General features: G+C 57.1%; 99 protein-coding genes and 1 riboswitch (1 of these 100 running past the window's edge). Of the genes, 55 read left to right on the forward strand and 44 right to left on the reverse strand.

Annotated elements, in window-relative coordinates:
• The 4 genes from ACU6HM_RS11700 to ACU6HM_RS11715 all read right to left on the reverse strand — a co-directional run.
• On the reverse strand, positions 1-1413 hold a 1413-nt coding region (locus tag ACU6HM_RS11700), incomplete at its 3' end, for a S8 family serine peptidase (RefSeq protein ID WP_446763840.1).
• Between the two features lie 419 nt (positions 1414-1832).
• On the reverse strand, positions 1833-2327 hold the full coding sequence (locus tag ACU6HM_RS11705; protein ID WP_238441735.1) for a HugZ family pyridoxamine 5'-phosphate oxidase: 495 nt from the start codon (positions 2325-2327) through the stop codon (positions 1833-1835).
• A gap of 294 nt (positions 2328-2621) precedes the next feature.
• Positions 2622-6563 carry a DUF3683 domain-containing protein gene (locus tag ACU6HM_RS11710; RefSeq protein ID WP_446763841.1) on the reverse strand — a complete coding sequence of 1314 codons (3942 nt, stop codon included), beginning with the start codon at positions 6561-6563 and terminating at the stop codon, positions 2622-2624.
• A gap of 146 nt (positions 6564-6709) precedes the next feature.
• Positions 6710-7252 carry a YqaA family protein gene (locus tag ACU6HM_RS11715; RefSeq protein ID WP_022983641.1) on the reverse strand — a complete coding sequence of 181 codons (543 nt, stop codon included), beginning with the start codon at positions 7250-7252 and terminating at the stop codon, positions 6710-6712.
• A 150-nt stretch (positions 7253-7402) separates the two neighbouring features.
• Here ACU6HM_RS11715 and ilvA point away from each other — a divergent pair, with 150 nt between their 5' ends.
• On the forward strand, positions 7403-8911 hold the full coding sequence (gene ilvA, locus ACU6HM_RS11720) for a threonine ammonia-lyase, biosynthetic (protein ID WP_009458682.1): 1509 nt from the start codon (positions 7403-7405) through the stop codon (positions 8909-8911).
• 280 nt (positions 8912-9191) lie between these two features.
• Here the strand turns inward: ilvA and ACU6HM_RS11725 are convergent, their stop codons facing one another.
• From ACU6HM_RS11725 to phoB, 5 genes are all read right to left on the reverse strand, one after another.
• Positions 9192-10205 (reverse strand): 5-oxoprolinase subunit C family protein, encoded by a 1014-nt coding sequence (locus tag ACU6HM_RS11725; protein ID WP_009458684.1) that lies wholly within the window; start codon positions 10203-10205, stop codon positions 9192-9194.
• Positions 10202-10900 (reverse strand): 5-oxoprolinase subunit PxpB, encoded by a 699-nt coding sequence (gene pxpB, locus ACU6HM_RS11730; RefSeq protein ID WP_250756167.1) that lies wholly within the window; start codon positions 10898-10900, stop codon positions 10202-10204. The genes ACU6HM_RS11725 and pxpB overlap by 4 nt, the downstream gene beginning before the upstream one ends.
• Positions 10901-10902: 2 nt before the next feature.
• The gene (locus tag ACU6HM_RS11735; protein WP_022983640.1) at positions 10903-11334 is read right to left on the reverse strand and encodes a VOC family protein; all 432 of its coding nucleotides are present in this window, start codon (positions 11332-11334) and stop codon (positions 10903-10905) included.
• Between the two features lie 80 nt (positions 11335-11414).
• Positions 11415-12713 carry a phosphate regulon sensor histidine kinase PhoR gene (phoR, locus tag ACU6HM_RS11740; protein ID WP_009458690.1) on the reverse strand — a complete coding sequence of 433 codons (1299 nt, stop codon included), beginning with the start codon at positions 12711-12713 and terminating at the stop codon, positions 11415-11417.
• Positions 12714-12717: 4 nt separating this feature from the next.
• Positions 12718-13428 (reverse strand): phosphate regulon transcriptional regulator PhoB, encoded by a 711-nt coding sequence (gene phoB / locus ACU6HM_RS11745; RefSeq protein WP_250756166.1) that lies wholly within the window; start codon positions 13426-13428, stop codon positions 12718-12720.
• A 257-nt stretch (positions 13429-13685) separates the two neighbouring features.
• Here phoB and ubiE point away from each other — a divergent pair, with 257 nt between their 5' ends.
• The 6 genes from ubiE (at position 13686) to rfaE2 (ending at position 19559) form a co-directional block, all read left to right on the forward strand.
• Positions 13686-14456 (forward strand): bifunctional demethylmenaquinone methyltransferase/2-methoxy-6-polyprenyl-1,4-benzoquinol methylase UbiE, encoded by a 771-nt coding sequence (gene ubiE / locus ACU6HM_RS11750; RefSeq protein WP_026484476.1) that lies wholly within the window; start codon positions 13686-13688, stop codon positions 14454-14456.
• A gap of 213 nt (positions 14457-14669) precedes the next feature.
• The gene (locus tag ACU6HM_RS11755) at positions 14670-15662 is read left to right on the forward strand and encodes a Tim44 domain-containing protein (protein ID WP_254498794.1); all 993 of its coding nucleotides are present in this window, start codon (positions 14670-14672) and stop codon (positions 15660-15662) included.
• 180 nt (positions 15663-15842) lie between these two features.
• Positions 15843-16472 carry a ubiquinone biosynthesis accessory factor UbiJ gene (locus tag ACU6HM_RS11760; protein WP_009458697.1) on the forward strand — a complete coding sequence of 210 codons (630 nt, stop codon included), beginning with the start codon at positions 15843-15845 and terminating at the stop codon, positions 16470-16472.
• 2 nt (positions 16473-16474) lie between these two features.
• Positions 16475-18031: a ubiquinone biosynthesis regulatory protein kinase UbiB gene (gene ubiB / locus ACU6HM_RS11765; RefSeq protein WP_022983639.1), complete on the forward strand. Its 1557-nt coding sequence runs from the start codon at positions 16475-16477 to the stop codon at positions 18029-18031.
• A 174-nt stretch (positions 18032-18205) separates the two neighbouring features.
• Entirely contained in the window at positions 18206-19075 is an 870-nt protein-coding gene (locus ACU6HM_RS11770) for a ferritin (RefSeq protein ID WP_026484472.1), read from the forward strand.
• A 1-nt stretch (position 19076) separates the two neighbouring features.
• Positions 19077-19559, forward strand: coding sequence for a D-glycero-beta-D-manno-heptose 1-phosphate adenylyltransferase (gene rfaE2, locus ACU6HM_RS11775; RefSeq protein WP_009458698.1), 483 nt, complete (start codon positions 19077-19079; stop codon positions 19557-19559).
• A gap of 133 nt (positions 19560-19692) precedes the next feature.
• On the opposite strand, the gene ACU6HM_RS11780 is transcribed toward rfaE2, so the two are convergent.
• The 5 genes from ACU6HM_RS11780 to ACU6HM_RS11800 form a co-directional block, all read right to left on the reverse strand.
• Positions 19693-21015 carry a TolC family outer membrane protein gene (locus ACU6HM_RS11780; protein WP_088452020.1) on the reverse strand — a complete coding sequence of 441 codons (1323 nt, stop codon included), beginning with the start codon at positions 21013-21015 and terminating at the stop codon, positions 19693-19695.
• Positions 21016-21030: 15 nt separating this feature from the next.
• Positions 21031-21711 carry a protein-L-isoaspartate O-methyltransferase family protein gene (locus ACU6HM_RS11785; RefSeq protein ID WP_035270341.1) on the reverse strand — a complete coding sequence of 227 codons (681 nt, stop codon included), beginning with the start codon at positions 21709-21711 and terminating at the stop codon, positions 21031-21033.
• Between the two features lie 74 nt (positions 21712-21785).
• Complete coding sequence (locus ACU6HM_RS11790) at positions 21786-22481, reverse strand: 5'-methylthioadenosine/adenosylhomocysteine nucleosidase (RefSeq protein WP_035270343.1); 696 nt, start codon at positions 22479-22481, stop codon at positions 21786-21788.
• A gap of 40 nt (positions 22482-22521) precedes the next feature.
• Entirely contained in the window at positions 22522-23340 is an 819-nt protein-coding gene (thiD, locus tag ACU6HM_RS11795; RefSeq protein ID WP_336974072.1) for a bifunctional hydroxymethylpyrimidine kinase/phosphomethylpyrimidine kinase, read from the reverse strand.
• A 7-nt stretch (positions 23341-23347) separates the two neighbouring features.
• Complete coding sequence (locus ACU6HM_RS11800) at positions 23348-24154, reverse strand: thiazole synthase (RefSeq protein ID WP_009458704.1); 807 nt, start codon at positions 24152-24154, stop codon at positions 23348-23350.
• 595 nt (positions 24155-24749) lie between these two features.
• Between ACU6HM_RS11800 and ACU6HM_RS11805 the strand changes: the two genes are divergently transcribed.
• The 11 genes from ACU6HM_RS11805 (at position 24750) to ACU6HM_RS11855 (ending at position 35507) form a co-directional block, all read left to right on the forward strand.
• Positions 24750-25091: a hypothetical protein gene (locus tag ACU6HM_RS11805; RefSeq protein WP_009458705.1), complete on the forward strand. Its 342-nt coding sequence runs from the start codon at positions 24750-24752 to the stop codon at positions 25089-25091.
• A 110-nt stretch (positions 25092-25201) separates the two neighbouring features.
• Positions 25202-25540, forward strand: a complete 339-nt coding sequence (locus ACU6HM_RS11810) for a hypothetical protein (protein ID WP_179136473.1) — start codon at positions 25202-25204, stop codon at positions 25538-25540.
• Positions 25537-26475 carry a CorA family divalent cation transporter gene (locus ACU6HM_RS11815; RefSeq protein ID WP_009458707.1) on the forward strand — a complete coding sequence of 313 codons (939 nt, stop codon included), beginning with the start codon at positions 25537-25539 and terminating at the stop codon, positions 26473-26475. The genes ACU6HM_RS11810 and ACU6HM_RS11815 overlap by 4 nt, the downstream gene beginning before the upstream one ends.
• A gap of 43 nt (positions 26476-26518) precedes the next feature.
• Positions 26519-26818, forward strand: coding sequence for a hypothetical protein (locus tag ACU6HM_RS11820; RefSeq protein ID WP_009458709.1), 300 nt, complete (start codon positions 26519-26521; stop codon positions 26816-26818).
• A 3-nt stretch (positions 26819-26821) separates the two neighbouring features.
• Complete coding sequence (locus ACU6HM_RS11825) at positions 26822-27775, forward strand: magnesium transporter CorA family protein (RefSeq protein ID WP_446763842.1); 954 nt, start codon at positions 26822-26824, stop codon at positions 27773-27775.
• Positions 27772-28674 (forward strand): CorA family divalent cation transporter, encoded by a 903-nt coding sequence (locus ACU6HM_RS11830; RefSeq protein ID WP_009458713.1) that lies wholly within the window; start codon positions 27772-27774, stop codon positions 28672-28674. The genes ACU6HM_RS11825 and ACU6HM_RS11830 overlap by 4 nt, the downstream gene beginning before the upstream one ends.
• Before the next feature lie 145 nt (positions 28675-28819).
• Entirely contained in the window at positions 28820-30538 is a 1719-nt protein-coding gene (locus ACU6HM_RS11835; protein WP_369325882.1) for a porin, read from the forward strand.
• 388 nt (positions 30539-30926) lie between these two features.
• The gene (locus ACU6HM_RS11840; RefSeq protein WP_446763843.1) at positions 30927-31244 is read left to right on the forward strand and encodes a hypothetical protein; all 318 of its coding nucleotides are present in this window, start codon (positions 30927-30929) and stop codon (positions 31242-31244) included.
• Positions 31245-31524: 280 nt separating this feature from the next.
• The gene (locus tag ACU6HM_RS11845) at positions 31525-32037 is read left to right on the forward strand and encodes a sigma-70 family RNA polymerase sigma factor (protein WP_250756160.1); all 513 of its coding nucleotides are present in this window, start codon (positions 31525-31527) and stop codon (positions 32035-32037) included.
• A 5-nt stretch (positions 32038-32042) separates the two neighbouring features.
• Entirely contained in the window at positions 32043-33020 is a 978-nt protein-coding gene (locus tag ACU6HM_RS11850; RefSeq protein ID WP_446763844.1) for a FecR family protein, read from the forward strand.
• Positions 33021-33083: 63 nt separating this feature from the next.
• Positions 33084-35507 carry a TonB-dependent siderophore receptor gene (locus ACU6HM_RS11855; protein WP_446763845.1) on the forward strand — a complete coding sequence of 808 codons (2424 nt, stop codon included), beginning with the start codon at positions 33084-33086 and terminating at the stop codon, positions 35505-35507.
• Between the two features lie 18 nt (positions 35508-35525).
• Here the strand turns inward: ACU6HM_RS11855 and ACU6HM_RS11860 are convergent, their stop codons facing one another.
• Positions 35526-36515, reverse strand: coding sequence for an ABC transporter substrate-binding protein (locus tag ACU6HM_RS11860; protein ID WP_446763846.1), 990 nt, complete (start codon positions 36513-36515; stop codon positions 35526-35528).
• Positions 36516-36702: 187 nt separating this feature from the next.
• Entirely contained in the window at positions 36703-38547 is a 1845-nt protein-coding gene (locus ACU6HM_RS11865; protein WP_446763847.1) for a TonB-dependent receptor domain-containing protein, read from the reverse strand.
• 70 nt (positions 38548-38617) lie between these two features.
• Positions 38618-38782: riboswitch (cobalamin riboswitch) on the reverse strand.
• A gap of 142 nt (positions 38783-38924) precedes the next feature.
• Between ACU6HM_RS11865 and metH the strand changes: the two genes are divergently transcribed.
• Together metH and ACU6HM_RS11875 are read left to right on the forward strand one after the other, a co-directional pair.
• Positions 38925-42698, forward strand: a complete 3774-nt coding sequence (gene metH, locus ACU6HM_RS11870) for a methionine synthase (RefSeq protein WP_022983630.1) — start codon at positions 38925-38927, stop codon at positions 42696-42698.
• A 1-nt stretch (position 42699) separates the two neighbouring features.
• Positions 42700-43539: a helix-turn-helix transcriptional regulator gene (locus ACU6HM_RS11875; RefSeq protein ID WP_446763848.1), complete on the forward strand. Its 840-nt coding sequence runs from the start codon at positions 42700-42702 to the stop codon at positions 43537-43539.
• A gap of 63 nt (positions 43540-43602) precedes the next feature.
• Here ACU6HM_RS11875 and ACU6HM_RS11880 read toward each other — a convergent pair whose 3' ends face one another.
• Positions 43603-45036 carry a DHA2 family efflux MFS transporter permease subunit gene (locus ACU6HM_RS11880; RefSeq protein WP_060185321.1) on the reverse strand — a complete coding sequence of 478 codons (1434 nt, stop codon included), beginning with the start codon at positions 45034-45036 and terminating at the stop codon, positions 43603-43605.
• Between the two features lie 76 nt (positions 45037-45112).
• Between ACU6HM_RS11880 and ACU6HM_RS11885 the strand changes: the two genes are divergently transcribed.
• From ACU6HM_RS11885 to ACU6HM_RS11900, 4 genes are all read left to right on the forward strand, one after another.
• Positions 45113-45304 (forward strand): DUF3460 family protein, encoded by a 192-nt coding sequence (locus tag ACU6HM_RS11885; RefSeq protein ID WP_009458738.1) that lies wholly within the window; start codon positions 45113-45115, stop codon positions 45302-45304.
• 45 nt (positions 45305-45349) lie between these two features.
• Entirely contained in the window at positions 45350-46192 is an 843-nt protein-coding gene (locus tag ACU6HM_RS11890; protein WP_446763849.1) for a segregation and condensation protein A, read from the forward strand.
• 11 nt (positions 46193-46203) lie between these two features.
• Complete coding sequence (gene panC / locus ACU6HM_RS11895) at positions 46204-47052, forward strand: pantoate--beta-alanine ligase (RefSeq protein ID WP_009458740.1); 849 nt, start codon at positions 46204-46206, stop codon at positions 47050-47052.
• Between the two features lie 778 nt (positions 47053-47830).
• Positions 47831-48106, forward strand: a complete 276-nt coding sequence (locus ACU6HM_RS11900; protein ID WP_009458741.1) for a response regulator transcription factor — start codon at positions 47831-47833, stop codon at positions 48104-48106.
• Position 48107: 1 nt separating this feature from the next.
• Here the strand turns inward: ACU6HM_RS11900 and ACU6HM_RS11905 are convergent, their stop codons facing one another.
• Entirely contained in the window at positions 48108-48746 is a 639-nt protein-coding gene (locus ACU6HM_RS11905; protein WP_009458742.1) for a hypothetical protein, read from the reverse strand.
• Positions 48747-48880: 134 nt separating this feature from the next.
• Here ACU6HM_RS11905 and coaE point away from each other — a divergent pair, with 134 nt between their 5' ends.
• From coaE to ACU6HM_RS11935, 6 genes are all read left to right on the forward strand, one after another.
• The gene (gene coaE, locus ACU6HM_RS11910) at positions 48881-49483 is read left to right on the forward strand and encodes a dephospho-CoA kinase (RefSeq protein ID WP_009458744.1); all 603 of its coding nucleotides are present in this window, start codon (positions 48881-48883) and stop codon (positions 49481-49483) included.
• Positions 49484-49533: 50 nt separating this feature from the next.
• Positions 49534-50289, forward strand: coding sequence for a cell division protein ZapD (gene zapD, locus ACU6HM_RS11915; protein WP_026484449.1), 756 nt, complete (start codon positions 49534-49536; stop codon positions 50287-50289).
• A 222-nt stretch (positions 50290-50511) separates the two neighbouring features.
• Positions 50512-51783 (forward strand): efflux RND transporter periplasmic adaptor subunit, encoded by a 1272-nt coding sequence (locus ACU6HM_RS11920; RefSeq protein ID WP_203145432.1) that lies wholly within the window; start codon positions 50512-50514, stop codon positions 51781-51783.
• A gap of 3 nt (positions 51784-51786) precedes the next feature.
• Positions 51787-54873, forward strand: a complete 3087-nt coding sequence (locus tag ACU6HM_RS11925; RefSeq protein ID WP_446763850.1) for a multidrug efflux RND transporter permease subunit — start codon at positions 51787-51789, stop codon at positions 54871-54873.
• Positions 54870-57974, forward strand: a complete 3105-nt coding sequence (locus ACU6HM_RS11930) for an efflux RND transporter permease subunit (RefSeq protein WP_022983623.1) — start codon at positions 54870-54872, stop codon at positions 57972-57974. Before ACU6HM_RS11925 ends, ACU6HM_RS11930 begins: the two co-directional genes overlap by 4 nt.
• 6 nt (positions 57975-57980) lie before the next feature.
• A complete protein-coding gene (locus ACU6HM_RS11935) occupies positions 57981-59456 on the forward strand; it encodes an efflux transporter outer membrane subunit (RefSeq protein ID WP_336974127.1) in 1476 nt (491 codons plus the stop codon).
• 309 nt (positions 59457-59765) lie between these two features.
• Here the strand turns inward: ACU6HM_RS11935 and ACU6HM_RS11940 are convergent, their stop codons facing one another.
• From ACU6HM_RS11940 to ACU6HM_RS11950, 3 genes are read right to left on the reverse strand one after another with little or no spacing between them, the layout of a single operon-like run.
• Complete coding sequence (locus ACU6HM_RS11940; RefSeq protein WP_022983621.1) at positions 59766-60491, reverse strand: spermine/spermidine synthase domain-containing protein; 726 nt, start codon at positions 60489-60491, stop codon at positions 59766-59768.
• On the reverse strand, positions 60488-61489 hold the full coding sequence (locus ACU6HM_RS11945; protein ID WP_254498813.1) for a Nudix family hydrolase: 1002 nt from the start codon (positions 61487-61489) through the stop codon (positions 60488-60490). Before ACU6HM_RS11945 ends, ACU6HM_RS11940 begins: the two co-directional genes overlap by 4 nt.
• Positions 61482-62348 (reverse strand): ATP-binding protein, encoded by an 867-nt coding sequence (locus ACU6HM_RS11950; protein WP_009458756.1) that lies wholly within the window; start codon positions 62346-62348, stop codon positions 61482-61484. Before ACU6HM_RS11950 ends, ACU6HM_RS11945 begins: the two co-directional genes overlap by 8 nt.
• Positions 62349-62521: 173 nt before the next feature.
• On the opposite strand from ACU6HM_RS11950, the gene ispB reads away from it, so the two are divergent.
• Both ispB and gltS read left to right on the forward strand, forming a co-directional pair.
• Complete coding sequence (gene ispB, locus ACU6HM_RS11955) at positions 62522-63487, forward strand: octaprenyl diphosphate synthase (protein ID WP_009458758.1); 966 nt, start codon at positions 62522-62524, stop codon at positions 63485-63487.
• A 253-nt stretch (positions 63488-63740) separates the two neighbouring features.
• Positions 63741-64970 (forward strand): sodium/glutamate symporter, encoded by a 1230-nt coding sequence (gene gltS, locus ACU6HM_RS11960; protein WP_009458760.1) that lies wholly within the window; start codon positions 63741-63743, stop codon positions 64968-64970.
• A 183-nt stretch (positions 64971-65153) separates the two neighbouring features.
• On the opposite strand, the gene ACU6HM_RS11965 is transcribed toward gltS, so the two are convergent.
• The 10 genes from ACU6HM_RS11965 to ACU6HM_RS12010 form a co-directional block, all read right to left on the reverse strand.
• Positions 65154-66056: a TIGR01777 family oxidoreductase gene (locus tag ACU6HM_RS11965; protein WP_022983620.1), complete on the reverse strand. Its 903-nt coding sequence runs from the start codon at positions 66054-66056 to the stop codon at positions 65154-65156.
• 98 nt (positions 66057-66154) lie between these two features.
• Positions 66155-66616: a hypothetical protein gene (locus ACU6HM_RS11970; protein WP_446763851.1), complete on the reverse strand. Its 462-nt coding sequence runs from the start codon at positions 66614-66616 to the stop codon at positions 66155-66157.
• Between the two features lie 26 nt (positions 66617-66642).
• Complete coding sequence (locus ACU6HM_RS11975) at positions 66643-68202, reverse strand: cryptochrome/photolyase family protein (RefSeq protein WP_446763852.1); 1560 nt, start codon at positions 68200-68202, stop codon at positions 66643-66645.
• A 12-nt stretch (positions 68203-68214) separates the two neighbouring features.
• Entirely contained in the window at positions 68215-69006 is a 792-nt protein-coding gene (locus tag ACU6HM_RS11980) for an SDR family NAD(P)-dependent oxidoreductase (RefSeq protein ID WP_446763853.1), read from the reverse strand.
• A 5-nt stretch (positions 69007-69011) separates the two neighbouring features.
• Positions 69012-69572: a DUF3833 domain-containing protein gene (locus ACU6HM_RS11985; RefSeq protein ID WP_003801994.1), complete on the reverse strand. Its 561-nt coding sequence runs from the start codon at positions 69570-69572 to the stop codon at positions 69012-69014.
• On the reverse strand, positions 69569-70864 hold the full coding sequence (locus tag ACU6HM_RS11990; RefSeq protein WP_250756150.1) for an MFS transporter: 1296 nt from the start codon (positions 70862-70864) through the stop codon (positions 69569-69571). Before ACU6HM_RS11990 ends, ACU6HM_RS11985 begins: the two co-directional genes overlap by 4 nt.
• Before the next feature lie 13 nt (positions 70865-70877).
• Complete coding sequence (locus ACU6HM_RS11995) at positions 70878-71447, reverse strand: chalcone isomerase family protein (RefSeq protein WP_446763854.1); 570 nt, start codon at positions 71445-71447, stop codon at positions 70878-70880.
• Entirely contained in the window at positions 71440-72711 is a 1272-nt protein-coding gene (locus tag ACU6HM_RS12000) for an SAM-dependent methyltransferase (protein ID WP_022983617.1), read from the reverse strand. The genes ACU6HM_RS11995 and ACU6HM_RS12000 overlap by 8 nt, the downstream gene beginning before the upstream one ends.
• A complete protein-coding gene (locus ACU6HM_RS12005) occupies positions 72708-73460 on the reverse strand; it encodes a DUF1365 domain-containing protein (protein WP_009458773.1) in 753 nt (250 codons plus the stop codon). Before ACU6HM_RS12005 ends, ACU6HM_RS12000 begins: the two co-directional genes overlap by 4 nt.
• Complete coding sequence (locus tag ACU6HM_RS12010) at positions 73457-74806, reverse strand: NAD(P)/FAD-dependent oxidoreductase (RefSeq protein ID WP_250756147.1); 1350 nt, start codon at positions 74804-74806, stop codon at positions 73457-73459. Before ACU6HM_RS12010 ends, ACU6HM_RS12005 begins: the two co-directional genes overlap by 4 nt.
• Before the next feature lie 143 nt (positions 74807-74949).
• On the opposite strand from ACU6HM_RS12010, the gene ACU6HM_RS12015 reads away from it, so the two are divergent.
• On the forward strand, positions 74950-75606 hold the full coding sequence (locus tag ACU6HM_RS12015; protein ID WP_009458777.1) for a TetR/AcrR family transcriptional regulator: 657 nt from the start codon (positions 74950-74952) through the stop codon (positions 75604-75606).
• Positions 75607-75668: 62 nt separating this feature from the next.
• Here the strand turns inward: ACU6HM_RS12015 and ACU6HM_RS12020 are convergent, their stop codons facing one another.
• Positions 75669-76139 carry a nuclear transport factor 2 family protein gene (locus tag ACU6HM_RS12020; protein ID WP_009458783.1) on the reverse strand — a complete coding sequence of 157 codons (471 nt, stop codon included), beginning with the start codon at positions 76137-76139 and terminating at the stop codon, positions 75669-75671.
• 173 nt (positions 76140-76312) lie between these two features.
• Here ACU6HM_RS12020 and ACU6HM_RS12025 point away from each other — a divergent pair, with 173 nt between their 5' ends.
• Positions 76313-77116 (forward strand): formylglycine-generating enzyme family protein, encoded by an 804-nt coding sequence (locus tag ACU6HM_RS12025; RefSeq protein ID WP_446763855.1) that lies wholly within the window; start codon positions 76313-76315, stop codon positions 77114-77116.
• An 8-nt stretch (positions 77117-77124) separates the two neighbouring features.
• Here the strand turns inward: ACU6HM_RS12025 and ACU6HM_RS12030 are convergent, their stop codons facing one another.
• Both ACU6HM_RS12030 and norR read right to left on the reverse strand, forming a co-directional pair.
• Positions 77125-77823, reverse strand: coding sequence for a Crp/Fnr family transcriptional regulator (locus ACU6HM_RS12030; protein WP_009458784.1), 699 nt, complete (start codon positions 77821-77823; stop codon positions 77125-77127).
• Positions 77816-79357: a nitric oxide reductase transcriptional regulator NorR gene (norR, locus tag ACU6HM_RS12035; protein ID WP_446763856.1), complete on the reverse strand. Its 1542-nt coding sequence runs from the start codon at positions 79355-79357 to the stop codon at positions 77816-77818. The genes ACU6HM_RS12030 and norR overlap by 8 nt, the downstream gene beginning before the upstream one ends.
• 306 nt (positions 79358-79663) lie before the next feature.
• Here norR and ACU6HM_RS12040 point away from each other — a divergent pair, with 306 nt between their 5' ends.
• The 8 genes from ACU6HM_RS12040 to ACU6HM_RS12075 all read left to right on the forward strand — a co-directional run bounded on the left by ACU6HM_RS12040 (position 79664) and on the right by ACU6HM_RS12075 (position 90974).
• On the forward strand, positions 79664-81943 hold the full coding sequence (locus tag ACU6HM_RS12040) for a nitric-oxide reductase large subunit (protein WP_009458786.1): 2280 nt from the start codon (positions 79664-79666) through the stop codon (positions 81941-81943).
• 267 nt (positions 81944-82210) lie between these two features.
• Positions 82211-83053, forward strand: coding sequence for a p-hydroxycinnamoyl CoA hydratase/lyase (locus ACU6HM_RS12045; protein WP_250756143.1), 843 nt, complete (start codon positions 82211-82213; stop codon positions 83051-83053).
• 85 nt (positions 83054-83138) lie between these two features.
• Positions 83139-85262 carry an acetate--CoA ligase family protein gene (locus ACU6HM_RS12050; protein ID WP_336974159.1) on the forward strand — a complete coding sequence of 708 codons (2124 nt, stop codon included), beginning with the start codon at positions 83139-83141 and terminating at the stop codon, positions 85260-85262.
• A 69-nt stretch (positions 85263-85331) separates the two neighbouring features.
• Positions 85332-86702 carry an MFS transporter gene (locus ACU6HM_RS12055; RefSeq protein WP_446763857.1) on the forward strand — a complete coding sequence of 457 codons (1371 nt, stop codon included), beginning with the start codon at positions 85332-85334 and terminating at the stop codon, positions 86700-86702.
• Positions 86703-86704: 2 nt separating this feature from the next.
• A complete protein-coding gene (locus ACU6HM_RS12060; RefSeq protein WP_022983613.1) occupies positions 86705-88480 on the forward strand; it encodes an acyl-CoA dehydrogenase in 1776 nt (591 codons plus the stop codon).
• Positions 88481-88608: 128 nt separating this feature from the next.
• Entirely contained in the window at positions 88609-89073 is a 465-nt protein-coding gene (locus ACU6HM_RS12065) for a MarR family winged helix-turn-helix transcriptional regulator (RefSeq protein WP_009458790.1), read from the forward strand.
• 229 nt (positions 89074-89302) lie between these two features.
• On the forward strand, positions 89303-90448 hold the full coding sequence (gene nirK, locus ACU6HM_RS12070) for a copper-containing nitrite reductase (protein WP_009458792.1): 1146 nt from the start codon (positions 89303-89305) through the stop codon (positions 90446-90448).
• Positions 90449-90644: 196 nt separating this feature from the next.
• Positions 90645-90974 carry a c-type cytochrome gene (locus ACU6HM_RS12075; RefSeq protein ID WP_009460372.1) on the forward strand — a complete coding sequence of 110 codons (330 nt, stop codon included), beginning with the start codon at positions 90645-90647 and terminating at the stop codon, positions 90972-90974.
• A gap of 24 nt (positions 90975-90998) precedes the next feature.
• Here the strand turns inward: ACU6HM_RS12075 and ACU6HM_RS12080 are convergent, their stop codons facing one another.
• From ACU6HM_RS12080 to ACU6HM_RS12090, 3 genes are all read right to left on the reverse strand, one after another.
• A complete protein-coding gene (locus ACU6HM_RS12080; protein WP_022983611.1) occupies positions 90999-91793 on the reverse strand; it encodes an exodeoxyribonuclease III in 795 nt (264 codons plus the stop codon).
• A 72-nt stretch (positions 91794-91865) separates the two neighbouring features.
• Positions 91866-92675, reverse strand: coding sequence for a DODA-type extradiol aromatic ring-opening family dioxygenase (locus ACU6HM_RS12085; RefSeq protein ID WP_446763858.1), 810 nt, complete (start codon positions 92673-92675; stop codon positions 91866-91868).
• A 56-nt stretch (positions 92676-92731) separates the two neighbouring features.
• Positions 92732-93133, reverse strand: coding sequence for a DoxX family protein (locus ACU6HM_RS12090; protein WP_026484436.1), 402 nt, complete (start codon positions 93131-93133; stop codon positions 92732-92734).
• Positions 93134-93352: 219 nt separating this feature from the next.
• Here ACU6HM_RS12090 and ACU6HM_RS12095 point away from each other — a divergent pair, with 219 nt between their 5' ends.
• Positions 93353-94243, forward strand: a complete 891-nt coding sequence (locus tag ACU6HM_RS12095) for a LysR family transcriptional regulator (RefSeq protein ID WP_022983609.1) — start codon at positions 93353-93355, stop codon at positions 94241-94243.
• Between the two features lie 53 nt (positions 94244-94296).
• Entirely contained in the window at positions 94297-94971 is a 675-nt protein-coding gene (gene pyrE / locus ACU6HM_RS12100; RefSeq protein WP_026484434.1) for an orotate phosphoribosyltransferase, read from the forward strand.
• Positions 94972-95061: 90 nt separating this feature from the next.
• Here the strand turns inward: pyrE and gatB are convergent, their stop codons facing one another.
• Genes gatB through gatC form a run of 3 tightly spaced genes read right to left on the reverse strand, consistent with a single transcriptional unit; the run spans position 95062 to position 98357 of the window.
• Complete coding sequence (gene gatB, locus ACU6HM_RS12105; RefSeq protein ID WP_022983608.1) at positions 95062-96519, reverse strand: Asp-tRNA(Asn)/Glu-tRNA(Gln) amidotransferase subunit GatB; 1458 nt, start codon at positions 96517-96519, stop codon at positions 95062-95064.
• Positions 96519-98039, reverse strand: a complete 1521-nt coding sequence (gene gatA, locus ACU6HM_RS12110) for an Asp-tRNA(Asn)/Glu-tRNA(Gln) amidotransferase subunit GatA (protein ID WP_009460380.1) — start codon at positions 98037-98039, stop codon at positions 96519-96521. The genes gatB and gatA overlap by 1 nt, the downstream gene beginning before the upstream one ends.
• Positions 98040-98048: 9 nt before the next feature.
• Complete coding sequence (gene gatC, locus ACU6HM_RS12115) at positions 98049-98357, reverse strand: Asp-tRNA(Asn)/Glu-tRNA(Gln) amidotransferase subunit GatC (protein WP_003801948.1); 309 nt, start codon at positions 98355-98357, stop codon at positions 98049-98051.
• Between the two features lie 270 nt (positions 98358-98627).
• Between gatC and ACU6HM_RS12120 the strand changes: the two genes are divergently transcribed.
• The 5 genes from ACU6HM_RS12120 (at position 98628) to rodA (ending at position 104192) form a co-directional block, all read left to right on the forward strand.
• Entirely contained in the window at positions 98628-99671 is a 1044-nt protein-coding gene (locus ACU6HM_RS12120) for a rod shape-determining protein (RefSeq protein WP_003801946.1), read from the forward strand.
• Positions 99672-99732: 61 nt separating this feature from the next.
• Positions 99733-100614 (forward strand): rod shape-determining protein MreC, encoded by an 882-nt coding sequence (mreC, locus tag ACU6HM_RS12125; RefSeq protein ID WP_009460381.1) that lies wholly within the window; start codon positions 99733-99735, stop codon positions 100612-100614.
• Positions 100598-101179: a rod shape-determining protein MreD gene (gene mreD, locus ACU6HM_RS12130; RefSeq protein WP_009460382.1), complete on the forward strand. Its 582-nt coding sequence runs from the start codon at positions 100598-100600 to the stop codon at positions 101177-101179. Before mreC ends, mreD begins: the two co-directional genes overlap by 17 nt.
• Before the next feature lie 14 nt (positions 101180-101193).
• Complete coding sequence (gene mrdA, locus ACU6HM_RS12135) at positions 101194-103053, forward strand: penicillin-binding protein 2 (protein ID WP_009460384.1); 1860 nt, start codon at positions 101194-101196, stop codon at positions 103051-103053.
• Positions 103050-104192 (forward strand): rod shape-determining protein RodA, encoded by a 1143-nt coding sequence (gene rodA, locus ACU6HM_RS12140; protein ID WP_009460538.1) that lies wholly within the window; start codon positions 103050-103052, stop codon positions 104190-104192. Before mrdA ends, rodA begins: the two co-directional genes overlap by 4 nt.
• A 35-nt stretch (positions 104193-104227) precedes the next feature.
• Here rodA and mutY read toward each other — a convergent pair whose 3' ends face one another.
• Genes mutY through ACU6HM_RS12155 form a run of 3 tightly spaced genes read right to left on the reverse strand, consistent with a single transcriptional unit; the run spans position 104228 to position 106895 of the window.
• Positions 104228-105319 carry an A/G-specific adenine glycosylase gene (gene mutY / locus ACU6HM_RS12145; RefSeq protein ID WP_446763859.1) on the reverse strand — a complete coding sequence of 364 codons (1092 nt, stop codon included), beginning with the start codon at positions 105317-105319 and terminating at the stop codon, positions 104228-104230.
• Complete coding sequence (locus ACU6HM_RS12150) at positions 105319-106227, reverse strand: cell division protein FtsX (protein WP_254002284.1); 909 nt, start codon at positions 106225-106227, stop codon at positions 105319-105321. The genes mutY and ACU6HM_RS12150 overlap by 1 nt, the downstream gene beginning before the upstream one ends.
• Positions 106224-106895 carry a cell division ATP-binding protein FtsE gene (locus tag ACU6HM_RS12155; protein WP_009460544.1) on the reverse strand — a complete coding sequence of 224 codons (672 nt, stop codon included), beginning with the start codon at positions 106893-106895 and terminating at the stop codon, positions 106224-106226. Before ACU6HM_RS12155 ends, ACU6HM_RS12150 begins: the two co-directional genes overlap by 4 nt.
• Positions 106896-107115: 220 nt before the next feature.
• Between ACU6HM_RS12155 and ACU6HM_RS12160 the strand changes: the two genes are divergently transcribed.
• From ACU6HM_RS12160 to ACU6HM_RS12185, 6 genes are all read left to right on the forward strand, one after another.
• Positions 107116-108132 (forward strand): amino acid ABC transporter substrate-binding protein, encoded by a 1017-nt coding sequence (locus tag ACU6HM_RS12160; RefSeq protein WP_022983607.1) that lies wholly within the window; start codon positions 107116-107118, stop codon positions 108130-108132.
• 98 nt (positions 108133-108230) lie between these two features.
• Positions 108231-109418, forward strand: a complete 1188-nt coding sequence (locus tag ACU6HM_RS12165; RefSeq protein ID WP_022983606.1) for an amino acid ABC transporter permease — start codon at positions 108231-108233, stop codon at positions 109416-109418.
• Complete coding sequence (locus tag ACU6HM_RS12170) at positions 109419-110513, forward strand: amino acid ABC transporter permease (protein ID WP_137430654.1); 1095 nt, start codon at positions 109419-109421, stop codon at positions 110511-110513. It abuts the gene before it with no gap.
• Positions 110514-110573: 60 nt separating this feature from the next.
• Positions 110574-111311, forward strand: coding sequence for an amino acid ABC transporter ATP-binding protein (locus ACU6HM_RS12175; protein ID WP_009460548.1), 738 nt, complete (start codon positions 110574-110576; stop codon positions 111309-111311).
• Positions 111312-111381: 70 nt separating this feature from the next.
• Complete coding sequence (locus tag ACU6HM_RS12180) at positions 111382-112371, forward strand: Bug family tripartite tricarboxylate transporter substrate binding protein (protein ID WP_026484425.1); 990 nt, start codon at positions 111382-111384, stop codon at positions 112369-112371.
• A gap of 265 nt (positions 112372-112636) precedes the next feature.
• Entirely contained in the window at positions 112637-113215 is a 579-nt protein-coding gene (locus ACU6HM_RS12185) for an OmpA family protein (RefSeq protein ID WP_088453170.1), read from the forward strand.
• Between the two features lie 1092 nt (positions 113216-114307).
• On the opposite strand, the gene thiC is transcribed toward ACU6HM_RS12185, so the two are convergent.
• Positions 114308-115343: the 3' portion of a phosphomethylpyrimidine synthase ThiC gene (gene thiC, locus ACU6HM_RS12190; RefSeq protein WP_009460552.1), read on the reverse strand. Its footprint extends 881 nt past the window's final position; only the last 1036 of its 1917 coding nucleotides appear in the window; its start codon lies off the right edge, out of view; its stop codon occupies positions 114308-114310.

Raw genomic sequence — 115343 nt, forward strand, 5'->3', positions numbered from 1 at the left:
AACCGAATTACCTGGAGCCAGGGTGCCGTAGTTATCGACTTGAGCGACTGTACCGGCCCCCCCCAAGGTGCCTTCGCGTTCCACTGTGACCGCAGACGCCAGCGTGCCATTAACGGCCAGGCGACCGCCGCTGATGGTGGTGTCACCGGTATAGCTGTTATTGCCCGTCAGCTCCAGGGAGCCGGAACCGCGCTTATGCAGGCCGCCGGTGCCACTGATGTCATTGGCGAAGGTGGAGTTGTAGCCTAGCGTGTCTACATCGAACAGGCGGGTGAATTGCCCGGGTCCTTGTACGGCCTTGCCTACATTCATCAGGCCCCAGCCAAAAACGCTGGGGTCGCCCAGGTCAGTGGCGGTGGTCAGCAAGGTCTGCTGCAGGTGATATGCCGTGAAGTAGGGGAAGGCTTCCTTCACTAGCGCAGCACCGCCCGCGACGTGGGGGGAGGCCATGGAGGTGCCGCTAAAGGCGACATAGCCGCCAGAGGATTGGACCGAATTAATCCCTGGATTGTCGTCACCACCGGGGGCGGCCAGACACCACTCGGCTGCTACGCCGCACTTGTTCGCATAGGAGGCTAAAGATCCATCCTCGCCCAGGGCTGTCACGGCCAGCCAGTTATCTTTTAGTTCAGGAAACCAGTAGGGGGAGCCTGCCAGCAGGTCAGGGTGGTCCTGTGATTCATTGCCGGTGGCAAAGACCATCAGGGAGCCTGCGTCTACGCTGTTATGGAAAGCCTCGATCGCCAGTGGCTGCCAATCCAGTACGCCTTCAGGCGAGCCATAGTCCAAGACATTGCAAGGTGGTGGGGAACTGGCATCGTTGCAACCATTGACGCCCAGGCTGCTGTTGATGATGGGCAGTTTGAACTGTGCCAGATAGTTCCAGCCTCGGGAGGCAACGCGGTCAAATGCGGCGGCTTGTTCGCGTGGGTCCGGTTCATAAGGATCGTTGCCAAGCATGTCATCATCATCGTCTTCTCTCGCATCGTAGGCGACCGCAAAGAGCTGACTGTTGAAGGCGACACCGTGCATGCCTTTGCCGTCGCGACGTGCGCCAATAATGCCCGCAACGTGGCTGCCATGACCTGCTGGAGGATCGGCGTCTATGCCTTGGCCGTTGGCATAGGGGGTATCCGTGTTGAAGTCAAAGCCGCCCGCAATGGCACCCGCAAACTCCGGGTGTTTGGCTTCAATTCCCGAGTCCAGATAGCCGACCGTCACGCCTTTGCCTGTAAAGCCCAGTGAGTAGGCTTTGGCCGCATTGATCATGTCCAGGCCAGGCTGGCGTTTGTATTCTTTAGTACGCCATTGCTCCAATGAGCTGTCTGCTTGCGCATGGGTAAGGCCAGGCAAAGTCAGGCTCAGCAAGGCCATCTGCACCAGCACATAGGTGCTGCGTTTCTTGTTCGACATCTCTCCCTCTCCTGGGTGTTTTTCTCTGTGTGGCGGCAACGTGTTGCGAGGTCGTGTTGTCGAGTCCTTGCGTGCCATTTAACGTCGTAGCTGTTGAATCTTATAGCGGCCAAATTTACGTTTTGTCATGCTTGGCGTTTGAAACACACGAAAACGGACGAGTGCACCGGAAGGGCAAGGAGAAGGAGTGGCGATTTCTCTGGTCAGAAAGGCGTTTAATGAGTGATCTGTTTTCTTTGTCTGGAAATCAGTTGGTGACGCCTTTGTTGCAGAGTCTGCAACATTTTGGGTGCAGGCCGGGGCTTGTAAGGGGCGAAGGCTTACCTGTTTGTCGTGGTATTAAGGTGCTTTGACGTGGTGAAGGCTGGAGCACAGATCCAGCGCTTCCAAGGCTTGCTGCGATTGCGAACTCGGGGACTTCAACCGGCCACAGGCTCTGCCAGCAAGGCACGCACTAGCTCAGGTTTCAAGGTTCGTGCCGCCGCAAACCCGGCAATATGGCGCACCCTGACCAGATCCAGAGCGAAGAAATGAAAGTCCGTAAAGCTGCTTAGAAATTCCATATCGGGAAAACGGGCGGTATAGGCTCGTTTGGCCTGTTCCCAGTCGGGCTGCTCGCGCTCCAGTTTGCGGGCCTTCATTTGGAAGGTGACGCGGGGCAAGTCATGGACAGCATCCTGGCCATGCTCGCTTTGGCTGACCATCAGGCTGGCATCGGGACGTTGCAGCAAATAACGGGTGTGAGCCGCCATTTCGCTGATGTGGATGATGATGCTGGCTTGTTCGGGGCAGATCGCAAAAGGGACGCGAGAGACCACCGGCAAGCCCTGATTGCTGAGTGTGCCCAAAGACGCAGTGCGTTCGCTGCGGAGCAGGGCCTGCAGGCTGTTTAGCAATGGATCATCAACAGACATAAAGACACCTATTCTGAAAAAGCTTCCATACTGCGGTTGGGACTTCATTCGTCCCTAAGGGAGTTTCCTTGGGCTGCTCCGCAGAAAAATCTCCGCGCAGCCCCTTTGCTTTATTGCTATCCGAGTGGCGCTTCTGGGGGAGGGCCTGGCGATGAATAGCGATCACGCTGAGCTTTCTCCCCACCAAGGGGCATTTTTATCCTGGAGCAGTCCAGCGGTAAAAGATACTTGCTCACCCCTTACAAAACAGGCCGACATAAAGCCGGCCTGTTCAGGGGGAGTGATGCGTTTGGTTTACACCAGAACGCGCTCAATACCACCGTCGTTGGCACGGCGTACGTAGTCCGCCATCCAGTTCTCGCCCAGCATGTGCTTGGCCATTTCCACCACGATGTAATCCGCATCCATCTTGGTTTCGTCCTCGTAGCGGGACAAACCTTGCAGGCAGGACGGACAGGAGGTCAGCACTTTGACTTCGCCCTGGAAACCATCGGCACGGACGGTGTCCTGGTTCTTTTGCAGTTCTTCGTGCTTGCGGAAACGGATTTGCGTGGAAATATCCGGACGCGACACCGCCAGCGTGCCCGACTCGCCACAGCAGCGGTCTGCCTTGATGGTGCTGTCGCCCACCAGGGATTTGACCGTTTTCATGGGGTCTTGCAGCTTCATGGGGCTGTGGCAAGGGTCGTGGTACATGTAGCGCACGCCTTGCACGTCTTCCAGCTTCAAGCCTTTTTCCAGCAGGTATTCGTGGATGTCGATCAGGCGGCAGCCAGGGAAGATCTTGTCGAATTCATAGCCTGCCAACTGGTCGTAACAGGTACCACAGCTGACCACCACGGTTTTGATATCCAGGTAGTTCAAGGTGGTGGCCATGCGGTGGAACAGCACGCGGTTGTCGGTGATGATTTTCTCGGCCTTGTCGCTTTGACCGCTGCCGCGCTGTGGGTAGCCACAGCACAGGTAGCCAGGAGGCAGAACCGTCTGCACGCCGACATGCCAGAGCATGGCTTGAGTAGCCAGACCCACTTGCGAGAACAGACGCTCCGAACCACAGCCGGGGAAGTAGAACACGGCTTCCGAATCCACGGAGGTGGCTTCAGGGTTACGGATGATAGGTACGTAATCCGAGTTCTCGATATCCAGCAATTTACGGGCAGTCTGCTTGGGCAGGCCGCCGGGCATCTTGCGGTTGATGAAGTGGATGACCTGTTCGCGGATTGGTGCCTTGCCGATGGTGGCAGGGGGAGCGCTGACCTGTTTGCGAGCAGGGGCAGCCAGCAGATTGTGCACCGCACGCTGGGCCTTATAGCCCACTTCAATCATGGCGGTACGAGTGGCCTTGATGACGCGCGGGTCCTTGGCGTTCAGGAAGAACATGGCCGCAGCCGAGCCCGGATTGAAGGACTTCTTGCCCATGCGGTTCAGTAAGGAGCGCATTTCCATGGACACATCGCCAAAGTCGATGTCCACCGGACAGGGGTTGTAGCACTTGTGGCACAGGGTGCAGTGGTCGCCTACGTCTTCAAACTCTTCCCAATGCTTCAGGCTGATCCCGCGACGTGTTTGCTCTTCGTACAGGAAGGCTTCGATCAGCAGGGAAGTAGCCAGAATCTTGTTGCGGGGCGAGTACAGCAGGTTGGCGCGTGGCACGTGGGTGGCACAGACCGGTTTGCACTTGCCGCAACGCAAGCAATCCTTGATGGCATGGGAGATGGAGCCGATTTCGCTGCGTTGCATGATCAGCGATTCGTGACCCAGCAGGTTGAAGCTGGGGGTCCAGGCGCGGCTCAAGTCCGCACCGGGCATCAGCTTGCCAGCATTGAAGTGGTTGTTCGGGTCCACTTCGCGCTTGTAGTTCTGGAAAGGCTCCAGCTCTTCTTGAGTCAGGAACTCGTACTTGGTCAAACCAATTCCGTGCTCACCGGAAATCACGCCGTCCAGACCGCGCGCAATTTGCATGATGCGGGCCACGGTGACATTGGCTTGCTGCAGCATGCCGTAGTCGTCCGAGTTCACGGGGATGTTGGTGTGTACGTTACCGTCACCGGCGTGCATGTGCAGCGCCACAAACACACGGCTTTTCAGCACGCGGTCGTGAATGGCTTGCAGTTCGGTCAGTACGGCCGCGCAGTCGGCGCCGGGGAAGATGTTTTCCAGGTTTTCACGAATCTCGCTCTTCCAGGAGGTGCGGATCGTGTGATCTTGCAGCAGCTGGAAAATCGAGGTGTTCGGGTCTTCTTGCAGACGGGCCTCGATCGCGGCGCTGTCCAGCGGCACACCAATCTCGGCCAGCTCAGCCTGCGAGTCTTTCAGCGGCTTGTCCAGATTGTCCTGCAGCCACTGCCAGCGCTGGCGCACATCGCGCACGATTTGCAGGGCGTCGTGACGGCGCTCGTCCAGAATCTCCTCGCGCGTGTGCTCGGCGTCGTTGTGATCTTCGATCTTGCCCACGGGCAGATCGCCTTGCAGGAAGTCTTCCAGTTCACGGGTCAAGCGCAGCTTGTTGTCCGTAGACAGCTCAATATTGATGCGTTCGATTTCTTCGGTGTACTCACCCATGCGGCGCAGGGGGATCACAACGTCTTCGTTGATCTTGAAGGCGTTGGTATGGCGGGCAATGGCAGCGGTACGGGCACGGTCGGCCCAGAACTTCTTGCGAGCTTCGGCGCTGACGGCCACAAACCCTTCACCGGAGCGGCCATTGGCCAGACGCACTACTTCCGAAGCGGCGGTTGCCACGGCATCGGGATCGTCGCCCACGATGTCGCCAATCAGGACCATCTTGGGCAGGCCGTCGCGCTTGCTCTTGGTGGCATAGCCCACCGCACGCAGATAGCGTTCGTCCAGGTGTTCCAGGCCGGCCAGAATGGCGCCGATGCGCTTGCCTTCGCCGTTCAGGTAGTCAATGACTTCCACAATGGAGGGCACGGCCTGCTTGGCCTGGCCGAAAAACTCCATACAGACGGTGCGCGTATGCGCAGGCATGCGGTGCAGCACCCAGCGGGCCTGCGTGATCAGGCCGTCACAGCCTTCTTTCTGAATACCGGGCAAACCTGCCAGGAATTTGTCGGTAACGTCTTTACCCAGGCCTTCCTTGCGAAAGCGCCGACCCTCAATATGCAGGGTTTCGCTGCGCAGCAATTGCGCGCCGGGAGCGTAACGGCCATCAAACCATTTGACTTCAAAGTGGGCCATTTCCACGTCGTGGATCTTGCCCATATTGTGTTCAAGACGGGTCACTTCCAGCCAGTTTCCCTGGGCATCGACCATGCGCCACCAGGCGAGGTTATCCAGCGCAGTACCCCACAGCACGGCTTTCTTGCCGCCCGCGTTCATGGCGATATTGCCGCCCACACAGGAGGCATCGGCCGAGGTCGGGTCTACCGCAAACACGGCACCGGCGGCTTCGGCAGCGTCAGCCACACGACGGGTCACCACGCCAGCACCGGTCAGAATGGTGGTGACGGGCTCGGACATGCCGGGCAACGTGGTTTGTTCAGGCTTGCCAATGGCATCCAGCTTTTCGGTGTTGATGACAACCGAGCGCCAGCTAAGTGGAATGGCACCGCCGGTGTAACCGGTACCACCCCCACGCGGGATGATGGTCAGCTTCAGTTCGATACAGGCGCGCACCAGGGCGGCCATCTCGTTTTCGTGATCGGGGGTGAGCACGACAAAGGGATATTCCACACGCCAGTCGGTGGCGTCAGTGACGTGCGAGACGCGCGACAGGCCATCAAACTTGATGTTGTCCTTGGCGGTCAGGCGCGACAGGGAGCGCACAATTTTCTGGCGCAGCTCGCGGGTATCGGTAAATTCTTGTTCAAACGCGGCTACTGCACCCCGAGCAGCGTGCAACAGGCGCAGAACCTTGGCATCGCGATCGGGCACGGCGCTGTCGCGGCGCTGGTCAATCTCGTTCAAGCGATGGTTCAGGGCCTCGATCAGTTGATGCTGGCGCTTGGGATTGTCCAGCAGATCGTCCTGCAGATAGGGGTTGCGCTTGACGACCCAGATATCACCCAGCACTTCAAACAACATGCGTGCGGAGCGGCCGGTGCGGCGTTCGGAGCGGAGCTCGGACAGCTTTTCCCAGGCCTCTTCACCCAGCAGTCGCAGGATAATTTCCCGGTCTGAGTACGAAGTGTAGTTGTAGGGGATTTCACGCAGGCGCGGCGTGTCGTTGTTGCGTGCCTGGGCAGCCAGGTGCTTGCTTGCAATGGGGGCGTTCATGGCGATAGTTGGCAAGGCCCGTCAAGGGCGGCTCAGCGAGGAGCAGATAGGCAAAAGACAAGTGTATACGAATCGTAGCCGGGCTGCCCCCTTACTACAGGGCCAAGTCGGGGTTAAGGGTGCGTTTGCGGCCAGTTTGCTGCAAATTACCAACCCAATTTGGGGAAAATCCACAGCAGACCAGCGGTCATGGTGGTATAGCGCGCCAGTTTTCCCACCGCCATGTAAAACACGCTGGGCCAAAATGGCAGGCGTAGCCAACCGGCTACGGCACACAGGGGGTCGCCTACCACGGGTAGCCAGGACAAGAGCAGGGCGGGCGGTCCCATGCGGGTCAGCCAGCGCCGCCCCAGCTCGTGCCAGCGGCCTGCGGCCTTGTTCTTGGGAGTTGCGCCGTCTTCTGTGTGTTGCGGGTGCTTCTCGCGCCAGGCTTCGTAGGCTTTCTCGGCGCCCAGACCCATGGCATAGCTGATGGCCCCACCTGCCGTATTACCCACAGTGGCAACCAGCACGGCGGGCCAGAACATATGTGGAGCCAGATTGATATAGGCGAATACGGCGGGTTCCGAACCCAGGGGGAGCAGGGTAGCCGAGACCAGGCTGATGATGAAAATGGCGCTCAAGCCCACTTCGGGCAGAGATAGGGCGGCCAAGAGCCACGAAATAAGATCAGAGATCCAGGCTTGCATAAGTAATGTGGACGGGTTTTGTAGGGAGTAATGGACGCCAGTTAGGGCATCCGCCTATGGTATTCTGTTTTTCTTTTCCGGTGAGCGGTCTCAGGCAGGGGCCTGCGGCTGGCCTTGGTGGCAAAACCGGTTGTTACTAAAAGCTGAGTCATGTCGAACGATTACCTAAAGCGCATTCTGACCTCGAAAGTGTACGATGTTGCCATCGAAACACCACTTGAACCCGCTCCCCAGGTATCGGCACGAATTAGTAACACGGTCCTGCTCAAGCGCGAAGACTATCAGCCTGTTTTTAGCTTCAAGCTGCGCGGTGCCTATAACAAGATGGCCAATCTGTCGGCCGCAGAATTAAAACGGGGTGTATTGGCCGCTTCGGCGGGTAACCACGCGCAAGGCGTGGCCATGGCAGCGCGCAAGCTGGGTTGCCGTGCCGTTATCGTCATGCCAACCACCACCCCGCAAGTAAAAATTGATGGTGTACGTAATCTGGGCGGCGAAGTGGTCCTGGTGGGCGAGAGCTATTCGGATTCCTACCAGCACGCTCTGGAACTGCAAAAGAACGAAGGCCTGACCTTTGTGCACCCTTTTGACGATCCTGATGTGATCGCCGGGCAGGGCACGGTGGCCATGGAAATTTTGCAACAGCACCCCGGCCCGATTGAAGCGGTCTTTGTCGCGATTGGCGGCGGCGGTCTGGCGGCGGGCGTCGCCACATACATCAAGTCCTTGCGTCCTGAAATCAAAGTAATCGGCGTGCAGACCGAAGACTCCTGTGCCATGGTGCGCAGTATCAAGGCCGGTCGTCGTGTGAATTTGTCGGACGTGGGCCTGTTCTCTGACGGTACTGCCGTCAAGCAGGTGGGTTCCGAAACTTTCCGTCTGGTGCGTCAGTATGTGGATGATTTTGTCATCGTGGATACGGATGCGATTTGTGCGGCTATCAAAGATGTGTTTCAGGACTCGCGTAGCGTGCTGGAACCGGCTGGTGCCTTGGCTTTGGCGGGTGCCAAGCGCTACGCTGCTCAAAACAAGCTCAAGAACAAGACCCTGATTGCGGTCACGTCCGGCGCGAACATGAACTTTGACCGTATGCGCATGGTGGCGGACCGTGCAGATGTGGGTCAGGCTCGTGAAGCTTTGTTTGCCTTGACGATCCCCGAGGCAAAAGGCAGCTTCCGCCGCCTGTGCGATGCCCTGGGCACCCGCTCGGTGACGGAGTTCAACTACCGCATGTCCAATCCTGAAAAGGCGCACGTCTTTGTGGGTATGTCGATTTCCTCCGAAGCGGAGATCGAAAAGCTGGAAGAGCGTTTCGTCAAGAAAGGCTTTGGCACTTTGAATCTGACGGGTAACGAGCTGGCCAAGACCCATGTGCGTCATATGGTGGGTGGGGTGTCCAGTCAGGCTACGGACGAAGTCCTGCTGCGGTTCGAGTTTCCAGAGCGTCCTGGTGCTTTGCGTAAATTCCTGTCCAGCATGAACCAGGATTGGAATATCAGCTTGTTCCATTACCGTAATCAGGGTGATGACTACGGTCGCATTCTGATCGGTATCCAGGTCCCGTCTTCCGATAAAAAGGAATTCAAGGCTTTCCTGGGCAATCTGGGCTACCCGCACTGGGACGAAACGGATAACCCGGCTTACAAGCTGTTTTTGTAAGTCTATGGAGGGCGCACGGCATTCGCTGTCTTGCCTCAGACCAAATGAAAACACCTCGCTTGGAAAAGCGAGGTGTTTTTTTATTGGGGCTTGAATGTGGTGGCTGTCGTTGGAGCCGTATTGAGCCTGGGAGCCAGGAGCAGTGGGTGTCTGCTCCTGAGTTCGTCATGGGGGATTGGTTCAAGCCGCCTTACTGCCTTTGCGGCCTGATGGGCCGTTTGGCCATACGAATGTGCGATAAGGCCAGATGCCCGTTAGTACGGTGGCGACTTAACAAGCTCTATGTCACACACTGTTTTAGAGCCTGCCGCAACGGCTCCAGGCTGTCATTCAGACGTGCGAAAGCCTGTTCCTGACGGGCAGCCAGTGCATGGGCCTGTTCTACCGTCACCACTTCAAAGCCCAGATTCTGACCGGGCAAACGCTGGGCAACTTGAGCCAGATCCACGCTGATGACTTGTCCGATGCGTGGATAGCCGCCTGTAGTTTGCCGGTCTGCCATCAACACAATGGGCTGGCCATCGTTGGGGACTTGAATCGTGCCAAAGCAGGTGGGGGCGGACAGCAGTTCTTTTGGCGACTTGCGCTGCAAGGGCTGGCCTTCCAGGCGATAGCCCATGCGCTCTGAGGCCGGGCTGATGCGGTAGCTTTGGCCTTGGAACAATTCCAGCGATTCGTCGGTAAACAAATCGGCCTGATCCAGCATGACGCGCAGGCGTTCCCGTGGAGCCAGGGCCAGGGCGGCGGGCATGTAAATGCGCAGCTCATCCAGCTCGGCTTGCAGACTGTTCAAGGTCGTTTCGTCATTGGGTAGTGGTCGAGCCAATGCGATCTGGTCGCCTTTCTTCAAGGCGCGGCCTTCAAAACCACCCAGGCCAACGCGCATGTGGGTGCTTTGACTGCCCAGCAGGGATTCGACCTGAAAACCGCCGTAAACAGACAGGTAGCTACGGGCACCTTGGCCGGGTTTGGCGGACTGCATCGTCAGGGCTTGTCCGGCACGTGCCAGAGTAGGGCGCAGGACTGCTACGGGTTGGCCGTCCAGGCTGGCATTCATATCTGCGCCGGTCAGGACAAACAGGGCAGCTTCGTCAAAGCGCAAGCTTGGGCCTTGTACGGTAATTTCCAGACTGGCCAGATCCTGGTCGGTGGTATTGCCTGCTAGCAAATGGGCCAGTCTGTGGGCGCGTTCATCCATGGCACCGCTGGGCGAAACCCCCAGGTGCTGGTGTCCATAACGGCCTCGGTCTTGCAGGCTGCTCATCATGCCTGGTTTGAGGATATGCACCGTCATGCGGGTGTCCAGTGATCAAACTGCTCGTGAGGCAGAGGCACAAAGCGCACTTGGTCGCCGGGGGCGAGCAGGGCGGCGGGCGAGCGCCGGGCATCAAACAAATTAACTGGCGAGCGGCCAATAAGATGCCAACCGCCGGGGGATTCGTTGGGGTAAATAATGGTTTGCTGGTTCGCAATGGCGACCGAGCCTTTGGGCAGCACAGTGCGTGGTGTGGCGCGGCGCGGCACATTCAGTTGCTCGGGCAAGATGCCCATATAGGGAGCGCCGGGGGCAAAGCCCACCATGAATACCAGTTGCACCTGGCTGCTGTGCAGTTCGATGACTTGTTCCTGGCTTAGCCCCAATTGTTCGGCAATGGCAGGCAGGTCCGGACCGAAGAGGCCGCCGTAGCACACGGGAACATCTACCAGTGCGCCGGGAGCGGCCTGGTCCTGGCTGGCATCTAGCTCGACCAGGGCTTGGTGAACATAGTCGTGCAAACGAGCAAGCTGGTCGCTGCTGCCATCCGGGTAAAAGTGGATGGCGACTGCGGTAAAGCTGGGGACTAGATCACGGACACAGGCGGGCGCCTGATCGCGCAGCAAGCGGGCGGCGCGGGTACAGCGCAAGCCGGTGTCCAGAGAAAGCGGGCCGCTGAACTGTACTAGCAAACAGCGGTCGCCTTGCTCGTTAAGTTGCCAGGATTTGTGCATCTTTATTTGGCGAAAAGCGAATCCAGGCTGTTGAAGGCCTTGAACTCCAGGGCGTTGCCCGAAGGGTCCATGAAGAACATGGTGGCCTGTTCGCCGGGCTCGCCCTTGAAACGGATATAAGGTTCGATAACGAATTTGGTGCCAGCGGCAACCAGCTTGTCAGCCAGGGTCTGCCAGGTGGGCATGTCCAGCACGACGCCAAAGTGGCGCACGGGCACATTATGGGCATCCACCGCGCTGGTGGCGTTGCTGCCACACTCTGAAGGGGCCAGATGAGCCACGATCTGGTGGCCGTAGAAGTTGAAGTCAATCCACTGGTCCGAGGATCGGCCTTCGGGACAGCCCAGTGTTTGTCCGTAGAACTGGCGTGCAACAGCCAGATCATGGACCGGAAAAGCCAGGTGGAAAGGGCGCAGCTCGTTGGTATGGGACATGCTTGGCTCCTGTGCGGCATAAGGCCGCCAACGTGGTCTTCAGAGCCGTTTATTGTAGGGCCAATATGGCCCCACATGTTCTAGCTGTCCTGGAGTCGAACCCGGCTCTTGGGGAAACGCAACATAAATACGCTGCCCACACCCAGACGGCTCTGGATTTGCAGGTCGGCGTTATGTCGCACGATGATGTGTTTGGTGATGGCCAGGCCCAGACCCGTACCGCCGGTGGAGCGGGAACGGCCCTTGTCTACGCGGTAAAAGCGTTCGGTCAGGCGGGGAATATCCTGGGCGGCAATACCGATGCCCGTGTCTTGCACCGAATAACAGGCCTCGCCATTGTCATTCAGATACCAGCGCACGGTGATGGTGCCATCCTTGGGGGTATAGCGCACCGCGTTGGTAATCAGGTTGGAGACAGCCGAGCTCAGTTCGGTTTCCATGCCCTGAATGGCAATGCGAGGGTCCAGATCTGTGACAAAGCTGTGCTGGCCGCCAGAAATAGCCTCGCCTTGTTTCAGCGCGCTTTCAATCAACTGGCTGACCTGTACTGTCTCCCCTTCCACTGTGGGTGAGGATTCCAGCGTGGATAAGGTCAGCAAGTCGGACACAATCGACTGCATGTGGCGAGTCTGCTCCAGCATCATCTGCTCGTAGCGTTGACGCTGTTCCAAAGGCAGGCTTTCGGGCGGCATGTCCTGCAGGGTTTCCAGAAAACCCAGCAAGACGGTAAGTGGTGTGCGCAGTTCATGGGAGACATTGGCCACAAAGTCCTTGCGGGTGGTCTCCAGCATTTCCACCTGGGTGACATCACGCGTCACGATCAGGAACTGGCCCAGGCCATAAGGGGTTAATTGCAGCAGCAAGGAGCGCTCACGTCCGTCTTTGCTCAGATGCAGCAGCAAAGGGCCATCCCATTGAGGCTGACGGGCGTAACGAGAAAACTCGGGTTCGCGCAGGATATTGAAGATGCTGTGATGGCGGTCCGTGGCCAGATTCAGGCCTATGTGCTCACAGGCGGTCTGGTTGCACCATTGCAGTTCCATCTCCCCATTCAGAGTAATGGCACCGTCGGGCAGGGCCTCGGCGGCCATCATGATGCCGTCTACGTAACGATTCAGATCCTGAATTTCCTGGCGATCACGGCGCAGTTGGCGGTAGATGGGAGCCAGAATGGCGTCCCAGGGGCCAACTGCGGGGGGCGGAGGATCATTCAGGTTGCGGGTCCAGCGTTCAACGCGGGAAAGCTGCAGGGTGCTGATGACAACCAGCAATAACAGGCCACCACAAAACAAGGCCAGACCGGTGAATGGCCCTAGCCACCAGCCGATCAAGCTGCCCAACAGGGCCCAGATAACAATAGACGTAAATATGCTGAACATGGGATCAGGCGGTCGGCGCCTTTTCCAGTGGGGAAAGGGCAAAACGATAGCCCGAGCCACGAATCGTTTCAATATGTTTGTCGTGTCCGCTAGGCTCCAGCGCCTTGCGCAAGCGACGAATGTGCACGTCTACCGTACGTTCTTCTACAAATACATGGTCGCCCCACACCTGGTCCAGCAACTGGGAGCGGGTGAATACGCGCTCGGTGTGTGTCATGAAAAAATGCAGCAGACGGAACTCGGTAGGCCCGATGGTCAGCGCCATGCCCTGGCTGGACAGACGGTGCGTGCTGGGGTCCAGCTGCAGGGTGCCGATGGAGATCACATCGTCAGTTAGCTGGGGAGCGCGGCGGCGCAATACGGCCTTGATGCGGGCAATCAGTTCTTTGGGCGAGAAAGGCTTGGTGATGTAATCGTCCGCACCGGCTTCCAGGCCATCGACCTTGTCCTGTTCCGAGCCTTTGGCGGTCAGCATGATGACCGGAATATGACGGGTACGTTCGTCCGAGCGCAGTTTGCGGGCCAGATTGATGCCCGAGGAGCCGGGCAGCATCCAGTCCACCAGAATCAAATCAGGCAGTTCCGCGCGAATGAGGATCTGGGCTTGTTCGGCATCGAAGGCGCGCAGCACTTTATGGCCGGCAAAAGACAGATTGACAGAGATCAGTTCCTGGATCGCAGGCTCATCTTCCACGACTAATATGCTTGTACTCATTGTTAGCTTCAGACTGGTCCGATAAAAAATAATAGAGGGTCAGGCTGGCTGTCTGTATTGTGCTTGGGCGCGGGGCCTGCTGTTGTCATCAGGCGGCTCAAGGGCAATACGGCAGGCGCTTCAAATCCCTGACTGCACGTAATAGCGCCATCATATGGCGTTAATGTTTCAGGTTTGTGAATGTGTAAAAAAGGGGAGCGCTCAGCGAGCCGGATTTTCGTTTCTGTACCGGGAAATCTGCGTTACGATTATGCACTATGGAAAAACAGCGTCCTCAAACCTCCTCCGCCCAGAACGCCGATACGCACTTCGGTTTTCAAACCGTGGCCGAAAACGAAAAAGCGGGCAAAGTAGCCCAGGTTTTTCATTCGGTGGCTAACAACTACGACATTATGAACGATCTGATGTCGGGCGGCCTGCACCGTATCTGGAAAGCCTTCACGATTGGTCGCGCAGCAGTGCGTCCCGGCATGAAAGTGCTGGATATTGCCGCGGGTACGGGTGATTTGACCAAGACTTTTGCGCGTCAGGCCGGTGCGGACGGCGAGGTCTGGCATACCGATATCAATAGCTCCATGCTGCGCGTGGGTCGTGATCGTTTGCAGGACAAGGGCATCATCACGCCCGTTACGGTCTGTGATGCCGAGCACCTGCCTTTTCCTGACGGCTATTTTGATCGCGTCTCGGTGGCCTTTGGCTTGCGCAATATGACGCACAAGGATCGCGCACTGGCTGAAATGAAGCGGGTGTTGCGTCCGGGCGGCAAATTGCTGGTGCTGGAGTTTTCCCGCGTGGCCAAGCCTTTGCAGGCCCCGTATGACTGGTATTCCTTCAATATCCTGCCCCGTATTGGCAAGTTTGTTGCCAAGGACGAGGAAAGCTACCGCTATCTGGCTGAATCCATTCGCATGCACCCCGATCAGGAAACTCTGGCCGACATGATGCGCGAAGTGGGCCTGGAGCGCGTGCAGTATTTCAATCTGACAGCCGGCGTAGCCGCGCTGCACGAAGGCATCCGCCTGGATTGATGCCAGGCGTTCTCTCTCTATATACAGCGGCACCTTCTGGTGCCGTTCGTTTTTTGTCTGTAATGAACGGTAAAAAAAACATGGTGCATGAGAACTTGTCATGTTAATGTTCAGCTTATCGTAAGTTTTCTTGAATAATCGACTGGGATGGCATGGCCGGGGGCGTCAAAACCCTGTGTGTTAAGCGCTTGTTCTGGTCAGGAGTTTGTGACTATGTCTGGACGGCTTTCTCGTTATTTCATGGCCGCTGTATTGGCTTTTAGCACCGGCGCCTTGCTGACCGTTTCTTATGATGCGGAAGCACGACGCATGGGTGGTGGCTCCAGTTTTGGCCGCCAATCCTCCAACATTACCAGCAACCGCTCGGCAGCGACGCCTCCTGCTGCAGCGAATAACGCGACTCGCTCGGCTACGCCTGCTGCGGGTGCCGCTGCTGCCGGTACGGCTGCGGCTGGTACCGCTGCCAAGTCGGGCATGTCCCGCTTCCTGGGCCCGATCGCCGGTATCGCCGCTGGTCTGGGTATTGCCGCCTTGCTGTCCAGCATGGGTCTGGGCGGTGCTTTCCTGGAAATGATGTCCAGCCTCTTGTTGATCGGTCTGGTGGTCTTCGCCGTTCTGTTCATCGTGCGTCGTCTGCGTGGCTCGGCTGCTCGTCCTGCCATGCAACAAGCCGGTGGTCAGTCCATGATGCGCAATGCTGATCCTGCTACTAGCCCATGGAAGCAGCCCCAAGCTGCGCCAGCACCTATGCCTGCTGCCGCTCCAGCTGCTCAGCCCGCTGCTGCCGCCGCTGTTCCAGCGCCGCCAGTAGACGAGAGCTGGTTCATCCCCGGTGATTTCGACACGCCTACGTTCCTTGCCAATGCCAAGACCCAGTTCGTGGAAATCCAGAAGCTGTGGGACAAGGGCGACGTGGAACAACTGCGTACCTTCCTGACCGACGACCTGCTCAAGGAAGCCGCTCCTCAAATCGCTCAGCGCCAAGGCGAGAACGTAACTCAAGTGGTACTGCTCAATGCAGAGCTGCTGGGTATCGAAAAAGTAGCCGACGGCCACCTGGCCAGCGTGCGCTACTCCGGTATGCTGCGTGAAGAAGTGGGTGCAGAGGCTTTCCGCTTTGAGGAAGTCTGGAATCTGTTCAAGGCCGACGGCGCAGGCTGGCTGCTGGCTGGTATTCAGCAGATCCCGGTTGACCCCAACGCTTGATCTCTATCTATACAGACAGCCGCCTTCTTACCCAGGCGGCTGTTCTGTTATGAGCGCTCCCGTTTCGCTGTGATCCCATCTGCCCGTGTTCCTGCCGCCCTGTACATCCGGCCGTGTCTGTGTCGGGTTAAACTGGCTGTTTTAATTGGACTGGTTTACTTGCCCCGGCAGTAGACTTGCATGGACATGCTTGGTATCCCTTCATTCCTAGAACCTGGCGCCGTGGGCGTGCGTTTGCTCAATGCCTTGCTTGATCGCGAGGATTGGGCGCGTGAGCGTTTGCGCAGCCATGCAGGTAAAACCGTGTCGCTGATTGTGGGCCGTTTGCAACTGGTCTACACCATCAGCTCTCAAGGAAAGCTGGAGCAGGGCCATCCTGCCGTCGTGCCGGATGTCACGTTGACACTGCCTCAGGACAAGCTACCTGAACTGCCACAAATTCTTCAAGACGGTGATTTCAGCCGTGTCGCCCAGTTAATGCATGTGCAAGGCGAGGCTGGGCTGGCCAATCTGGTGTCGGACCTGGCGGCCAATCTGCGCTGGGATGCCGAGCATGATCTGGCCAAAATTGTGGGTGATGTCATGGCGGTGCGTCTGTTCAGCGGGGCGCGCCGGGCCGTTTCCGGTTTGCGGGATCTGGGCCAGCGTTTGGCAGGCAATGCCAGCGAATACTTGACTGAAGAAAGTGCTTTACTGGTTACCCGCCCCGAACTGGAACGGATGCGCGAGCAATCGGCTGGTTTGGTCCAACGTCTGGACGAACTGGACCAGCGTTTGAAGCGTCTTGACGCGCGTCGGCGGGAGTCCTGAGCATGTTCTCCTTGTGTCGTCTGCTGACCATTTTGCTGGTTGTATTCCGTTATCGCCTGGACGAGCTGGTGCTATCGAGCATCCGCCACCCTTGGGCATCACGTATGTTGCGCATTGTGCGCCTGGGTCGCAAACCCAAGCTGCCACGTGGCGTACGTTTACGGCTGGCCCTGGAAAGTCTGGGGCCCATCTTCGTTAAATTCGGCCAGGTGCTCTCCACTCGCCGGGATTTGATCCCGCTGGATATTGCCGAGCAACTGGCTTTGCTGCAGGACCGGGTGCCGCCATTCCCTTCGGAGGTGGCGGAAGCCACAATTCAGAAGGCCCTGGGTGCTTCGCCTTACGAACTGTTCCAGAAGTTTGATCGCGAACCCATCGCTTCGGCGTCGATTGCGCAGGTTCACTTTGCCGAGCTGCATAATGGCCGCGAAGTGGCGGTGAAGGTATTGCGTCCCGGTATGCGTGAAGTCATCCATAAAGACTTGCGTCTGATGCGCGTGCTGGCTGCGTTCATGGAACGGCTGGGCCCGGATGCCCGTCGTCTGAAACCGCGCGAAGTGGTGGCCGAGTTCGACAAGTACCTGAACGACGAGCTGGACCTGATACGCGAAGCCTCCAACTGCAGTCAGCTACGCCGCAACTTCACCAAAGATGTAGAGCGTACCCAGCTTTTGATCGTGCCTGAAGTGCATTGGGACTATTGCGCCTCGACCGTGTTCACCATGGACCGCATGAAGGGCATCCCGGTCAACCAGATTGATCGCCTGCGCGCCGCCAATGTGGATTTGAAGGATCTGGCCCGCAAAGGGGTAGAAATTTTCTTCACCCAGGTGTTTACCGACGGTTTTTTCCATGCCGACATGCACCCCGGCAATATTTATGTCTCGGATGCACCGGAGAGCTTGGGCCGTTATATTGCCCTGGACTTTGGCATTGTGGGTTCGCTGTCCGAGTTCGACAAAAACTATCTGGCGCAAAACTTCCTGGCTTTTTTCCGGCGCGATTACCGCCGGGTGGCTCAATTGCACATCGAGTCCGGCTGGGTGCCACCTGAAACCCGTGAAGAGGAGCTGGAAGGCTCGGTACGCGCGGTATGTGAACCGTATTTTGATCGGCCCTTGTCCGAGATCTCCCTGGGGCAAGTGCTGTTGCGCCTGTTCCAGACCTCGCGCCGGTTCAATGTAGAAATTCAGCCGCAGCTGGTGCTGCTGCAGAAAACCCTTCTGAATGTGGAAGGGATGGGGCGGGACCTGGATCCGGAGCTGGATCTGTGGGATACCGCCAAACCTTATCTGGAAAAGTGGATGTACCAGCGTATTGGTCCATCGGGCTTTTATTCGCGTTTGAAACAGGAAGCAGGGCAGTGGGCCCAGATCATGCCGCAGCTTCCGCGTCTGGTGTATTCCGCTTTGAATAGGCCAGAGACAGGGCAGGCGTTGAACCAGGAACTCAAGCTGCTGCGCCAGTCGCAGCAGCAGACCAACCGATTATTGACTGCCTTATGTGCTGTATTGGCGGTTGCGGTCGGGGTGGCCATCTGGGCTTTGGTGGGGCGATAAGTGTGACGACCCCGCAACGCGTCAGTTTTTTTGTGGCTGACATATTTCTGATAACTGCAGGTTCTACGATAGACGCAGGTCCGCCAGCTGATTGCTAAGCTGGCGCTTTCCGGCGCCTTCCGGACGGTGAATGGCCGCCCTCAAGGAACCGCTTGATTCTTTTTAGGAATCGTTATGCTTTACCATGACTTATTTAAATCCATGGAAGCGGTGCGCTGGAATTTTGCGCATGACATACCGTGGGATGACTTTGATGGCAGCAAGCTCACAGACGAGCAAGCCTACACCATCAAAATGAACGCCATTACCGAGTGGGCAGCCTTGCCTGCTACCGAAATGTTCCTGCGTGACAATAAAGATGACAGCGATTTTTGCGCCTTTATGTCCGTGTGGTTCTTTGAAGAACAAAAGCACTCGCTGGTTCTGATCGAATACCTGCGCCGTTTCCGCCCCGAGCTGATGCCTACTGAGGAAGAACTGCACAAAGTGCGTTTTGACTTCGATCCGGCCCCGGCCATGGAAACGTTGATGCTGCACTTTTGCGGTGAAGTGCGCCTGAACCACTGGTACCGCCGTGCTGCCGACTGGCATACCGAGCCGGTGATCAAGGCCATCTACAAGATCGTGGCTCAGGACGAGGCTCGTCACGCCGGTGCTTACTTGCGCTACATGAAGCGTGCCTTGGTGCACAAGGGCCAGGAATTTGGCCTGCAAGCCCGTCTGGCTTTCTCCAAGATTGGCGTTCTGATGGCTTCGGCCCATCGCACCGCTCAGGCGCTGCATCCCACCAACTTGCACGTGAACAAAGCCATGTTCCCCGAAGATACCGTGCAGTCCAAGCTGCCATCGCCCGGTTGGCTGGAAAACTGGCTGGATACGCAGATTCGTTTCGACAAGGAATGGGAGCACAAGGTCAGCTCGCGCATCTTGCACAATATGTCGCTGCTGATGGGGAGCTCGTTCGAGACCGTGCAGGAACTGAACCGCTACCGCAAGGATCTGGCACGTCAGGTCGGCTCTGATTCGACGCTGGTGCAGGCTTGATATGAGCGCACGTTTCGAGGCCAAGGTGATGGGTCTGGACGCCTTGCGTGAAGCGGTGGAGCAGGGGCGCCTGGCGCGCCCGCTGGTCTTTACCAACGGTGTGTTTGATATTTTGCACCGTGGGCATGTCAGCTACCTGGACGAGGCTGCCCAATTGGGTGCCTCGCTGATTGTCGGTGTGAATACCGATGCCTCGGTGCGCCGTCTGAACAAGGGGCCGGAGCGCCCCATCAATCCCGAGCAGGATCGCGCTGCCTTGCTGGCTGCGCTGGCCTGCGTGGATGCGGTGGTCTTGTTTGACGAGGACACGCCCGAAGCCCTGATCGCGGCGCTGCGTCCGGACTTGATCGTGAAGGGCGGCGACTACGATATGGAAGCCTTGCCTGAAACGGCGTTAGTGCGTAGCTGGGGTGGCGATGCAGTTGCGATTCCCTTCGAGTTTCAGCGTTCCACGACAGCACTGGTCAAGAAGCTGCGCGACTAAAAGCGCAGTACAAATTGATGTGTTGAATCCCGGCTTGGTCCGGGATTTTTTTGCTTCTAAGTCGTGAACTCGAGGTTCTGCTTTTAAAGGCCAGATTGCGGTGCCCAGTCTGTATTTTTTGCCAGCGCAGGCTTCAGGATGCCGGTTCAAGCAGATCGTTGACAGCACGCAGATCGTTTTCGTTCAAGGTGCCGCTGGCTGCTTTCAGGCGCAGGCTGTTCATCAGAACTTCGTAACGCGCTTGGGCCAAGCTACGTTGCGCTTCGTACAACTGCTGCTGGGCATTGAGTACATCGATGTTTACACGTACACCGACCTCGTAAGCCAGTTTGTTGGCCTCCAGGGCATCCTGACTGGATTTGGTGGCTGCTTCCAGTGCCTGCACACGGACCAGGCCTGTGGTGACGCCAGAGAAGTACTGGCGCGTCTGCTGGATGGATTGCTGAATAGCGAACTGATGATCGTAGCGGGCCTGTTGCAGGCGCGAGCTTTGTTCGCGTACTTGCGAGCTGGTTTCACCACCACGGAAAATCGGGATGCTTAACTCCAGACCTAAAGCGCTGTTCAGCGAACGTGGGCCACCGCCCGCTTGGCCAAACAGAGTCTGGTCGCTACCGCTGCCGGTTTGGGCTTTCAGGGCCAGGGTGGGTTCGTGCAGGGCCTGGGTGCTTTTCAACTGCTCTTCGGCAGCACGGGCCTTGATATCAGCCAGTGCCACGGTCAAGCCGGATTGGCTGGACTGATCCAGCCAGTCTTGCAAATTCGCAGGCTGCGGGGCGGGAAGACGCAAAGGCTCGCGCAGGCGCGCCAGCGTGTCATAACGCTCCAGCGTCAGCGCAGCTAGCTTGTCCTGAGCCACTTGCAGGGCATTTTCAGCCTGCAAGACGCCAGCCCGGGTCAGGTCCAGGCGCGATTTGGCTTCGTAGGTATCGGTAATCGTGGTGCCACCCAGCTGAAAGTTCTGATCAGCAGCACGCAATTGCTCGTCAATGGCGGCTTGCTGGGCTTTCAGGGTAGACAGCGTATCTTGCGCAGCCAGCACATCAAAATAGCTTTGGCTGACGCGCAGCATCAAATCTTGCCGATCCAGCGTCAGTTGAATATCCGCGCCCTGCGCCAGTAATTGGGCGCGTTCGTAACGGGCCCAGGCATTACGGTTGTACACGGGTTGGCTCAGCGTCAAGGTCCAGGCAGCTCGGTCACTGGAATGCTGATTGGACAGCTTGCTGGTTTGACGACGCTCCTGCAGTTCGGCTGTGCCGATGGCGCTGATCTGTGGCAACAGTTGTGCCCGGCTTTGGGGTACTTGTTCCTGATCGGCTTGATGCGCAGCTTGCGCAGCGCCAAACTGCGGTTCATGTGCCAGGGCCTGGTTCCAGGCCTGCAGCAGATCTTGCGACTGGGCGGTGCTACTTAAGGCAAGCAGCGAAAGCAATGCCAGGCGCAAGGGAGTCATGAACCGCATATGTGCTTAAAAGCGGAACTGCGAAACGGCGGTGCCGCGCAAAGGTTTGATCCAGGTATCGAACAGGGGGGTCGTCTCGAAGCTGGCCGCGCTGGTGCGAGTAATACGTACAGCCGTCATGACCGGGTTTTGACCGACCACTACAACCAGACGGCCGCCGATACAGAGCTGGTACTTCAGAGCATCAGGAATGGTGGGCACGGAGCCGGTGACCAGAATGGCGTCGTACTCGGTGGTGCCCCAGCCTGCGTGTGCGTCACCCACTTCAACCTTGACGTTGCGCACATTGTTGCGCTGCAGGTTTTCCTGGGCGAAAGCGGCCAGTTTGCTGTCAATTTCGATGGAGGTAACTTGTTGGGACAGGTGAGCCAGCAAAGCAGCCTGGTAGCCCGAGCCGGTACCAATTTCGAGCACACCGTCGCTAGGCTGCAGCAGCAGCTCTTGAGCCAGACGGGCTTCGACTTTGGGCGAGAGCATGGTCTCGTGCGTGTCCACGGCATTGATGATCAGTGGCAGCTCGGTGTCCGAAAAGGCCGAAGGGCGCAAGGACGAGGGAACAAAGCGTTCGCGCTGGACCTCGACCAATGCTTGCAGCACTTTTTCGTCGGATACGTTCCAGGGACGGATTTGTTGTTCCACCATGTAGTAACGGGCACGTTCGAGTTCAGACAGCGCAAAATGGTTCATAGCTTCCAGAAAACTAAAGGCTTGGCAAAGAGCCGATTATAAGCCAGCACATCGATAAAGATGCGCAGTTGGGCTTAGCAGGACGGCACCATTGCATGGAGCAAGGTGCTGGCGTTGTTGACGGCAATGGGCAAGAAGGTATCAAAATCCATGTGCGCTTCACTGTTGGCATTGTCTGAAATACTGCGTATGCAGACAAAAGGTACCTTGTTCAGATAGCACACCTGGGCAATGGCGCCACTTTCCATTTCGCAGGCTAAAGCGTTGAAGGTGGCGCTTAACCACTGTATTTTATCGTTACATGCGATAAATTGGTCGCCGGTAACAATTCGGCCCGTATGGACCTGGTGGCCTTCGATCTGCTGGGCGGCGGTTTGAGCCACGGTCAGCAGGGCGGGATCGGCGGGGAAATCGAAGGTATCCAGACGGAAAACCTGTCCCGGCGCCAGACCCAGGGCTTTCAGTTCCACATCGTGCTGGACCAGGGTATCGGCAATGACGATATCGCCCGGCCGGATGCTGGGCTCAACCGCACCCGCAATGCCGATATTGATAATGCTGCCCACGGCAAATTCCGAGATCAGCATCTGGGTGCAGGCGGCGGCGTTGACCTTGCCCACGCCGCAAACCACGGCCACAACGGGCTTGCCCAGATAGCTGCCGCGATGAAAATCCATGCCGGCGCGCTGGATGGTCTGGGGCTCTTGCAAGCGCTCCAGCACAATCTCCAGCTCTTCGCGCATGGCGACAATAATTCCAAGTGTAGACATAAGACAGGGGCCTTCAAGCGGCCCGATCAAACGGCACGTATCAGGACGATGGCCACAGTTTATGGAAGTGATGCACCGGACCGTGTCCGCTGCCCACTGTCAGTTCACCCGAACGGGCAATGGCTTCGTACAAGTACTTTTTGGCAGCCAGAGCAGCGTCAGGCACATTGCTGTATTGGGGTAGCAGGGCGGCCAGCGCAGCCGACAAGGTGCAGCCGGTGCCGTGCGTATTGGCAGTATCAATACGTTTGGCGGGCATTTCGATCATCTTGTCGCCATCGTGCAGCAGGTCTATGCAGTCCGAACCGGGCAGGTGACCGCCTTTCAGGAAGACCCAGCGTTGATCGCTGTGACTCATCAGGCGACGCAGACGCTCGGCAGCCTGACGCATTTCCTTGACGGTTTCTACCGGGCGGGCGTCCAGCAGGACACCGGCTTCGGGCAGATTGGGCGTGATCATGGTGCACTGGGGCACTAACTGTTCCCGCAGGGCATGGACGGCCGACTTTTCCAGCAGATGATCGCCGCTTTTGGCGATCATTACCGGGTCCAGCACCAGATGCCTAGGTTTGAAGTGAGCCATGCGCTCGGCCACCACGGTGGTGACGGCCTCCTGGCCCAACATGCCGATCTTGACACCATCAATGCGCACATCGGCAAACAGCGTATCAATCTGCTGGCGCACAAAGTCGGCAGGAACCGGGCTGATACCGGTTACCCCTTGAGTATTTTGTGCCGTCAAAGCGGCAATCACAGCGGTGGCATAAGCACCCAGGGCGCTCATGGCTTTGACATCAGCCAGAATACCGGCGCCGCCGGAGGGGTCAACCCCGGCAATGGTCAGCGTGTTGGGAATCATGTCTCAATCAGGTACGGGAGTGAATCAGCCCTTCGGTGGGGGAGCTGGGGTCGGCATCGTAGTATTTGCGGGGCACACGGCCAGCCAGATAAGCCTGACGACCGGCTTGTACAGCCAGGTTCATGGCGCTGGCCATCATCACAGGCTGGCGGGCACCGGCAATCGCGGTGTTCATCAGGACACCATCACAGCCCAGTTCCATGGCAATAGCCGCATCCGAGGCTGTACCGACACCGGCATCGACCAGCACAGGCACCTTGCTCTGATCGATGATCAGGCGCAGGTTCCAGGGGTTGATGATGCCCATGCCCGAACCGATCAGGGAGGCCAAGGGCATGATGGCTACACAGCCAATGTCTTCCAGCATACGAGCCTGGATAGGGTCGTCGGCGCAATACACCATCACATCAAAGCCTTCATCCACCAGGGTTTTGGCGGCTTTCAAGGTTTCGGGCATATTGGGGAACAGATTGCCGGAGTCGCCCAGCACTTCCAGTTTGACCAGTTTGTGGCCGTCCAGCAGTTCGCGGGCCAGACGCAAGGTACGCACGGCGTCCTCGGCGGTATAGCAACCCGCGGTGTTGGGCAGCAGGGTGTATTTGGAGGGGGGCAGGTAATCGAGCAGATTGGGCTCGTTGGCGTTCTGGCCGATATTGGTGCGGCGAATGGCCACCGTCACAATTTCAGCGCCGCTGGCTTCAATAGCCTGACGAGTTTCATCAAAATCTTTGTATTTACCGGTGCCTACCAATAGCCGGGATTGGTAGCTGGTTCCGGCCAGGATAAAGGGATCGTTGTTCACTGTTTGGGTCATGGTGGTGCTTTGTTGCGCATCCGTCTTTGTTGACGGATAAAGAATTGGTTTTTTGCAGGGCAAACACTGCAAGAATAATCCATTTGGCCGGTGCCCGCAGGAAAACCCGTATGCCGGCTTGCTGGTGTGCGATAGGGATTTGGCTCGGGCAGGGGGCTGGCCACGGATGCGAGCGCGATTGGCCTGTGGCTGTGGCAAATATATACCTTGGCATATTCGCCTTATGTTTAAGGCCATGCGCAAGGCCCCAATGCAGGCTGGCCCTGCCAGGGTTGCGATGCGAAAATTCTGTTGTTCCTCAAGAACGGGATTTTTCTTGAGGGATCCGTAGATTTCATCCGTTCTTTCTGTTTTATCGCTCGGACACAAGCCTCAGGTGCTGATGTACCTGGGGCTTGAGTTCGATTGGCATTGTTTGATTGTTAAAGGAGCACGTTCTTGGGCCCTGACCCTGAATCTGAAAGACGCACATTTGCGTTGCGCCCCGCGTTTCATGTCCGCATGAAACCCCATTGCGAATTGAGCACCGGCTCCAGGTTCTTCACGGTCTAAGACGTGTGGGGCGCTTCTGTGGCCGTGTGCCCAGGAGAATCTCATGCTGTTTTCCCGCCCTCACGATAGCTTGCAGCGCGCTTTGCGTATGGCTGTCGCCACTTACCGCCCTGTCGCCGTGTGCGACTTGCTGGCCTCGCACGGCACCCTGGCTTTTGCCCAGGCCTTGCCCGAGCTTTCGGCTCGTGTCCGCGCCGATGTTCTGGCCATGCTTCCCGAGTTTGATCGCAGTCAGGTCTACAACGCCATGCATACCGGCGTGCGAGTAGGGCATTTGGGTCGCCGCCGCACTCATGGCCCGTCGCCCAGCCTGTTCACCCTGTTCCCGCACCGCTACGGCACGCAGGACTGGCTGCGTGAGTATCGCCAGCCCCAGCGCTCTTGAGCACTGGACCCTACCCATTTTCTGTTCAACCTGTCACAGCAGACCAGCCCATGCGGGGTTCGCACCGTCATGGACGGCTGCTGTGGCTTTCATCAACCCAAAAGAGTGCTATGCCGCAAACCATTCCCTCTTCCTTGAGCAGCAAACCGTATCAGGACAACTCGCTGGCCGCCCAGGTCTGGACCCGCTCGGCGCGTCGCCCCAGTGTTGCACCGCTCAAGGGTCGCAAGCGTTGGTCGCGCTACGAGCGTCTGTCCTTTTCCATGCTGCTGTCTTCGTGGGGCATTTTGATTGTGGTGGTGAGCTGGCTGTTTTTCAGCAACTCGCACCTGGAAACCCGGACCAGTTCTACCTCCGGCTCGCATTCCAGCTTTTACATGGGTACCACGACGCCGTCGCCCGATGCGTCCAGCACCCAAGAGACCCGTTCTGATGGAGATCAACAATGACGGACCAAGGTAAAACGCCGCCGCTCTTTGGCAACGACGGCCAGCCCAATAACTGGATGCGCATCAGCATCCATGCCACCGAGCAGATCAGTGGCCTTCGTAAAAAGCTGGGCGTGGAAATTCCACAGACCTTGCAGAACAGTCCCACACAGGAAGGCCCCTTCAGCTTTGTGCCTGTGACGTTTCTGAACGTGGACAAGGGTCAGAAGAAAGCCAGCCGTGTGGTGTTCATCCTGAGCCGCGAAGCCTTGGTGTCCATTGAACCTGATCCCAGCCCCAAGCCACTGGCCCAGGCCCTGCAGCGCTTGCAGCGTGATGGTCGCGAGAACGACGCCTTTGAAAGCTTTGCGGTGATTTTGCAATCCATTAACGATGCCACCGATGAACTGCTGGACTCCCTGAGCCACGATCTGGGCAAGGTGCTGACTCAGACCAACGCCGTGCTCAACAGCCTGGAAACCAAGGACCGGGACTTTGGCGTCAGTGATGTGGTCTCCACCCAGATGGATTTGAGCGAAGTAGAAGAACTCTTGTCCGACTGCCTGGAAAGCCAATTGCAGCTGGCCATGGCTGCTCGTCATGCCCTGGCGCGTTTACCCGCAGATCAGGAAAAACTGAAGCCTGTTTTTCATACCCTGATCGACGACATCGAGGCCGTGGAAAAGCAGGTGAACTTTGTGCACGACCGCGTCCGCCTTTTGCAGACCACCAACAATATGGCGCTGAACGTGAAGCAGAACCAGATTGTGAAAGTGTTCTCGGTGGTGACCGCCGTGTTCCTGCCCGCCATGCTGATTTCAACCTACTACAGCATGAACTTTGCCTATATGCCGATTCTGCAATGGGAGCACGCCGAGATAGTGGGGATTATTTCCACCGCCTTGTTCTCCATGTTGCCGCTGATCTATGTGAAACACCGGGGCTGGCTGCGCTAGAGCGCGCTGCCTTTGATACTTAAATGAATGGGAAGAATTTCGTATGTTGAACACACTGAAAAGCAGTACCGAGGTGGCAACGGCAGGCTCGGATAAATTACGCGGACTGGTCTGGAATGAAGACTTGAGCCTGCAGTCGGACTCCAACGCGGCCGTCCAGCAGCGCCGTCAGGCCATTGACCGGGCGCGTGCCAACCGCCCACGCACCGCGCATATCGAGCGCGAAATCATGATTGCGGTGGTGGTGCTGTACATCCTGATTCTGGGCAGTTTTGCCGGTCTGCATTTGTATGGCCACTACATGGTTTCCCCGGAAGCGGAACAGGTACAAAGCGAGGACTAAGCCATGACTGAAAAAAAACAGGGGGGCGCGGTGGTGTCCAGCCTGAGCGACAAGCGCGGGCAAAAAACGGCATGGTTGCAGCTGTCGGCCAGCCGGCACGATGAACTGGCCGAGGCGCAAGCCAAACTGGGCCTGGACCTGAGCGTCAAACGGGGCCGTGCTGCCGCGGAAGAAGCGGGCTTTATTCTGATTCCCGTGGAGATGGTGATACGTCAGGGCCAGCAGTACCGCGAAACCAGCCTGCTGTTCGTCTTGAGCAAGGACCGCCTGATCAGCGTGGAGCAGGACGTGCGGGTTGATACCTTGGAGCGTGTCAGCCAGCAGTTGAACGCCAGGGTAGAGGCCGGGCACGCCGTGCCCAGTCCCGCTTCAATTCTGTTCATGATCCTGCAGGCTCTGAACGACCAGGCTCGTGCCACGATTTCCGATATTGCCGGGCGTCTGGACGAACGCAGCGATACGGTGGCGGCAGCCAGTGGCGGCTTTGATACCTCCGGCCGTCAGGCCGGGGTGGCGGATATTGCCAGTACCGCCATCGGTCTGGGAGAGGCCGAGGAGTTGGTCGCCAAAACCGTGGAAGGGCAATTGATGCTGGCTCGCGCAGGCCGTTGGCTGCGTCGTACGCCCGGTGGCGAAAGCGCAGAGAACCTGTCCATGTTGCTCTCCGACATTCAAAGCTTGCGTCGCTATGCCCGCTTTCAGCACGACAAGATCCGCAACTTGCAGCAGTCCTTGATGACCACGCTGGATTTGAAGCAGAACCAGGTGATCAAGGTCTTTACAGTGGTTACTGCAGTGTTCTTGCCGCCTACGCTGATCGCGGCGTTTTACGGCCAGAACTTTGCCAATATGCCCGAGCTGGAAATTATCGGTGGCGAGTGGCTGGTTATGGGCATGACCGCCGTATTTGCCTTGGCTCCCTTGGCCTATGTAAAGCGTAAAGGGTGGATGCGATGACGGCCCGTTTCAAGGATATGGCTTCCTGGCGGCGCTTGCAGGCCCCTGACCGTCAGGCACTGGAAGATCTGGGCAAGTTGTATCGCGTGGATTTGTTGCCACAAGCCCAGGCCAGCCTGGGGATGGCCACACGCATACGCTGTGTGCGAGTGAGTGACGAACAGATGCAGGTGTCTGACCTGATCTGGTGTTTGGGGCAGGATGATCAGCCTTTGTATACCGTGGAAACTGGCCATCGTCTGCTGCGTCCCGGCCAGGCTCTGGAGCGCTTGAGTGCCCAGGAAATGTCCTTGGCCAGCTCCCATGCCCTGGCTTTGACTTTGCTGTATCAATTGCTGGCTCAGACCTCGCAAGTGCTGGACCGTATTGATCAGGGCCTGAGTGTCTCGACCCTGTCCTTGCGCGGCTTTCTGTCCAATGTCGGCACGGACTATTCGCGCGGTGCCGAGGACATGATTGATCTGGACAGCCATATGGCAACCCTGCACAAACCGCTGTCTCATGTGATGCATTCCATTGACGATCTGGAGCAGGCCGCACAACGCTTGCGCCGCTGGGTGTATCAGGAAAAAAGCCTGGAGTTGAGCCGAGTGGACGAGCTGATTGCCGCCATTGAAGGCATGCAGCGCCGTGCGCATTTCGCCATTGAACGCCAGCGTTTTCATTGGCGTGCCGCCGGAGAGTCCGTGGCCATGAGCGACCTGAACGTGACCAAGGTCTTTACGGTGCTGTGGGCCTTGCTGGTGCCCGGTACAGCCTTGATCAACTGGTACGGTCAGAACTTCCATGTCATGCCCGAGTTATCTTGGGAGGGCACCATGTGGGTGCAGTTGGTGACCGTGTTGGTGTTGACGGCGGTACCGATCTGGACAATCAAGAAATCGGGCGCGTTGCGTTAAGGGGGAGTGCTGTGTGCTGGCCCGGTTAGGCGCTAACTCCTACCCGAATCAATTCGCGATTTTTGTCTTTCCACTGCGACGGTAAACACATCCTTAGCTTTTCAGAGCGGGGTGGCCGTCCCTGCACCAATGTGTAGAGGTATCCATGAATGCAAGCCGGTTTTTCCATCCCGATCACAGCGCCGTCGTACACCAGAGCCCGGTGCGTCTGGTACGCCGCGCCCACTGTGCGCTGAGCTACTACGCCACCCGCAGCGTGCCACAAGTGTTGCAAGCCTTGAATACCCAGCGCCATGGCCTGGCCTTTGATGAAGTGTTGCGCCGTCTGATACAGAGCGGCCCCAATCAAGTACGGGTACTGCGTTCCAGCCCTGCTGATCTGACCCAAGTGGTCCAGACCATGAAAAAACAAACCTGTCAGGTTCGCCGCGATTTGACCATGTACGATCTGGCACGGGATCACCAGTCCCGCGTGCCGGCTCGTATGCTCGTGACTGGCGATATCGTGCTGTTGTCTGCCGGTGATTACGTGCCGGCGGATCTGCGCTTGATCCATCAGGATCACCTGATTCTGAACCGCGCCATTTTGCAGGCCGCACCCGATACTTGCGCCATGGGCGACCGGGTTGTGGCCGGGACCGCACAAGGTGTGGTGGTGGCGACGGGTAATCAAACCTTGTTAGGAGTTCTGATGCGTGAACCTGTTCCTGTGGCCTGCGGCTGGCGTCGTGTGCTGGAGTGCAGTCCTTTTCAATTGGGCAAAGCCGCTTCTTTGGCAGCTGGCGTGGCCCTGTTTGGTCTTGCAGGAGCGCTGATGATGCCCAGCCACAGCCATGCTGAAACCTCGGTGCAGCTCTATGGCACTTTGGATGCCGGTTTGGGTTGGACTCGCGTGAGCGGCGAAGGCTCGCAGCGCGACGTGTTAAGCGGTGGGCAGACGGACTCGCTGTGGGGGATTCGCGGCCATGAGGATCTGGGCGATGGGCTGCGCGCCACCTTCAATCTGGAAAGCGGTATTGATCTGGCCACAGGCCGGGCCGAGGATTCCGGGCGTCTGTTCAACTATCAGGCCTGGCTGGGTCTGGGCAGTGATAACTGGGGCGAGCTGCGTTTTGGACGCCAGTACACCGTGGGCCAGGAATTTGTCTCTGCCATTGAAGTAGGTTCCTGGAAAGACTTTGGTATGGGCGCTTTGATGCGTGCTTCGGACAACTACCAGATCTCCAATCAGTTCAGCTGGCGCAGCCCGGAATGGGCGGGTATGCAGTTAGGCGCCAGCTATAGCGCGGATGTGGGCGAGCAGGGCCTGGGAGGGTCCCGCAGCAAACTCTATAGCCTCGCTTTGCGCTACGAGGACGGCCCCTGGCTGTTGGGGGCCAGTTACGAGAGCTTGAGTCGTGTCGAGTCCCATCGTCCTACGGCCTGGCAATTGGGTGCGAGCTATGACTTTGAGGTAGCCCGTCTTGCAGCTGGCTGGAGCCGTCAGAGCAATGGCTTTGTGGGCCTGAATGGTGATGATGGTCCTGCCCATCTGCAAGACAAGGGCTTGGAAGGCTTGGGCCCGGCGGAGTTCATCAACGGTGGCCGACTGGACACCTGGTATGTGGGCACGGCGATTCCTGTAGGCAAGGGCGAGTTCCAGCTGCAATGGTCTTTGGGCCGTCCGAACTGGACCTGGGAGGATACCGATGAGCGCGCACGTCGCATTCAGGTGATGTCTGTGGGCTACGTGCATGCCTTGTCGCCCCGCACCAGCGTCTATGCCTTTGCGGCTCAAGGACGTCGCTTTGATATGGAAACGGCAGCCAGTGCCAGCGAACCGCGTAGCAGCCGTGTGGCTTTGGGTGTGACGCATCACTTCTAATGAAATGGCCGGTTTCCTGCACCTGAGTCCGTGTTCTTACTGGCCCTGGCGCAGGAAGGTCGGGCAGGGCTGAGTGCTTGTGGGGACGGCTCAGGAGACATATCCCTAAGTATAAATTTGATGTCTGCAAGGCGATGGAAAGTGTGCCAATGCCTGGCAGACAAGCCCACACTCAGATGCGAAAATACTGTTGGTGCAAAAACCGTTGCACCTTCTTTTTTAACTACTCACGTTTAAAAGTAAATGGACCCTGATCCTTCTTTATGGCTTTGTTCCTGTAAAGGACAAGCCTCCTTAATGACCAGTCAATTGGACACTGGACCACAAAGCGGCTCCCTCTGATGAGGTGAGCACTCTTTCTGGACCCCTGTGTCCGAAGGAGAATGCTATGTTCCGCCTCAACCTGTTTCGTTCCGCCCCACACAACAACGCTCTGCAAGACGCTCTGCGCCTGGCCGCATCCCGCCAGCGTCAAGGCTACCTGCTGGAGCTGCTGCAAACCCACGGCGCTTGCGAGTTTGCTTACGCACTTAATGACCTGTCCGGTCGCACCATCGAAAATGCACTGTCCACACTGCCTACCGTGGAGCGCAGCCAAGTCCTCAAGCATCTGTCCCGTCGTGCCAAAGCCCGTCTGAACGATGTAGAAGGCTTTCGCTACCAACCCACTCATGCCGTGCTGACACTGCCTTCTTTTGTGATGTAAGAGCTTGGCAGATGCCCCTGACATTCGGGGCGTAACCCGGCGCCGCGGCAATGATCTGTGCAGAGATCTTTGGGCGGGCATGGCTTTATAGCTATGCCCGCCTTTTTGATTGCAGCCTGAACGCACTTCTTTTTTTTACGGCCCTGCAGGGCGAACAGTTGTTTTCATCGATGATCTGTCGTGAGCAGACGACGCTTGCGACGCTCGCAATCAGAATCCCCGTCTTTTCATGTCATAATTTTGGAATGAGAATGATTATTGATTAGTTTGATCGGGGTCTATGGACTATCCGTCAGCGCCCATAGGGATGGGAGATTTCTATCAAGATCACCGTAGCTGGTTGTTGCGGTGGTTGCGCGCGCGTCTGCATTGCAGCTTTACGGCGGAAGATCTGGTTCAGGACACCTTTGTGCGTCTGCTGTTGGCCCCCTCTACCGTTCATCATTTACGTCATCCTCGTGCGTTTTTGGCTGCCACGGCCAGAAGGCTGTTAATTGATCGCAGCCGACGCATGGCGGTTGAGCAAGCCTATCTGGAAGCCTTGGAGGCGACCTTGGCCGAAGGGGCGCAAGCACCCTCGGCAGAGCAGTGCGCCCAAACCCTGGAGGCGCTGGCCTTGTTGGCTCAGGCTTTGGACGAGTTGCCCGCGCGGGCTCGCATGGTGTTCCTGAGCTGCTATCTGGATGGGGAAACGCAATCAAGCGTGGCCAAGAGCTTGGGGGTTAGCGAACGCACTGTGCGTAATGATCTGGTGCAGGCTTTGCTCCATGTTCAGACCTTGATTCCAGCTTGAGCCCCATGTCCAACGAGGAGATAGAGCGACAGGCCGCCCAATGGGTTGTGCTCTTGTCTGATCCCGAACAATTCACCGAACAGGCCCAAGCCGAATTCATGGCCTGGCGTGCGCAGGACCCGCGTCACGAAGCGGCGGCCGCAGGTATGGAAGCGGTCTTGGGCAGAGTCAGAAAACTGGCGGTACATGCCAATACCACCCCTGGCCGTAGTGCGCTGGATGCAGGGTTGTCGGCTCGACCCAAGCTGTTGCGTGATTGGCGTCAGGGCATGATGCTGCTGCTCTGGGCTGTGGTGTTTATCTTGCCGATTCTGGCCTTTGTATTGCCCTGGTCCAATCAGTCCGTACAGACCGCTGCCGGAGAATGGCGCAGTGTGGTGCTGGAGGATGGCACTCGTTTGGAGTTGGCCGGAGCATCACAGGTCAAGGTTTTGTATAGCAAGCAGTACCGGGATATTGAGCTGCTGGAAGGGCAGGTCCGGGTGGTGGTAGCCAAGCAGCCGGATCGACCCTTGCGGGTCTTGAGCAGTCAGGCGGTATCGCAAGCCTTGGGAACTGAATTTATTGTGCAGGAACAGCCGCAAGGCACGCTGTTGACGGTGCTGTCTTCTCGGGTGCTGGCTTATCCGCGCCCCCAGGGCCCGCAAGCCGCTCGCGAGTTGGGGCCCGGCGATCAGGTGCAGATCAATGCGCAAGGCCTGGGGGCGAACCGCCAGACCGATGTAAGCCGTGTCATGCGCACTTGGGACCAGCGGCAGTTGCTTCTGGAGCATGTGCCTTTGACGCAGGCTCTGGAGCAGATCACCCGCCAGTACTCCGGCAAAACACAGATCAATCCGCAAGGTATGGAAGGTTTGACGGTCAGCGCTGTCTTGCCTGCCGACAAGCCCTTGTCGGCTCTGGCTTTGCTAAAGGACTTGTATCCCCGATTGCAGGTGCAGAACCTGTCAGACCAAGGATTGATGATTAATTTCAGGCCTTGATTGCCGCTTTTTTGAGCTCGTGCGTCTTTAACAGATAGACCTTGCCAAAGAAGGAGAGATTTCATGGTCCCGAAGAATGCGCCGCCTTTGGCGCTTGTGAAGACGCCGTTCATGCCCAATACCTGCCGCCGCCTGCTGGGCTTGGCCTTTGTAGGGGCCTTGATGCTGAGCGTGGCGCCGGCCTCGGCCCAGACGACCCAAGCCTACGCGCTGGAGGCCGGGGATCTGGCCAGCCGCTTGAGCCAGTTCGCTCAACAGGCCGGGGTAGCGCTGGTGATGGATTCCTCCCGATTGCAAGGTTTGCGCGCTCCGCGCTTGCAGGGACAGTATTCCGTGCAGGAAGGCTTTGCCGCCTTGCTGGCTGGGCAGCCGTTTCAGGTGCAAAGCCGGGATCAGGGCTATGTCTTGATTGCCTTGCCTGATAGCGACACCTTGGCGGATGACGCCGGTGTGCAGTCTTTGGCCAGTATTGAAGTGCGCCGCAATGCGCTGGGCGACATTACCGAAGGTTCAGGCACGTATGCAGCGGGCACGATTGCCACGGCAACCCGCTTGCGTCTGACTCCGCGTCAGACGCCGCAGGCCATCAGCGTGACTACACGCAAGAAGATGGACGACTTCAACCTGACCAGTATTGATGACGTGGTGCGCCATACGCCGGGCGTCAGCATCATTACTTATGACAGCGAGCGTACCGTTTACGAAGCACGCGGTTTTGGTGTCCAGAACTTCCAATATGATGGCATCCCTACCTTGCGCGATTCACCATACACGGCAGGCCATTCGCTCACGGACACAGCGATTTACGATCGTGTCGAGGTATTGAAAGGCGCCTCCGGTTTGCTCACTGGCAGTGGGACCCCAGGCGCGACTATTAATATGATTCGTAAAAAGCCGACGCACGAGTTTCAGGGATATGCCACTGCGGGCTTGGGCTCCTGGAACAATTACCGCAGTGAAGCGGATTTCTCCGGCCCTTTGAACGAGTCAGGTTCGCTACGTGGCCGTCTGGTTGGTGCCTATCAGGACAAAAAGAGCCATTTGGACCACTACCAGCGTCAGACTTTGGTGTTATACGGCATCGTTGAAGCAGACCTGACACCGGATACCCGCTTGACCCTGGGTGCAGATTTGCAGGACAACGATCCCAAAGGATCAACCTGGGGGGGCATCCCGATTTATGACGCGCAGGGCCACTTCAACGAGATGGACCGTTCCTTTAATAACGGTACGCGCTGGAGTCGCTGGAACCAGTACACCCGTTCGGCCTTTGCCACTTTGGAGCATGAGTTCGACAGTGGCTGGATGGCCAAGGTGCAGCTCAATCGCTTGGTCAATGGTTATGACTCTGAGCTGGCGGCTGCGGCCGCTGGTAACCCTGATCCTTTGACCGGAAAAGGTGTGTCGCTATGGTCCGGGCGCTACGTGGGCAAGACGGTCTCGAACACGGCTGACTTCTATGCGACCGGCCCCTTTGAACTGTTCGGACGCGAGCACGAGTTGGTGGTTGGGGGCGGCGTATCGCGCCGTCGCTGGACCAATGCGTCTTACGGTGAAAACAGTAATACCGATGTCTCGAATTACTACGAATGGGACGGTCGCTGGCCGCGCATGAACTGGAAGCATCTGGGCGATGATCGTGAAGTGACACGAGAAAATGGTTTGTACGTCAGCACGCGCCTGAACCTGCGCGATGACTTGAAGCTGCTGCTGGGTACACGCTATGCCAACTACAACAAGCTGGATATGCGTGAAACGGGTGTATGGGTGCCTTACTTTGGCGCTGTGTATGACCTGAACGACAACTTCTCGGTGTATGCCAGCTACACCAATATCTTTCAGCCCCAAGATTTGCAAGACGAGGGCGGTCGTACTCTGGACCCCTTGCGTGGTGATAACTACGAGGTCGGTGTCAAAGGCGAATTCATGGGCGGCCGTTTGACGTCCAGCCTGGCTTACTTCCAGCTGCGTCAGGATAACTTTGGCAAGGAAACGGGGGGGCGCACACCGTCGGGGGGTATCGCTTATGAGGCCACTCAAGGTGTGCGTACTCATGGCGTAGAACTGGAAGTGGCCGGTCAGTTAACGTCGCAATGGCAGATGCATGCAGGCTATGCCTACAAGCTGTCGCGCCGCGATGGTGAAAAGGTGTCGACCTTATCGCCTGAACACCAGTTCAACATCTATACCACCTACGATTTTGAGGGTGGCTTGAATGGCCTGACCTTGGGCGGCGGTGCACGTTGGCAAAGCAAGACCTGGGGGGATGTCAGTCGACCTGGATCGCCGGGTAAGGTGCGGCATACGGTCTCGGGGTACTGGCTGGTAGATGCGATGGCGCGCTATCGCTTCAACAAAAATTTGTCGGCCACTTTTACCGTCAATAACTTGTTCGACAAGCGCTATTACTCCATGTTCTCCTGGTACAGCACCTATACCTGGGGCGAACCGCGCAACATGATGCTGGCGGTGAAGTATCAGTTCTAAGCCGAAGTAGGAAACCGCTCAGGATACCTGGGCTCGATAGCGATCCAGTTGCTCGCATAGTTCGCGAGTAGCCTCTATCAGCCTGGGGCCGGGGCGGTACAGCGCATCCGGGTTCAGGTTCAGCAAGGCGTGGGGACTTAGCCCCAGATGCTTTTCCCAGAACAGGTGGCGGGCGCGCAGTTGGGCCGGATCACGGTAGGCCATGATGACCACTTGCGGGCGCTTGTGCAGCACGTCTTCCAGACTGATGGTGGGGGCGACGGCAGCATGGCGAGCGTAGATGTTTTGCGCTTTGCAGGTGGTCAGCACATCTTGAATCAATGGATCGCGCGCCAAGGTGTACAACGGCTCGGAGCCGATTTCCAGAAACACGCTGACCGTCTCGCCCAAGCGGCTGTTCTGGCGCAGGGCGGCAATCTGATTGTCCAGCAAAGCAGCCATCGGCACGGCCACCTCCGCCGTATCCAGGCTGTCTCCTGCCAGACGGACAAAGGCGGGAATATCGTCCAGTTTTTCAGGGGCGGCAAAGATCAGGCTGATATGGGTTTGTTGTAGCTGGCGCTGTAATTCAGGGCCGATCTGGTTGGCTTGCCAGGCCCAGACCTGATCAGGCTTTAGCTCCAGCAGCCGTTCCGGGTTTACGCGCAAGGCGTCCCCAATGCGGGGCAAATCCTTGGCGGCAGGCGGGTAGTCACTGGAACTGTCTACGGCGATCAAGTGCTCTTGGGCACCGGCGGCAAACAGAATTTCAGTGATGTGAGGGGCCAGACTAATCGCGCGGGCTGGAGCGACAGTTTGTGGGGGTTGGACTGCTTGCTCTGTCGCGGCTTTTTGTATTGTTTTATCTTGCTGCTTGCTCTGTACTTCTTGAGTGCTTTGCTCTGTGCTTGTCTGTGTCTGTGTCTGTGTCTGTGTCTGTGTCTGTGTCTGTGTCTGTGCCTGTGTCTCGGGCTGTGCTTGAGTCTGCGCCTGTGACAGCAGCGGGTCTTGCTCCTGCGCTTGCGTCAAGATGGGCAATCCCAAAAGCAGGGCGAACAGGCAAAGCAAACCCCATAGCCCCAATCCGCTCCAGACAGAGCGCTTTGAGTGCTGAAGACGATAAGTCGCAGGCAAAGAGGGCATCGTGCGCCTTTAAGTAAATGGCGCGGCTCTTGTGCAGATCCGCGCCAGAATCAAGCAAAGTTGATTTTACTGCTTACATGCGCCAAGCGAAGTTCAGGAACACGCTGGAGCCGGCGTTGTTATAGCCACGAGCCAAGGTGTAATCCTTGTCGAGCACATTGTTCCAACGCAGTTGGGCCTCCAGACTGGAGGTCAGCGGGTAGCTGGCGGTCAGGTTCAACAGGCCGTAGCTGCCCAGACGCTGTTCGTTCTTCGCATCTTCATAGCGATGGGATGCGAACAAGTATTCTGCGCCGGTTTTCAGGTCACCAAACTTGTGCTCCACAGCAACTTTGTAGTTCTGCTTGGCACGACGCACCAATTGCTTGTCGGTGTTTCGATCTTTGGGGTCGGTGAAGTCGGCACTGGCAGTCAGCGTCGTGTCGCCCAACTGTTTCATGGCAGTCAAGGTCACGCCAGTGATACGTGCTTTTTCGGTATTGCTGGTCGTGCATTCGAAGTTGGCGTCACACACATAAGGGTTGATCATGTCGCGGATGCGGTTCTGGTAGACCACCAAGCCCAGCTCAGTCGTATCGTCCGTGTAGCGGATATGGCCTTCGACGTTGCGGGATTTTTCCGGTTTCAGATCCGGGTTGCCTTGGAAGCCCCAGTTGTATGGCGAGTACAAGTCCGCGAACGTAGGTGCACGAAAGCCCGTGTTGGCGGCTACACCGACTGTCCAGTTGCTGGTGACGTCCAGGTCATAGCCCAGGCCACCCGTTACCTTGTTGCCATAGCCACTGATATTGTCGTTACGCACGCTGGCTTGCAGGTGGTGTTGATTGATATCGCCACGGTAAATCAGGGCAAAGGCATTGGTGTTGCGCTTGTCGTCCTTGTGTACGGTGGTGTGGGTCATGCGCTCTTCCAGACGCTCGGCCAGCAAGGAGACGGTATGGCCCTTCGCCACAGTCAGGTCGTTTTGCCAGCTGTATTGGCGTTGCAGTGTGGAATAGCGAGAGCCAAAGGCGCGGTTTTCCACTGTTTCTTTGCTTAGCGAGGCATTCAGGCGGCTGGTCCACAACTCAGACAGCTTGTTGGTGCTGGTCAGGCCGTAGGCTTGCTGACGTGTTTGCGTGCTGGGGGTGCGGCGTTCGGACAGGCCGTTGTCGAATTGACCATCCATAAAGCTGTTGATGGCAGTCAGGCCCAGGTGTTGGCCTTGTGCCCATTCATATCCCAGAGAACCGTTCAGTCCGTGCTGGGTGTAGCCATTTTTGTCCGGGTTGTAGCTGAAGGACAGCGGGTTGGTTGCGTTGAAACCATCGCTGGTGCCGTAGCTGGAAGCCAGGCTGTAGTCCCAGCCTTGGGCCGCACCTGAAAAACCGGCGCTGGCTTTGAAGGTGTCTTGCGAACCCAGGCCTACATTCCCCCATGCGCTCAAGGCACGGTCGCCGCCGCCTTTTTTGGTGATGATGTTCACCACACCACCAATGGCATCCGAGCCATAGAGGCTGCTGCCTGCGCCACGCACAATTTCAATGCGTTCGATCAGGGCGGGGTCAATCGCTTGCCAGTTCACCGAACCACTGGTGGAGCTGTTGATGCGCATCCCGTCGATCATGACGCGGGTATGTTGTGGATTGGTACCGCGCAGGTAAATGCCCGTTGTAGTCTGCGGGCCCCCACTGCTGTAAATCTCCACCCCAGGCTGACGCTGCAAAATTTCAGCCACACTGCTTTGACCTGCTTTCTGCAAGGTTTCCTGATCAATCACCGTCACGTCACCCACCACGTTTTTCAGTGGCTGAGCCATGCGGCTAGGGGTAACAACAATTTGATCCAGTTTGGTGACAGGGGCAGTTTGGGCCGTGGCGATCAAAGGCAGGGCGCCCGCCAGGGCGACCATCAAAGGTCTGATGGACAGTAGTGTCATGGAGATTCCTGTGAGATGTGCGTCCCCGCACATCAGTAAGCGAAGCCGCCCACCGTGGGACGGCCATGAATTCAGGGTCGAGAAGCAGGCTGGTGTCGGGCTTTGCGCGTAGCAGGTACCGTTGCGGGGGCAGCACGTTTGGCAGTTCCAGGGCGGAACCGCTCACGTTTCCCATTTGACTTTCCCAGGCCCAGGGCTGCATGGGCCGGAAAGCACCTCTTTCCGAGCGGAAAATGTTACATGCCGCTGGGGCAAAGGTTAAGTGTTTAGGGTGGATTCGCTGTACAAAGCGCTACAATTGTGGCGCCAATCCACCATTCTCGCGGCTCTTGCTGTCAGATGCCGTCAACGTCCCGTTTCGTGTTACGGAGCTTTTAGTGTCCTATCCTGCTTTGCCTTATCCGATCTCTGCCTATACGCGTGGTACCGAGTTTGCGCGCCGTTTGGGGCAGCAAATTCTGATTCTGGATGGTGCAATGGGCACCATGATTCAGCGTTACAAATTGGGCGAGGCCGATTTCCGGGGCGAGCGCTTCGCGAATCACCATAAGGACGTCAAAGGCAATAACGAATTGCTGTCGCTGGTACGCCCGGACATCATTCGTGAAATTCACGAGAAATATCTGTCTGCCGGTGCCGACGTCATCAGCACCAACACGTTTGGTGCAACGGATATTGCCCAGGGTGACTACGATTTGCAGGGCATCAGCTATGACCTGAACCTGGCTTCTGCCCAACTGGCCTGTCAGGCGCGCGATGCCTTCAGTACACCCGAGTGGCCGCGTTTTGTAGCCGGTGCCTTGGGCCCGCAGCCCAAGACGGCTTCTATTTCCCCGGATGTGAATGACCCGGCCGCCCGTAACGTCACCTTTGAGCAGCTGCGTGTAGCGTATACGGAGCAGGTTCGAGCCTTGCTGGATGGTGGCGTCGATATTCTGCTGATCGAAACCGTCTTTGACACGTTGAATGCCAAGGCGGCTGTTTTTGCTCTGGAAACGGTCTTTGATGAACGCGGCGAGCGCGTTCCGGTGATGGTGTCGGGCACGGTCACGGACGCCTCTGGCCGCATCTTGTCTGGCCAGACTGTGGAGGCCTTCTGGAACTCCATGCGTCATGCCCGCCCGATTACGATTGGCCTGAACTGCGCCCTGGGTGCCGCCTTGATGCGTCCCTACGTGGCCGAGCTGTCCAAGATTTGTGACACCTATGTGTGTGTCTACCCTAACGCTGGTTTGCCCAACCCCATGGCGGAAACCGGCTTTGACGAGACGCCTGCCGATACCTCCAGCCTGCTGCAAGAATTCACGCAAGCCGGTTTGGTGAATATGGTGGGTGGCTGCTGTGGCACGACGCCAGAGCACATTGCCGCCATTGCCGAGCTGTGCCGCAAGCTGCCTCCCCGCATTGTTCCTGAAGTTCCTGTCAAAACCCGTTTGTCGGGTCTGGAACCACTGAATATTGACGAAGAAACCCTGTTTGTGAACGTGGGTGAACGTACCAACGTCACGGGCAGCAAGGCTTTCTTGCGCCTGATTCAGCAAGAAAACTACGAAGAAGCCTTGTCGGTGGCCCGTCAGCAGGTGGAAAACGGTGCACAGATTATCGACATCAATATGGACGAAGGCATGCTGGACTCGGCAGCCTGTATGCATCGTTTCCTGAACATGATTGCCTCCGAGCCGGATATTGCCCGCGTGCCCATCATGATCGACAGCTCCAAGTGGGATGTGATCGAAACGGGTTTGCGTTGCGTTCAAGGCAAGGCCATCGTGAACTCCATTTCCATGAAAGAGGGCATTGAGCCTTTCCTGGAACATGCCCGTCTGTGTCGTAAATACGGTGCCGCCATTGTTGTGATGGCGTTTGACGAGCAAGGTCAGGCCGATAGTTACGAGCGTCGGGTAGAAATTTGCGAACGCGCCTACCGCTTGCTGGTTGATGAGGTTGGCTTCCCGCCAGAGGATATTATTTTCGACCCCAACGTCTTTGCTGTTGCAACCGGCATGGACGAACATGCGACTTACGGTCTGGACTTTATCCGCGGGGTAGGCTGGATTCACAAGAATCTGCCGCATGCACGTTTGTCCGGTGGTATTTCCAACGTCAGTTTCTCCTTCCGTGGCAACGAAGCCATGCGCGAGGCCATCCACACCGTCTTCCTGTACTACGCTATTCAGGAAGGTCTGACCATGGGTATTGTGAATGCCGGTCAGTTGGGTGTGTACGCCGATATTGAACCGCATCTGCGCGACTTGATCGAAGACGTGATCCTGAATCGGGCCGAGCCCAAAGGGAAAACCGATCCGGCGGACGAACGCACCCCCACTGAACGCCTGGTGGAAATGGCCGAGAGCGTCAAAGGCTCCGGCGCCAAGAAAGAGGAAGACCTGAGCTGGCGCGAAACTACGGTTGAGCAGCGTCTGATCCACTCTTTGGTGCATGGCATTACCAGCTTCATCGTGGAAGATACGGAAGAAGTTCGTCAGAAGATTGATGCCCAGGGTGGTCGCCCCATCAGCGTGATTGAAGGTCCTTTGATGGACGGCATGAACGTGGTGGGCGACCTGTTCGGTCAGGGCAAGATGTTCCTGCCGCAGGTGGTGAAATCCGCGCGTGTAATGAAACAGGCCGTGGCCCACCTGATTCCCTTTATCGAAGAAGAAAAGCGCCAGATCGAGGCCGCAGGTGGTGATGTGCGCTCCAAAGGCCGCATGGTGATTGCCACGGTGAAGGGCGACGTCCATGACATTGGCAAGAACATTGTGTCCGTGGTGATGCAGTGCAATAACTTTGAAGTGGTCAATATGGGCGTGATGGTGCCTTGTGCCGAGATCCTCGCCAAGGCCAAAGAAGTGGAGGCCGATATTGTGGGTTTGTCCGGCCTGATCACTCCCAGCCTGGAGGAAATGGCCTATGTCGCTTCCGAGATGCAGCGCGACCCGTACTTCCGTGAGCGCAATATTCCTCTGATGATTGGCGGCGCAACCACCAGCCGCGTGCATACGGCGGTGAAGATCGCCCCGCATTACGACGGCCCGGTTATCTATACTCCGGACGCCAGCCGCTGCGTGGGTGTGGCTACCCAACTGGTGTCGGACAATGTGGAAGAGTTTTTGGCTGAAGTGCGCGAGGAATACGAGCAAGTGCGCCAGCGCCATGCCAATCGCAAAGCCACGCCTTTGATCTCGCTGGAAAAAGCGCGCGAAGACAAGCCTGCCATCGACTGGTCCACCTACGTGCCGCCACGCCCTAAATTCATTGGCCGCCGCACCTTCAAAAACTACGACTTGGCCGATATTGCCCAGTTCATCGATTGGACGCCGTTTTTCCAGACTTGGAGCTTGTTCGGCAAGTATCCGGCCATTCTGGAAGACAAGGTGGTGGGCGAGCAGGCCAAGACGCTGTTTGCCGAAGGGCAGGCCATGTTGAAGAAAGTCATTGAAGGACGCTGGTTGACGGCAAACGGTGTAATTGCGTTCTACCCCGCCAACACCGTCAATGGCGAAGATATCGAGGTCTACTCGGACGAATCGCGCAGCGAAGTCTTGTTCACCTGGCGCAACCTGCGCCAACAAGGCGTCAAGCGTGAAGGCGTGGATAGCAAGTGTCTGGCTGACTACATTGCTCCGAAAGAAAGCGGCGTGGCCGATTACATCGGCATGTTTGCGGTTACTGGCGGGATTGGCGTAGACAAACTGTCCGAGCGCTTCCAGGCTGCCGGCGACGATTACTCGGACTTGATGATCAAGGCACTGGGCGACCGTTTTGCCGAGGGCTTTGCCGAATGTCTGCATGCTCGCGTACGTACCGACTTGTGGGGCTATGTCACCGACGAGCGCCTGTCCAACGAAGAGCTGATCGACGAGAAATACCAGGGCATTCGTCCTGCACCCGGCTATCCGGCCTGCCCGGAACACGTGGTCAAGCACGATATGTTCCGTGTCCTGCAGTGTGAAGACATCGAGATGTTCATCACCGACAGCTACGCCATGATTCCGGCTTCCAGTGTGTCGGGCTTCTACTTCAGCCATCCGCAGTCCAAGTACTTCAACGTGGGCAATATTGGTGAAGACCAGTTGCAAGACTATATCCAGCGCAGTGGTCGTACGGAAGAAGACGTACGCCGCAGCTTGTCGGGCGTATTAGGCTGATATGGGAACGACGGGGCCAACAGGGGCTAATCCGGGCGGCGCCGAGGGCGCCTCTCAAACCCGGCGTCAGGCTTTGGGACGATTTTTGCGTAATGCACGCGAGCGTATCCAGCCTGTAGACCTGGGGCTGGCCCCCGGTGTGCGCCGTCGCACTCCTGGTTTGCGTCGCGAAGAAGTGGCGCAGCTGTGCGATATCAGCACCACCTGGTACACCTGGATCGAGCAGGGTCGCGACGTTACCGTGTCCCCCACGGTCTGCGCCCGCCTGGCAACGGTCCTGAAACTGGCCCGGGCCGAGCGCCACTATCTGTTTGAACTGGCTGACTGCGCCGATCCCGAGCATTGGCAGGGTGATATTCAACCCTTGCCGCAAGGCTTGAGCGCATGTGTCGATAGCATCTCCGCCCCGGCCTACATTCTGGACCGCAGCTGGAACGTACTGGCTCGCAACGAAGCCTTGTTGGGTTTGTTCGATGGCTGGCCCGACCGTAGCGAGCAGCCCAATCTGCTGCGTTATATCTTCCTGGACCCGGCAGCGCGTGAGCTGGTGGTGGACTGGGAGCAGCGCGCCAGCCGCGTCGTGGCCGAGTTCCGCGCTGACGTAGGCGCCCATGCGGACGAGGCCGATATACAGGCTTTGATCCAGGAGTTGGCGCAGCAAAGCCAGGTATTCGCTTTCTGGTGGGGACGCCAGACCGTCGTGGAGCGGGAGGGCGGCTTGCGGGATTTCCGGCACCCCAGCCAGGGAGTGCGCCGCTTTCAGCAATTTACCTTTCGCCTGGCGATACGGCCGGATTGCAAGCTGGTGATGTTGCTGGAGGATGAGGATAAGCCGGCGTAAGCGCAGCTTGAGCAAGACAGCAGCTTGAGCCGCTGCGTGCCTTGCTCCTTCAGTCTTGCTGGCCTACTTCTTCTGCAAAGACTCACCATCGCTGGCTGACAGTCGGGCAAAAGACAGGCTGGAGATGGCCGTAATAGCACCCAGAATCAGAAAGGCCCAGATCGTATCCTGGGTCTCCACGCTGCTTGCTCCGCGCAATGCCATGCTGATATTCAGCGTTACCGCCGCACATGCTACGCCCAGACTGATAGCCAGTTGCTGCGCCATGGCAGCAAAACTGCTGGCCTGGCTCATGGCCTCAGAATCCAGGTCGGCGTAGGTCAGGGTGTTGACTGCGGTGAACTGCAGGGAGCGGAAAAAACCGCCTGCGGTCAGGACGGCAATCATGAGCCACATGGGCGTGGTGGCCTGGAACATGGCGCATAGGGCAATGAACAGGCCCGTCAGCCAGGCGTTGACGATCAGGACTTTGCGAAAACCGTAACGCCGGATGATGGGTGGGGCCACCAGTTTCATGCCCAGAGCACCAATCGCGCCGGTGAAGGTAATCAGGCCTGCTGATAATGCGCTCATGCCAAAGTTGGTTTGCAGCATGATGGCCAAAAGAAATGGCGCAGCGCCTAGCGAGAAACGACACAGATTGCCGCCCAGCACGGAAATGGCAAAGGTTTTGGTGCGCAGCAGTGACAAATCAATGATTGGGTAGGCAACTTGTCGGGAGTGCCAGACGTACCATGTGCCAGCGACCAGACCGGCCAGTGTCAGCCAGCCCAAGGTATCCCAGCCCAGGGTGCCATGACCTACGTTCTCGAAGCTGGTCACCAGAGTGGCTAGACAGATGGCGCTCAAGATAAAGCCCAGCCAGTCCAGGGGCGGGCGCTCTGTGGGGTAGTCCTCGCGGATATAGCGCAGCACCAGGGCAATGCCCAGTATGCCAACGGGGATATTGATCAGGAAAATCCAGTGCCAGCTGGCGTACGTGACTAAAAAACCACCCACGGGCGGGCCGATGATGGGGCCCAGCAAGGCAGGCAAGGTCAGCACCGCCATGGCGCTTAAAAGCTCATCTTTAGGGACGCGCCGCAGTAAGATAATGCGTCCCACCGGCACCATCATGGCCCCGGCCATGCCTTGTATCACGCGGGAAATAATCAGTTGTGACAGGGTCTGGGACAGGGCACATGCAACAGAACTGGCGGTAAAGAGTAGAATGGCGGCCAGGAACACCTTGCGAGCACCAAAGCGGTCTGCAGCCCATCCACTGATTGGAACGAATACGGCCACGGCCAGCAGGTAGCTGGTAATGATGGTATTCATGCGGATGACGCTGGTATCCAGCGACAAGGCCATCGTGGGCAGGGCAGTGGCTACAACCGTAGAGTCCAGCATTTGCATGAACAATGCACATCCCACAATGTAGGGAATAATGCGTATGGCTCGACGCTCTTGAGGGGACATGGTCGCCGGTTTGGCGGCTTCGGTCTGTTCAGATGCCATGCGGCGAACTCTCTGGTGTGCGGTGCAGTAAACTCAAACTTTTCTGTTATCCAATTTATTTAGGCGTACAGGTATTATGGCAAAGAATTTCGAATCCGAAATTACCCAGTTTCTTAAACAGTATAAAGAGCAGAACGCGGATACCGAAGCACGGCAGCGTGAAGGCCGTTATCGTCTGTGGGACAAGCAGATTGACCAGGAACTGCAAGACGGTTACAAGGCTGCTCGCACGCCTCAGAAACCTTACGTGTACTACGAAAACAACTAAATCTGTACACCTGCGCCTGTGACTGAGATCGCACAGCAGACTGTTGTGGATACGCCAGATCCTCAGCCCGAGGATGTGCTGGCGCGTCTTTATGGTGAGCCGCTGTTTGCGATCCCTCAGGATCTGTATATTCCGCCTGATGCGCTGGAAGTATTTCTGGACGCCTTTGAAGGGCCGCTGGATCTGTTGCTGTATCTGATCCGCAAGCAGAACTTCAATGTGCTGGATATTCCGATGGCCCAGGTCACCGGGCAGTATCTGGCCTATGTGGAGCAGATCCGCGCCACCAATCTGGAGCTGGCGGGGGAGTATCTCTTGATGGCCGCGCTGCTGATCGAGATTAAATCCCGCATGTTGCTGCCAGTGCGGCGCGCTGACACGGGAGAAGAGGTGGATGATCCGCGTGCCGAGCTGGTACGCCGGCTGCTGGAATACGAGCGCATGAAGGAAGGCGCGCGTCGTCTGGACGAGCTACCCTTGATGGGGCGCGATTATCTGCTGGCCAATGCCCAGGCCGAACTGGTTATTGAGGCCATTCCGCCGGAAGTGAATGCGGATGATTTGCGCGAGGCCTGGCTGGGCATCTTGAAGCGTGCCAAGCTCAATGCCAGTCACAAGATTACGCGTGAGCAGTTGTCGGTGCGTGATCACATGAGCCAGATTCTGCGACGTTTGCAGCATGTGCGCTTCATGGAGTTTACAGAGCTGTTTAATGAACGCCTGGATCAGGGTGATCCGGCGGCGGTGCTTGTCGTGCATTTTCTGGCGATGCTGGAATTGGCACGAGAGTCACTGCTTGAAATCACGCAGGCCGAGCCCTACGCTCCTATTTATTTGCGCCTGACTTATATTCGAGCGCAGGCCGATGGGCCTGATCTTATTCCGTAGCGGAGAATTTTTTGAAAGTCGTCCATAACATCCAAGAACTGCGCGATCAGCTCCAGGGCCAGACACGCGTGGCATTTGTTCCAACCATGGGGAATCTGCATCGAGCTCACCTGGACTTGATGAAGTTGGCTCGTCAGCATGGCGATCCGGTGGTGGCCAGTATTTTTGTGAACCGCCTGCAGTTTGGCCCTAACGAGGATTTTGATCGTTACCCGCGCACTTTGCAGGAAGATGCGGCCAAGATGGAGCAGGAGCGCGATGTGTATGTCTTGTTTGCTCCTTCGGAGCGCGAGATGTACCCCGAGCCACAGAGTTTTCGCGTCAGCCCGCCTGATCATTTGGGCCGTATCCTGGAAGGTCATTTCCGTCCTGACTTCTTTGAAGGCGTGTGTACGGTTGTGTTGAAGCTGTTTTCCTGTGTGCAGCCGCGTGTGGCTGTGTTTGGGAAGAAGGATTATCAGCAGTTGATGGTGGTGCGCCAGATGGTGCGTCAGTTCCAGTTGCCGGTAGAGATTCTGGCTCACGAGACGGTGCGGGAAGAGGATGGTTTGGCCATGTCTTCGCGTAATCGCTATTTGAGTCCCGAGGAACGCGCTCAGGCTCCGCAGATTTATTACGCACTGCAGGAAATGAATGAGCGTTTGCAGCAAGGTCAAAGCCGCGAGGAGATTGAGGCTTATGCGACCAAGAAGATGACGGATCTGGGCTGGAAGGTGGACTATATGGCCTTGCGTCGTCAGTCGGATTTGCTGGAACCGACGCCAGAGCAAATTGCAGCTGGCGAACCGTTGGTGGCATTGGCCGCTGCCAAATTGGGCGCGACGCGTTTGATCGACAACCTGGAAATGGTTAAAGCCTGATTTCTTGTGTTGTTTGGTGAGAAAAGCACAGTTTTTACTGTGCTTTTTTTATATCTGCGTGGTTTATTTTTGCAGTCTTTGTCTTTGTCTTTGTCTTTGTCTTTGTCTTTGTCTTTGCCTTTGTCTGGTGCTTTGGTTGGGGTGGTGGCAGTTCAGGCCCCCTCATGCCAGGGTGGGACTCAGTAAGACGCCACTCTGACGCGCAGCTCTGGGGGGCGGCTGACTACTTGCCGGTGCTGCGCACCGGTGCCCTTGTCGAGAGATAGCTACGGGCGCACCCTGAACTCACCCGGTACTTGGTCCCCCGGACCAAGTACAAGCGTCGGGTTCAAACAGCAGGGTGCTTGCATCCCTGCGCTATCTCCCGCCGGCGGCAAGCAGTCTGAATCGCCGCCCCCCAGAGCTGCGCGTCAGAGTGGCTCATGGCCGTGAATGCTCATCTCTGCTGGCAGTTTATGGGGCCGGGTTTGTTGTGTTGCGTTGTGTTGTGCTGTGGTGAGGTGGGGTGTTTGACCGATCCGGGGGGGGACCCAGGTGATTGTTGTGTTTCTTGGGGGGATGAGGCTGTAGCTTTGTCTGCGTTTATCCCCAATTTGAGGCGTAAAAAGATGGTTTTCCGACGCATTGAAAACCGTGTATCTATATTAGTCCTGTGACAAAAACATCCCGTACAAGTTAACAGTCGCGTAGTCCCTGCCTAAAATGACAAACTCTGTCTATGGTTGATTTTTCACATCGCAGGCGGCCTGTTCGCCTGGTACAGATATACGAGACTGACATGGTATTGAATAGTCATTTGCCCGCCTCTGTGCTGTTTGAAAGTCTGACTCCACGCGAGCGCGACGTGCTGTCTTATATTGCCATCGGCAAGGCGAACAAGGTGATTGCGGCTGAATTGGCGATTTCCCAGCGTACGGTGGAGGCGCATCGGGCACGCGTTTTTCAGAAGTTACGCGTGCGCAATGCGGTTGAATTGACCCGCTTTGTATTTAGCGAGCCGGGCTTGCGCGATGTGCTGCCGCCCAGCCTGGTGGGCAGCCTGTCTATTCCTTAGATTAGCGGCAGGCGGGAGTGGCCTGGCCGTCCAGCTCGCTGATCGGGTCGATGTCGGCTTGGCGAGTCAGGTGGCTCTCCAGCGTAGGGCGTTGCTGGTTAAAGGTGTGAATGCGCAGTACGTTGTTGTTCACAAAGCTCAGATCGGCCAAGGTCGAGTCGTTGTTGGCTAGCAAAGCGATGCGGGTAGGCTGTGTGCCGATAGGTACCCAGCAGCCGCTCATGCGGTGTTCTTCGCCAGCACCCAGCGGGGTGGCACGCAAGCGCCATTGGCCAGCAGGAGCCAGGGTTACGCTGATTTTGTAGGGCTCACATGCGCCGCCTTGTGGTGGGCAGGACAGGGTGCCCAGAAAGGTTTTGGGCTCGGCCAGCTCTGGAACGCTACGGTCGACCATGGCGGCAGGCTGCTGGGCGCGGGCCGGTGTGATGGCGTGCAGGCCTTCCTGGTTACCGAAGCCTAAATTGATTTGCGAGGGGGCGCGGGCGGTGCCGCTACCTTGCGCTTGGCGCAGGGCGTCTTTCTGGGTGGAGTCGCGACCCTCGTTGGGGGTAGGCTGAACGGGTGCCTGGGCACATGCTGCCAGCAAAACGACCGAAAGCAAGGTAAGGGAACGCAGGGGGGAAATCTTGGTGAAAGACATGGCGGGCTTCCGTGGACTGGTTGATAGCTGAATTCTACGCTAGACCTGGGGCGGCGGGACAGTATCAGGTCTATTCAGGGTAGGAGGATTGGCGCGGGTACGTTACAGTTTTGTTTTTTATCCGTGGATTGCGCATGCTGACAATTGGGCTGACTGGTGGAATTGGATCGGGCAAAAGCCAGGTGGCCAATTTTTTTGCCTCTTGGGGGGCGGCTGTCGTGGATACGGATGTCATCGCGCATGAGTTGACCGCGCCCGGTGGTCTGGCCATTGAGCCGATTCGCGCTGCCTTTGGGGCACAGGCCTTGGCCGCGGATGGTTCCATGGATCGGGATTGGATGCGGGCCTGTGTATTTGCCGATCCTGATGCCCGTCATCGACTTGAGGCGATCATTCATCCCCTGATTTGGAACGTAACAAAAGCACAGACCTTGAAAGCGCAAGGATGTTATCTTGTTGTGGTTGTACCCTTGCTGGTGGAATCAGGACGATGGCGAGACCGTGTGGACCGGATTTGCGTTGTGGATTGTGATGAAGCGACCCAGATCGAGCGTGTTCAAAAGCGCAACGGGCTGGCAGTGGCCACAATTGAACGTATCATGGCAGCACAGGCGCAACGTCAGCAGCGCCTGGATGTGGCCGACGACGTGGTTCTGAATGATGGGCAGACGACTTTGCCCCTGTTGGAAGAGCGGGCGCGAGCAGTACACCAACGCTGGTGTGCCTTGACTGCCTGACAACACGACGTGTCTGACCCTCCAGTCGACAAAAAAAGGTTTTTAAACGCGTGACTCTATACGAATACCCCTGCAATGAGCGTGTCCGGGCTTTACTGAGAGTCGAATACTTGTTCGATAGGCTGTTTCATTTTTCGGCCAACCAGGATGCGTACTCGCATCAGATCGCTGTAGCGACTTTGTTTGATTTACTGGACATCTCGGATCGAACCGATTTGCGTTCTGCTGTTCTTCAAGACCTTGAGCGTCAGCGCGTGGCGCTGGCTGCGCTGCGTGAACACCCCGGTGTTCAGCTGCAGGCGCTGGACAAGATGATTGAACAAATTGTGCGCGCTTCTGCTGACCTCTCGGCCCAGGGGCGGGTGGGGCAGGGCCTGCGTGAAAATGAATGGTTGGCCAGTTTGCGGGGCCGGGTTGCTGTGCCCGGTGGCACGTCCCAGGTGGACATGCCTTCTTATTACTCCTGGCAACAGCGCCCCGATGCCGATCGTGTCCAGGATTTGCGCCGTTGGTCCGAGTCTTTCCTGCCACTGTATCAAGGTCTGGCCTTGATTTTGCGCTTGCTGCGTCAGTCGGGTGACTCGGCAGACCAACTGGCCCGTGACGGTTCCTATCAAGAAATGCTGGCAGGCAAGACCTTCCAGTTGCTGCGGGTGTGGGTGGACGCCGGTGCGTGCATCTATCCGGAAATGAGCGCTAACCGCTACGTCATCTGGATACGCTTTGTGCAGCAAGATAATCAATTGAAACCGCAGGCCGTGACGGGGGATATCCCCTTCAGGCTGGCCCGTTGCAACTTCGGCTGAAAACGCTGTTCATATAAGGTTCAGACTGCCGCTTTTATACTTGCTGTGCCAGCGTGGTCTAGCAGGGATGCGGTTTTGTCAGCGCTTGTATCTCTTTATCGTTTGAAACTAATTGCTATCGTGTTTTGGCTGCATAATGCGTGTCGCCGTCACGATCGGTAGTGCTTAAACGCTTATTTAGACCGTGCATAGAGACAATCAAGTTTTAGCCGGGGAGTATTCATGTCGGAGTTGAACACAGGCAGAGGTCGGCGGTCCCGATCCTTCTATGTCTGGGTGGTGGTGGGGCTGCTGGTGACAGCAGGCCTCGTTTATTACGCCCTGTCTTCCCCTTCCAGTACGTCCACTCCCATGCGCGGGCCTCGCGGCATGATGGGGGCGACTAAAGTCCCGGTGCAGGTGGCCACGGTCAAGGAAGGCCTGATCGACCAAACGGTCAATGCGATTGCCACGGTTAAACCTTTGCAAACAGTCGCCGTGCGCGGCGAAGTTGATGGTGTGCTCGAACGCATCCACTTCAAGGACGGCCAACGTGTAAAGGCCGGCGATTTGCTGGCCGAGATTGATCCGCGTACCTATCAGGTGCAACTGGATCAGGCGCGTGGCCAATTGGCGCAGAATCAGGCTCAGCTCAAAGGGGCGCAGCAGGAACTGGCCCGCCACCGCGTCCTGTTTCAACAGAATTCTATTGCTCGCCAGGCCTTGGAAACCAAGGAAACGGCCGTTCAGCAACTGCAGGCACAGATCAAATCCAATCAAGCAGAGGTGGCCCGTGCGCAGGTCCAGCTGGATCGCACTCGTATTACGGCGCCTTTGGATGGCCGCCTGGGTTTGCGCAAGCTGGATCAGGGCAATCTGGTGTCTGCCGGTAGTACCGATGGGATTGTCGTCATTACCCAGACGGATCCCATAGGCGTGGAGTTCTCCTTGCCGCAGAATCAATTGAGCAGCCTGCTGGAGGCCATGAAACAAAGCGAATCGCCTTTGCGGGTGTCCCTGATCGACAGCAAGGGTCAGCTCTTGTCGGACAAGGGCCGTTTGCAGGCACTGGATAACCAGATCGACATCAATACCGGCACGCTGAAAGTGAAGGCCGAATTTGATAATGCCGATGAAACCTTGTTTGCTAATCAGTTTGTCAATTCCCGTGTCTTTTTGGGCCAGGAACAAGGCTTGCTGATCCCATCGCACGCTGTGCAACGGGGTTCGGTGGGCACGTATGTGTACACCCTGGATGCCGAGGACAAGGTCCATATCCAGGTGGTGGAATTGGGTACGGCCACGCTGGAATTGACCTTGATTAAAACCGGCCTGAAAGAGGGCGATCGTGTGGTGGTTGAAGGGACTGACCGTTTGCGTGAAGGCTCGGAGGTCGAGGTGATGCAGCAAGATGGTCAGGTCAAGGAAAAGCCTGCGCCCGATGATGCCGCCGACAAGCCAGAGCAAGGCAAACGTCCGGGTGAGGGTCGCCGTCCACGTCCTGCAAGCGAGTAAGCCGTGAGCATGTCGCGTATCTTTATCCTGCGCCCGGTGGCTACCACCTTGGCGATGGTGGCCTTGCTGGTGTCCGGCTTGCTGGCCTATCGCATGTTGCCCGTAGCCGCTTTGCCGCAGGTGGATTACCCCACTATTCAGGTGGTCACGCTCTATCCGGGCGCTAGCCCGGATGTAGTGGCGGCCTTGATCACTTCACCGCTGGAGCGGCGCTTCGGCAGCATGTCGGGCCTGTCGCAGATGATTTCGTCCAGCTCGGGCGGGGCATCGCGCATTACCTTGCAGTTTGATTTGGGCTTGCCCCTGGATGTGGCCGAGCAAGAGGTGCAGGCGGCGATTAATGCCGCCTCCAATATGCTGCCCAATGATTTGCCTGCACCGCCTATCTATAACAAGGTCAATCCGGCTGATACCCCGGTTATTTCTTTGGCGGTGACTTCCCCCAATATGCCCCTGCACGAGGTGCGCGACCTGATTGATGTGCGGGTTGCACAAAAACTCTCGCAGGTGACGGGTGTCGGACTGGTCAGCATTGCGGGTGGTCAGGAACCAGCCATGCGCATTCAGGCTGATCCCAACGCCTTGGCCGTCCGCAATCTGACCTTAAGTCACCTGCGGCAGGCGGTGGTCGCGGCCAACGTGAACCAACCCAAAGGCAATCTGGATGGGCCTCAGCGTTCCACCAGCATCGGTGCCAATGAACAACTGAAAACGGTACAGGATTATGAAAATCTGATCGTCAGCTACAAGGACGGTGCTGCTGTGCGTCTGGGCGAACTGGCCAAGGTGGTGCGGGATGCACAGGATGTGCGTCAGGCCGCCTGGATGGGGACTGTGCCTGCGATCTTGCTGAATATTCAGCGTCAGCCTGGCGCCAACGTCATTGATGTAGTGGACCAGATTCAAAGCCTGCTGCCCGAGATACGCCGTTCCTTGCCGGTCGGTGTGGATGTGGAAGTCGCCACGGACCGCACCCAGACCATTCGGGATTCGGTTGACCATGTGCAAAAGGAAATGATGCTGGCCATTGTGCTGGTGGTGTTGGTGACCTTTGTGTTCCTGCGCACCTGGACGGCTACGCTGATTCCCAGCGTTGTCGTGCCTATCTCCCTGATCGCAACGTTTGCCATCATGCTGATGTGGGGATTCAGTATTAATAACCTGACCCTGATGGCCTTGACGGTTGCCACCGGCTTTGTGGTTGATGATGCGATCGTGATGATCGAGAACATCGCCCGCTATATCGAAAAGGGCGAAACCGCCTTGCAGGCCGCTTTGAAGGGCGCGGCGCAAATTGGCTTTACCCTGCTGTCCCTGACCATCTCCCTGATCGCAGTGCTGATTCCGTTGCTGTTCATGAGTGATGTCATCGGCCGTTTGTTCCGTGAGTTTGCCATTACCCTGGCCGTCGCCATCCTGCTGTCCCTGTTCATTTCGCTGACGCTCACGCCCATGATGTGTGCGCGTATGCTCAAGCCCGAGGACGAGCGCCAGTATGGCCGTTTCACGACCTGGTTGGGCGATCAGATGGACCGCATCATTGCGGCTTACGACCGTGGCCTGATTGTGGTGCTGCGCCACCAGACGCTGACCTTGTGGGTAGCTCTGGGCACAGTGGTGTTGACGGGCCTGCTGTACGTGATCGTCCCCAAAGGCTTTTTCCCGCAACAGGATACCGGCCTGATTCAGGCGATTACCCAAGGACCGCAAACCGCGTCGTTCCGCGCAATGGGGAATTTGCAGCAGCAAGCCGTTGCGATTGTGCTGGAAGATCCGGATGTGGAAGCCGTCACGTCCTTTATCGGGGTAGATGGCACGAACGCCACCTTGAACAATGGCCGTCTGCAAATTGCTTTGAAGCCCATTGGTTCAGGCCGGGCCAGCGCCAATGAAATCATGGCCAGGCTCGATGAGCGTCTGAAAGATATTCCCGGTTTGTCGGTTTACCAACAGTCCATTCAGGAGCTGACGGTAGACGATCAGATCAGCCGTAATGTGTACCAGATGGCCTTGTCGGACCCGGAAACAGAGATGCTGACGACCTGGATGCCGCGTTGGCTGGATGCCGTCAATGCCTTGCCGCAGATTAAAGATGCATCCATGAGCCTGCAAAACGATGGCCTGCAAGTGCTGCTGGATATAGACCGGGATGCGGCAGCCCGTGTGGGCGTGACCAAGGCAAATATCGACGATGCACTGTACGACGCGTTCGGACAGCGTTTGATCTCCACGATCTACACGCAGTCTGCCCAGTACCGCGTCGTGCTGGAGGTAAAGGATCAATATCGCCAAGGCCCGCAGGATCTGGAAAATATTCATGTAATGACAGCGGCAGGTACACCTGTGCCGATTACTTCCCTGGCGCGCATTCAGCTGGTTCCCACAACGTTATCGGTAGAGCGCTTGGGACAGTTCCCGTCCGTGAATGTGTCCTTTGACCTGGCTGATGGCTATTCCTTGTCCGACGCCATTGAAGCCATTGAAACCGTGCCCGACCAGATCGGTATGCCATCCTCGGTGGATACCCGCTACCTGGGTGCCGCCAAGGCCTTCCATGCCTCTTTGTCCAGCACGCTGTGGCTGATGTTGGCCGCCGTGCTGACCATGTACATCGTGCTGGGTGTTTTGTACGAAAGCTATATCCACCCCATCACTATTTTGTCGACGCTGCCTTCGGCTGCCATCGGCGCGCTGCTTGCCTTGCTGTTAGCCGGGCGGGATCTGGACATGGTGGGGGTGATCGGGATCATTCTGCTGATTGGTATCGTGAAAAAGAACGCCATCATGATGATCGACTTCGCCCTGGAGGCGCAGCGCGAGCAGGGCATGAAACCGCAAGAGGCCATTCATCAAGCCGCCTTGCTGCGTTTCCGCCCCATTTTGATGACGACTCTGGCGGCCTTGTTCAGTGCCATCCCTTTGATGCTGGCCACCGGCTCTGGCGCAGAGCTGCGTCAACCCTTGGGACTGGTCATGGTGGGCGGTCTCTTGGCTAGCCAAGTGCTGACCCTGTTCACGACTCCCGTGATCTATCTGTTTTTTGACCGCTTTACCCGTAATGGCGCCAAGTCGGTACGCGAGTCGACATGAAACGCTTGTTAGGGCTATTTATCTTCCGGCCAGTGGGCTCCAGCCTGCTGGCACTGGCGATGGTCTTGGTGGGCGCATTGGCCTTGCGGCTCTTGCCCGTGGCGTCTTTGCCGGAAATGGATTTTCCGGTGATTGCGATTTCGGCCAATTTGCCCGGTGCCAGCCCTGAAACCATGGCTTCCAGTGTGGCCACGCCACTGGAGCAGGCTTTAGGTTCTATTGCTGGGGTGTCGGAAATGAGCTCTCGCAGCAGCGAGGGTTCCACCCAGATCATGCTGGTATTTGAGTTGGACCGGGATATTGAAGGGGCTGCACGCGATGTGCAGGCCGCTATCAACCAGGCCCGGCCCATGTTGCCTTCGGGCATGTCCAGCGTGCCCACCTACGAGAAGGTCAACCCTTCGTCCATGCCTATCATGGTGCTGGCCTTGACCTCGCAGACGGCCAACAAGGCCCAGCTGTTTGATATGGCCAGCGGCATTGTGCAGCAGAAGCTCGCTCAGATTCCGGGCGTAGGTTCGGTAGACGTGGGCGGTGGCTCCTTGCCAGCAGTGCGGGTGGGATTGAATCCCAAGGCATTGGCCTCGGCTGGCATTGCGCTGGACGATGTGCGTTCGGTGATCAATAACGCCAACAGTCTGCGTCCTAATGGCTATCTGGAAAGCGAGCAGGGCCAGTGGCAGATCAACTCGGGTAAGCAGTACAACCAGGCACGGTTTTTTGACCCCTTGATTCTGAAGAATCAGGATGGGCAGGTTATCCGTTTGGGGGATGTCGCCAAGGTCGAGGACTCTGTCGAAAACATTCACAGTATGGGTTATTGGAATAACCAGGAAGCGGTGCTGTTGATTGTGCGTCGTCAGGCGGGCGCCAATATTATCGAGACGGTCAATACCATTCGTGAACGCCTGGCTGGTATCGAGGAAATGCTGCCCACCCAGGCGCAATTGACAGTGGCTCAGGATCGTACGCCCAGTATTCGCGCTACGCTGGAAGAGGCCCAACTGACACTGATTATTGCGGTGGCCCTGGTGGTGCTGGTGGTCTTGCTGTTCCTGCGAAACTGGCGCGCTGCTTTAATTCCGGCTATTGCCGTCCCGGCGTCCTTGATCAGTACCTTTGCCTTCATGCATTTGTTCGGCTTTACGTTGAACACCATTTCCCTGATGGCCCTGATTGTCGCTACCGGATTTGTGGTGGATGACGCCATCGTGGTGCTGGAAAGCATTATGCGTTACCTGGAAAAAGGCTTGTCCCCCATGCGGGCAGCCTTGCGCGGGACGCGGGAGGTGGGCTTTACCGTCACGGCCATGAGCTTGTCGCTGGTGGCCGTGTTCATTCCATTGTGGCTGATCGGGGGGCTGGCGGGGCGCTTGTTCATGGAGTTTGCCGTCACCTTGTGTACCGCCGTGCTGGTGTCCCTGGTGATCTCCTTGATGCTGACTCCCATGATGTCATCGCGCCTGCTGCGTCCTGGGCCGCAAGAGCATGAGTCCACCAACCCTGTCAGTCGTTTTTTGGGCTGGATAGGCAGTGTCAGCTGGCGTGGCTACCGTCGTTCATTGGGGTGGGCGCTCAAGCACCATCGACTGATGCTGTTCTCCTTGTTCGTCACAATTGGCCTGAATGTGTACCTCTACGCCGTAGTGCCCAAGGGGCTGTTCCCGCAGCAGGATACTGGCCAGTTGATGGGGTTTTTCCGAGTCGATCGGGGGACTTCCTTTCAGTCCATGGTGCCCAAGCTGGAATACTTCCGTTCCATCCTGAATCAGGACCCGGACATTCGTTCGGTGGCCGTGTTTGCCGGAGGCCGCAGTGGCAGCACTTCGTCCTTTATTCTGGTTGAACTCAAGCCTATGGACGAGCGCAAGGCCAGCACGACGGATGTTGTGAATCGTCTGCGCGAGCCTTTATCCACCACGCCGGGGGCGCGCATGTTCATGGTGCCGCAGCAGGATATTCCGGTCGGTAGCGGGGGCGGCGGGCGCAGTGGCTCTTACGACTATTCCTTGCTGGGCAGTGACCTGGAGCTGTTGAAAACCTGGTTGCCCAAGGTTCAGCAAGCCATGGCCGAATTGCCAGAGCTGGTGGACGTGGACACTGGCACGGACGATAAGGCCGGTCTGGTCCAACTGGAAATTGACCGCGATATGGCCACGCGCCTGGGCATTGATATGTCCATGGTGGCAGGGACTTTGAACAACTCCTTTTCCCAGCGTCAGGTTTCCACGATTTTTGGCCGCTTGAACCAGTATTACGTAGTCATGGAAGTGGAGCCGCGTTTTGCGCAGGATCTGGAGTCCCTGAAGGAAATCGAGGTTGTTGCCAAAGACGGCACTCGCGTTCCTTTGTCTGCCTTTACGCGCTTTACGACCGGCACCGCGCCGCGCAGCATTAACCATATGGGCTTGCTGGTGGCCGAGTCCGTGTCCTTCGGTTTGGCCGAAGGCGTCACCCTCAGTCAGGCAACGGCGGCCATTGAACAGGCTATGGCTCGCATTCAGCTTCCTACACGCGAGATCCAGGCCGGGTTTGAAGGTAATACGGCGCAGATGCTCGATGCCCTGGCCAAGCAACCCATGATGTTTCTGGCTGCTTTGGTGGCTTTGTATATCGTGCTGGGGATGCTGTACGAGAGCTATATGCACCCGCTCACCATTCTGTCCACTTTGCCTTCGGCCGGGATTGGGGCATTGCTGGCTCTGATGATGACCAGTGGCGAGTTCAACCTGATTGCCATGATCGGGGTGTTCTTGCTGATTGGTATCGTCAAGAAGAACGCCATCATGATGGTGGACTACGCCTTGCAAATGGAGCGTGAGCGCGGCATGGGGTCGCGTGAGGCTATTTACGAAGCCTGCCTGGTGCGATTCCGCCCCATCATGATGACGACCTTGTCCGCCATTTTTGGTGCTATTCCTTTGATTCTGGCCTCCGGGCCCGGCGTGGAAATGCGCCAGCCCTTGGGAGTCACCATTGTGGGTGGTTTGGTGCTCAGTCAAATCCTGACTTTGTACACCACGCCGGTGGTTTATCTTTATCTGGATCGTTTGCGCCATCGCTTCATGCGCCGCAAGAACCAGACAACTTTGAATATATAAGCTGATATGCCTACTTCTAACGCCATGATTCTTCCGCGCTTCGCACTGGCTGGGATGGTGCTGCTCCTGTCCGCATGTGCTGTTGGCCCTGATTATCAGCGGCCCGAAGCGCCGGTGGGCGAGCACTTCCGGGAAGAGGTACGGTCCACGGCCTGGAAGCAGGCCGAACCGGCTGATTTGAAAGACCGCGGCCCCTGGTGGGAAAGCTTCAACGATGGCGTGCTCAACACCCTGATGCAAAGCCTTAATGAGCAGAACTTTACCTTGCAGCAGGCACAGGCACGCGTTCGTCAGGCGCAGGCCACTCTGTCCAACACGCGTTCGACCCAGTTCCCGCAAGTAGGCAGTTCGGTCGGCACGACAAGGCGTGGCAGTGGGTCCGGTGATACCAGGCAAAGCAGCAGCGCCTATGACGCCAGCATTACGGTGAATTGGGAAGTGGACTTGTGGGGGCGGATTCGCCGTCAGGTAGAAGCAGGTGATGCTGGCCTGCAAGCCAGTGCTGCGGATATGGCTGCCACACGCTTGAGCCTGCAGTCTCAATTGGCGCAGACCTATTTGCAGTACCGCAGTGTGGAGTCCAGCGAGCGAGTGCTGGATGAAACCGTGGCCGCGTACGAGCGTTCTTTGCAAATCAATCAGAATCGCCTGGACGCCGGGTTTTCGGCACCGGGAGATGTGGCCGCAGCCTTAAGCCAGCTAGAGGGGGCTCGCACCCAGCGCTTGGCCTTGAATCGCGAGAAGGCCTCCTACCTGCATGCGATGGCTGTGTTGGTAGGCCGCGCACCTTCCCAGTTTGAGGTGGTGCCTCATGCGCCCTGGCCTGTTGCTCCGGATATTCCGGTGGGTCTGCCATCCAGTTTGCTGGAACGTCGCCCCGATGTGGCCCGTGCCGAGCGTCGCATGGCGCAGGCCAATGCCCAGATTGGTGTGGCCAAGGCTGCCTGGTTTCCCAGTTTGAGCCTGAAGGCCAGTGGGGGGTTCAGCAGCAGTGATCTTGGCGAATGGCTGACGGCACCCGCGCGTGTCTGGTCCCTGGGTCCTGCCTTTGCCCTGACCTTGCTGGATTTTGGGGCACGCCGTGCGCAAGTCGAGCAGGCCGAGGCCAGCTATGACGAACAATTGGCTGCCTACCGTCAGACGGTGCTGGATGCGTTGAAGGAAGTGGAAGATGCCTTGTCTGAACGCAATGGCCTGGAGCTGGAGCAAGCCAGCCAGGCGCGTTCTCTGGCCGCGGCACGCGAGTCCTTGCGGCTGACACGCAATCAGTTTGATGCTGGTCTGGTGGATTTTCTGAGTCTGGCCCAAACCCAGGCCACGGCGCTGTCGGCCGAGCGGCAGGCTTTGGACCTGGAGTCTCAACGCCTGCGGGCTGCGGTCAAGCTGATGGTTGCCTTGGGCGGCGGTTGGGATGTAGCGACAGGTCTGAACCCCGAAGAGCCGAACGCGGTGGAAGCTGATCCAGCCGCTAAAGCAGAATAGGTTCGGCCTGACCTACACTAATCTGACCTGACCTGACATGACCTGACCCGATCCAATCTGGTCTTAATCAAGTTTGGTTTAGTTTGGTTTGAGGTGGTTCGGCGTTGGCTGAACTTCTTGGCGCTTGGTTTGGTTTAGTTTGGCCGTTTCATTGTGCTCTCCGGCCTGGCTGGGCCGGAGCTTCAACGCCCGGTTTGCCCCGTATGGACCAAGCAAAGATTGGACTACCTCCCAAGCTTGGGGCTGCAGTTTGCTTGCTTAGCGTTCAACAGCGGCTCATTCCTTGCTTGATATGGCGTGGAAACCGCCTCAGTCCTGGTCCATCCAGGCATACAGCCCGTCAACCCATTCCTCGCCGTCGGCCAAGCCCAAGGTGGCGTGGATCTCTTCGGCCCGCTGGTACAAGTCATCAAAGTCAATTTGTGGCGGGTCAGCAAAAGCCAGGGCGACCAGATTGCCATCGTGCGTTTCAGGTAACCAGACTACGGCCGGGAAGCTTTCTTGAAGCGCATGCAGATTGCGCGCATGGACCAGTTCCGAGCCCAGCAAATTCACCGTTAACAGTCCTTGTGGCCCCAGAGCCTTGCGGCAGGCCTGATAGAAAGCTGCGCTTTCCAGGGCAGGGTGTTCGGCCTGGTCGGAGTACACATCAATTTGCAGCACATCCAGCTCGCCGTAGACGGCATCCAGATAGTCCAGCGCGTCTACCGTGTGCACGTTCAGGCGTTCGTCGTCGGGCGGCAGGTTAAACAGCAGGCGACTGGCCTGCACCACTTCCGGGTTGATTTCCACGGCGTCGATGCGCGCCTGGGGGAAGTGCTGGTAGCAAAAGCGTGTCAGGCTGCCTGCGCCCAGGCCAAGCTGGGCAATACGACGTGGATCGGTCTGGAACAAGGTCCAGATCATCATTTGGCGAATGTAGTGCAGCTCTAGCTGATCGGGAGCATCCAGGCGCATGGCACCTTGCACCCAGGCAGAGCCCAGGTGCAGGTAGCGTACGCCTTCATGTTCTGAAATAGTGACGTGTGGCGTCATGCCGGGTCGTTGTCCAGCATGTGGCGTATACCGGCAATACCGTGTGCACCGTGGTTGCGGGCGTCAGCCAAGGTCCTGGCCGATTGCCCGCCTATGGCAAACACTGGCAGGCCAGCTTGTTCCGCCAGGCTGGCGAAACGGGCCCAGCCCATGCCGGGATCGCCGGGATGGGAGGAGGTTTCCAGGACATGGCCCAGAACCAGAAAGTCCGCCTGGATTTTGCGGGCTATTTCAATATCACTTTCATTGTGCGTGGACATGCCGATCAGGCCTTTGCTGATCGCGGGAAATGTCGTCAGGGTGTCGTGGCATTTCGCGGAAAGGGATTGGGCGTCGCTGGCGCGCAAATGCACACCATCGGCATGGTCCCACCAGCTCTCGGGGTGCAGGCTATTGACCAGGCAGCGCGCTTGGTAGCGCTGGCACAGGTTCACAACTTGCAGGAACGCCTGGTGCAAATGGAATTCGGCATCGGGCCGGGTAGCCCAGGCTGGCTCACGAAACTGGACCAGGGCCGGGCCTTGTTGCAGGGCTTGTTCCAGTTGTTCCAGATAGGCGGGTAAGCGGGCCGGCTCGTCGATGTTGGTAATCAGATAGCGTTCGGGCAGTTGCAGCCATTTAAGTGGCGGTTCGGTAGCAGGCAGTACAGGGCCGACTTCCAAAGGACCTTCAGGGTTGACCCAGGCAAGCTCTTGGCCTTCCAGGCACTGGGGTTCGCCTTCCCATTCCCGCACCAGGCAGAAAGAGAGTTTGACGAAATTCTTGGGGTATTCGTGTGTATAGGTAACCCAGGGGTGTGCGTGGGTGGTTTCAATGCCGAGTTCTTCGCGCAGTTCCCGTACCAGCGCCTGTATGACGCTCTCGCCCGCCTCAATCTTGCCGCCTGGCAGTTCCCACCAGCCCGGCCAGGGTTTATCGGCTGGGCGTTTTCCCAGTAGCACTTGGCCGTGTTGGTTCAGTAAAACGCCAACGGCCACTTCCAACGTGGGTTTAGACATGTCTAGCGGTCCAATCTCTAGCAAATTGACGTGCTACCCGGCCGGAGCGAGAGCCACGTTCCAGAGCCCATTGCAAGGCTTCCATACGCGAGCTTTCAATGTGTTCTGCAGGGCAACCCAAAGCGCCAAGCCAGTAATACACAATGTCCAGGTAGTCGTCTTGTTTAAAGGGGTAAAACGACAACCATAGTCCAAAGCGCTCGGACAGGGATACCTTTTCTTCAACGGCTTCACCGGGGTGGATCTCGCCGTCTGCAGACGTGGAGGCACTCAGGTTCTCTTTCATGTACTCGGGCATCAGGTGACGTCGGTTGGACGTGGCGTAGATCAGTACATTGTCGCCAGGGGAGGCCAGCGAGCCGTCCAGCACGGATTTAAGCGCCTTGTAACCGGCTTCACCTTCTTCAAAGGACAGGTCGTCGCTGAAGATGATGAAGTGTTCGGGGCGGGTGCTGATCAGGTCAATGATGTAGCCCAGGTCGCCCAGATCGGATTTGTCCACTTCGATCAGACGCAGGCCCTGATCGGCAAATTTGGCCAGCATGGCCTTGACCAGCGAGCTTTTGCCCGTACCGCGAGCACCTGTCATCAAGACGTTATTGGCCGGTTTGCCTGCCAGGAAATGGCGGGTGTTGCGCTCAATAATGCCCTTTTGGCGTTCGATATGATGCAGGTCTTCGGTCTGGATGGTGGCTACGTGCTGGACACCTTCAAGCCAGCCGCGCGAACCATTGGTACGCCAGCGAAAAGCAATGGAATCCCAGTTGATAGGGGGTGGAGCAGGGGGCAGCCAGGCTTCCAGTTGAGCGAGAACCCGCTCGGCCCGGCTGATCAGGGTACTAAGGTCTTGCGAACTCAAGACAGTCTCCGTTTCAGGTTGAAATGCTTATTATCGCTAATTTGGCCCCTTTTTCTGTGATCACTGTTGTGCTTGACGCGTAACAATAGGCCCAAAGCGATTCAAAATCGTATAATCATCAAGTTACGGTTGGCCGATAGCGGCCCCCTCCCTTACTCGTCCGGAATTCTGTTTTGAACCTGTCCACCCTGATTGAACCTATTGCCGACGACATGAAGGCTCTTGATGTCGTCATTCGTGAGCGCTTGAATTCGGATGTGGTGCTGATACGCACAATCGGCGAATACATCGTTAGTGCTGGCGGCAAGCGCATGCGTCCTGCGCTGCTGTTGCTGGTAGCCCGCGCGCTGGCTTATCAGGGGAGCACGCACCATCTGTTGGCAGGTGTGGTGGAGTTCATCCACACCGCCACCTTGCTGCACGACGATGTGGTCGATGAATCCGATATGCGACGCGGTCGCCACACGGCCAATGCGGTCTACGGTAATGCCGCCAGCGTGCTGGTTGGCGACTACTTGTACTCGCGCTCCTTCGAGATGATGGTGCAGTCGAACTCCATGCCGGCCATGGCCGTGCTGTCGGCAGCCACCACGGTGATCGCCGAAGGCGAGGTCTTGCAGCTGCTGAACGTACACGACCCGGACGTTTCCCTGGAACGTTACCTGCAAGTCGTACGCTATAAGACAGCCAAGCTGTTTGAAGCGGCGGCGCAAGTGGGGGCGATTGTGGCCGGTGCTTCGCCTGAAATGGAAGAAGCCATGGCCGCCTATGGCCGCCACCTGGGTACCGCCTTCCAATTGGTTGACGACGTGCTCGATTACACCGGTGATGCCCAGGCCTTGGGCAAGAACGTGGGTGACGATCTGCGCGAAGGCAAACCCACCATGCCACTGATCCGTGTCATGGAAGTTGGCACACCCGAGCAGGTTCAACTGATCAAGTCGGCCATTGAAACCGGTGATGCGGATTTTGCCGCTGTTGCACAGGCTATCGAGCAAACCGATGCTTTGGCCTATACCCGTGAAGCGGCCAAGGCAGAAGCCCAGCTGGCTGTTCAGGCCTTGGCTGATGTTCCCGAGAGCGAATTCAAGCAGGTATTACTGAGCTTGTGCGCGTTTTCCATCGAGCGCGACCGCTAAGTCTCCAGCTTTTCCCAACCCGCCACATGGCGGGTTTTTTTGTAATAAAGCGGGCCGATTCAGGGAAATTGGCGTCATTAGGCGCCTGTTCATGTTATTTTTCTCGGTTTTACTACGCTGTTGGTGGTCATGCCTTTGTCCCACAAGGACGAAGTAGCGACGATAGACATGCCTATTTGAACAAATTGGTTTGAAGCCTCTGTCAGACACAAAGGTGCAGGCCCCTTATTCCAAAGATGTAAGGAACGGATAGATGAACATTCAGCTCGATATCGCGCAAACGGTAGGTTTGGCGGCTGTTTTTCTCGTGCTGGGAGAATATATAAAGAATCGCGTTGCTGTATTGGCCCGCTATTTTATTCCCAGCCCCATTATCGGCGGATTGATTTTTGCCTTGATTGCCTTGGTTGGACATCAGACCGGCTCGTTCAACTTTACGTTTAACGACGATATACGCAATTTCTTGCTGATGGCCTTTTTCACGACCATCGGTTTTTCAGCCAGCTTCGAGTTGCTGAAAAAGGGTGGTCTGGCCGTTGCTTTGTTCCTGGGCTGCGCGGTTGTCCTGATTATTTTGCAGAACGTGATGGGCGTGACCTTGGCGACCCTCATGGACGCCAATCCCTTGCTGGGTCTGGCCGCCGGTTCGATCTCCATGACGGGGGGCCACGGTACTTCTGCTGCCTTTGGTCCAATGCTGGAAAATGCTGGTGCTGTTGGGGCTTTGCCTGCTGCCATTGCCGCTTCGACATGGGGGCTGGTAATGGGTTGTGTCATCGGCGGCCCCTTGGGCAAGCGCCTGATGAAAAAATACAATATCGACGGTCCTGCTCCACACCGTCGTCATCGTCGTCAGCACGAAGGTACAGATGCGCCTCATGCGATGGAGACTACGGTCAAGCAAACCGTTCAGGCTGATGATGGCGGCTTTGAAATGCCGGTATACGCCGTAGTGCTGCTGTCTATAGCGATTGGTGTGGGCAGTGTCATCATTGAATGGCTGGGCGATCGTGGCATTGTCTTGCCTGCTTACCTGGGCTCCATGCTGGTGGCGGCCATCATCCGTAACGTGATCGACTGGCGTCGTTACCGCTTGCCGGAAAAAGAGTTTGAGATCATCGGCAATGTGTCGTTGGCTTTCTTCCTGGTCATGGCGCTGATGGTGATGAAACTGTGGGAGCTGGCTCAAGTGGCAGGTCCGCTCTTGGTGATCCTGATTGCCCAGACTGTCATGATGTTCTTCTTTGCCAGCTACGTGACTTTCAAGGTCATGGGCAAGGACTACGATGCTGTGGTGATGTCGGCTGGCCATTGTGGTTTTGGCATGGGTGCAACGCCTAACGCCATGGCGAATATGCAGGCCTTCACGGAAGATAATGGTCCATCACGCAAAGCCTTCTTTGTGATTCCTCTGGTGGGCTCCTTGTTCATCGACTTCTTCAATGCCGTGATCATTACCGGCTTTGTGAACTTTTTGACGTAAGCGCGCAAGGTTCAGGCCGCGCCGTTCGGCGCGGCAGTGTCTCGTAGCAGGGCCCTTGGGCGTCACGGACAGGGGGTGTGTGGATTTTGCTCGGGACGGCTTGGGCAAAGGCGATGCCCGAACCTTAGCGTACGCCGTTTTTTGATGGGCAAGATGGCAAGACCACCTCTGTAAACGATCCGTTCAGGCTTTGTTAAGCACATCCCTTAAGGCCTCGGACAGTTCAGGGTGACGCCAACTGAAACCTGCTTGCTGGGCGCGTTGCGGAATCAGTCGTTGTCCGCCCAGCAGCAGAACAGACATCTCTCCCAATGCCAGCCGTAGCACCCAGGCCGGGGCATGAAACAGGGCTGGCTTGCCCAGCTCTTGCGCCAGGATGCGGGTGAACTCCGCATTGCGCACAGGCTGCGGCGCACACGCGTTATAGGGGCCTTCACAGCTTTGACTGTGCAAAAGGTAGTCGATGAGAGCGACCTGGTCTTCAATGTGTATCCATGGCATCCACTGCTGACCATCACCTAGTCTGGCACCCAATCCTAGCTTGAACGAGGGGAGCAGCCGAGCTAGCATCCCGGCGTTTCTGGCCAAGACGGGCGCGGTGCGCAGCAAGACCACGCGCGCCCCCCACTGGCGAGCCTGTTCAGCCTCTTGCTCCCAGGCCACGCAAAGTTGGCTCCCAAAGTCCTTGTTGCCGGGTGCGCTGGCCTCAGTCAGTTGCTGTTCGCCGCCATCCCCGTACCAGCCTACCGCGGAGCCCGAGATCAAGACGGGGGGCACCGACGCTTGTCGCCCCATCCAGTCCACCAGACGGCGTGTCAGATCGACCCGACTTTGCCATAGAAGCTGGCGCCGTGCCTCAGTCCAGCGTTGATTGGCAATGGGCGCTCCGGCCAGGTTGATGACCGCGTCAAACGGCGCGCTGCCATTGAGCTCGTCCAGCACCGCGATACCCGTTGCGCCTGGGCACAATTGGGGGACTTGCTGGGGGTTTCGGCTCCACACCCAGAGTTCGTGGCCGTATTGTTGCCAGTGTTGGCAAAGGGCCTGTCCAATGAGGCCCGTGCCTCCTGTCAGAAGGATGCGCATGGAATTCTCCGTGTGTGAAGGTGAGCAAAGAACTTACCAAGGCAGTCCGTGACCATTGTAGGCCCAGAAACCACCACTGTCCTTTGGGCTGAGTGTGTCTAGCGTGGCCAGCAGGGCTTGCGCCGCATCGGCAGGCGGGCGGCCGATTTGAGCGCCCCGAAAGGGCGCCGACAAGGCTGAGGTAACAGTGCCTGGGTGCAGCGCTCGTGTCTGGGGAGCAACGGTGCAAAATGGGCCAGTACCAGGGCCGGGCCTATCGCGTTGGTGCTAAAGTTGGCCATCAGGTGGGCGGCATTCAGATCGGCCAAGCGCTTTTCAGGACCCCCGGTAGGGCTACTGAGCATGCCGGTGGCAAGCACGATGAGATGCCAGGGTCCTTGTGTGCTCAAGGTTTGGGCCGCTGTGGCAATCGTCTCGGGCTGATCGAAGTCCAGGGCGGGTGTGCTGCGCCGATGCAGGCTAACCAGCTCGCCGCAGCGAGGATCGGCGGCCAGCTGGGCGGTCATGGCGCCGGAGCTGCCCAGGATAAGGGCACGGTAAGCGGTGGGCAGGGATTGCATGTCATGCCTCGGTCAGTGTGGGTGGCTTACAGAGTATCCAGGTTCTTGCGCAGTTGCCCTGCGTGGGTGCGTAGGGCAACTTGTTGCTCGGGGGCCATTTTCTGCCATTGGCGATACATCAATGCCATCCGTCCCGCGCCTCCCAGTTCTTGGGCATTGCAGGCAAGGAAATCCCAGTACAAGGCATTGAAGGGGCAGGCGTGTGGCCCTGTTTTCTCCTTGGGCTTGTAGGCACAACCCTGACAGTAGTCGCTCATGCGTTGTAAATAGGCGGCGCTGCTGATGTAAGGCTTGGTGGCGATCAGGCCAGCGTCGGCATACTGACTCATACCCAGTGTATTGGGCAGTTCCACCCATTCAAAAGCGTCAATATAGATGCCCAGATACCAGCGGTGGACAGCAGCCGGGTCGAGTCCGGCCAGCAGAGCAAAGTTGCCAATCACCATCAGGCGCTGGATATGGTGAGCATGAGCGCTGTGCAAGGACTGCTGAATGCACTGTTTCAGGCATCGCATGCGGGTGTTCCCAGTCCAGAACCAGTGCGGCAGTGGCAAATCATGCCCGAATGCATTGAGGCTTTCGTAGCCCGGCATGTGAGCCCAGTAGATGCCGCGTACGTATTCGCGCCAACCCAGGATCTGGCGTGTAAAGCCTTCCACGGCAGCCAAGGGGGCCTGTTCCTCTCGCCAGGCCCGTTCGGCCCGTTCCAGCACCTCAAGCGGGTGGAGCATTTTGACGTTCAGGGCGAACGAGAGCAGCGAGTGAAACAGCCGAGGAGCTCGGCTGGACATGGCATCTTCGTAGTCGCCAAAATGCGGCAGAGCATGGGTGATGAAGGCCTTCAGACAGTGCAGTGCTTCCTGGCGGTTCAGCGGCCAGCGAAAGGCGTTGGCCTGGGGATCGCCAAAGCTGGGCACATCACAACGCTGCAGCTTTTCCCAAAGCACACTGTGGTCGTGGCAGGGCCGCCAGTCGGTGGGTTCAGCCGGAGTGCCGGGCCAGGGTTTGCGATTCTCATGGTCAAAGTTCCACTTGCCACCGACCGGCTGCTCATGGTCGTCCAGCAGCAACCGGTACCGGCGACGCATACGGCGATAGAAATGCTCCATCAGCCATTGGCGTCGACCGCGCATCTGGGTCGCCAGCTCATCGCGGCGGCTCAGAAAGTGTTCACTATCCACCCCTGAGCAACTCAGGGACTGCGTGTCTGCCCACTGTTGCAATTGAGTATCCAGTCGCCATTCGTCGGCTTGTTGCCATTGCACCTGGTGGACACCGTAATGCGCCGCGAGCGCCGTCAGGTTGTCGGTGATGGAGTGACGGTTGCTGGGGTCTTCAAAGGTCACATAACGCACACGATGGCCAGCGGCTCGCAACTGCTGCGCAAAGTCACGCATTGCAGCGAAAATGGCCAGAATTTTCTGTGCATGATGCAAGACATAGTCGGTTTCCTGACGCACCTCCATCAGTACATAGACCACCTGACTGTCCACCTGTTGGAACCAGCTGTGCTGTGGGTTGAGCTGGTCGCCCAGTATCAGGCGCAGAGTGTGGGCGCGGTAGTGCGCGGGGTGTGCTGTCTCCATGTGCGGCTGCGTTTACATTCCAGTGACACGACGTACCGCCGAAAAGTACCAGCTATCGGGCAGGCATCGCATGAGCTTTACCAAGCGGGTAAAACGACGGGGGAAGTTCATTTCAAACTGTCCCTGTTTCCAGCCATGCAGGATATGACGGGCTGCTTCTTCTGGGGTGATGAGCGCGGGCATCTTGAAGCTGTTCTGGACGGTCAGCGGGGTGTCTACAAAACCGGGGTTGATAATGGAAATGCCCAGTCCCAACGGGTGCAGATCCAAATAGAGGTTCTCCGCCAGATTATTCAGTGCGGCTTTGGTGGGCCCATAGGCCAGGGACATTGGCAGCCCGCGGTAGCCCGCCACGCTACCCACCAGGGCCAGGTGGCCGCGTCCGGCCTCAAGCAGCATCGGGATGACCGCATCGAGCAGATGCAGCGCGCCCACATAATTGACTGCCAGATGTTTCTGCATCTCCAGAAGATTGAACTCGGTCGCCCGTTGGGGCAGGTACCTGCCTGCGCAATACAGCACCAGATCGGGCGCCATATCGACGCAGGCTTGTACTTTCAGCTTGGCCGCAGCCAGCGTTTCAGGTTCGGTGACATCCAGCGGGACGACGACAAACCTCTCCCGGCCTTGGGCCAGCTCGTGCAGCGCATCGGTGTCTCTGGCCGAGACGATGACCTGCGCGCCTTGCGCATGAAGCGCCTCCGCGGTGGCTCTGCCTATGCCTGATGAGGCACCGACAATCCAGGCGTATTTTCCTTGCCAGTGACTGAGCGGCGGATTGAGTTTTGCGTGTAGCAGTGTCATCACACTTACTCCTTCATGAAGGACAGTGTCACATCCCCCAGATGAACGCCGAATTTGCTCATGGCAGCGCGGTTGAGCATGGTGCGGCCATCCATCAAGTACATCCAGTCATCCATGTTCACGTTCCAGACCTTGCCGTCCACCGGCAGTGCCAGCACGTAATTCCAATGAAAGGCGTTGCCAGCGGTCTGGCCCTGGGCCTGGCCGACCACATCGTCAGCGCGTCCGCTGTAGCGGCCATCACCCAGATGCTTCAAATGCCAGATCCGTTGCTGAGTGGTGCCATCGCTGTAGACAAAGTGCTCGTCTAGCACGCCTTCATCGCCCTTCCAGGTGCCCGTCATGCGCACGGTAAAGCGCTTGACCACTTTGCCGGAACGGTCTGTGAACAGGCCGTGGGCGGTTAAGGGGCCATTGAAATATTGACGCAGGTCCAGTTCAGGGCGTTCCTGGGCATAGTCCTGGACCGTGGGTCCCACGCATCCGGCCAGTGTGCCCATGAGTGTCAGTCCCAGGGCAACGCGCCGCCAGGGCAGGGTTGAGACAAGGCTGTTTGTCAGTTTCATATCAGTCTCCAGGATGAGTGCAGATGCTCGGCGCGCCACAGGCCAGCCCACGCCAATAGTTTGAACAGGCAGGGAAGGCCCCCATAAGCCCAGGCCAACGCCTGCAGGCCAGACGGGTCGCTTGTGCCGCTCTGGTAACCCAGGGCGGAAAGAAGGGGCAGGCACAGACCGGCTGCCAAGGCTAGGTTGAGCTTGGCAGCACAAGTCCACCAGCCCAGATACCGTCCTTCGCCCGAGCCGCCCTGACCGGATTCATGGATGACACCGGTCAGCAGGGCGCCTGGCAAGGCCAGATCCGCGCCCAGAGCCAGCCCGCTTGCCAGGCAGATAACGAGGAAGGCGTCACCGTCGCTGGCATCAAGCCAGGGTGTCAGGGAAAAGGCGACAACGCTTGTCAGCATGCCGGCCCGCCAACTGGGTGCCAGTCCCCAGCGCGAGACAGCCCGTACCCATAAAGGCAGCCCTGCCGCGGCGGCGCCGAAATAGCACAGAAGAAAGAGCGGCTGCATCTCCGGGGCCTGCAGGCGGTCTGCCACGAAAAAGGGCAACAAGGTAGCGGGTATGGCGGCGGCTACGCCGTTGAGCATGAAGACGAATAACAGCCTGCGGAAACTGGCATCAGCCCAGGGTGAGGTGCTTGATGCAGAACTGCTGTGCCCAAGTGCATAATCCATGGGGTGGGCGGTAGCGAGCGGCAGGCGATGTAGCCCGAACAGGCCTATGGCCAAGGCTAGAAAAAGCACGACACTGGTCGCATCAAAGCCTAACCAGGTGGGCAATACGCTGGCCAGCAAGACACCAAGAAGCGTGGCGCCTTCACGCCATGCGGTGACACGCGCACGCCAATTGGGATCACCACCCCAGCGAGTCCCCCAGGCCTGATGCAAGATGCTTACGGCGCTATAGGCCAAGGTGCATACCAGCAGGCTGAGTGCCAGCCAGATCAACATCTCTTGTGGGCCACCCTCGGGAGGATGCCACAGTGCTGCAAAACCCAAGCCCATAATCATGCTGCCCAACAAAGCGGCCAGCCAGGCCTGGCCCAGGCCTCGATGCAAAAGACGATCGGCCAGCCTTCCCAGCGCAGGGTCTAGCACCGCGTCAACGGCTCGGGTAGCCAGCAGCACGGCGCCCAGGCCCGCCAGCGGCACCCCGGCCACCGCCGCGTAGTAATGCGGCAGGTTCACATATAAAGGGAGCGACACGAACGACAGCGGCAGGCCAAGACTTCCATAGGAGAGTCCCGTACGCCAATGCAGCGGCTTTAAGGGGCGGGAGCCTGGGGGGAGCATGGTTGCGCCTTTATCAGCGTTTGCCTAAGAGGGCTGTTCGCAAGCCTGGTGCAGAAGTCTGCTCAGACAGCCAAATTCCGAAAAACAGGCGCGCATACTCTGCGTCCTGAATACGGGCGGTTTCACGTCCATTATGGAAAAAGCGGACATCGCCGGTTCCGTCTGTCACGCCCAGCAGGCGATCTTGTGCCAGGACATCCGGAAAAGCCTTTTTCATCAGGAGCAGCCATTGGCGAGCCTGCTGCTCGGAGAAACTGCCCACACGTCGCATTTCGGCAACTGAGCGCTCGGCAATGGCTTCGCCTTCCAGTTTGCGGTCATAGATCAGCTCCAGGGCGAAGGGCTGGCGTGCATACTCTTTGGGCTCGAAGTCCGGCATTGCCCACAGGCGCGCCTCGTAAACCCGCAGTCCAAAAAAGCGCATGGGACCACTGCCAACAAGATGGGCAGAGGGCAGGGTGGAGCGCAGCTCCTGGGGGACAGCCGCTGCGGCCGCCGAGAGATTAGGGGTCATGGCAATAAGGGGAGGGGCGAGAAGGCTGATGCCCACGATCAGGGCCTGGCGTCGTCGAATATCAGTCATGGTCAGGCCTTCTCAGGGTGAACTGGACTACATCGGTGTTGCCCATATCAAAGGCAGCCTCGCAATAGGCCAGATAAAATCGCCAGATGCGAACAAAGCGCTCGTCAAAGCCCTGGCTGCGGACTGCATCGAGCTTTTGCTCAAAAGCCTGACGCCAGCGTCGGAGTGTTTCGGCGTAATCCTTGCCAAAGCTCATTGCTCTGACCACGGTCAGGCCAGCTCGCTGGGCCTCGCGCTCGAAGGCCGTGACACTGGGCAGCAGCCCTCCGGGAAAAATGAATTGCTGGATAAAGTCGGAGGAGTGCAAATAACGGGCAAAAAGGTCTTCGCGCAGGGTGATGGATTGCACGCAGGCATAGCCGCCCGGTTTGAGGCAATCATGCAAAGTCTTGAAGTAGGTGCGCCAGTATTCATGCCCGACAGCTTCGAACATTTCAATGGAGACAATGGCGTCAAAGGGCTGCGCCGCGTGTTCTTTCGCCAGATCCCGGTAGTCCTGATAACGCAGATCAACCTGTTCCTGCAGGCCGGCTTTGCTTATGCGCTGCATGCCCCAGTCAAGCTGTTCGCGTGACAAGGTGACCCCTGTCACCTGCGCGCCGAACTCCGTGGCCGCTGTCTGGGCAAGCGCTCCCCAGCCACAGCCAATTTCCAGCAGTCGTTGCCCCGGCTGCAGTCCCGTCTCACGCAGCGCCCGTCTGGTTTTTGCGCCTTGAGCCTGCTCCAGATCAGCCTCGTGCAAGGCCGAGCCGTCAAGACCTTCGAACCAGGCAGCGCTGTAGCTCATGCTTGGGTCCAGCCAGAGTCGATAAAAGTCGTTGCCCAGATCGTAGTGAGCATGAATGTTTTTAGCGCTGCCCGCCCGCGTGTTGCGGTGAAGCATATGGCGCAGTCTGAAGCCCAGTCGAGCCCACCAGTGACCGTACACCAGTTGTTCCAGGTGATTGCGGTTGCGGATGCACAGACGCAGCAAGCCGCTTAGGTCATCGGTGTCCCATTGACCTTCTATATAGCCTTCCGCAAAGCCAATGTCGCCCGAGCTCAAGATGCGGTCCAGCGCCTCCCACTGCCCGATTGCGCAGCAGGCGTCGGGTTCCACTGCATTTTGCTTGGGAAAATGCCGCACTTGCCCATCGGGCAACTGAAGCTCCAACTGGCCATGAGGCAAATGCGTCAAGAGCTTCAGGACGCGGTTCGCGTGAGGTGACAAGTCGCTGCTTGCTGTTGCGGACTTGCTCAAGAGAGTGGCGGTGCTTGTATTCATCGTGTGACAGAGCGCTTGGGCGCTGGTGGTTTGCGATGGAAGGGAAGCCGCTTTGCCCACAGGCGTAGTGCTTGCCAATGGATGCGAACAATGACCCCCAGGGTCATCAGCGGTGTGCCAAAAAATGCCCTGCGTACGGTAGCCGCATTCAGGGGGTGTAGCGTTCCTTGAACACCTGTGCGTAACAGGGGGCCTGCGTCGTCGTACAGATCGACGAGCGCCAGGTTGGTAGTTTCATTGCGCGAGAATCGAAAGCGATACTCGCCGTGGGTTTCGCAAAACGGGGAGACATGAAATTGCTTGCTGGCAACTTGTTCGCAATCCCAGCCCAGATGCGGCCCTGCCAGGAGATAGGCATGACGCTCACCGAAGGTGTTGTTGACTTCGGCCAGAATCGCCGCCAGCGAACCGTCGGCCCGATGGGCGTACCAGAAGCTCACGGGCTTGAAGACATAACCCAGGACGCGCGGAAAGGTATGCAGCCAGATCTCGCCATCCGCATCCTCAATACCTTCCTGCTCTAACAGAGATTCAAACCAGGCCAGAGCGTCATTACCGCCATTGCCATGATCGCTGTCATGAAAGCTGATCCAGCCGCGTTGGTTGCGGCGCAGGACGGGGACTGGGTGTTCTCGCAGGCTACGCATGGGAAGCAGCAGGAAATAACCAGGGTAATGAAAGGCGTGCTCGACTGGCCGCAGCCGCCGATGCCAGATATGACCAAAGCCAATGAGAGCGGAGGCATTCATACGGTTTCCTCCTGCCTGAGATCAGTGTTGGCCGCCTGCTCTGCACGGTTCAGGGACAGCAGAACCTGGTCAGCGGCGCTCAGACCCGAACGCAAACCGTCCTCGTGAAATCCGTAGCCGCACCAGGCACCGCAGAACCAGGTCCGGCGTTGGCCCTGCAACTTTTCAAGCTGTTGTTGTGCCAGGATGGCGGCATGGTCAAAGACTGGGTGGCTGTACGTAATGCGCGCATGTACCTTGTCCGCGGCTATGGGACGGGCCGGATTGAGCGAGACCACGACGGCTTGCTGCCAGGGCAGTGGCTGAAGGCGGTTGATGAGGTAATGCAGGCAAACTCCGGTTTCCTCTGAAGCCGCCGAGCTGGCGCGTTCATAGTTCCAGGCCGCCCAGGCGGCTTGGCGCTGTGGCAAGACGGCAGTGTCGGTATGCAATACGGCTTCATTGGCTTGATAACGAATGCTGCCCAGCACGGCACGCTCTGTCTGGGTTGCGTCCTGGCCCAGCAGGCGCAATGCCTGATCACTATGGCAGGCCAGCACGACAGCATCGAACTGCTCGGTACCGTGAGGCATTTCTACCATGACGCTTTGGGCTTCACGTTTAAGGCTGAACACAGGGGCGTTCAATCGGATTTCGTGGCGGCCGTCCTCTTGCAGTCGCTCAATGATGCGGCGTACGTAGCGTTGAGAGCCGCCTCGAACGGTGTGCCACTGGGGACGGTTGGTGATCTGGATTAGTCCGTGATTGTGACAAAAGCGAATCAGGGTAGCGACGGGGAAGCGGAGCATTTGATCGGTCGGACAAGACCAGATGCTGCCAATCATGGGCAACAGGTAGTTGTTGCGAAATGTGCTGCCAAAGCCATGCAGATCCAGAAAGGTTTCTATGGGCGTATTGAGTTGTGACTCAAGCTGGCGCTGGGCGATATCCGTCGTCAGACGATTGAAGCGCAAAATTTCCAGCAACATGCCAATAAAGCGTGGGCTTATCAAGTTCCTGCGCTGTGCAAACACGCTGCCTAGAGAGCTACCGCTCCATTCCAGCCCCGGTCTGCCATCAGGGTGGGGAATCTGCACGGAGAAGGACATCTCCGAGGGGGCGGTCTCTACCTCCAGCTCCTTGAATAGCTTTGTGAGCAGGGGATAGGTGCGGTGGTTGAACACCAAAAAACCGGTATCCACCCCGTGACTAATACCATCCAGGCTGAGCTCGACAGTATTGGCATGTCCGCCGAAATAAGAGTTGGCTTCAATCAGACAGACGCGATGCGTGTCTTGGGAGTGAGCAAGACGATAGGCAGCGGCCAAGCCGGATATGCCCGAACCGATTACAGCGATACGACGCATGGCAGCTCCTTAGGGTGTTGCGTAGGAGGTTATGAACCGGAAAGATCAAACAGTGAACTCATTAGTTCAAACTATAAACCTTAAATAATATTTTTGCACTATTTGGTATGCAAGATGATCTCATTCGTCCTAAAATAGAACCCATGAACGCTCGATCCTCAATCAAAGAACAAATCCAGCGCGTACGCGTAGAAGCCATCGTGACCGCTGTTAACCGTCTTTTGGCGACCAAAGGCTACGATGCCATGACGGTCGACCAAGTCGCCGCCGAGGCAGGCATGGCCAAGGCCAGCCTATATAAGCTGTTTACGTCCAAGGAAGAATTGGCCGCTGCGGCGATGGTGGGCGTGCTCGATCGCGCCCTGGCTTTTGTGGATGAGCTGCGCAAACAGGCTCAGGATGCTGCAGAAGCAGGCCAACCCATTACGGCGATTGATCAGCTCAAATCTGTGGTGCGCTGGACGATGGATACCCAGTTGCAAGGGGAAATGCCGTCGCTGCCCGCGCAGAACTCAAGCCTTAGCGCCTCGCTCCAGTCAAATGATGAGTACATGGATCGCCTGATTGCCTTGAGTAATCGTCTGAGCACCTGGATTATCGAGGCGCAGACGGCAGGCAGCCTGCAATCGGGTCTGCCAGTCGAGCTGGTGCTCTACACCTTGTTTGCGCGTGCATGTGACCCTGTGGTGAGCCTTCTCAAAGAGTCGGGGCAGTACACCCACGAGCAGATCATTGAATGGGTGAGCAGCACCACCTTTGATGGTCTGGCAGGTTCGGGCCGTACGTCCTTGGCACAGTAAGACAGTCTCCGGAATCCGTCCGGCACCCCCTGCCGGTGTTGGGGACGGAGTGTGAGGGGGGGCTACTTTTCCGATGTGGACATCGTACGTCGCAGCCAGCGCATCAATAAACCCAGCATGGGTAGCTTTTCGTAAAGCTCCTCTGCCGCATCCCAATAATCTCGATGATGGGTCACCCGACCTTGTCCATCAAAGGACAGCGCTGACGCTCCCCGGATGCAGTGTTCAAGATCCGGCTTCCAGCGTTTGATGCAGAAGCGGAACTCCCATTCCAGAAAGGCTCGTTGGTCCTGGACGATCTGCTGCGTAATGACAAAGCGTGGCGAGTGCAACGCTGTAAACATGTGCTCGAAGATGCCGCGGATGGCTGCAACGCCCTCTACCTCATTGAAGGGGTCCTTGAAATGGGCGTCAGGCGCATAGCAGACCTCCAGCTCGGATAGCCGGTCTGGCGTCAGCCCTTGATAAAGATGGACAATGCGGCGCACTGCCGCCGCCATATCTTCGGAACCTGTCGTCAAGTCAGCATTCATTTTTTTGGCCCGAGGGTTCAAGGAGCGATGGGAGACCAGCAGTATAAGGCTCAAGGAAGGGGCAGGAACGTGTGAGCGGAGAATTTTGATGCCTTAAGGACGCTGTTTGCCTTGGCGCAAGGACATGAACCACTGGCTACGTTTCAATGGTGGCTGTCTCTTGGGAGTTCACAATGCAAAGTCGTGTAGCGGGAACCGTGCTGTTAGCGGCCATCTTGGCCGGATGTTCGGCTGGGGAGTCCAGCAATCCGTCCGCTTTGCCCGAACTGGTGGAAGTGGCTGGCCCGGCCCGTGAGCTCATGCAGGCTGGCGAGTACTTGCTCGATGGCCGCCTGGTCGCGTCCGATACGGTGATGTATGCCCCGGCCCCGACCCTGAAAGCGATGAAATATCAAGTCAGCCAGTACGAGTACGATCAGTGCGTTCGTGCAGAACGTTGCAAGGCTGCAGATGCAGTGGGTCAAGGGCAGGCCAAGAATATGCCGGTTGTCGGGGTGAGCTGGCAGGACGGACAGGATTACGCTGCCTGGTTAAGCGAGCGTACAGGCAAGACATTCCGTTTGCCGCAGTATCTGGAATGGAGCTATTTCGCCGATCAGAAAGTACCTGAATCGGCGCAGGGTGGGCTGGATGAGAATGAGCAGGCCGCTTTGTGGCTGCAGGAATATCAGGAAAGCTACAAGCGCAAACAGGAGCAAGAGGTGCCCTTGGCGCCTTTGGGGCAGGGCGTTGCCAATGCTTATGGGGTGTTTGATGCGGGTGGGCAGGTGGCTGAATGGACCAATACCTGCCATGTCCGGGTACACCGCATCAGCATGCCGCGCGCAGAGTCTCGCCTGGAAAACTGCGGTGTCCGTACCTTGGGGGGCGAGCACATTGCTGTGATGCCTGACTTTATTCGCGACCCAAAAACCGGGGCGTGTTCGGTTGGTGTGCCGCCGCGTTACTTGGGTCTGCGTCTGGTCACTGAAGACTAAACCCGCGCTTAGCCGCGTTCCAGAACCGCTTGTGCAAACTTGTCCAGGTCCGCAATCGTAATTTGCTTGCGGCCTGCCAGAATCAAACCTTGATGATCCCAGCTGCTGACGACGCGGCTGGCCGTGTACAAGGTGGTCCCAGCCAGGTCGGCCAGATCTTGCCGGGTTACCGGAATACTCAAGGACGTCCCTTGTGCGCCGCTTTGGCCCACCTGGCGAATCAAGCGCAGCAGGCTGTGAGCCAGCCGCTGCTCCACTTCCAGACTATGAATCTCCAGCAGGCGATCATCGGCATCGCTTAGTCGTTGTGCGACCGTGTCTTGTGCAGAACTGAGCAGGCAAGGAAAGCGTTGCGTCAGGCTGTCCCAGGACTTTTCAGGCCAGGCCAATGCGGCGCTGGTGGTCACGCTAATGGCGGTTGCCGGATAGTTGCGACGGCGCAGGGCAGGGGCAATGCCAATTACGTCGCCGGGCAAGGCAAAACGTACCAGGAGTTGTGAGCCATTGGGCATGGTGCGTACGACTTTGATCAGGCCTTGCAGCAGAACAAAAAAGTGGTCGCTGCTTTGTTCCTGACGAAAGACCTGGCTGTCCTTGTCGTAGTGGATCAGGCGCCCCTCCTGCCACAGTTCGTTAATGCTGGCTGCGTCCAGCTGGGAGAAAACGGGCAGGCTGGCTAACAAGGAGGGGTAGGATATGTCAGTCATCACTTAAGCTTTCTGAGCGGGTTTTAAGCCCTAGTTTGCTGGCCAGCTTGTGCAGATTGCTGGGGTCTATGCCTAGCTGCCGGGCAGCCTGGCTCCAGTTACCGTCGGTCTCATCCAGAGCTTGCCGGATCAGCTGGCTTTGCAGTTGCTCAACGGACTGACGCAAGGATTGGCGAGGTGCACCAATAGCCGTACTGGTCGTTGCGACAGGCTGGTGGGTAGAAGGTAACAAATTGAGATTATCGGCGCTAAGCGTAAATATTTGGTTACGATCTGGCGTATCGACCAGCAGGCGGATGGTTGCCCGACTGATCAAATGTTCTAGTTCGCGAACATTACCCGGCCAATGATAAGCCAGTAAAGCGGTTTCTGCGTCGGGGGATAAGCGAATTCCGCGCAATCCCAAACGAGAACGGTTGGTTTCCAGAAAGTGGCCTGCCAGCAGCAGAATGTCTTGATGACGCTCGCGCAGCGCGGGGATCGTGAGGGGAAAAACCGACAGACGGTGAAACAAGTCCGCCCGGAACCCACCTTGGGCGATCTGCTGGCTCAGATCACGATTGGTGGCAGCAACCAGACGTACATTCAATTTGATGGGGTGGTCCGCCCCCAGGCGCTGAATCTCGCCGTTCTGCAAAGTACGCAGCAGTTTGGCCTGTATCGTTAAAGACAACTCACCGATTTCATCCAGAAACAGGGTGCCGCCCTGGGCCGCTTCAAAGCGCCCGGCCCGATTTTCATGGGCACCCGAGAATGCGCCCTTTACGTGCCCGAATAACTCGCTTTCTGCCAGAGACTCGGGCAGGGCAGCGCAGTTCACGTAGATCAAGGGTTTGTTGTGGCGTGGTGAGCGTTGGTGCAGGCGTTGTGCAAATAACTCCTTTCCCACGCCGGTTTCACCCAGCAAGAGCACAGGCAGCTCGGAGGTGGCCACCGTGTCCAGCAATTGAATGACCTCCAGCAGGGATTTGCTGTTGCCAATGATGGCGGCCGAGTTATTGCGCGACAGGTAATCGGGCGGCAAGGTGGAGAGCAGGCGCAAGCTGCGGTTTTCTTCTTCCAGCTCGCTGATGCGAATTGCGCTTTCCAACACCAGACACCAGTGCTTGAGTTCCACCAGCGTGGAGGCTGAAAACGTCCCTGGTCGCAAGGCATCCAGCGTCAGAATGCCCCAGGGCGTGCCCTGGACTTGCACGGTAATTCCCACGCAATCATGCACCGGTAGGGGCTGGCCCAGCTTGTCATCAAGCAGGCCGTCATAAGGGTCCGGCAGGGCACAGTTGGGTTCAAAGCGGGTCAGGCTGGGGGAGTGCAAAATCCGCGCCAGTCGGGGGTGATCTGCAATGACAAAGTGTCGCCCCAAGGTGTCATGGCCCAGGCCACTGGCCGCCACAATACGCAGCACCGTGTCGTCCAGCTTCAGCAAACCCGCCGCATCACAGCCAAAGTGCCGTGCCAGCAAATGCACCATGCGTTGCAGGCGTAAAGGCCCCGGAATCTCGGTGGCAAGGTCGGCAATCAAGAGATCTAGCATGGGTGAAAAATACCCTTATGGTGAAAAATACCCAGTTTTGTCGAGGTAGTTTATACCCAGGCTGATTGCAATCCTTTGATCTATGTCGTCCAGAACTTGGCACGGTCTTTGCTTTAGATGTTTTGTCATACATTTTTAAGGACTATGACATGACCCCCGACTTAGCAGAACATCGCTACAAGGCGTGTGCTTCGGTCCGTCCCCCGTTCCGGGGCCGTACCCAAACAGGTTTTGACCAGGTAACTGGGTCCTGCCAGGACTTGTTTGGATTGGGTCGTTTGATTCATCAGCGAGACGGAGAAGAAAATGCGTAGCTATAAAAAACTATGGTGGTCCCTGGTGGCAGTCACCATGGTGACCTTTGCCATCCTGGGATGGACAGGTGTGGAGGTGTATCGCCAGGCACCCCCCATGCCCGTCAAGGTAGTCACACCGGATGGCCGTGAATTTACCTCACAGGAACAGATACATCGTGGCCAGTCCGCCTGGCAAAGTACCGGCGGCATGCAGCTGGGCTCGATCTGGGGGCATGGGGCCTACCAGGCCCCGGACTGGAGCGCCGACTGGTTGCACCGCGAGGCTCTGGCCTGGCTGGATCTGGCTGCCCAGCAAACCTACTCGCTGAACTACGATCAGCTGACATCCAGTCAGCAGGCCACTTTGCGGCAGGAACTGCAGGACGAATACCGTCCCAACCGCATTGATGAAGCGACGGGCGTATTGCAGATCAGCGAACGTCGCGCCAAGGCCATCGATACCACCGCCCAGTATTACATCGACCTGTTTGGCGACGCGCCTGAGCTGAAGTCCAGCCGCGAAAGCTTCGCCATGAAGGACAACACCTTGCCAGAGTTGCAGCGTCGTCAGGACATGACCCGCTTTTTCTTCTGGCTGTCCTGGGCCACGGTAACGGAGCGTCCTGGTACTACCGTCAGCTATACCAACAACTGGCCACATGAGCCTTTGGTGGATAACCATCCTTCCACGGCCAATATTGTCTGGTCCATCGTCAGTATCGTGCTCTTGCTGGCCGGTATTGGCCTGCTGGTCTGGATCTGGGCCTTTACGCACAAAGAAGAGGAAGCGCCTGTTGCACCGGCAACCGACCCGGTTCTGGCTTTCCGCCTGACACCTTCGCAACGTGCCCTGAAAAAATATGCCTTCCTGACGGTTGCCCTGTTTGTCATCCAGGTCTTCCTGGGCGGCTTTACGGCGCACTACACGGTCGAAGGCCAGATGTTCTATGGCATAGACGTGTCGCAGTGGTTCCCTTACTCCTTGACCCGTACCTGGCATATTCAGGCAGCCCTTTTGTGGATTGCCAGTGGCTTCCTGACCGCTGGTCTGTTCCTGGTGCCATTGATTAACGGGGGCGAGGATCCGAAGTTCCAGCGTCTGGGTGTGGACGTTCTGTTCGGCGCTCTGGTTGTGCTCTTTATTGGTTCTTTTGCCGGCAACTTCCTGGCCATCAAAAACATCCTGCCCCCCGAGCTGAACTTCTGGTTCGGTCACCAGGGTTATGAGTATCTGGATCTGGGCCGTTTCTGGCAGATCATCAAGTTCATTGGCCTGGCTTTCTGGCTCCTGCTGATGTTGCGTGGCATGTGGCCTGCCTTGCGTCGTGACAAGGGCGACAACCATTTATTGGTTCTGTTGACCATCTCTACCGTGGCCATTGGTCTGTTCTACGGTACTGGCTTGTTCTATGGCGAGCACACCAATATCACCATCATGGAGTACTGGCGCTGGTGGGTGGTTCACCTGTGGGTTGAGGGCTTCTTCGAGGTCTTTGCAACGGTTGCCATGGGCTTTATCTTCCTGACCTTGGGTCTGGTTTCCAAGCGTAGTGCCACGATTGCGGGTTTGGCAGCGGCCTCGCTGTTCCTGGTCGGTGGTGTGCCTGGTACTTTGCACCACCTGTACTTTTCGGGTACGACCACGCCGATCATGGCCATTGGTGCTTCCTTCAGCGCGTTGGAAGTGGTGCCTTTGATCATGCTGGGCTACGAAGCTTTCCATAACTGGAAGATGCAGAAGCAAGCCAGCTGGATGAGTGATTTGCGTTGGCCTGTCATGTTCTTTGTGGCCGTGGCCTTCTGGAACATGCTGGGTGCTGGTGTGTTTGGCTTCCTGATCAACCCACCTATCTCGCTGTACTACATCCAGGGTTTGAACACCACGCCATTGCATGCTCACGCAGCCTTGTTCGGTGTGTATGGCTTCCTGTCTCTGGGCTTTGTCTTGCTGGTGGTGCGTTATATCTCGCCCGAGGTTCGTTACAACGATCGCCTGATGAGCTGGGGCTTCTGGACGCTGAACCTGGGTCTGGTGCTGATGATGTTCGTCAGCTTGCTGCCGGCCGGGATTATTCAGGCTTGGGCCAGCATCTCGGAAGGCATGTGGTATGCCCGCAGCGAAGAGTTCATGCAGCAGCCTATCCTGCAATCCCTGCGCTGGTGGCGTACCTTGGGTGACGTTGTGTTCATTGCCGGTGCCTTGATTGTGTTCCAGCAGGTTTGGGTACGTATTTCCGCACGGCGTCGGACAATCTCGGCCAATTCTGCGGGTGCTATCAAAACATCCTGATCTTGTTCCCTCACGCTTTCTTATCTTAAGAGAGAGTATCTGCAAGAAAACCGCCTTCGGGCGGTTTTTTTCATATTGGACGCAGATTGGTCAAGCAGGGAGCGCACCGCTTGATCAGGTCAGACTAGTGACCTTATGCAAGGTTGTATTTGTAGTCACCTAGGGTTAACGCTGTATTGTGATGATCAATAATGGTTATATATCATAATAATTATCGAGTTGAATCAATTGATCAAACACTCAGTTTCAAAAGAGCAAGGAAGGCTGATGAATATTGAACGCACAGAAGAGCAAACCGTGTTGTGTACGGTAGAGGGCCGTATCGCTTGGGTGAAATTTAATCGTCCCGAGAAACGCAACGCCATGAGTCCGCAACTTAATCGTCAGATGATGCGTGTGCTCGATGAACTGGAGTTCCGTGAGGACGTTGGTGTGGTGGTGCTCAGTGGCGAGGGCTCGGCTTGGACTGCTGGTATGGATTTGAAAGAATATTTCAGGGAAACAGAAGCCACTGGCCTGAAAGGGACGCGTAAGGCGCAACGCGAAAGCTACGGTTGGTGGCGCCGACTGCGTTGGTTTCAGAAACCGACGATTGCGATGGTTAATGGCTGGTGCTTTGGTGGAGGCTATGGTCCCTTGTTTGCCTGCGACTTGGCGTTTGCCGCCGATGAGGCCACGTTCGGCTTGTCTGAAATCAATTGGGGTATTTTGCCCGGTGGAGGGGCCTCAAAAGTTGCTGTGGAGTTGTTGTCATTCCGTAATGCGATGTATCACGCCATGATGGGTGAGAGTATTGACGGTCGGACGGCAGCCCAGTGGGGGCTGGTCAATGAGTCCTTGCCCTTGGAGAGCTTGCAAGAGCGCGTGACACAGGTCGCCCGAGTCTTGCTGCAAAAAAACCCGATTGCATTGAAGGCCACCAAGGATGCCATCCGTCGTGTGCAGGAAATGACCTACGACAATGCGGAAGATTATCTGGTGCGTGTTCAGGAGGCGGCCAACAGTTTTGATAACGAAGGTCGCAAAGAAGGTATGCGGCAGTTTTTGGACGACAAAACATACAAACCTGGCTTGGGAACCTACGACCTTTCCAAACAAGAAGCCCGATAAGGGGCACAGCAGGGGGACAGCCTCTTTGGTCTGAAAGAGAGCTGCCACCACTCAATGGGAGACAGCAGTGATAAGGACACAGAGGGTGGCCGCTCAGCGGCCGGATATCGGGCGGCTGTTAAGGCCGGGCTCCATAGCTATTGTGGGCGCATCGGCCACACCCGGAGCACTGGGTGCATCGGTACTGGGTAATCTGGAGCGAAACGGTTTTGCCGGCGAGATTTACTTGATCAATCCCAGGCGAGTCCAGATAGCAGGCCGTCCTTGCTTGACATCCGTTGAGCAGTTGCCTGACGGCGTGGATGTGGCTGTATTGGCGATTCCACAAACGGCCGTTCTGGATACCGTTCGTTCACTGGCCAAGCGGCGTGTCGGTGCGGCGATCATCTTTACGGCAGGTTTTGCCGAGGCCGGTATACAGGGGCAAGCCGAGCAAAATGAGATTGCCCGAATCGCGGCTGAGGCTGGCATGGTGATCGAAGGGCCCAACTGTTTGGGGAGTATCAATTATCAGCAAGGTGTGCCATTGACGTTTGTGCAAGTTGACATTCGGCACAAGACGCAGGAACAACAGCCGTGCATTGGGGTGGTGTCGCAAAGCGGTGCGATGATGACGGTGTTGTGCACCACCTTGTCCAGTCGCAACTTGCCCTTGTCCTACGCGGTTTCGACGGGCAATGAGGCGGCCAGTGCTGCGGAGGACTATGTGGAGTTCCTGCTGGAGCAAAGCCATACCCGCGTTATTGCGATGATTGTGGAGCAGTTTCGTCATCCAGAGCGCATGCTGGCAGCGGTTACTCAGGCACGTAGTCAGGGCAAGACGCTTGTACTGCTTCATCCGGGCAAAAGTAGTGCGGCTCGCGCGTCCGCGGCCACACATACCGGTGTTCTGGCAGGCGACTATTCATTGATGCGCACCAAGATGGAGCGTGCGGGTGCTGTTTTTGCTGAAACGCTGGAAGAGCTGGGTGATATCGCCGAGATTGCCATTCGTTGTCCTGCCTTGCCGGCTGCGGGCGTAGCGGTTCTGGGTGAGTCGGGGGCCTTCAAGGCCTTGACCCTGGATTGGGCCGAGGCTCTGCAACTGGACCTGCCGGAGATCAGTGATCAGGACTCACCGCAGCTAAGGTCGGTGTTGCCCGGCTTTGTGGGTGTGAGCAATCCCTTGGACTTGACGGCGCAAGGTTTGGTTGATCCGGACCTTTACTACCGTACTTTGACGGCTTTGCTGAGGGACGAACGCTTCTCCACTCTTGTTGTTGGCCTGATTCAGGGCGATACGGTGACCTGCGGCATCAAAATGCCACCGGTGCTGCGAGCCATACACGACTTGCGTCCCCGAAAAGCCGTGGTGCTTGCCGGATTGGACGAGGGAGCGGCTGTTCCTCCCGAGTTCATTGAGCAAATGCGTAGCCTGGGCGTTCCATATTTCCCCAGTACCGAGCGGGCCTTGCGTGCCGTACAACGTTTGACAGCGTTTCAAGCACGTAGCTTTGACAGTAGTCACAGCGAACCCAAAGCTTTAGTGTTGCCGACAGATCGTACCGTCATTCCTGAATATCAGGCCAAGCAGATCCTGGCCCAAGCGGGCATACCATTTGCCCGTGGAGAACTGGCTACGTGCCTGGAACAGGCGGTAGAGGCTGCCCAGACGCTGGGTTGGCCTGTTGCGCTCAAGGCCCAGTCTGCGCAGTTAAGCCATAAGAGCGATGCAGGCGGTGTCATTCTCAACGTTGGCGACAGGCCATCTTTAGAGCAGGCCTGGAACCGTCTGCATGAGAATGTGGCTAACTACGACGTGAGTATTGTTCTTGATGGTGTGCTGGTAGAGGTCATGGGACGGCGCGGCCTGGAGATGATTGTAGGGGCGCGTCAGGATCCGCAGTGGGGACCCGTGATTTTAGTAGGCATGGGGGGGGTTACGGCAGAGATCATGCGCGATGTTCGCTTGTTGGATGCTGATCTCTCCATGACAGAGGTATTGCATGAGCTCGATCAGTTGCAGGCAGCGGCCTTGTTGCATGGCTATCGAGGCTCCCCCAGACTTGATCGCGAAGCGTTGGCCGAGTTGATCATCCGTCTTGGGCAGGTGTTGCGTGGGACGCCTGCTATTAGCGAGATAGACCTCAATCCGGTCATTGTGCTGCCTGAAGGTCAGGGTGTAGTTGCATTAGATGCCTTGATGCTGCTTCAGGGCCAAAGCGGCTGAGGCCCACCAGGGCTGGCTGTTCATGCCAGTCCATTTAATTTCCTTCCCCATCCTTCACAGGAGTTTGCCTTGAGCCTGCCTTACTTGCCGGGCCGTGTACGCATGCCCGCTTCCAACCAGCTTTCAACCTTGGGCTATGCGTATTACGTCACGATTGTCTTGTTGCTGGCCTACACGCTGTCTTTTGTGGATCGCCAGATTTTGGGCCTGTTAGTGCAGCCCATCAAGAAGGATTTGCATCTGTCAGATTGGGTGTTCAGTATTGTTCACGGCTTTGCATTTGCCATTTTCTATACGTTTGTTGGAATTTTTCTGGGCCGCTTGGCGGATAGTTGGAATCGTCGGAACCTGATTGTGATCGGAATGGTGGTGTGGGTGTTGGCCACTGCCGCAGGAGGCTATGTGACTGGCTTTGCATCGCTTTTTGTCGCCCGTATGTTTGTGGGCATTGGCGAGGCCGCCCTGTCTCCGGCCGCCTATTCTATGTTGGCCGATTACTTCGCGCCCGAGCGTCGGGCCCGCGCCATGAGTATCTATACATCAGGGGTTTATATAGGATCGGCGACTGCATTTATTGTGGGTGGGCTGGTTATTGAAGCGACCAGCCAATCAGGCACGCTGATGTTTCCGCTGCTGGGCAGCTTCACACCCTGGCAGGCGGCCTTCATCTTTGTGGCTTTGCCCGGTATTCCTCTTATTCTGCTAATGCTGACCGTGCGCGAGCCGGTGCGGCGGGGCATGAAAGGGACTGACTCGACTCCACATGCCGGTTCGGCTCCCGCTCCTGATTGGCGCTATGTGCTGCGCCATAAACGGGCTTACTTTCCACTGCTGCTGGCTCCCGGCTTGACTGCCATGATCACGTTCGGCGTCACGGCCTGGCTGCCCGCCACCTTTATCCGCCAGTGGGGGTGGACTCCTGGTGAAATTGGCCCAGCCTATGGGGTCATTATTCTGAGCTTTGGCATTGGTGGCATGCTGGTCAGTGGCTTTCTGGCTGACCATCTGACAGCACGGGGCAAGCTGGTAGGCTCGATCCTGATTTCCTTGGCCGCCACCAGCGTTTTGATCGTGACTGGAGTGGCGCTGGCCTTCGCCCCTTCTGCCGAGCTTGCTTTGGTGGCTGTGGCAGCAACGACCTTCTTTCTGGGGATGCCCGTTGCCTTGGCCCCCCCTATCTTGCAGGCCATTACCCCCAATCAATTGCGGGGACAAGTCACGTCGATTTACCTGCTTCTGATTAATTTGATTGGCTTGGGTATGGGGCCCTTTCTGGTCGCTTTTTTCACGGATTTTATTTTCCATGACGAACAGAAAGTAGGGCTGTCATTGGGTTTGGTCTCTGCCTTGGCAGCCTTGTTGTCAGCAGTGTGCCTGGCCCGGGCGATTGGCCCGTATCGTCAACTGGTCGCCATTTTGGCGCAGCAAGAGAGGACTTAAGTATGCAAGCATCGCATTATCAGCCCCCATTAGAGGACTTTCGTTTTGTACAGCAATATTGCTTGCAGGCGGAGGAGGATTGGTGCCGTTTGTCGGCTTACGAAGGGCTGGATCAGGAAACGGCAGATAGGGTAGTTGAGGCTGCCGGTCGCTTCTGTGCCGACGTCTTGGCTCCGCTTAATGGGCCAGCTGATTTGCAAGGATGTCGTCTAGAGAATGGCCGGGTCTTGACACCAGACGGGTTTGCCAAGGCCTATACAGATTTTGTGGCGGCTGGATGGCCTGCGTTGGCCTGCGATCCCGGCGTGGGTGGCCAGGGCCTGCCTCAGTTGCTCGATACGGCCTTGCATGAAATGTTGGCATCAGCCAATCATGGCTGGGCCATGTATCCAGGAATTCTGCATGGTGCCTATGCCTGCCTGAATGCTCATGGTGATGAATACATTCGCCGCACCTATCTGCCGCATATCGTTAGCGGACGCTGGTTAGCCACAATGTGCCTGACTGAACCACAAGCCGGTTCCGATTTGGGTTTGCTGCGTACCCAGGCGCTGCCCGAACAAGAAGGTTCTTACCGCCTGCATGGCAACAAGATCTTCATCTCCGGTGGCGATCAGGATATGAGCGAGAACATCGTTCATCTGGTGCTGGCACGTCTGCCTGATGCCCCTGCCGGGACACGGGGGCTGTCCTTGTTCCTGGCCCCGCGCCTGATTCCCAAGGAGGGGGGGCTTGTGCCCAATACGATTTACTGTGATGGCCTTGAGAAGAAAATGGGCATCAAAGGCAGTGCTACTTGCTCGATGCGTTTCGAGGCAGCCCATGCGTGGCTGATAGGCAAACCGCATCAAGGCCTGGCCGCCATGTTTGTGATGATGAATTCGGCTCGTTTGCATGTTGGGTTGCAAGGCTTAGGTCATGCAGAAGCGGCGTGGCAATTGGCCCGCTCTTATGCTCACGAACGTTATCAGATGCGGGTGCAACCCCGCCCGGCACAGGCCAATGGAGTAGCGGATCCTATTGCCCATCATCCCGCTATGCAACGCATTCTCGCCGACTTGCGTGTCTGGACGGAAGGTATGCGGGTGATGGCGGCATGGACAGCGCATCAGCTTGATTTGGCGCAGAGCTTGCCAGAGGGTGAAGAGCAGACTCGGGCGCAGGATCTGGCCTCTTTACTGACACCAGTCGTCAAGTCGTTATTTACAGAGCGGGGCTTTTCCTTGGCCAGCGACGCACTGCAAGTTTTTGGCGGCTATGGGTACGTACATGAGTATCGTATTGAGCAAACGCTTCGAGATGCGCGTATTGCCATGATTTATGAAGGAACCAACCAGATCCAGGCGTTGGATCTGCTACAGCGCAAGATTGCCGCCGTGGGGCCCGAGGCCTTGCAACCTTTGCTCCAGGCCTGGCGCTGGGAAGCGGATGCCTGTCTGGAGGCGTTGGCAGAATGTCCATGGGGGAAAGCATTAAGACAGTGGAGTGACCAACTGTACATAGTGACGACCCATTTATGCACCTGCGCTCAACACGATACGCAAGTACTGGCCCGGTGTGCGGAGGACTATCTGCGCTTGGTCGGCATCGTGTGTATGGCATTTGCCTGGGCACGGGCAGGGCGGGTCAGTCGCTTGCATGCCGATACCAGCTTGTGCGAGCGCAAGGTGGCTAGTGCCGATTATTTCTTTGATCATGGCTTGCTGGATGCCCGCTATTACTTGAGCAGGATCGAGGCGGCAGTGACAAGCGCGGTGCCTGTGCACAAGCTCGTCTGAGACGGTTGGTGGGTCTATGCTCTATGATTGATGTCTGCACCGATCAACGGTGTGCCACTCAGGATGGTGTCGATGTTGTGTCGACACTGTCTTGCAGGCATTTTTCTTTTTTAGTCAGACACCAACTCATGGACAGTGCTCTCGAATCCGCGGTTGACCAGTCACGCCTTCTCCGCTTTCTGGGCTATCGCCTCACGCGTACGGAAATTCATATTCATAAGTTGTTTGCGCATCGTGTTGCCGAGCATGATCTCAAGCCCAGTGAGTTTTCTATTTTGATCTTGCTCGATGCTAATCCGGGAATCTATTTGCGCCAATTGGGTGAAACGCTGGATATCTCGCCATCCAATCTGGTGCCGGTGGTCGAGCGTCTGGTCAAGCGTGGCTTGATCGAACGTCATTCAGATCCGCGGGATCGACGCTTACAGCAATTACATCTGACTGCCCAAGGCCAGACTTTGCTCTTGCCTGCTGAAGAGCAGGTCGGAAAACTGGAGGAGGAATTGGAACAGATACTCACCGCCGCTGAGCGGCGCCATTTGTTCTCGGCCCTGGACAAACTGATGGCAGTCCAAGAGAGTCGCGAAAGCTGATCAGTTGCAGAACGGCTAAGCAGATGATCCTTGCGGATTGGGTGGCTGCGTATCGTTAACAGGTATTTTCTGGAACCGCCTTTAAGGCGGTTTTTTTTGTGTTCATCGCCAATGCTTGCGCTGCAACAAAGATGGCTTGGGCCAAGTACGTTCAAATACATCCTGTAACTGTTAGAGCAATCAACTATTTAATCAGCAGGCATCACGCCTGGATCAAACCGGAGGTAGTATGGAACGTCGTCATTTCTTGAAAAGTGCTGGCCTAGGTGTCGCCGCAGGAACGACTTTGCTGGCGGCTCAAGTACAAGCCCGCGAGACGGCTGCACCAAAAAAGAACGCGCCCTGGCTGGCCGCGCGTACAGAAGCCCAGATCGCCAAGCTGGAGCGGGTCAAGGTGGATCTGGTTGCGCCTCCTATGGTCCACAAGCACGAGCAGAAAGTAGGTCCCGAGCCTCGCGTGGTGGAGTTCCGCATGAGCATCGTGGAAAAAGAGATCGTGGTCGATCGCGATGGCACCACCATGCACGCCATGATGTTTGATGGCTCCATGCCCGGCCCCACCATGGTTGTGCATGAAGGCGACTACCTGGAGCTGACCCTGGTCAACCCAGCCAGCAACACCATGCCGCACAACATCGACTTTCACGCCTCGACTGGCGCGCTGGGCGGTGCCAAGTTGACCAACGTGAACCCCGGCGAACAAGCCACCTTGCGCTTCAAGGCCGACCGTACCGGTACGTTTGTGTACCACTGCGCACCCGAAGGCTCGGTAGCCTGGCACGTGGTCCAGGGCATGCACGGTACCGTCATGGTGCTGCCACGCGACGGCCTGAAGGATTCGGCGGGCAACTCGCTGCATTACGACCGTGTCTACACCATTGGCGAGTTTGACCTCTACATCCCTCGTGATGAAAAGGGCAACTTCAAAAAGTATGGTTCCTCGGCTGAAAGCTACGGCGATACCCTGGAAGCCATGCGTGGTCTGATCCCCAGCCACGTGGTGTTCAACGGCAAGGTCGGTGCCTTGATGGGCGACGGTGCCATGAAGGCCAACGTGGGTGAAACCGTGCTGTTCATTCACTCGCAGGCCAACCGCGACACCCGTCCTCACCTGATCGGTGGGCACGGTGACTGGGTTTGGGAACTGGGCAAGTTTGATGATCCACCTGCCAAGAACCTGGAAACCTGGTTCATTCGCGGCGGTTCGGCCGGTGTGGCGCTCTACACCTTCAAGCAGCCTGGTGTGTACGCCTATGTGAACCACAACCTGATCGAAGCCATGGAACTGGGCGCAGCAGGTCACGTTCTGGTCGAAGGCGAATGGAACGACGACTTGATGAAGCAAGTCAGCCCTCCCGGCCCGATCAAGGGCTAAGCAGGGTTGGCACCCGGTATGCGGAATTGAGAACCAGAAACACCCATCATTTCCGTCCGGGCTTCAAGGCAGTTATTGGATAGTGATTAGCTAGTGAAAACGCAAGAGGTTCGAACCATGAAAAACGGGCCTCTTGTACAGAAAACGAAGTATCAGCCAGGCATGCGTTCATGCCGACTGTTTAAAGGGTAAACCCATGAGAACCTATCGCCCCGCCACCATGATGTACTCCGCAATGGCCGCTTTGTTTTTGCTGGCCGCCGCACCTGCAGCACATGCCAACTCGGACGAAGCTCTCAAGCTGTACAAGTCTTCGTGTATGGTCTGTCATGCATCGGGTATGGCCAATGCCCCTCGTTTGGGTGACAAGGCTCGTTGGGAGCCCCTGATCGCCCAAGGCGAAGATGCCATGATGCAAGTTGTGCTGAACGGCAAGGGCGCCATGCCCCCACGCGGTGCAGCTCCCAAAGCAACCGATGAACAATTGCGCAGCGTTGTGCGCTACATGATTGAAAAAGCCAGCTAAGGCGCTGGCTTTTTCAGGCTGGATTTACAGGCTCCAGTCGTAATCAACCGTCAGTGGCGCGTGGTCGCTGAAACGCTCTTCCTTATAGATCGTTGCACCGCGCGCCTTGGCAGCAATACCTGGGGTGGCAATTTGATAATCAATGCGCCACCCCACATTTTTGGCCCAAGCCTGGCCGCGGTTGCTCCACCAGGTGTAGCACTCGTCCGTGGTATCGGGATGCAGGCTGCGGTACACGTCCACCCAAGCCAGTTCGCCCAGCACTTTGCTCATCCAGGCGCGTTCTTCTGGCAGAAAACCACTGTTTTTCAGGTTGCCTTTCCAGTTCTTCAAATCGGCTTCGTGGTGCGCAATATTCCAGTCACCACAAATAATGAACTCGCGGCCGGTATCACGGTGTTCCTGCATCAAGCCATTAATCCACTGCTCAAAATGATCCAGAAAGCGGTACTTGGCGGTTTGACGCTCGTCGCCCGAGGAACCCGAGGGCAGGTAGGCGCTGATCACACTAAGGTCGTTCCAGTCGGCGCGGATAATGCGGCCTTCAGCATCGAACTCTTCGCAGGCCATGCCTTCGGCCACGCTTTCTGCCTTGTGGTTCAGGTACAGGCCTACACCGCTATAGCCTTTTTTCTGAGCATGGTGGAAATGCCCGTGGTATTGACCGGGGTTGGTCAAATCGGGGGTCAGATCAGGCTCGCTGATCTTGATTTCCTGCATGCAGACAATATGAGGTTTCTGGGCTTCCAGCCAGGCGGGCAGGCCTTTACGAAAGGCGGCCCGAATACCGTTGACGTTTAACGAGGTGACGCGTAACACGTGGCAATTCTCCTTATAGCGTCAGCACTTTAACCCGTAACCTGCCTGGATGTCAGTGGCCGTCAGAGCTTGTTACGACGCTGAGCCGAAGCGGTAGCTGGACACGGTCAAGCCACCAAAGGCCTGGGTTTCGTGGTGGAAGCGATGCGCTGCGTCGCCACGCGCAGCACCAGCGGCCACCATGAGGGGAACCAGGTGATCTTCGCGGGGATGGGCAACACGTGCGGCCGGGGCCTGTTCCCAGTCCATCAAGGCCTGACGACGGGCGGCAGGGTCCTCCAGGCTCAGGCTTTGATGCAGCCAGGCATCAAACTGGGCAGAGGGCTGCACACCGCCAGGTCCCATATTGCGCAGGTTGTGATAGCTCAGACCGCTGCCAATAATCAGCACCTCTTCGTCTCGCAAAGGCGCAAGCGCCTCGCCCATGGCGTAGTGCAGGGCCGGGTCGTAGTTCGCGTGAATGGACAGTTGCACCATAGGCACTTTGGCTTGCGGATAGATCACATAAGCCGGTACGAATGCACCGTGGTCAAAGCCACGCTGCGAATCCAGATGAGTGGGCAGGCCAGCGCCTTCCAGCAAATTACAGACCTGTTGGGCCAGAGCAGGATCGCCTGGTGCAGGGTAGTGAATCTCGTACGTGTGGGGCGGAAAGCCGTAATAGTCGTACACCATGCTCGGTTGTGCTGCGGCGGCAACCAGCAGATTGGCTTGTTGAGCTTCCCAGTGGGCGGAGACCATCAAGATCGCTTTGGGTGTGCGCCCCAATTGGCGTGGAATATCCTGCAAGGCAGCACGCAGCGGGGCGTACATGGTTTGCGCTTCAGACATCCAGGGCCAGGGTCCGCCACCATGCGAGATGAAGTAGGTGGGCATTGTCATGATGATCTCCTGCCCCTGCCCTGATAGGGGCAGGGGATAAGGGGTTGAACAAGGCGTCAGGCTTTGCCGCGGCCTGCGTCAATACTCCATGGGCCTGGGCCGGCAAAGGCCAGGTACAGGAAGGCAAAGCAGAACAGAACTGCCGCCTCACCGCCATTGAGGATAGGGGTTGCGAAGGTGCTGCCGCTGGCGTGGCCAATAAAGTAAGCGAAAGCGCACAGGCCCGAAGCAATAAAGGCTGCAAAACGAGAGAACAGACCAATCACCAGCAAGACACCCAGAACCAGTTCCAGAATGCCCGCAATGCCGTAAATGGAGCTGATTTGCAGGTTGGCAAACATGTCTACTTTGGGGAAACCCAGGATCTTGGCAGTACCGTGTGTCAGCAGGAGATAGCCTGTAACGATGCGCAGCAGGCTAAGGATGCGAGGAGTCCAGCTAGAGGTAAGGGCGCTCATGTATGTTCCTTTGGAAAGTTGACAGTAGCGGTAAACGAAGCACTGGCCCGGCGTAGTGACAAAAGCTCTGTGTCAGGCATGACGTGATGACATCCTAGTGCTGGTCCCGCCCATTCAAGGCCCAGACAGGCACCGGGTTAGCGCTCGTTCAAGATTAATCAATTACTATCAGGAAATAAACAGGCCTATTTTCATTAGTTACTTTCTTATTAGGAAAGCATGGATACGATTCAGAGTTTGCGGGTGTTCCGGGAAATCGTCGCAGCGGGCAGCTTTGCAGCGGCGGCGCAACGCTTGGATATGTCTGCGCCCATGGTCAGCAAGCACTTGGCCAATCTGGAAAAACAGCTGGGCGCCCGCTTGCTCCATCGCAGCAGCCGTCGTTTGAGCCTGACGGAGTTGGGGCAAACCTACTTTGATTATTGCTTGCAGGCACTCGATACTCTGGAGCGCGGACAGCAGGCATTATCGGGTTCTGAGCATCAGCCCCAAGGTGTGTTGAGAGTGACGGCCCCCGTATGGTTTGCCAACCGCAAAGTGGCGCAGCTGTTGCAGGATTACCAAACACGCTATCCGGAAGTGACTCTGGACATGAGCCTGAGCAATCACAAAGTGGATTTGGTGGCGGAAGGTTTTGATCTGGCCTTGCGGGTGATGCGCGAGCCTGCGCCGCATCAGATTGCACGTCTTATTTGCCCCACGCCCTTTCATCTGGTGGCCAGCCCGGAGTTTGTGGCCCAGCACGGCATGCCGCGTAACTGTGCGGAGGTGATGCGTCTGCCGGCTATCAGCCCCAGTTATTTACAGCAGCCCAGTTTTGAATTTTTGGGGCCGGACGGGCCGGAGTCCTTGCGCCTGAATCCTTTCATGCGTTCGGATAACACCAATCTGACTTATTACAGTGCGTTGGGTGGAGCAGGGCTGGCCTATTTGCCGGAGTGGCTGGTGATGGATGATCTGGAAAGTGGTCGGCTGGTTCGCCTGTTGCCCGATTACACCGAAGAGCTGCAGCAGCTGCATGCCGTCTATGCCAGCCGTCGCTATTTGACACCTAAAGTGCGCAGTTTTATCGACTTCTTGCTGGAAGAACTGGCCGAACCTGCCAAGTGATGGCTCACATCACGCTAAAATGCCTTTCGTCTCTATCTTTTTCATACTCTGTCATGTCGGCTAATAACGATAATCGTCGCAATTTTGTGCGCTTCTCCTTGGAACAGGGAGTGCTGCGTTTTGGGGAATTCAAGGTCAAGTCTGGCCGTTTGAGCCCTTACTTCTTCAATGCCGGCCTGTTCAATACGGGACGTAGTGTGGGTCAGCTGGCCCGTTTCTATGCTCAGGCTTTGCTGGATTCGGGCGTGTCTTTTGACATGCTGTTTGGTCCCGCCTACAAGGGGATTCCTCTGGCTGCCGCAACCTCAATTGCCCTGGCCGAGCATCCACAAATCGGTGATCGTGATGTGCCTTTTGCTTTCAACCGCAAGGAAGCCAAAGACCACGGTGAAGGCGGCACCCTGGTGGGCGCTCCCTTGCAAGGCAAGGTCGTGATTATTGATGACGTGATCACAGCGGGTACGTCCGTGCGTGAATCCATGCAGATCATCAAGGCCGCAGGTGCAGAACCTGCCGCGGTGCTGATTGCTCTGGATCGCATGGAGCGCGCCGGTAACGATCAGGAACTGTCCGCGCATTCTGCAGTGCAGGAAGTGGAACAGACTTACGGTATTCCTGTGATCAGCATTGCCTCTTTGGCTGACATCATGGCGGTGCTGGCGGATGACACCACCTTGGCTGCTCATGCTCCTCAAGTGAAAGCCTACCGCGATCGCTACGGTGTCTGATCATCTGCGTTTGGCAAGCAAAGTTCAGCAGTAAAAAAACACCAGGCCAAGGCCTGGTGTTTTTGTATCCGTTAAGCGCAGAGTCCGGACTTAGGCGTCCAGCTTTTGCTTGAGCATTTCGTTGATCTGCTGCGGATTGGCCTTGCCCTTGGCCACCTTCATCACCTGGCCGACCAGAGCGTTGAAGGCTTTTGGCTTGCCGGCACGGTGCTGCTCGACGATGCTGGGGTTGGCGGCCAGTACTTCGTCCACCATGGCCTCAATGGCACCTACGTCATTGATCTGCTTCAAGCCACGGGCGTCGATAATGGCATCCACATCGCCATTGAGCTCGCCATCCCACTGTGCCGCAAACACGTCACGGGCAATCTTGTTGGAGATGGTGCCGTCCGCAATACGGGCAATCAGCTGAGCCAATTGTGCTGGGCTGACTTTGGACTGCTCAATGCTCAGCTCTTCACGGTTCAAGGCAGCCGACAGTTCGCCCAGAATCCAGTTGGCGGCCAGTTTCGCGTTCGCCTTGGAGCCCGCCTGCAAGATGGCTTCGAAGAAGTCAGCCGTTGCACGATCTACCGTCAGTTGCGAGGCATCGTAACGGCTCAGTTCAAACTCTTGCTCGAAGCGAGCCAGTTTCTGGGCGGGCAGTTCAGGCATGTCCTGACGAACCTGTTCGATCCACTCTTCACTGATAAACAGAGGTGGCAGGTCAGGATCGGGGAAGTAGCGGTAATCGTGTGCGTCTTCCTTGCTGCGCATGCTGCGGGTCTCGTCACGGTCCGAGTCGTACAGGCGCGTTTCCTGGATGACTTTGCCACCGTCTTCGATCAGCTCGATCTGGCGGCGTGCTTCGTATTGAATGGCACGTTCCAGGAAGCGGAAGGAGTTGATGTTCTTCAGTTCGCAGCGAGTGCCAAATTCTTTCTGGCCTTTGGGGCGTACCGACACGTTGGCGTCCACGCGGAAAGAGCCTTCCTGCATATTGCCGTCGCAAATGCCCAACCAGACTACCAGGCTGTGCAGGGCGCGTGCATAACCCACGGCTTCAGCCGCCGAGCGCATTTCAGGTTCGGACACGATTTCCAGCAGCGGCGTGCCTGCGCGGTTCAAGTCGATCCCGGTGCTGGACTCGCCGTAGGGACCACGGAAGTTTTCGTGCAGGGATTTACCGGCATCCTCTTCCAGGTGCGCGCGTGTCAGATTGATGGTTTTTTCTTCACCGTCCAGCATGAAGCTGACCGTACCGCCGCTGACGACGGGAATTTCCATCTGGCTGATCTGGTAGTTCTTGGGCAGATCCGGGTAGAAGTAGTTTTTGCGCTCGAACACGGAGCGCGGCGCAATGTGGCCGCCTACGGCCAGACCCAGGCGAATGGCCCGTTCGGCAGCGCCACGGTTAAAGACAGGCAGAGCGCCGGGCAAGGCCATATCGACTTCGTTGGCTTGCGTGTTGGGCAAGGCGCCAAAGCGAGTGCTGCTGCTGGAGAAGATTTTGGATTCGGTCGAGAGCTGGGTATGAGTTTCCAGCCCGATCACAATTTCCCATTCCATTATTGTTGTCCTGGTTGACGTTGATGCCAGTCGGTGACTTGCTGGAAGCGGTCGGCAAAGGCCAGCAATTGGCCTTCACGGAAGTAGTTGCCAATGATTTGCAGGCCGATGGGCAGGGGGCGCTCATCCTTGCTGAAGCCGCAAGGAATGGACATGGCGGGCAGGCCGGCCAGGCTCACGCCCAGTGTGTAGACGTCGCCCAGCCAATCGGTGGTGGGATCCTCGATGGTGGCACCCAGCTTGCGGCCCAGAGCCGGTGTGACGGGGCCCAGGATCAGGTCGCACTGTTCAAAGACTTTCTGGAAGTCGTCCACAATCATGCGGCGCACGCGTTGGGCTTGCAGATAGTAGGCGTCGTAGTAGCCATGCGAGAGCACATAAGTGCCGACCAGGATGCGGCGTACCACTTCAGGGCCAAAGCCTTCCGAGCGCGAACGCGAAATCATGCTGTTCAGATCGGTGTACTGGCTGGCGCGGTGGCCAAAGCGTACGCCGTCAAAGCGCGACAGGTTGGTGGAGGCCTCAGCGGGGCTGATGACGTAATAAGTAGGGACAGACAGCTCTGTCAGGGGCAGTTGCACGGTGACGCGCTCTGCACCCAGGCTTTCGTAGGTTTTCAGGGCGGCTTCAATGGCGTCGGCAACGACCGGGTCCAGGCCGGGGCCAAAGAACTGGGCGGGCACACCAATACGCAGGCCTTTCAGTGGCTGGCTGCCTTGGGCTTCTTGTTGAGCCTGTTGCTGTTCAAATTGCTGACGAATGCGCGCGCCGTTATTGGGCTGGTCGTCGCAAAATTCCAGGCTGGTGGCGTCTTGCGGGTCGAAACCACACATGTTCTCCAGCAGGTCCAGCAAGTCGCTTGCATTGCGGGCGATAGGGCCGGCCTGATCCAGGCTGGAGCCGTAGGCAATAATGCCGAAGCGGGAAATCGTGCCGTAGGTGGGCTTGATGCCGCTGACACCACACAGGGCGGCAGGCTGGCGAATCGAACCACCGGTATCGGTTGCAGTCGCACCCGCTACCAGGCCAGCAGCGACAGCGGCGGCAGAACCACCCGAGGAGCCACCGGGCACCATGGAGTGATCCCAAGGGTTGCGCACGGGGCCAAACACCGAGCTTTCGTTGCGCGAGCCCATGGCGAACTCGTCACAGTTCAACTTGCCCAGCGAGACAGCACCGGCTGCCTGCAGCTTGGTCACGACCGTGGCGTCAAAGGGGCTGACGTAGCCTTCCAGCATTTTGCTGCAGGCGGTGGTCTGCCAATCCTTGGTGACAAACAAATCTTTGTGGGCGATAGGGATGCCGGTCAGTGGACCGGCCTTGCCTTGAGCAATCAGGGCGTCAGCGGCATCGGCCTGGGCCAGGGTCAGGGCAGCGTCCTGCTGCACGAAGGCATTGAGCTCTTTTTGACGGGCGCTGTTGTCCAGGGCTTGCTGGGCCAGCTCGCGGGCACTGACGGTTTTGTTTTGCAGAGCCTGGCGCAGCGCTGCAATAGTCGCGAATTCAGGGGTAAAAGACATGGTTTTGCTTTATTCGATGACCGTGGGCACCAGAAACAGGCCATCCTGCTCGGCGGGGGCGTTGCGCATCATGGCCTGACGGCTTTCTACCGTTCCGGAAGGCAGGGCCTTGTCCTCGCGCAGACGCAGACTGATCTGCTGGCGGGCGGACAAAGGGTGGGCCATGGGCTCAACGCCTTGAGTATCAACGGTTTGCAAGGTCTGGATCAGGCCCAGGATGCGCGTCAAATCGTGCTCGACCTGGGAGGCTTGTTCAGCAGAAAGATCAAGGCGCGCCAGTTGCGCTATACGGGCAACATCCTGTTCAGTGATAGACATGTGGGTGGGTACTGGAAAATGAGTAATAAAAAAAAGCGGAAATCCGTCAGTTAGGGACAGTTTGGCACTTTTACAGCAAATGCGGGGGTTACAGAACTTAACTGACCATTAAAACAGTCCTAATGTAGAGCAATTATAAGTTATCATTGACCGTTTCCTTCCCAGGTATTTTTGAATTCGTTGCCTGGTTCTTGTGCCTGTCGTTTTACGCTTGAGTTCCGCGCCGAATTTACCTGCCTTTTCCCCAAACACTTTACACTTTGCGCGCCCATGTTCGGATTCCTACGCAGTTACTTTTCCAGCGATATGGCAATCGACCTCGGTACGGCCAATACCCTTATCTATGTACGCGGCAAGGGTATCGTACTGGATGAACCGTCCGTTGTAGCCATCCGCCATGAAGGTGGACCTAATGGTAAAAAAATCATTCAGGCCGTTGGGCAGGAGGCCAAGCAAATGCTGGGTCGGGTGCCTGGCAATATTGAAGCCATCCGGCCCATGAAGGATGGTGTGATCGCGGACTTTACGGTTACCGAGCAAATGCTCAAGCAGTTCATCCGCATGGTTCACCCACGCAGCATGTTTGCTCCCAGCCCACGCATTATCGTGTGTGTGCCTTGCGGCTCCACCCAGGTGGAACGCCGTGCCATCAAAGAATCTGCTCTGGGCGCTGGCGCCAGCAAGGTCTACCTGATTGAAGAGCCCATGGCGGCCGCGATCGGTGCAGGCCTGGCCGTGTCCGATGCCAGCGGCTCCATGGTGGTGGATATCGGTGGTGGTACAACCGAAGTGGCAGTGATCTCTTTAGGCGGTATGGTCTATAAAGGATCGGTTCGCGTCGGTGGCGACAAGTTTGACGAAGCCATTATTAATTACATCCGTCGCAATTACGGAATGCTAATTGGTGAACCTACGGCTGAATTGATCAAGAAAGAGATCGGTTCCGCATTCCCTGGCACTGAAATTCGCGAGATTGAAGTCAAGGGTCGTAATTTGTCCGAAGGGGTGCCACGCAGTTTCACGGTGTCGTCCAACGAGATTCTGGAATCGCTTACCGATCCCTTGAATCAAATCGTTTCCGCGGTTAAAACCGCTCTGGAACAAACTCCTCCAGAACTGGGTGCGGACATCACTGACAAGGGCATCGTCCTGACAGGTGGTGGTGCTCTGGTTCATGACCTGGACCGTCTGCTGCAAGAAGAGACCGGCTTGCCCGTCGTGGTGGCTGAAGATCCTCTGACCTGCGTGGTACGGGGTTGCGGTGAGGCTCTGGAACATCTGGAGCGTCTGGAGTCCGTATTCATTTACGATTGATCTTTGCTTGGCCTTCACGGCAGTGTCTGCCTGTGGGGGCAAGCGATCGAGTGCTTGAGTAATGCGAGAACAAGGCTCCATCCGGCTATTTAGGCGCGGCTCATCAGCTGAGCTGCGTCTGGCCGCTCTTTTGGTGCTGGCTGTGGGCTTGTTGATTACTGACGCTCGTTATGCTGTGCTCGAACCCGTGCGGCAGGCCGTGGCCACTGTGCTGTATCCCTTTCAGCGTGTCATGCTGGCCCCTCGTGATCTGGTTACTTATTTCAGCAGCTGGACCGACGCGGCCTCCACCGCCCGTTCCGAAAAAGAAGCCTTGCAACGCCAGCGTATCGAGCTGGCTCAGTTGTCTACCCATGCCGCCCAGCTGTCTGCTGAGAACGAGCAGCTGCGCCGTTTGCTGCAAGTGGCCGATACGGTTACCCAACCGTCTGTCGCGGTAGAGGTTCTGTACGAACCGCCTAATGGGTACGCCCGTCACCTGATCTTCAATAAAGGCTCGGCCAGCGGCATTCGACCCGGTATGCCGGTTATTGACGAAGGCGGCGTGGTTGGCCAGGTGGTGCGTGTCACGCGCTTTACCTCGGAAGCTGCGCTGATCACGGACGATAAAGTCTCGGTGCCGGTACAGGTGTTGCGCAATGGTCTGCGTTTGATTGCCTTCGGTGGCAACCCCGGTGGCAAAGTGGAAGTGCGTTTTCTGACGGCTGATGTGGATCTGGAGCCGAACGATACCTTGATCACCAGCGGTATCGGGGGCTTGTTCCCTGCCGGTCTGCCGGTGGGAATGGTCAGCAGTATCGAGCGCGATGATGCGTCCGGTTTTGCGCTGGCCTTGGTGACGCCTTTGTCGCACCCCGAGCGTTATCGCCATTTTCTGATTTTGCTAGTGCCCGAGAGCGAGCGCCCTCTTGAACAGGACGATGCCAATGATGCGACGCGCTGAGTCCTCGGACACCTCTGGCCGTAAAACCCGGTCCTCATCCTTGAGTAGTTTGCAGCCTATTGATAGCAGCCCGTTTTCGCGCGCTTCCAGTCCCTGGTTGGTGTGGGGCTCGATTCTGCTGATGTGGCTGGTTTCCATGCTGCCCTGGCGCCTGCTGCCCTTTGCGCCTGATCTGTTGATGCTGGTACTGGCTTTCTGGGCTGTACACGAGCCGCGCCGTGTTCCCATGTCACTGGCATTTATTGTGGGCATTCTGGTGGATGTGCACGATGGCAGTCTGCTGGGCGAACATGCCCTGACCTATATTCTGGTCGTGTACGGCGCATTGCTGCTACGCAAGCGCATCCTGAACTTTGGCATGTGGACTCACTTCTTGCACATGGCAGTTGTCATGCTGCTGGCCCAGTTGATCGTGCGGGTTCTGCACGCCTGGCTGGTAGGGGAGTGGTCTGGCTGGGAGTGGGCCGGAGGCGCCTTGTTGACCGCCGCCCTGTGGCCGCTGGCCGATAGCGTGCTGTTCTTGCCGCAGCGGCGTCTGGACGAGTCCGACTCCGGTTCGTCCTGACGGGTAGGGCGGCCATGTTTGAATTCAAAAAAACTTCGCATCAGTTGCGCCAGCGCATTCTGTTTCGCGCCTTGGTAGCGGCCGTTCTGGCCTGCGTACTGTTAGGGGTGCTGGGCGTGCGCTTGTGGTATTTGCAAGTGGTGCGCTACGAAGGCTTTGCCGCCCGAGCCGATCAAAACCGTATTGCCGTCATCCCGATTACCCCTCGTCGAGGCGAGATTCTGGACCGCAATGGCGAGGTACTGGCCCGTAATTACCGGGACTACACCTTGTCGGCCGTACCCGCCAGTTTGGGCGAGCCGGTAGACGATATGCTGGATCGTGTCGGCGAACTGGTGGAGCTAAGTCCACGTGATCGTCGTCGATTCAAGCAGAGCGTCGCGCAAAACAGTCGATATTCTGAAATTCTGTTGCGCAATAACCTGAGCGATGATGAAGCCGCCTGGTTTGCTGCCCATGCCTTCAAGTTCCCTGGTGTGACCTTGCAGGCTCGCTGGGTGCGCGAATATCCGCAGGGCGAGGCGGCAGCGCACGTGCTGGGTTATGTGGGCCGTATTTCCGAGGGCGATCAGCAGCGCCTGGAAGAAACCGGGCAAACCGGTAACTACCGTGGCACGCAAGTCATTGGCAAAAAAGGGATCGAGAAAACCTGGGAAAAGACCCTGCACGGTCGCACAGGGATAGAGGAAGTGGAAGTGGCCGCGTCGGGCCGTCCAGTACGTACCTTGAGCCGGGTCGACCCCGTACCGGGTGCCAGCTTGCGTTTGTCGCTGGACATTGGCCTGCAGAAAATGGCTGAAGCCCTGTTTGAAGGACGACGCGGCGCGCTGGTGGCCATCGAGCCCAGCACTGGCGAAGTGCTGGCTTTCGTGTCGGCCCCGTCTTTTGATCCGAACCTGTTTATTGACGGTATTGACGTAGAGAACTGGCGCAAGCTGAATGACTCGCCCGACCACCCGCTGATTAACCGCCCACTGTACGGCACCTATCCTATCGGCTCGACTTACAAGCCCTTTGTGGCCTTGGCTGCTTTGGAAACCGGCAAGCGCAAGGCGACGGACCGTATTTCTGACCCTGGCTACTTTGAGTTTGGTGGTCAGCGTTTCCGTAACGCGGGTGGCGCTGTATATGGCTCTACCGACATGCACCGCGCCCTGGTGGTATCCTCCGATACCTATTTCTACTCATTGGGCCCGGAAATTGGCGTTGATAATCTGCACGATTTCATGAAGCAGTTTGGCTTTGGTCAGCAAACCGGCATTGATCTGGATGGCGAGCGCCAAGGCATTCTGCCTTCTACTGAATGGAAACGTCAGGCCTACAAAAAACCGGCCCAACAGCGCTGGTATGCCGGGGAAAGTATCTCGGTGGCCGTGGGCCAGGGCTATAACTCGTTTACTGTGCTGCAACTGGCCCATGCGACCGCCGTGCTGGCCAGCAATGGCATTGTGCGGCCTCCACATCTGGTCACCCAGACGCTCAGCCCCCATGATCCGGAAATTGAACAGCCCGTGCGTATTGATGCCAAGCTGATCCCCCTGAAGCAGGCTAATGTGGATGTGGTCAAACGTGCTCTGGTGGATGTGGTGCGTTTGGGTACCGCCCGCCGGGCTTTTGCGGGTGCGGCGTATCAGGCTGCTGGCAAAACGGGTACGGCACAGGTTTTTAGCTTGCGCGGTGCCAAGTACAACGCCAACGCCATTGATGAGCGTTTGCGTGACCACGCCTTGTTCATGTCCTACGCCCCGGCAGAGAACCCCAAAATTGCTGTTGCCCTGATCGTGGAAAACGCAGGTTGGGGTGGGTCGGTTGCGGCACCGATTGTGCGCAAGGTCTTTGATTACTGGTTGGTGGAACGAGGGCAGATGCAATGAAGCGACTTTTGCAACTGGGCCTGAGAGCCGTCACCGCCTTTGATTGGCCTTTGCTGCTTTTGCTGGTGCTGATGGCTGCGCTGGGCATGACCGTCATGCATTCCGCTGTGGGCGGTACAGACTGGCGCTTTGCCGATCAGGTGCGTAATTTCCTGTTGGCCTTTAGTGTGATGTGGCTGGCCGCCCTGATTCCGCCTGCCTTGTGGATGAAGCTGGCTCCGGTGGTGTATTCGATCGGGGTCGTGTTGCTTTTGGGGGTGGAGTTCTTTGGCGAAACCAGCAAGGGCGCAACGCGCTGGCTGGACCTGGGGGTGGCACGTATTCAGCCCTCGGAAATGCTCAAAATTTCCGTGCCCTTGATGTTGGCCTGGTATTTCCACCGCTATCAGCGGCCCAAGATGAGCCTGCTGGACTTCATGGTGGCAGGCATCTTGCTGATGATTCCGTTCCTGCTGATCGTGCGTCAGCCGGATTTGGGTACGGCTTTGCTGGTGTTTGCGGCCGGTTTCTGCGTGATTTACTTTGCAGGCCTGTCCTTCAAGCTGATCGTACCCATTGTGGTGGTGCTGGTGCTGGGCATTAGCGCCTTGCTGTACTACGAAGACTATATCTGCGTACCAGACCTGGATTGGGTGGTGTTGCACGACTATCAAAAGCACCGTGTCTGCACCTTGCTGAACCCCGGTAGTGACCGTTTGGGCAGAGGGTTCCATACCATCCAGTCCATGATTGCGATCGGTTCTGGTGGTGTTTACGGCAAGGGCTACATGATGGGCACCCAGTCCCATCTGGATTTCGTGCCCGAGCGCACAACCGACTTTATTTTTGCAGTGTTTGCCGAAGAATTCGGTTTGTACGGCGGCATCATGCTGCTGGTGCTGTACGCCTTGTTGATCCTGCGCGGCTTGTCGATTGCTGCTGTGGCTCACACCCAATTCAGCCGTTTGCTGGCCGGTTCCATGTCCATGATGCTGTTCGTTTATGTGTTCGTGAACATAGGCATGGTGACGGGAATTTTGCCCGTGGTAGGCGTGCCTTTGCCGTTCCTGAGCTATGGCGGTACGGCCTTGATGACCTTGGGTGTAGCCTGCGGGATGCTGATGAGCATCAGCAACGATAAGCCAGCGCGGCCTGCATAGCGCCATTCCCCCGGATTAGGCCGGGGATCTTGGCATTAGCTCAGAAGTAATTGTTCACTATCCTTGCTCTGGTACAAACCCAGCAGCAGCTTGCGTATGGGTGCAGGTAAAGCGGTCTGCTCCAGTGCTTCATGGTCCTGCCATTGCTGGCCTGCCACTGGCTCGACCAGTACAGATTCATCGACTTGCAGTAACCAAGGGGTGATGTGCAGCTTGAAGTGAGAAAACACATGCTGGAAAGAGGCCAGCGCAATAGCTTCCTCGTTAGACCAATGCAGTGCCGCCGTTTGCAGGCTGATGGCATCGTCAAACTGGGGCAGGGTGAGCAGGCCACCCCAAATTCCCTTGTCAGGACGTTGTTCCAGCAAAACCTGGCCATTCAACTCCAGAATCAGCACATGCGCATAGCGTTCATCCTGACGAATGCGTTCTTTGGGGCTGGGCAGCTCGGATTGTGCCTGGTGCGTGTGGGCGTAGCAGTCGCTTTGCAGCGGACAGAGACTACAGGTGGGCTTGCTGCGGGTACAGCATTGCGAGCCCAAGTCCATCAGCCCTTGAGTGTAGGCCGCCATATCCAGGCTGGCGGGGGCGAGTTCCACGACCTCATCTGCCTTGGCCCATAAGGCGTTTTCCACGGCCTTTTTCTGCGTGGGCCCGTAGATCCCGAAGTAGCGTGTGAACACGCGTTTCACGTTGCCGTCCATGATGGGGCTACGTTCGCCAAAACAGAAGGCGGCGATGGCACAGGCGGTAGAGCGGCCAATGCCGGGTAAGGTCGCCAGATCTGTGGCATTAGCCGGAAAACGGCCACCCCATGTCTCCATGACCTCGCGGGCACAGCGGTGCAAGTTACGGGCGCGGGCGTAGTAGCCCAAACCGGCCCAATAAGGCATGACTTCGTCTTGCTCGGCCTCGGCCAAATCCTTGACGGTGGGGAAGCGTTCCAGAAAACGCTCGTAATAACCCAGTACGGTAGCGACCTGGGTTTGCTGCAACATGATTTCGGACAGCCAGACGCGGTAAGGATCTTGCGTGTTCTGCCAGGGGAGGTGGTGGCGGCCGGAGGTTTTTTGCCAGGCCACCACTTTTTCGGCCAGATCTTGGGGACGGGGTTCAGGAAGTGACATCAATATTGGGTACTACGGGTAACAGACCAGCGTGCTGCCAGGGCGCCCAAAATGGCGACCAAAATAGCCGCTGTCAGCAACAGAGAAAATTCTGGCAGCCGGAGCGTCAACTGGACGCCATAGCTTTGGGCCAGACTGGATAAGGCTTTGTTCAGTGGGGTCAGTGCCAGCAGGGCCAGACCGCATGCCAGAGCGCTGGCCGTCAGGCCGGTTAGCGCGCCCATATACAGGAAGGGGCGGCGTACAAAGGCTTCGGTGGCGCCGACCAGACGGGCCACGGCAATTTCTTCACGCTGGTTCAGGGCTTGCAGACGGACGGTATTGAACACAGTGGCAATCACCACTACGCCCACACCTGCCATCAGAATCCATAAGCCAATACGGATGAAGCTCAGAATCGCAGCCAGACGCTGCACCCATTCGCTATCCAGCAGCACGCTATCTACGCCTTCGCGGTCTTGCAAGGTCTTGGCCAGGGTGTCGGCACGCGTCACCAAGTCCGGGGTTTCATGCAGAGTCAGCACAATGGCGTGTGGCAAGGGGTTGCTGGGCAAGGCGCCCAAGGCGTCTGTCCAGCTGGGGTTGCTTTGCAGTTGTTTGAGCGCCTGCTCCTTGCTGACCAGCCTGATCTGGGCCAGTTCAGTTTGAAACTCTTTGCCCACGGCCTGACTGAAGGCTTGCGCCTGTTCCAGCGTGCTGTTCTGCTTCATGAACACGGTCATTTCGGGCGAGGTCGGAATCTCGCGCACGACAGGTTGAGCGGCCAGCAAGATACTGGCTCCCAGAACGGGCACAGCCAGGGTCAAGGCAATGACCAGCAGGTTGGACAGGGAGGAGAAGGGTTGCACTTTCAGGCGGCGCAGGGCCACCAGAAAGGCGTATTGATGATGACGCAGCCAGGTTCTCATGCCAGCACTCCTGGGTGATCGGAAAAACGGCCGTCCTGAATCAACAGGGTTCGACGTGCATAGCGTGCCATCAAATTCAGATCGTGCGAAGCAATCAAGGTGGTGACACCCACCCGGTTAAAGTCCATCAATACATCCATGATGCGTTTGGCGTTATCAGCGTCCAAATTGGCAGTGGGTTCGTCGGCAATCAAAATAGCCGGGCGATTCACAATAGCGCGGGCAATCGCCAGCCGTTGTTGTTCACCCCCCGACATTTCCACCGGCTTTAAATCTTCTTTGCCACGCAGGCCCACTTTTTCCATGGCGGCGCGGGCACGTGCCTGCGCCGTGCTGGGCTCCAGACCCATGACGGCCAGGGGCAGGAGTACATTGGCCAGGGCGCTGCGATCTTGCAGCAAGTGCGTATCTTGTAAAACCACGCCTACGGCGCGTCGCAAATACGGCCGTGCGCGGGCCGGCAGCTTATCCAGCCTGTGTCCATTGACCTGGACAGAGCCACGGCTAGGCAGCTCCAGGCCTCCGATCAGACGCAATAAGGTGGATTTACCTGCTCCCGAGGGGCCGGAAACAAAAATGAATTCGCCGTCATCAATGCGAAAATTAATGTCGGCTAGAATATTTTTACTGCGGCCATACGATTTAAAAACGTGTTGGAACTCGATCATCGCGACGCACAATTAAAGAGGAATCTGCTTGGAAAGCCCCTGGGGAATGACCGCCGGGGCTCGCATGAAAATGTCGGCGTAGGTAAAAGTATTAGTCAGATTGTTAGAGGGAAACCCCCGATTTGTGTTTGGACAGTCTGGCTCTACGATTGGACACCACAGCTTAGCTGCAATTGTAATCTGCATCCATTTACCAAAAGTAAACAGGAGGTGATATTCCATGACCTTAGTGAAAACCATTGCATGTAGTGTTGCGTTGATGGCCTTGGCCGCTAATGCACAGGCAGGTGAAACCCTGGACTCGGTGAAGAAGAAAGGCTTTGTTCAGTGCGGTGTCTCAACCGGTATTGCAGGATTCTCGCTGGCAGACAGTAAGGGTGTCTGGTCCGGCATTGACGTGGACATGTGCAGTGCGATCGCCGCTGCTGTTTTTGGGGATGCCAAAAAATACAAGGTTACGCCCTTGACCACTCAGCAGCGCTTTACCGCCCTGCAATCGGGTGAAGTCGATGTGCTGACCCGTAATACCACCGCGACGATCTCTCGCGATACGACCTTGGGTTTGGTCAGCACTGGCATTAACTACTATGACAGCCAGGGCGTGATGGTGAAAAAATCCCTGGGCGTGAAAAGCGCTAAAGAGCTGGATGGGGCCGCTGTGTGCGTACAGCCCGGCACCACGACCGAGCTGAACCTGGCGGACTGGTTCCGTGGTCAGGGTATCAAGTTCAACCCTGTGGTGATCAACAACCCTGAAGAAGCCATGCGCTCCTTTACCTCCGGTCGTTGCGACGGCTTTACCAGCGATAAATCCCAGCTGGCAGCCATGCGTGCCGCCCAGGCTACGCCGGATGAGTTCGACATTCTGCCCGAGGATTTCTCCAAAGAGCCGCTGGGCCCATTCGTGCGTCAGGGCGACGAGGACTGGTTCACCCTGGTGCGCTGGACTCTGAACGCCATGCTGGAGGCCGAAGAATATGGAATTACCAGCGCGAACGTGGATGAAAAGACCAAGAGCGATAACCCGAACATTCAGCGCATTCTGGGCGTGTCCGGCGAGCTGGGCAAAGGTCTGAAGCTGGATAACAAGTGGGCCTACAACATAATTAAACAGGTCGGCAATTACGGTGAAAGCTTCGAGCGTAATCTGGGTAAATCGACGGCATTGAAGCTGGATCGCGGTTTGAATGCGCAATGGCGTGACGGTGGTGTGATGTACGGCTGGCCAGTGCGTTAAGATTTCGGTCTTCGCTGTTTGTTCTTGCGTCTGGCTTCGGCCAGACGCGCGCCACCTCGCAGGGCTACGCGTAGTGCTGCATCCACGGGTTTTACGCTATGGCACAAAATACACCTGCCGCGCCAGCCCCCCCTAAACGGCGCCTATCCTGGAATGATCCGTTCACACGCGGCATTATTTACCAGGTGCTGATTTTGGGTGTGCTTGGCTTTTGTGTTTGGTATCTGGTCTCCAATACCTTGCACAACCTGGCTGTTCGCAATATTTCTACAGGCTTTGATTTCCTGAACCGAGAGGCTGGCTTTGCCATTGGCGAGTCGGCGCTGGCTTATAAGCCCTCGGATACTTATGGGCGGGCCATTCTGGTCGGTCTGGTCAATACGCTGAAAGTGGCGGTGATCGGCATTATTGCTGCCACCGTGTTTGGCACCTTGCTGGGCATTGCACGCTTGTCCAAGAACTGGCTGGTCTCCCGGCTGGCGGGCTTGTACGTGGAAGTGATGCGTAACGTGCCTTTGCTGCTGCAACTGTTCTTCTGGTACGCCCTGATTACCGAGACCTTGCCCGGACCGCGGCAGGCTTTGAATCCGCTGGGCGGCGTATTTTTATCGAATCGTGGTTTGAAGCTGCCCACCCTCCAGGGCGATGGCATGGACTGGATCTTCATGGGTCTGGGCCTGGCGGTGGTGCTGTGGGTCTTGATGGCGCACTGGGCGCGTCGTCGTCTGGAAAAAACGGGCCGTCCTTTCCCCACCATTCGCTTTGGCATTTTGCTGCTGGTTCTGATGCCGGTTCTGGCCTTGCTGATCAGCCCCGAACCCTTGGCGCTGGATGTGCCCCGTCTGCAAGGTTTCAACTTTGTAGGGGGCGTAACCTTATCGCCTGAGTTTGCCGCCTTGCTGGCCGGTTTGATTACCTATACCTCGGCCTTTGTGGCGGAAGTGGTGCGTTCCGGTATTCAGGCCGTGGGCAAAGGACAATGGGAAGCGGCGCAGGCACTGGGTCTGTCCCGTGGCCGCATGATGCGTCTGGTGGTTCTGCCCCAGGCTCTGCGCGTGATTGTGCCTCCCATGACCAGCCAGTACTTGAACCTGACTAAAAACAGTTCCTTGGCCGTGGCTATTGGCTACCCCGATATTGTGTCTGTGGTGAACACCACCTTGAACCAGACAGGGCAGGCGATTGAAGGCATTTTGATCATCATGGCGGCTTACCTGACGGTCAGCTTGTCGATCTCGATCTTCATGAACTGGTACAACAACCGAATTGCTTTGGTGGAGCGCTAAATGAGTCATACGCCTACATCCACCGTAAGCGGGCCACCGCCACTGCAGCGGGGCACCCTGGGCTGGCTGCGCCAGAACCTGTTTTCCTCTCCCTTGAACGCCATTTTGACGGTGTTGTCGGCCTGGCTGCTTTTGATGACTGTGCCAGCCATGATCGATTGGCTGTTCATCAAGGCCAATTTCGATGCGCAAACCGCGCAGGATTGTCGGGCCAGTGCGGGTGCATGCTGGGCTTTCATCCGTGAAAAGCACCGTCTGATCCTGTTTGGCATCTATCCCTATGACGAGCAATGGCGACCCTTGTTGGCCTCCATCCTGCTGACCTTGCTGATCGTGTGCAGCTGCGTGCGCTGGTTCTGGAAACCCTGGCTGCCTGTACTGTGGCTGGTTGGCCTGACCGTCGTGGGTATTTTGATGTGGGGCGGTGTGCTGGGCCTGAGCTATGTGGAAAACAGCCTGTGGGGCGGTTTGCCGCTGACCTTGATTCTGGCTACCTTCGGCATCGCGTTCGCCTTTCCTTTGGGCTTGTTGCTGGCCTTGGGACGTACCTCGCGCTTGCCGGCCGTCAAGGCAGTGTGCGTGGTTTACATCGAACTGATTCGTGGCGTGCCGCTGATCAGCTTGCTGTTCATGTCCTCGGTAATGCTGCCTTTGTTCATGCCCGAGGGCTTTAACATCGACAAGCTGCTGCGTGCTCAGATCGCCATCATTTTGTTTGCGGCGGCGTACATCGCGGAAACCGTGCGGGGCGGCTTGCAGGCCATTCCCAAGGGACAGTATGAAGGCGCGGCTTCGCTGGGCTTGAGCTACTGGCGCACCATGCGTCAGATCATCTTGCCGCAGGCGCTCAAGATCGTGATCCCGCCACTGGTAGGCATTTTCATTTCCCTGTTCAAGGACACCTCCCTGGTCGTGATTATCGGTATTTTCGATTTGACCCAGGCGGCCAAAGTGGCCCTGGCCGATGCGGCCTGGCGCGGCTTTAGCCGGGAAGCCTATCTGTTCATCGCACTGATTTATTTTGTGTTCTGCTACTCCATCTCTCGCTACAGTCGTTCGCTGGAGCGACGTTTGCAAACGGGTTATGAACGCTGACACAGGTAGCAAAGCCTTGGGTAAGACCTATTGCTTTGCTGGCCAGACAAGGAGTTTTGCATGGCAGACGCCATTATTCAGCTAAAGAACGTCAATAAATGGTACGGGCAGTTCCATGTGCTGCGCGATATCAATCTGGATGTGGCCCCCGGCGAGCGCATCGTTATCTGCGGGCCTTCGGGTTCGGGCAAGTCCACCCTTATCCGCTGCATCAACCGCCTGGAAGAGCATCAGAAAGGGCAGATCATTGTGGCTGGTGAGGAGCTTACCAACGATGTGCGCCAGGTCGAGGCCATTCGGCGTGACGTTGGCATGGTGTTTCAGCACTTCAATCTGTTTCCTCACCTGACCGTGATGGAAAACCTGACTTTGGGGCCGATGTGGGTTCGTCGCAAGACCAAGGCCCAGGCTCAGGAGCTGGCCATGAAGTATCTGGAGCGTGTACGTATTCCAGAGCAGGCCAACAAGTATCCCGGACAGCTCTCTGGCGGACAGCAACAGCGCGTGGCCATTGCACGTTCCCTGTGCATGGAGCCTAAAATCATGCTGTTTGACGAGCCTACCTCGGCGCTGGACCCGGAAATGGTCAAGGAAGTGCTGGAAGTGATGGTCGAGCTGGCCCATACCGGCATGACGATGTTGTGCGTGACCCACGAAATGGGTTTTGCGCGTAAAGTGGCTGATCGGGTCATTTTTATGGATCAGGGCGAAATCATCGAGCAAAATACGCCTGATGAGTTCTTTGACTCGCCACGCAGTGAAAGAACGCGTGAGTTCTTAAGCCAGATCATTCATTAAGGATCAGTGGCTGCTCTGCATGGGCTGCCTTGTGCAGCCCATATGCATTTTTATTTCAAGGAAAAAAGTGATGTTTCGAGTCTGTAAGTGGCTGCTGGCTGTCTCTGGTGTTGCGGCTGTCATGGCTGCCCCGGCTGTAATGGCGGAGGATGCTTATCCTTCCAAACCTATCCAGTTCGTGGTGCCTTATCCACCGGGTGGCCCTTTGGACAGCATGGCTCGCTTGCTGGCTGAACGCGTCAAAGGCGACCTGGGCACGGTTGTGGTGGAGAACAAGTCGGGTGCGGGTGGCAATATCGGTGCCAGCATTGTGGCCAAGGCCGCTCCGGACGGCTATACCCTGATGATGGGGGCGGTGGCGATCAACTCCATCAACCCCTGGCTGTACAAGACCGTGCCTTTTGACCCGGTCGAGAGCTTTGCGCCTATCGCCCTGGTTGCCTCGGTGCCTAACATCCTGATCGTGAACAAAGAGTTTGCCGAACAAAACAAGATTGCTTCGGTGCAGGATCTGATCAGCTACGCTAAAGAGCATCCCGGTCAAATGAACTTTGCTTCGGGCGGTAATGGCAGTGCGGGTCATCTGGCCGGTGAGGTCCTGAACACCCGTGCCGAGATCAATTCCGTGCATGTGCCTTACGCCGGTGCCAACCCTGCCAAAACGGCCTTGCTGGCAGGCCAAGTGCATTTCATGTTTGATAACCTGGCTTCGGCAGCGCCGTTGATCAAGGCAGATACCGTCAAGGCCCTGGCTGTGACGACTCTGGAGCGTTCCAGCTTCCTGCCTGATGTTCCCACCATGGAGCAGGCTGGCGTGAAGCCTTTTGATCTGGGCACCTGGTTTGGAGTGTTTGCTACGGGCGGTACACCACAGCCTGTGCTGGACAAGCTGCATGCCGCTTACTCCAAGGCTTTGATGGACCCGGCCGTGCGTGAAGCACTGGCTACCATGGGCTCGGATGTGCAGCCTGGTACCATGGCTGAATTCAGCGAGCTTGTCAGCAATGATCTGAAGAAGTACAAAGAAGTCGTTGCCGACTCGGGTGCCGAGTTGTTCTAAGCTTTCAAGTACTTAGCCCCCAGGCAATCAGTGACTGCAGTTTGTGTGGTCGCTGGCAAGATCAAGAATTGTTAAAGAAGGCAGTGAAGTCTGTTTTGAAGTACCTGCTTGCGGTGCCTCTTGCTAGTATTGGAGGCATTCAGGCGGTCCTGGTACTTAATTTGAGATTACGGAGCCAATAATGACAATTTCCATTCGTTCTGCAAAATTAGCAGCATGTGCTGGTGCTCTTTCCCTTTTGGCCGCTTGCGGCACGATGGACAATATGAGCACAGGTGGTCGTACCGCAGTGGGTGCGGGTGGCGGCGCTGCTGTGGGGGCTGGTCTTGGGGCTTTGATTGGTGATAGCAGCAAGGCCGCCATGATTGGTGCAGGTATCGGTGCACTGGCTGGTGGTATTGCAGCGTACAACTGGTCTGGCATTAAAAAGGATGTTCAGCAGTCTGGCGCAACTGGCCTGGGTGTGGATGTGACCGAAATGCCCGATGGCAGCTTGCGGGTCAATATTCCTAGCAGTGTGTCGTTTGATACCGGCCATTATCAGTTAAAGCCTGCTTTGCTGCCTGTTCTGGATAGTGTGGCTCGCGCCATGAATCAGCATCCAGAGCTGCGTGCCAAGGCTGTCGGTCATACCGATAGCACCGGGTCGGCACAGACCAATCAAACTTTGTCGGTTAACCGCGCAAGCGCTGTGACGAATTACCTGACGCAGCAAGGTGTGGGACAAGGTCGTTTGATGGTAGAAGGCCGTGGCCCGAACGCTCCTATTGGGGATAATGCGACGGCTGAAGGCCGTGCCATGAACCGCCGCGTGGAGTTGTATTTGTACGCTCCGCAGAAGTAAGTCTCTGCTTGCCGCCTTAAGGTGTGCTGACAAAAGGCCCGGTTTTTTAACCGGGCTTTTTTTTGTTTGATCGGGGAGTGAGGGCATGGTTTGAGGGCAGCATGTTCTGTCAGTTGTCAGTTATTAGTTGTGAACTGCTGATTGGTGGTTATCTGTTGTCGTTGATGGCATTAACGTTACTTGAGAGGGGCAGGGCTGATTATTGAGTAGAACGCAGTGATGAGCACGCCCTTGGGGGCGGTGGGCACCCGGAGGGGCTTGAGCACTTGCCGGTGCTGCGCACCGGTCCCCTTGTCGAGGGCATCATCCGGGCGCACTCTGAACTCGCGGGGTGGTTCGTCCCCCGGACGAACCACAAGCGTCCCGCTCAAACAGCAGAGTGCTTGCACCCCGGATCATGCCCCCGCCTGCGGCAAGTACTCTGAATCGCCCCTCCGGGTCCCCACCGCCCCCAAGGGCTCATACCGTGGCTATTCAAGTAATCATGTATTGAGGGTCTGGGTCTGGGTCTGAGATTTGGGATTTCGGATCTTGGGTCTGAGGTTTGACGTCTGAGGAGAGAGGTCGGAGGTGAAAGGTCTCAGGTGATAGGTGATAGGTCAGAGGTCAGAGATTCGACGCAGACCAGGAAAGTGCCACACGCCATTCAAGGATGCAGTTTGAACCGTCCAGAAAAAACGATTGTGAGCCAGTTGAGCCTAGCTTCAGGGTGTCCGGGCGGTTCAGAGGGTTTGCCGCGGTCGGGAGATAGCGTAGGGGTGCAAGCATCCTGCTGTTTGAGCCGGACGCTTGTACTTGGTCCGGGGGACCAAGTACCCGGCGAGTTCAGGATGCGCCCGTAGCTATCTCCTGACAAGGGCACCGGTGCGCAGCACCGGCAAACCCTCAGCCCGGACACCCTGAAGCTAGGCTTAACTGACGTCTTCAGCAACGATCTCTTCTGACTGTTAAACCTCGCTTTCCAATCAAATGAGATGACGAAGCTCCAAAAAGAAAAAGCCCCAGGCAGAAAGAATCCACCCAGGGCTTTAACCCATCAAGGCCTGATCAAACAAAGATCATGTTCACACCCGGCCCGTATTCAACACAGCATCAAGCCTCCTGATACAGCTTGCTGCCTTGCTGAACAAATTGCACTGACATCTCCTTCATCCCCTGATCCACAGCGGACTGCTCATCCAGACCATTAGCCTTGGCATAGTCCCGTACATCCTGCGAGATCTTCATGCTGCAGAACTTGGGCCCACACATGGAGCAGAAATGCGCCACTTTCATGGAGTCTTTAGGCAAAGTCTCGTCGTGGAACTCACGCGCTGTATCCGGGTCCAGACCCAGATTGAACTGATCATCCCAACGGAATTCAAAGCGCGCCTTGGACAAGGCATTGTCCCGGAAGGCCGCCGAAGGATGCCCCTTGGCCAAGTCCGCGGCATGTGCTGCGATCTTGTAAGTGATGATGCCGTCCTTCACGTCCTTCTTGTTCGGCAAGCCCAGATGCTCCTTGGGCGTCACATAGCACAGCATCGCCGTACCTTGCCAGGCAATCATCGCCGCACCCAAACCGGAAGTGATGTGATCGTAGCCCGGCGCAATGTCCGTTGCCAAAGGTCCCAAGGTGTAGAAGGGGGCCTCATGACAGTGCTCCAGCTGCAACTGCATGTTCTCTGGAATCAGATGCAAAGGCACATGACCAGGACCTTCAATCATGACTTGAACATCATGCTTCCACGCTACCTGGGTCAACTCGCCCAGGGTACGCAGTTCCGCGAATTGTGCCTGATCATTAGCGTCATAGCCCGAGCCGGGGCGCAAGCCATCGCCTAGCGAGAAAGCCACGTCGTACTGCTTCATGATCTCGCAGATGTCCTCGAAATGCTCGTACAGGAAGCTTTCGCGGTGATGCGCCAGACACCACTTTGCCATGATGGAACCACCGCGCGAAACAATGCCTGTCATGCGGCTGGCCGTCATGGGAATAAAGGGCAAACGCACACCGGCATGAATGGTGAAATAGTCCACGCCTTGCTCGGCCTGCTCAATCAAGGTGTCGCGGAAAATATCCCAAGTCAGATCTTCGGCAATGCCGCCGACCTTTTCCAAGGCCTGGTAAATAGGCACCGTACCGACA

Source organism: Alcaligenes sp. RM2 (assembly GCF_052931795.1).

What these genes read in the sequence shown, in the direction of transcription:
- ACU6HM_RS11705 (WP_238441735.1), bottom strand. Translation starts at nt 2,327, where the DNA reads ATGTCTGTTGATGATCCATTGCTAAACAGCCTGCAGGCCCTGCTCCGC.
- ACU6HM_RS11710 (WP_446763841.1), bottom strand. Translation starts at nt 6,563, where the DNA reads ATGAACGCCCCCATTGCAAGCAAGCACCTGGCTGCCCAGGCACGCAAC.
- ACU6HM_RS11715 (WP_022983641.1), bottom strand. Translation starts at nt 7,252, where the DNA reads ATGCAAGCCTGGATCTCTGATCTTATTTCGTGGCTCTTGGCCGCCCTA.
- ilvA (WP_009458682.1), top strand. Translation starts at nt 7,403, where the DNA reads ATGTCGAACGATTACCTAAAGCGCATTCTGACCTCGAAAGTGTACGAT.
- ACU6HM_RS11725 (WP_009458684.1), bottom strand. Translation starts at nt 10,205, where the DNA reads ATGACGGTGCATATCCTCAAACCAGGCATGATGAGCAGCCTGCAAGAC.
- pxpB (WP_250756167.1), bottom strand. Translation starts at nt 10,900, where the DNA reads ATGCACAAATCCTGGCAACTTAACGAGCAAGGCGACCGCTGTTTGCTA.
- ACU6HM_RS11735 (WP_022983640.1), bottom strand. Translation starts at nt 11,334, where the DNA reads ATGTCCCATACCAACGAGCTGCGCCCTTTCCACCTGGCTTTTCCGGTC.
- phoR (WP_009458690.1), bottom strand. Translation starts at nt 12,713, where the DNA reads ATGTTCAGCATATTTACGTCTATTGTTATCTGGGCCCTGTTGGGCAGC.
- phoB (WP_250756166.1), bottom strand. Translation starts at nt 13,428, where the DNA reads ATGAGTACAAGCATATTAGTCGTGGAAGATGAGCCTGCGATCCAGGAA.
- ubiE (WP_026484476.1), top strand. Translation starts at nt 13,686, where the DNA reads ATGGAAAAACAGCGTCCTCAAACCTCCTCCGCCCAGAACGCCGATACG.
- ACU6HM_RS11755 (WP_254498794.1), top strand. Translation starts at nt 14,670, where the DNA reads ATGTCTGGACGGCTTTCTCGTTATTTCATGGCCGCTGTATTGGCTTTT.
- ACU6HM_RS11760 (WP_009458697.1), top strand. Translation starts at nt 15,843, where the DNA reads ATGGACATGCTTGGTATCCCTTCATTCCTAGAACCTGGCGCCGTGGGC.
- ubiB (WP_022983639.1), top strand. Translation starts at nt 16,475, where the DNA reads ATGTTCTCCTTGTGTCGTCTGCTGACCATTTTGCTGGTTGTATTCCGT.
- ACU6HM_RS11770 (WP_026484472.1), top strand. Translation starts at nt 18,206, where the DNA reads ATGCTTTACCATGACTTATTTAAATCCATGGAAGCGGTGCGCTGGAAT.
- rfaE2 (WP_009458698.1), top strand. Translation starts at nt 19,077, where the DNA reads ATGAGCGCACGTTTCGAGGCCAAGGTGATGGGTCTGGACGCCTTGCGT.
- ACU6HM_RS11780 (WP_088452020.1), bottom strand. Translation starts at nt 21,015, where the DNA reads ATGACTCCCTTGCGCCTGGCATTGCTTTCGCTGCTTGCCTTAAGTAGC.
- ACU6HM_RS11785 (WP_035270341.1), bottom strand. Translation starts at nt 21,711, where the DNA reads ATGAACCATTTTGCGCTGTCTGAACTCGAACGTGCCCGTTACTACATG.
- ACU6HM_RS11790 (WP_035270343.1), bottom strand. Translation starts at nt 22,481, where the DNA reads ATGTCTACACTTGGAATTATTGTCGCCATGCGCGAAGAGCTGGAGATT.
- thiD (WP_336974072.1), bottom strand. Translation starts at nt 23,340, where the DNA reads ATGATTCCCAACACGCTGACCATTGCCGGGGTTGACCCCTCCGGCGGC.
- ACU6HM_RS11800 (WP_009458704.1), bottom strand. Translation starts at nt 24,154, where the DNA reads ATGACCCAAACAGTGAACAACGATCCCTTTATCCTGGCCGGAACCAGC.
- ACU6HM_RS11805 (WP_009458705.1), top strand. Translation starts at nt 24,750, where the DNA reads ATGCTGTTTTCCCGCCCTCACGATAGCTTGCAGCGCGCTTTGCGTATG.
- ACU6HM_RS11810 (WP_179136473.1), top strand. Translation starts at nt 25,202, where the DNA reads ATGCCGCAAACCATTCCCTCTTCCTTGAGCAGCAAACCGTATCAGGAC.
- ACU6HM_RS11815 (WP_009458707.1), top strand. Translation starts at nt 25,537, where the DNA reads ATGACGGACCAAGGTAAAACGCCGCCGCTCTTTGGCAACGACGGCCAG.
- ACU6HM_RS11820 (WP_009458709.1), top strand. Translation starts at nt 26,519, where the DNA reads ATGTTGAACACACTGAAAAGCAGTACCGAGGTGGCAACGGCAGGCTCG.
- ACU6HM_RS11825 (WP_446763842.1), top strand. Translation starts at nt 26,822, where the DNA reads ATGACTGAAAAAAAACAGGGGGGCGCGGTGGTGTCCAGCCTGAGCGAC.
- ACU6HM_RS11830 (WP_009458713.1), top strand. Translation starts at nt 27,772, where the DNA reads ATGACGGCCCGTTTCAAGGATATGGCTTCCTGGCGGCGCTTGCAGGCC.
- ACU6HM_RS11835 (WP_369325882.1), top strand. Translation starts at nt 28,820, where the DNA reads ATGAATGCAAGCCGGTTTTTCCATCCCGATCACAGCGCCGTCGTACAC.
- ACU6HM_RS11840 (WP_446763843.1), top strand. Translation starts at nt 30,927, where the DNA reads ATGTTCCGCCTCAACCTGTTTCGTTCCGCCCCACACAACAACGCTCTG.
- ACU6HM_RS11845 (WP_250756160.1), top strand. Translation starts at nt 31,525, where the DNA reads ATGGACTATCCGTCAGCGCCCATAGGGATGGGAGATTTCTATCAAGAT.
- ACU6HM_RS11850 (WP_446763844.1), top strand. Translation starts at nt 32,043, where the DNA reads ATGTCCAACGAGGAGATAGAGCGACAGGCCGCCCAATGGGTTGTGCTC.
- ACU6HM_RS11855 (WP_446763845.1), top strand. Translation starts at nt 33,084, where the DNA reads ATGGTCCCGAAGAATGCGCCGCCTTTGGCGCTTGTGAAGACGCCGTTC.
- ACU6HM_RS11865 (WP_446763847.1), bottom strand. Translation starts at nt 38,547, where the DNA reads ATGACACTACTGTCCATCAGACCTTTGATGGTCGCCCTGGCGGGCGCC.
- ACU6HM_RS11875 (WP_446763848.1), top strand. Translation starts at nt 42,700, where the DNA reads ATGGGAACGACGGGGCCAACAGGGGCTAATCCGGGCGGCGCCGAGGGC.
- ACU6HM_RS11880 (WP_060185321.1), bottom strand. Translation starts at nt 45,036, where the DNA reads ATGGCATCTGAACAGACCGAAGCCGCCAAACCGGCGACCATGTCCCCT.
- ACU6HM_RS11885 (WP_009458738.1), top strand. Translation starts at nt 45,113, where the DNA reads ATGGCAAAGAATTTCGAATCCGAAATTACCCAGTTTCTTAAACAGTAT.
- ACU6HM_RS11900 (WP_009458741.1), top strand. Translation starts at nt 47,831, where the DNA reads ATGGTATTGAATAGTCATTTGCCCGCCTCTGTGCTGTTTGAAAGTCTG.
- ACU6HM_RS11905 (WP_009458742.1), bottom strand. Translation starts at nt 48,746, where the DNA reads ATGTCTTTCACCAAGATTTCCCCCCTGCGTTCCCTTACCTTGCTTTCG.
- coaE (WP_009458744.1), top strand. Translation starts at nt 48,881, where the DNA reads ATGCTGACAATTGGGCTGACTGGTGGAATTGGATCGGGCAAAAGCCAG.
- ACU6HM_RS11920 (WP_203145432.1), top strand. Translation starts at nt 50,512, where the DNA reads ATGTCGGAGTTGAACACAGGCAGAGGTCGGCGGTCCCGATCCTTCTAT.
- ACU6HM_RS11930 (WP_022983623.1), top strand. Translation starts at nt 54,870, where the DNA reads ATGAAACGCTTGTTAGGGCTATTTATCTTCCGGCCAGTGGGCTCCAGC.
- ACU6HM_RS11935 (WP_336974127.1), top strand. Translation starts at nt 57,981, where the DNA reads ATGCCTACTTCTAACGCCATGATTCTTCCGCGCTTCGCACTGGCTGGG.
- ACU6HM_RS11940 (WP_022983621.1), bottom strand. Translation starts at nt 60,491, where the DNA reads ATGACGCCACACGTCACTATTTCAGAACATGAAGGCGTACGCTACCTG.
- ACU6HM_RS11945 (WP_254498813.1), bottom strand. Translation starts at nt 61,489, where the DNA reads ATGTCTAAACCCACGTTGGAAGTGGCCGTTGGCGTTTTACTGAACCAA.
- gltS (WP_009458760.1), top strand. Translation starts at nt 63,741, where the DNA reads ATGAACATTCAGCTCGATATCGCGCAAACGGTAGGTTTGGCGGCTGTT.
- ACU6HM_RS11965 (WP_022983620.1), bottom strand. Translation starts at nt 66,056, where the DNA reads ATGCGCATCCTTCTGACAGGAGGCACGGGCCTCATTGGACAGGCCCTT.
- ACU6HM_RS11970 (WP_446763851.1), bottom strand. Translation starts at nt 66,616, where the DNA reads ATGCAATCCCTGCCCACCGCTTACCGTGCCCTTATCCTGGGCAGCTCC.
- ACU6HM_RS11975 (WP_446763852.1), bottom strand. Translation starts at nt 68,202, where the DNA reads ATGGAGACAGCACACCCCGCGCACTACCGCGCCCACACTCTGCGCCTG.
- ACU6HM_RS11980 (WP_446763853.1), bottom strand. Translation starts at nt 69,006, where the DNA reads ATGACACTGCTACACGCAAAACTCAATCCGCCGCTCAGTCACTGGCAA.
- ACU6HM_RS11985 (WP_003801994.1), bottom strand. Translation starts at nt 69,572, where the DNA reads ATGAAACTGACAAACAGCCTTGTCTCAACCCTGCCCTGGCGGCGCGTT.
- ACU6HM_RS11990 (WP_250756150.1), bottom strand. Translation starts at nt 70,864, where the DNA reads ATGCTCCCCCCAGGCTCCCGCCCCTTAAAGCCGCTGCATTGGCGTACG.
- ACU6HM_RS11995 (WP_446763854.1), bottom strand. Translation starts at nt 71,447, where the DNA reads ATGACTGATATTCGACGACGCCAGGCCCTGATCGTGGGCATCAGCCTT.
- ACU6HM_RS12000 (WP_022983617.1), bottom strand. Translation starts at nt 72,711, where the DNA reads ATGAATACAAGCACCGCCACTCTCTTGAGCAAGTCCGCAACAGCAAGC.
- ACU6HM_RS12005 (WP_009458773.1), bottom strand. Translation starts at nt 73,460, where the DNA reads ATGAATGCCTCCGCTCTCATTGGCTTTGGTCATATCTGGCATCGGCGG.
- ACU6HM_RS12010 (WP_250756147.1), bottom strand. Translation starts at nt 74,806, where the DNA reads ATGCGTCGTATCGCTGTAATCGGTTCGGGCATATCCGGCTTGGCCGCT.
- ACU6HM_RS12015 (WP_009458777.1), top strand. Translation starts at nt 74,950, where the DNA reads ATGAACGCTCGATCCTCAATCAAAGAACAAATCCAGCGCGTACGCGTA.
- ACU6HM_RS12020 (WP_009458783.1), bottom strand. Translation starts at nt 76,139, where the DNA reads ATGAATGCTGACTTGACGACAGGTTCCGAAGATATGGCGGCGGCAGTG.
- ACU6HM_RS12025 (WP_446763855.1), top strand. Translation starts at nt 76,313, where the DNA reads ATGCAAAGTCGTGTAGCGGGAACCGTGCTGTTAGCGGCCATCTTGGCC.
- ACU6HM_RS12030 (WP_009458784.1), bottom strand. Translation starts at nt 77,823, where the DNA reads ATGACTGACATATCCTACCCCTCCTTGTTAGCCAGCCTGCCCGTTTTC.
- norR (WP_446763856.1), bottom strand. Translation starts at nt 79,357, where the DNA reads ATGCTAGATCTCTTGATTGCCGACCTTGCCACCGAGATTCCGGGGCCT.
- ACU6HM_RS12040 (WP_009458786.1), top strand. Translation starts at nt 79,664, where the DNA reads ATGCGTAGCTATAAAAAACTATGGTGGTCCCTGGTGGCAGTCACCATG.
- ACU6HM_RS12045 (WP_250756143.1), top strand. Translation starts at nt 82,211, where the DNA reads ATGAATATTGAACGCACAGAAGAGCAAACCGTGTTGTGTACGGTAGAG.
- ACU6HM_RS12060 (WP_022983613.1), top strand. Translation starts at nt 86,705, where the DNA reads ATGCAAGCATCGCATTATCAGCCCCCATTAGAGGACTTTCGTTTTGTA.
- ACU6HM_RS12065 (WP_009458790.1), top strand. Translation starts at nt 88,609, where the DNA reads ATGGACAGTGCTCTCGAATCCGCGGTTGACCAGTCACGCCTTCTCCGC.
- nirK (WP_009458792.1), top strand. Translation starts at nt 89,303, where the DNA reads ATGGAACGTCGTCATTTCTTGAAAAGTGCTGGCCTAGGTGTCGCCGCA.
- ACU6HM_RS12075 (WP_009460372.1), top strand. Translation starts at nt 90,645, where the DNA reads ATGAGAACCTATCGCCCCGCCACCATGATGTACTCCGCAATGGCCGCT.
- ACU6HM_RS12085 (WP_446763858.1), bottom strand. Translation starts at nt 92,675, where the DNA reads ATGACAATGCCCACCTACTTCATCTCGCATGGTGGCGGACCCTGGCCC.
- ACU6HM_RS12090 (WP_026484436.1), bottom strand. Translation starts at nt 93,133, where the DNA reads ATGAGCGCCCTTACCTCTAGCTGGACTCCTCGCATCCTTAGCCTGCTG.
- ACU6HM_RS12095 (WP_022983609.1), top strand. Translation starts at nt 93,353, where the DNA reads ATGGATACGATTCAGAGTTTGCGGGTGTTCCGGGAAATCGTCGCAGCG.
- pyrE (WP_026484434.1), top strand. Translation starts at nt 94,297, where the DNA reads ATGTCGGCTAATAACGATAATCGTCGCAATTTTGTGCGCTTCTCCTTG.
- gatB (WP_022983608.1), bottom strand. Translation starts at nt 96,519, where the DNA reads ATGGAATGGGAAATTGTGATCGGGCTGGAAACTCATACCCAGCTCTCG.
- gatA (WP_009460380.1), bottom strand. Translation starts at nt 98,039, where the DNA reads ATGTCTTTTACCCCTGAATTCGCGACTATTGCAGCGCTGCGCCAGGCT.
- gatC (WP_003801948.1), bottom strand. Translation starts at nt 98,357, where the DNA reads ATGTCTATCACTGAACAGGATGTTGCCCGTATAGCGCAACTGGCGCGC.
- ACU6HM_RS12120 (WP_003801946.1), top strand. Translation starts at nt 98,628, where the DNA reads ATGTTCGGATTCCTACGCAGTTACTTTTCCAGCGATATGGCAATCGAC.
- mreC (WP_009460381.1), top strand. Translation starts at nt 99,733, where the DNA reads ATGCGAGAACAAGGCTCCATCCGGCTATTTAGGCGCGGCTCATCAGCT.
- mreD (WP_009460382.1), top strand. Translation starts at nt 100,598, where the DNA reads ATGATGCGACGCGCTGAGTCCTCGGACACCTCTGGCCGTAAAACCCGG.
- mrdA (WP_009460384.1), top strand. Translation starts at nt 101,194, where the DNA reads ATGTTTGAATTCAAAAAAACTTCGCATCAGTTGCGCCAGCGCATTCTG.
- rodA (WP_009460538.1), top strand. Translation starts at nt 103,050, where the DNA reads ATGAAGCGACTTTTGCAACTGGGCCTGAGAGCCGTCACCGCCTTTGAT.
- mutY (WP_446763859.1), bottom strand. Translation starts at nt 105,319, where the DNA reads ATGTCACTTCCTGAACCCCGTCCCCAAGATCTGGCCGAAAAAGTGGTG.
- ACU6HM_RS12150 (WP_254002284.1), bottom strand. Translation starts at nt 106,227, where the DNA reads ATGAGAACCTGGCTGCGTCATCATCAATACGCCTTTCTGGTGGCCCTG.
- ACU6HM_RS12155 (WP_009460544.1), bottom strand. Translation starts at nt 106,895, where the DNA reads ATGATCGAGTTCCAACACGTTTTTAAATCGTATGGCCGCAGTAAAAAT.
- ACU6HM_RS12160 (WP_022983607.1), top strand. Translation starts at nt 107,116, where the DNA reads ATGACCTTAGTGAAAACCATTGCATGTAGTGTTGCGTTGATGGCCTTG.
- ACU6HM_RS12165 (WP_022983606.1), top strand. Translation starts at nt 108,231, where the DNA reads ATGGCACAAAATACACCTGCCGCGCCAGCCCCCCCTAAACGGCGCCTA.
- ACU6HM_RS12170 (WP_137430654.1), top strand. Translation starts at nt 109,419, where the DNA reads ATGAGTCATACGCCTACATCCACCGTAAGCGGGCCACCGCCACTGCAG.
- ACU6HM_RS12175 (WP_009460548.1), top strand. Translation starts at nt 110,574, where the DNA reads ATGGCAGACGCCATTATTCAGCTAAAGAACGTCAATAAATGGTACGGG.
- ACU6HM_RS12180 (WP_026484425.1), top strand. Translation starts at nt 111,382, where the DNA reads ATGTTTCGAGTCTGTAAGTGGCTGCTGGCTGTCTCTGGTGTTGCGGCT.
- ACU6HM_RS12185 (WP_088453170.1), top strand. Translation starts at nt 112,637, where the DNA reads ATGAGCACAGGTGGTCGTACCGCAGTGGGTGCGGGTGGCGGCGCTGCT.